Below are 111191 nucleotides of genomic sequence, written 5' to 3'. Positions count from 1 at the left end.
ACGGCAGGGCGGTCACTGCGGGGTGACCACCTTGTAGTTCTTGGGCACCTGCGCGTCGGGCCGGCGCAGGTAGAGCGGGCTCGGGGGGACGCCCGGGGCGTTCTCGAAGGCGGCCCCGGCCGCGAGCCGCTCCGCCGCGAGGGCGGCCAGCGCGCCGGCGCTCTGGTGCTCGGGGTCCCGCGCGTCGGTGAAGACCTCCGGGTAGAGCCGCGCGCCCTGGCCGACGGCCGGGAGGCCGGCGACGCGCTCGGCGATGTCGGCCGGCCGGTCCACCGCGGGCTCGCCGGCCCGGGTACGCGGGTCCTCGTACCGGGCCCAGTAGACCTCCTTGCGCCGCGCGTCGGTGGCGACGGTGAAGGGGCCCTCGATCCCGGCGGCTCCGGCCGCGTGGGCCAGCCCGTCGAGGGTGCACAGCCCGTACACGGGCACGCCGAGGACGGACGCGAAGGTGGAGGCGGTGACGAGACCGACCCGCAGCCCGGTGTAGGGGCCGGGGCCCACACCGACGACGATGCCGGTGACGGCTTCGAGCTTGACCCCCGCCTCGGCGAGGACCTTGTCCACGGAGGGCAGCAGGAGCTCCCCGTGGCGGCGGGCGTCGACCTGGTTCGACTCGGCGAGGACGGACTCGCCGTCGTGCAGGGCGACGGTGACGGCGGGCGTGGCGGTATCTACAGCGAGCAAGAGCACGCGAACAGCCTACGACTCCGGGGCCCCCGGCCCTTGCGGCCGGTCCGCGGGCACCCCGGCTGCTACCTTCGACCCAGGTGTCGTGATCACGGCACCCCTGCGCCGGCGACGCGGCGTCGAAACGGCGCCGCGACGGCGCCGGGGACCCCGAAGACCATGCGGAGAGGTGGAGCAAGGTGGCACGCAGCAGCTCGGGAATCGTGGCCGGGCTCACCGCCGCGGCCCTCGCGGTCATCGGCTTCCTCGGCTACCAGGCCTCCGCCAGCGCCCCCGCGCACCCGCCGAAGGCCGCCGCCCAGGTCCCGCCGGCGCCCGCCCCGATCGATCCCGGCACCGCCAAGGCCGACCCGGCCAAGCCGGTGGCCGTACCGGCCGGTTCCGGCACCGGGGTGCGCGTCGTGTACTCGGTCGGCGCGAAGCGCGTGTGGCTGGTGGGCGCGGCGGGCCAGGAGCCGAAGTCGTTCGTGGTGATGCCGAGCACGGTCCACCCGGCGCCCGGCAGCTACACGGTCGGCTCCCGTTCGGGAACGGTGACCGGCTCGGACGGGGTGCCGATCGAGCACGTGGTCCGGTTCGCCACCGCGGAGGGGATCGCGATCGGATTCAGCGCCCGCGTGGACAACACGGTGCCGGCGCCCGACGCGACCAAGAAGACCGGCGGCATCCGCATGACGCGCGCCGACGGCGACGCGATGTGGGCCTTCGCCACCATCAGCTCGAAGGTCGTCGTCGTTCCCTGACGCTCCGGGAGCGTTCGGGGCCCGGCCCGCGTCCGCTCCGGCCCGGGGTCCGCTCCGGCCCGCGTCCGCTCCGGCCCGGGGTCCCGTCCAGGATCCGACACGCGGAATTCACCCGTACGAGGGACCGGCCACGGCCGTCGTCCCGGCCTCCGCGCTCGGGGCGGCCTTCCTCAGGCCGCCGCGCACCGCGGAGCGGCCCCGTCGCCCTCATCGGGCGCTCCCCCGGCTGTCGCAGCCGCTTCCGGAGGCTGCGCCACGGCGTCCGTCACCGGGTCCGGTCCTTCCCCGCGTGCGCGCGAGGGCGGCGTGGACACCGCGCTGGCCGCCGCGCCCGCGGCGAGCAGCGCCCGCATGGACACGGCGGACGGGCCGGGCGCCCGCGCCCCCGGTGCCACTGCTCCTGCTGCCGACATGGCTGCCTCCTGGCCGGGGCCGGCCCGTACTTAGGTACGCCTAACCAGCCCTCGGTACCATGTGACCACGCGCCCTGCCGCTCGCGCAATATCTTGCCGACGAGTTGTCGGCACGTTCACTCCGCGAGGACTCCCGCGAGGGCCCGCAGGCCCGCCCCGCCGCCGGCCCCTTCGGACCAGCGCGCGCCGACCCCGCGGACCACGACCTCCCGCACGTCGTCCAGGACCTCCTCGTGCCCGACCGCCCGCCGGATCACCACGTGCAGCCGGTCTTCGGACAGTTCCTCGACCTTGCCGTCGCCCCACTCCACGACGACCACGGACTCGGGCAGCGAGACGTCGAGGTCCAGGTCCTCCATCTCGTCCAGCCCGCCTCCCAGGCGGTACGCGTCCACGTGCACCAGCGCCGGCCCGCCCGTCAGCGACGGGTGGACCCGGGCGATCACGAAGGTCGGCGAGGTCACGGCCCCGCGGACGCCGAGGCCCTCGCCGAGGCCGCGGGTCAGGGTGGTCTTGCCCGCGCCGAGCTCGCCCGTCAGCAGGACGAGGTCGCCGGGGCGCAGCAGTGCGGCGATGCTGCGGCCGAGGTCCTGCATGGCATCGGGCGAGCCGATGGTGACGTGTGCCTCGGTCCCCGCTTCAGGAGCCGGTGCCTGATCCTGTGCCTGGCTGCGCGATGCTTCCCGCGCTACTTCTTCCATGCTCGCCAACGTTAGCCGGTACGGACACCACGCCCGCGCGCGCCAGCAGTTCGGTGAGCAGCCGGGTCACGGTGTCCGGGTGCTCCAGCATCATCAGGTGCCCGGCGGACTCCAGGACGACCAGCTCGGCGGAGGGCAGCGCGTCCTTGATGGCCTGGCTGTGACCCGGCGGGGTGACCATGTCGCGGTCCCCGGCGACGACGGTGACGGGCAGGTCCGCGAACCGCTGGAGCGCGGCCGCCTTGTCGTGCGTCTGGAAGGCCGGGTAGAACTCGGCGACCACGTCGATGGGGGTGCCCTCGATGAGCCGCTCGGCGAAGCGGGCCACGCCGGGGTCCACGTCGGGCGAGGCGAAGGAGTACATCTTGACCATGCCCGCGAACAGGTCCGCGGTGGCCCGGCGGCCCTTCTCCACCAGCTCCACCTGGGAGCCGAGCGCCTTGAGCACACCGGGCAGCAGCCGGCGCACGGCCCCGAAGCCGACGGAGGGCAGCCCGTACGTCACCTCGCGCAGCCCGCCGCTGGAGGTGCCGACCAGGAACACCCCGGCCACGCGCTCCCGGACGAGCTCGGGGAACTGGTCCGCCAGTCCCATGACGGTCATGCCGCCCATCGAGTGACCGACCAGGATCAGCGGCCCCTCGGGGGCCGCCGCGTCGATGACGGCCCGCAGATCGCGGCCGAGCTGTTCGAAGGTCACCGGCTCGCCGTTGGCCTGGGCGAGGCCGCGCCCGCTGCGGCCGTGGCTGCGCTGGTCCCAGTACACGGCGCGGACCAGGCCCCGCAGGGCGGCGCGCTGGAAGTGCCAGGAGTCCTGCGCGAGGCAGTAGCCGTGGCAGAACACCACGGTCGCCGGTGCGGGCGCCTTGCGGCGCAGGCGGCGCCGCTTGCCCTCCTCGGGCAGCTCGTCGACCTCGTAGTAGAGCGAGGTGCCGTCCTCGGCCCGCGCGGTGCCGGACGTGCCGCGCAGCGAGCCGTAGTCCCCGGTCGCGTCGAGGGCGAGGCGCGCCCGCATGCGCATGCCGCGCCCGACGGTGATCCGTTCGACGGCGACACCGGCGGCGGCGCCCGCGGCTATCACGCCGATGGCCGCTCCGGCCCAGCCGGCCCTGCCGCGCCAGTTCTCGCTCACGCCGCCGTCCTCACTCAGCCGTTGCGCTGCGCGCGTTGCGGTACACCCGGGGGACCCGTGCCCCGATACGGGTGACGATCTCATACGCGATGGTCTGCGCCGCTCGAGCCCAGTCCTCGGCGGAGGGCTCGCCGCGTTCGGCGTCCCCGAAGAGGACGGCCTCGTCGCCGGGTCCGACCCCGTCCTCGGAGCCGATGTCCACGACGAACTGGTCCATGGCGACGCGCCCGGCGACGTACCGGGTCCGGCCGGCGAGGAGCACCGGGCCGCGGCCGGAGGCGTGCCGCGGGACGCCGTCGGCGTAGCCGGCGGGGATCAGTGCGAGACGGGTCTCCCGCTCGGTCACGTAGTGGTGCCCGTAACTGACGCCGTGCCCGGCGGGCACCTCCTTGACCAGGGCCACGGAGGCCTTCAGGGCCATGGCGGGGCGCAGTCCGAGCTGGGCGGGGGTGCCGAGTTCGGGGGCGGGTGACACGCCGTAGACCGCGATTCCGCAGCGGACGAGGTCGAAGTGGCTCTCCGGGAGGGTGAGGGTCGCGGGCGAGTTGGCGATGTGCCGTACCTCGGGCTCGAGGCCCTCCTTCTCGGCGTACGCGAGCATGTCGCGGAAGGAGGCCAGCTGCGGCTCGATCGAGGGGTGGCCCGGTTCGTCGGCGCAGGCGAAGTGGGACCACAGACCGGTGACGTGGACGGTCCCCTCGGCCTGGGCGGCGACGGCCGCGCCGACGAGCTCCGCCCAGTCGGCGGGCTGGCAGCCGCCCCGGCCCAGCCCGGTGTCGGCCTTGAGCTGGATGCGGGCGGTCCGCCCGGCGGCGCGCGCCGCCTCCCGTACCTCGTCCAGGGCCCACATCGCGCTGACGGACACGTCCACGTCGGCCTCGACGGCCTCCCGCCACGGCCCGCCGGGGGTCCACAGCCAGCACAGGATCCGGCCGCCGATCCCGGCGGCGCGCAGCGCGAGCGCCTCGTCGGGCGTGGCGGTCCCGAGCCAGGTGGCGCCGGCCTCCCGGGCGGCTTCGGCGCAGGCCACGGCTCCGTGCCCGTAGGCATCCGCCTTGACGACGGCCATCAGCTCCGACCGGGGCGCCCGCTCGCGCAGTGCGCGCACGTTCTCCCGTACGGCGTCAAGATCGATCTCGGCGTACACGCGCGTGGCTGTCTCGTTCATCCCCCCCAGTCTCGCAGAACCCCCACCCCCCGCTGGTGAGCCCACTCCCGGACCCGCGCCAGCGCTTCCGGGGCGCCGCCCGCCACCCGCGCCCACCGGACCGGGGAGCCGCCGGACCGCGGAACCGCCGGGTCACGAGCGCGCGGGGCGCAGCCGCGCGCCGGGGCCGCCCACCTCAGCCGCGCGGCGAGCCGCCGACGTCCCGCCAGACCGCGGGCAGCGCCTGTGCCACCCCGTGGGCCAGGGCCGGGGCCCCCGCGGAGGCCCGCCGCCCCGCCAGGCCGTGCAGGTACGCCGCCACCGCCGCCGCGTCCCCCGCGGACAGCCCCGACGCCAGCAGCGATCCGCCCAGCCCCGACAGCACGTCCCCGCTCCCGGCGGTCGCCAGCCAGGCCGTGCCCGTCGGGTTGACCCGTACCGTCCCGCCCGACGGGGAGGACACCACCGTCGTCGAACCCTTCAGCAGCACCGTCGCCCCGTACCGCGCCGCCAGCCGCCGGGCCGCCTGGAGCCGCCCCGCCTCCACGGCCTCGCGCGCGACCCCCAGCAGCGCCGCCGCCTCCCCCGCGTGCGGGGTCAGCAGGGTCTGCGCCGTCCGCGCCCGCAGCGCCCCGGGGTCCAGCCCGCGCAGCCCGTCCGCGTCCACCAGCACCGGCACCGGCTGGGAGAGCGGCTTCGCCAGGGCGTCCGGGCCGCCCTCGTCCCCCAGCCCCGGACCGAGCACCCACGCCTGGACCCTGCCGGGCCCGATCAGCGTCTCCGGGTAGCGGGCCAGCACCGCCTCCGCGACGGCCGCCGGCCCCACGTACCGCACCGCTCCCGCGCCGCCCCGCAGGGCGCCCGCCACGGCGAGCACGGCCGCGCCCGGGTAGCGCGCCGACCCGGCGACGATCCCCACCACGCCCCGCCGGTACTTGTCGCTGGACTCCGTCGGCTCCGGCAGCAGCCGCGCCACGTCCGCGTGCTGCAAGGCCTCCGCCTCCGGCGGCCCGGGGAACTCCAGCCCGATGTCCACCAGGTGCACCACGCCGGCCCGCGAGGCGCCCGGGGCGATGAGCAGTCCCGGCTTGTACGCCCCGAAGGTGACGGTGACGTCGGCCCGCACGGCGTCTCCCGCCACCTCCCCGGTGTCCGCGTCCACCCCGCTCGGCAGGTCCACCGCGACCACCGCCGCGCCCGCCGGGATCCCCCGCACGAGCGCCGCCGCGGCCGGCCTCAGCCCGCCCCGTCCGCCGATCCCGACGAGCCCGTCCACGACGAGGTCCGCCCGCGGTGGCACCTGCGGGTCGAGGCGTCCGCCGGCGGCCAGGAGCGCGGCCAGCCCGCCCGGGTGCACCCGGGCGGGGTCCGCCGCCACCGCCGTCACCCCGGCTCCGCGCCGGGCCAGGCGCGCGCCCGCGTACAGCGCGTCGCCGCCGTTGTCCCCGGAGCCGACCAGCAGCACGACCCGCGCCCCGTACACCCGGGGCAGCAACCGGGCGCAGACGGCGGCCAGGCCGGCCGCCGCCCGCTGCATCAGGGCGCCTTCGGGCAGCCTCGCCATCAGCTCCCGCTCGGCGGCCCGTACGGTCTCCACGCTGTAAGCAGTTCGCATGGAACCACCCTGCCCGCTATCCCTCGGCGATCACCACCGCGGAGGCGACGCCGGCGTCGTGGCTGAGCGAGAGGTGCCAGGAGCGGACGCCGAGCGCCGCCGCCCGCGCCTGGACCGTCCCGGACACCCGCAGCCGCGGCTGCCCGCTCTCCTCCACGTACACCTCGGCGTCGGTCCACAGCAGTCCGCCGGGCGCGCCGAGCGCCTTCGCGAGCGCCTCCTTGGCGGCGAAGCGGGCCGCGAGCGAGGCGGTACCGCGCCGCTCGCCGCTCGGCAGGGTCAGTTCGGCCTCGACGAAGAGCCGCTTCGCCAGTCCGGGCGTACGCTCCAGCGCGCCGCCGAACCGCTCGATCTCGGCGACGTCGATCCCCACACCAACAATCACAACGACCGGTCCTCTTCGCTCACTCCACGGTCACCGACTTGGCGAGGTTACGCGGCTGGTCCACCTCGTTGCCCCGGGCCGTCGCCAGCTCGCACGCGAAGACCTGCAACGGCACGGTCGCCACCAGCGGCTGGAGCAGCGTCGGGGTGGCCGGGATGCGGATCAGGTGGTCGGCGTAGGGGACCACGGCCTCGTCCCCCTCCTCGGCGATCACGATGGTCCGGGCCCCGCGCGCCCTGATCTCCTGGATGTTCGAAACGATCTTGTCGTGCAGCACCGAGCGCCCGCGCGGCGACGGGACGACGACGACCACCGGAAGGTCCTTCTCGATCAGCGCGATCGGCCCGTGCTTGAGCTCGCCCGCCGCGAAGCCCTCGGCGTGCATGTACGCCAGCTCCTTGAGCTTGAGCGCGCCCTCCAGCGCCACCGGGTAGCCGACGTGCCGCCCCAGGAACAGCACGGTGTCCTTGTCGGCCAGGGAACGCGCGAGCTCCCGTACCGGCTCCATCGTCTCCAGTACGGTCTCCACCGCCGCGGCGATGTCCGACAGCTCCCGGATGACCGCGCGGATCTCGTCGCCCCACTTCGTGCCCCGGACCTGGCCGAGGTACAGGGCCACCAGGTAGCAGGCCACCAGCTGCGTCAGGAACGCCTTGGTCGAGGCGACGGCCACTTCGGGGCCGGCGTGGGTGTAGAGCACGGCGTCCGACTCACGCGGGATCGTCGACCCGTTCGTGTTGCACACGGCCAGCACCTTGGCCCCCTGCTCGCGCGCGTGCCGCAGCGCCATGAGGGTGTCCATGGTCTCGCCGGACTGCGAGATCGCGATCACCAGCGTCCGCTGGTCCAGGATCGGGTCGCGGTAGCGGAACTCGCTGGCCAGCTCCGTCTCGCACGGGATGCGGGTCCAGTGCTCGATGGCCAGCTTCGCGATCATGCCCGCGTGGTAGGCCGTACCGCAGGCCACGATCACGACCTTGTCGACCTCGCGCAGCACCGGGTCGGGGATGCGCACCTCGTCCAGGGTCAGCAGGCCGCTCGCGTCGATCCGGCCCAGGAGGGTGTCGGCGACGGCCTTCGGCTGCTCGGCGATCTCCTTGAGCATGAAGTAGTCGTAGCCCCCCTTCTCGGCCGCCGAGGCGTCCCAGTCGACGTGGTACGCCCGCACGGTCGCGGCCGAACCGTCGAAGTTGGTCACCGAGACGCCGTCGCGCCGGAGCTCGACGACCTGGTCCTGCCCCAGCTCGATCGCGGCCCGGGTGTGGGCGATGAAGGCGGCCACGTCCGAGGCGAGGAAGTTCTCGTCCTCCCCGACGCCCACCACCAGCGGCGAGTTGCGGCGCGCACCGACCACCACGTCCGGGTCGTCGGCGTGGATCGCGACCAGCGTGAAGGCGCCCTCCAGCAGCCGGCACACCTGCCGCATCGCCTCCGCGAGGTCCCCGGTCGAGGAGAACCGCTCCGCCAGCAGGTGCGCCACGACCTCGGTGTCCGTCTCGGACTCCAGCCGGTGCCCGCGCTCGGTGAGCTCGGCGCGCAGCGCGGCGAAGTTCTCGATGATCCCGTTGTGGACGACGGCCACGCGCCCCGAATTGTCGAGGTGCGGATGGGCGTTGACGTCGGTGGGCCCGCCATGGGTGGCCCACCGGGTGTGTCCGAGCCCCGTGGACCCGGCCGGCATCGGGTGCCCGACCAGTTCCTTCTCCAGGTTGACCAGCTTGCCGGCCTTCTTGACGGCGGCGAGCTCTCCGTCGGCGAGCACGGCGACACCCGCCGAGTCGTAGCCGCGGTACTCCAGTCGCTTGAGTCCGGCAATGACCACATCGAGCGCCGACTGCGCTCCCACGTAACCCACGATTCCGCACATAAGCCGCAGGGTACGCCGTAGTTGGTTCCCCGCCCGGTACCTGAACAAGACGAAAACCCCGCCCCGGCGAAATCGCCGGAGCGGGGTCGACCTGCGAGCGAACGGCGTCAGGCAGCCGGTACCGCCGGTCAGCCGGTCAGCCGGTCAGCCGGTCAGCCGGTCAGCCGAGCTTCTTCAGCTGCGCCGTGACGACGGCCGTCGGCTGCTCGGCGGTACCGGTCAGGCTCAGGGCCGAGAAGGTGGCGAGGGTGTTGCCCTTGCGCACGACCACGAGCTGCGTCGTGAAGGACTCGCCGTCGGCGTCGCCCTCGACGGTGTAGGCGAGCGCCTCGTCACCGGCGGTGACGGCGGCGGCGGGACCGACCTTGGTGACCTTGCCGGCCTCGCCCGCCTGGGTGACCCCGTAGCCCGCGGCACACGCCGTACCGGCGGCCTTGAGCGAGGCGAAGGCGTCCTCCGCGCCCTTGGCCTCGTACGACTCCAGGGTGACGGTGGTGGCGGTCGCGCCGAGGGCGTCCAGACCGGCCTTCAGCTTCTCCTCCGGGCCGGCGTCCGCGGCCGGCTCCTTGCCCTTCGCGACGGCCTTGACGCGCGCGGTGCCGGTGGCGGTGCCCTGCGCCGTCGTGGACTGCGCCTTGACCAGCGGAAGGCACGCGGGCTTGTCGCTGGTGGCCCCGGCGGCGGCCTTCACCTCGTCCGCCGAGGGGGTCTTCAGGACGTGGTCGGGCAGGTCCGCCTGCACCAGGAGCAGGCCGCCGAGCTCGGCGTCCGTCCGGCCCTTCGCGGCGGCGGCCGGAGCCGAGGACGCGGTGTCCGGCTTCGTGTCGTCCTTCTTCGCGTCGGCCTTGTCCGAGCTGCCGCACGCGGTGGCGAGCAGAGCCAGGGACACGGCGGAAGCGGTCAGGACGGCACGACGGACGAGTGCGGTGCGCACGATGGTTTCCCCCCACGGGACAGGTCGGACAGCAGAAGAGGGCGGCACGCGGAGGCGCCCCGGACGCCCGTGAGCGCGCGGGAACCGCCTCGACGGCCGCGTGATCACCACCGTACGGGGTGGTACCGACACCCGCTGCGCATTGAATGCCGTCCGCACGCATCGTGACGGCGCCGAGACCGCAGGGCTCTCCGATCGAGACCGGCCCCGGTACAACCCGCCCTTCCGGGACCATAAGGTCCCGCCCCACGTGACCGACCCCACCACCCACAACGGGCCGCCAGCCCCGACAATGGCCCTGTGATCACTTCGCCGCCACGAAGGACGCCGCCGGACCGCGCGACGGAGCGCCCCGACGGACCGGAGCACCCCGCGCACCCCGGACAGGCCGCGCACCCCACGCGCCGCCGGGGCCACGAGGCCTCCCCCTACCTAGACCTCACCCGCGCCGAGTGGAGCGCCCTGCGCGAGCGGACCCCCCTGCCGCTCACGGCCGACGAGGTCGAGCGGCTGCGCGGGCTCGGCGACGTCATCGACCTCGACGAGGTCCGCGACGTCTACCTGCCGCTCTCCCGGCTGCTGAACCTGTACGTCGGGGCCACCAGCAACCTGCGCGGCACCCTGAACACCTTCCTCGGCGACGCCGGCAACGGCCACGGCGCCCAGCAGGGCACCCCCTTCGTCATAGGGGTCGCCGGCTCGGTGGCCGTCGGGAAGTCCACCGTGGCCCGCCTCCTCCAGGCCCTCCTCGCCCGCTGGCCCGAGCACCCGCGCGTGGAGCTGGTCACCACCGACGGCTTCCTGTACCCGATGAAGGAGCTCCAGCGGCGCGGGCTGACCGCCCGCAAGGGCTTCCCGGAGTCGTACGACCGCCGCGCCCTCACCCGCTTCGTCGCCGACATCAAGGCGGGCAAGGACGAGGTCACGGCCCCGGTCTACTCGCACCTGATCTACGACATCGTCCCCGGCGAGCAGCTCGTCGTGCGCCGCCCGGACATCCTGATCGTCGAGGGGCTCAACGTCCTCCAGCCGGCCATGCCCGGCAAGGACGGCCGCACCCGCGTGGGCCTCGCCGACTACTTCGACTTCAGCGTGTACGTGGACGCGCGCCCCGAGGACATCGAGCGCTGGTACCTCAACCGGTTCCGCAAGCTGCGCGAGACGGCGTTCCAGAACCCCTTCTCCTACTTCCGCAAGTACACCCAGGTCTCCGAGGAGGAGGCGCTGGAGTACGCGCAGACGATGTGGCGGACGATCAACAAGCCCAACCTCCTGGAGAACGTGGCCCCGACCCGCGGCCGCGCCACCCTGGTCGTCCGCAAGGGCCCCGACCACAAGGTGCAAAAGCTCAGCCTCCGCAAGCTCTAGGGGCGTCCCGGGGACCGGGCCGGGGCCGCCCCCCCGGTCCACCGGGACACGCCCCGGGGCTACTGTGCGGCCATGCTGCACCTACGGATGATCACCCCGCCCGACCGGACGGACGCCGTGGTCCGCGTCGTCGAGTCGACGGTCGGCACCACCCATGTGGCGGTACTGCCCGGCGCCGCCCGCGTCCCCCCGGGCGACATCGTCCTGTGCGACGTGGCGCGCGAGGCCGGCGACGAGCTCCTGTACGAGCTGCGCAAGCTCGGCATCGACCGGGACGGCTCGATCGCGGTCGAGAACATCGACCTCTCGCTGTCGGAGCGCGCCGGGCGGGCCGAGGAGGAGGCCCCGGGCGAGGGCGCCGACGCCGTCCTGTGGGAGCAGCTGAGCGAGGCCACCCACGAGGAGTCCACGCTCACCATCACCTACACCGCCTTCATGATCATCGCGACGATGATCGCGGCCTGCGGCGTGGTCCTCGACAACGCCGTCCTGATCGTGGGCGCCATGGCGGTCGGCCCGGAGTTCGGCCCGCTCGCGGGCGTGTGCACCGGCCTGGTGCAGCGGGCCCCCCGGCTGGCCGCGCGCTCGCTGATCGCCCTGGTGGCCGGCTTCGCCGCCGCCATGGCCGCCACCACCGTCTTCAGCCTGGCGATGGACGCGCTCGACCTGTTCGACCGGCACATGGTGGTCGCCCCGCGCCCCAACACCGGCTTCATCTGGCAGCCGGACCTGTTCTCCTTCGTCGTGGCGCTGCTCGCCGGCGCGGCCGGAGTGCTCTCCCTGACCTCCGCGAAATCCGGCGCGCTGGTCGGCGTCGCGATCTCGGTGACCACCGTCCCGGCCGCCGCCAACGCCGCCGTGGCCCTGAGCTACGGGGACCTCGCCCAGATGTGGGGGTCGGCGGAGCAACTGCTCCTGAACCTGTTCGGGATCGTGCTGGCCGGCGTACTGACCCTGCTCGGGCAGAAGCTGCTCTGGCGCACCCGCCGCGGCCGCCGGAGCCGCAGGACGGTGCCGCCCGGGACGGTGCCGCCCGGCGCGTGAGCCGGGGCGGGTCCGGCGTACGCGAACGGCCCCGCCGTACGAGGCTTCGTACGGCGGGGCCGGTTCGCTCCGGCCGCGGGCTCTAGCCGAGCGCGGCCTTCACCACGTCCGCCAGCCGCCCCGCGACCGCGCGGGCCTGCTCGATGTCGGCGGCCTCGACCATCACCCGGACGAGCGGCTCCGTGCCCGAGGAACGCAGCAGCACGCGCCCGGTCGTGCCCAGTTCCCGCTCCGCGTCCGCGACGGCGGCGGCCAGCTCGGCAGAGGTCGTGACCCGGGACTTGTCCACGTCGGGGACGTTGACCAGCACCTGCGGAAGCCGGTCCATGACGCCGGCCAGCTCCGCCAGCGACTTGCCGGTGGCAGCGAGGCGCGCGCCCAGCATCAGGCCGGTGAGCGTGCCGTCGCCGGTGGTGGCGTGGTCGAGGATGATCACGTGGCCGGACTGCTCGCCGCCCAGCGCGTACCCGTGCTCCTTCATCGACTCCAGGACGTACCGGTCGCCGACACCGGTCTGCACGACGTGGATGCCCTCGGACTCCATGGCCAGCTTGAAGCCCAGGTTGGACATCACGGTGGCGACCACGGTGTTCTCGCGCAGGTGCCCGGACTCGCGCATGGCCAGGGCCAGCACCGCGAGGATCTGGTCGCCGTCGATCTCCGCGCCGTTCGCGTCCACCGCGAGGCAGCGGTCGGCGTCCCCGTCGTGCGCGATGCCGAGGTCGGCGCCGTGCTCGACGACGGCCTGCTTCAGCAGGCCGAGGTGGGTGGAGCCGCAGCCGTCGTTGATGTTCAGGCCGTCTGGCTCGGCACCGATGGTGACGATCTCCGCGCCGGCCCGGGCGAAGGCCTCGGGCGAGACGAAGGCCGCCGCGCCGTGCGCCTCGTCCAGGACGACCTTCAGGCCGTCGAGGCGGTTGGGCAGGACGCCCATGAGGTGGGCGACGTACTTGTCGAAGCCCTGGTCGTAGTCGGAGACGCGGCCGACGCCGGAACCCGTCGGCCGCTCCCAGGGAGCGCCGGTGCGGTGGTCCTCGTAGACCGACTCGATCCGGTCCTCCAGCTCGTCGGCGAGCTTGTGGCCGCCGCGCGCGAAGAACTTGATCCCGTTGTCCGGCATGGCGTTGTGACTGGCCGAGAGCATGACGCCGAGGTCGGCGCCCAGCGCACCGGTGAGATACGCCACCGCCGGGGTGGGCAGCACACCGACGCGCAGGACGTCCACGCCCGCGCTCGCGAGTCCCGCGACGACCGCGGCTTCCAGGAACTCACCGGAGGCGCGGGGGTCCCGGCCGACGACGGCGGTGGCCCGGTGGCCTTCGAAGGTTCCGGCCTCGGCCAGTACGTGTGCCGCCGCCACGGAGAGGCCGAGCGCGAGCTCGGCCGTCAGATCCGCGTTGGCGACGCCCCGTACACCGTCCGTCCCGAAGAGTCGTCCCACTGTTGTCCTCCCGAGTTCGCACTTCGCTGTGAGCAGTTGTGCCAATTATTTGCCGCTTTTGGCGGTAAACGAACCGCCCCGGCAGCACACAGAGTGCTGCCGGGGCGGTTTCGGTGCAGAACAGCAGGCGCTGATTAACGCTTGCTGTACTGCGGAGCCTTACGGGCCTTCTTGAGACCGGCCTTCTTGCGCTCGACCGCACGGTCGTCGCGGGAGAGGAAGCCGGCCTTCTTGAGCGCGGCGCGGTTGTTGTCCACGTCCGCCTCGTTCAGCGCACGGGCCACGCCGAGGCGCAGGGCGCCGGCCTGACCGGACACGCCGCCACCCGAGATGCGGGCGATGACGTCGTAGCGGTTGTCCAGCTCGAGGAGCTTGAACGGCTCGTTGACTTCCTGCTGGTGCACCTTGTTGGGGAAGTAGTCCTCAAGGGTGCGACCGTTGATCTTCCACTTGCCGGTGCCCGGAACGATCCGGACGCGGGCGATGGCGTTCTTGCGACGGCCCAGGCCGGCGGCCGGCTGGGGGTCGCCGAAGCGGCCGGCAAGGGACTCCGAGGTGTAGTCGCCCTCGACTACGTCCGCGGACTCGGTGGTGTATTCCTCGACGTTGCCCTCGAACTCTTCTTCGACGACAGGGGTCTCGGCGGTGGTCTCGGCCACGATGCTCCTCAGAATTTTCTACGTCTTAGGGGGTGGCCGGAACTACTGCGCGACCTGGGTGATCTCGAACGGCACCGGCTGCTGGGCAGCGTGGGGGTGCACATCGCCCGAGTAGACCTTCAGCTTCGAGAGCATCTGACGGCCCAGGGTGTTCTTGGGGAGCATGCCCTTGATGGCCTTCTCGACGGCCTTCTCCGGGTTGTTCGCCAGGAGGTCGTCGTAGCGCACCGAGCGGAGACCACCCGGGTAGCCCGAGTGGCGGTACGCCATCTTCTGGGTCGCCTTGTTGCCGGACAGGTGAACCTTGTCGGCGTTGACGATGATGACGAAGTCGCCCATGTCCATGTGGGGGGCGTAAGTCGGCTTGTGCTTGCCCCGAAGGAGGGCAGCGGCCTGGGTCGCCAGACGGCCGAGGACAACGTCCTGGGCGTCGATGACGAGCCACTGGCGCGAGATGTCGCCGGGCTTGGGGCTGAACGTACGCACGCGTATGCCTTCGCTTCTTCAGTGGTGGGTCATCCCCGGGGGGTGAGCCCGAAGGGACGGGTCCTGACATGGGTCACCACGGACGATCACGACAGCCCTGGTACACATCGGGGACGCAACCCGTGGGTACCGCTGGTCATCGGCCCGGTGGACCGGCGTAAGGCCAATTCACGTGAGAATGAGCAAGCCAATACGCATAACGAACCAGCAGGATACCCGTGAAGACCTGGAAGGGTCAAAACGCGGTCCGCGACCCCGCATCTACGGGGGCCGCGGTGCACTCCGGATCGGTCCTGGGTGGGGACCCCGCAGTTCGTACGACTTCCAGGATAACCCGGCCCGGGCGCAGCGAACGCCACACGAGCAGTCCGGCGAGCGAGCACAGGGTCACCATGTCCCGGAACGCCCGCCTCTTGTGCTCGAACTCCGACGGCCACGGAATGCCCGCCGTCTGCGGGACGAGGGCCACCCAGAACCAGGGCGAGCGCGGCATCGAGCCCGCCCGCACCCCCGACGCCAGGAGCAGCGGGAGCACCACCAGCAGGTAGTGGTCGAAGGACGGCCGCGAGACCAGGAACGCGGAGAGCATCACCATGCAGGCCGTCTCGGCCAGCCGCAGCTCTCCCCCGTCGCCGTCCAGGACCACCGGACGGTTCCAGCGCCGCCAGACCGCCCAGAGTCCGCACGCGGCCGCCGCGAAGGAGAGCACCACCGCCAGCGGCTCCGGCACGCCCAGCCTCGGCAGCGCCGCGATCGGCGAGGCGTCCCACGGCAGCGCGTAGGAGTCCTGGCCCTGCAGCAGGAACGGCAGCGTCTTGGTGAAGAACAGCATCGGGTGGGGCATCAGCAGCGCCCCCGCCAGCGACAGCCCGACCGGCACTCCCACCGCCACGGCCAGGCCGCGCCACTGCCGCGCCAGGACGAAGAGCAGTGCCACCGGCACCAGCATCGGCTTGCACGCGATGGCCAGGCCCACCACCAGCCCGGCGGTCCCCCAGGACCGCCGGTGCGCCAGCAGCAGCGCCACCGGCAGGGCCGCGACCGAGATCGCCGTCCAGTTCCCGATCAGCACGAGGTTGGCGTACGGCTTGTAGGCCAGCGCGAACAGCGCGAGGCCGCCCACCGCCAGCCGCGAGCGCACCGGCACCGAGAACAGCCTCAGCGCCGCCCACCAGCCCGCGCCCACCAGCCCGGTCATCCCCAGCGGCAGCACGCAGCGCAGCAGGGGCGTCGGCAGCAGCGCCTCGGGGATCGCCATGATCACGGCGCTGGGCAGGTAGAGGAACCGCTTGTCCTCGTACGGGGACACCCCCGCGAGCAGGGCGTCCGCCGCCTTCACGACGAAGGCGTTGTCGGAGCCCCAGTTCGCCCGCAGGCTCGCCGAGACCGCCACCGACAGCAGGATCACCAGGCCCACGGCCCGCCAGGACCGGGGTGCAGGCCGGAGCAGCCACTCCACCCGCCGGTCCCAGGAGGACGGGCTGTCCCACTTCATGACCCAGACACTAGGCCGCAGCCCCACAACCAGTCCCCTCGACCAAGCCGGGGGAGGTCTCCCCTAGCGCTTCCGCTCGACCCTACGTTCGTCCCAGACAGGCTCCGTAGTCTCCCTCACCACACCGTCCGAACCGAAGACCAGATAACGGTCAAATGTGCGGGCGAACCACCGGTCGTGGGTGACACACAACACAGTGCCGTCGTACGCCTCCAGCCCGTCCTGCAGCGCTTCCGCCGACTCCAGGTCCAGGTTGTCCGTCGGCTCGTCGAGCAGCAGCGCCGTCGTTCCCGCCAGCTCGAGCAGCAGGATCTGGAAGCGCGCCTGCTGGCCGCCCGAGAGCTTCTCGAACGGCTGGTCGCCCTGCCGCTCCAGCTCGTAGCGGCGCAGGGCGCCCATCGCCCCGCCGAGCGGCAGCGCCGCCTCCGTCCACAGGATGTCGACGAGCGTGCGGCCGAACAGCTCCGGATGGGCATGGGTCTGCGCGAAGTGGCCGGGGACCACCCGGGCGCCGAGCTTCCAGGTACCCGTGTGCTTGACGTCCTCGCCCGCCATCAGGCGCAGGAAGTGCGACTTCCCGGAGCCGTTCGAGCCGAGGACCGCGACCCGCTCCCCGTAGAAGACCTCCAGGGAGAACGGCTTCATCAGCCCGGTCAGCTCGAGGTTCTCCACGGTGAGCGCGCGCACGCCCGTGCGCCCGCCCTTGAGCCGCATCCGGATGTCCTGCTCGCGCGGCGGCTCCGGCGGCGGGCCGGCCTCCTCGAACTTCTGGAAGCGGGTCTGCATCGCCCGGTAGCGGGAGGCCATGTCCGGGCTGCTCGCGGCCTGGTTGCGCAGTCGCAGCACCAGGGCCCTCAGCCGGGCGTGCTCCTCGTCCCAGCGCCGCTTGAGCTCCTCGAAGCGCGCGAAGCGCTCCTTGCGGGCGTCGTGGAACGTGGCGAAGCCGGAGCCGTGCACCCACACGTCCGAGCCGTTCGGGCTCGCCTCCAGGCTGATGATCTTCTCGGCGGCCTGGGTGAGCAGTTCGCGGTCGTGCGAGACGAAGAGCACCGTCTTGCGGGTGGCCTCGAGCTGCTCCTCCAGCCACCGCTTGCCGGGGACGTCGAGGTAGTTGTCCGGCTCGTCGAGCAGCAGCACCTCGTCCGGCCCGCGCAGCAGCGCCTCCAGGACGAGCCGCTTCTGCTCACCGCCCGACAGCGTGCGCACCTCGCGGAACTGCGCGGTGTCGTACGGGATCCCCAGCGCGGCCGTCGTGCAGACGTCCCAGAGCGTCTCCGCCTCGTACCCCTGCACGTCGGCCCAGTCGCTGAGCGCCTGCGCGTACGCCATCTGCGCGGCCTCGTCGTCCACCGTCAGGATCAGCTGCTCGGCGCGGTCCACGGCCTTCGCCGCCTCCCGGATCCGCGGCTGGGCCACGGACACCAGCAGGTCCCGGACGGTCGTCTCGTCGCGGACCGAGCCCACGAACTGCGACATCACGCCCAGCCCGCCGCTCACGGTGACCGCGCCGCCGTGCGGCTGGAGCTCGCCGGAGATCATCTTCAGCAGCGTGGTCTTGCCGGCCCCGTTCGCCCCCACCAGGGCGACGACCGAACCCTCCCCCACCCGGAAGGAGACGTCGGGGAGCAGGACCCGCCCGTCGGGAAGGTAGTACTCCAGGTGGCTGGCCTCAAGATGTCCCATGCCCGGCATTGTCCAGGTCCGGCGCCGATCCGCCCAAACGGATTAGCCGGAGCTCAGCAGCAGCCGGCCCCCGGCAGGGTGCGCAGGTTCCGCGCCTCCTTGCTGCGCGCGGCGAGCAGTTCGTCGGCCGGGTAGCCGACCTCCTCGAGCGTCAGCCCGTGCGGCTTGACCACGTGCACCGAGGAATCCCGCACGGCGGCCCCGAGCACCTTCCCCGGCCAGTCGGTCGGCCGGTGGCCGTCGCCGACGTGCAGCAGGGCGCCCACGAGCGAGCGGACCATGTTGTGGCAGAAGGCGTCGGCCCGGACGGTGGCGGTGACGATCCCGTCCTCGCCCCGCTCCCAGGAGAGCTGCTGGAGCGTACGGATCGTCGTGGCCCCCTCGCGCTTCTTGCAGTACGCGGCGAAGTCGTGCTCCCCGACCAACGCGGCACTGGCCTCGTTCATGGCGTCCACGTCCAGGGGCCACTGGTGCCACAGCACGTGGCCGCGGCGCAGCGGGTCCACCCCGGCCTGGTGGTCGCCGACGCGGTAGGCGTAGCGGCGCCAGATCGCGGAGAACCGCGCGTTGAAGCCGGCCGGCGCCTCCGCGGCCCTCCACACCCGTACGTCGTGCGGCAGCCGGCCCGCGAGGCGGCGCAGCAGCTTGTCCTGGTGCTCGGCCCACACCTCGTCGCGCACGTCGAACTGCGCGACCTGCCCCCGGGCGTGCACGCCCGCGTCGGTGCGCCCGGCCACGGTCAGCTCGACCGGGTCCGGCAGCCGCATCACGGTGCGCAGGGCCGACTCCAGCTCGCCCTGGACGGTCCGCAGCACCCGCTGCTTCGCCCAGCCGGAGAAGTCCTTGCCGTCATAACTCAGGTCCAGCCTGACCCGGACGTGTCCGGGCTCCACCTCGTCACTCACGTGACAGATCCTCTCAGAAGCTCAAAGAAGCGCCGGAGCGCCGGGAACGCCGGGAACGCCGGGAAAACGCAGAACGGGCCCGCCCCGGGAAGGGGGCGGGCCCGTTCAGAGCCGATCAAAAAAGCTCGATCCCGAGGGATCAGGCCTCCTTGGTCTCCTCGGCGGCGGGAGCCTCGGCCACGGCCTCGGCGTCCTTCGCGGCGCGCTTGGTGGCGGCCTCGGCCTCACCAGTGGCCTGCTGGGCGACCGTAAGGGCCTCGACCAGCTCGATCACGGCCATCGGGGCGTTGTCGCCACGACGGTTGCCGATCTTGGTGATGCGCGTGTAACCACCGGGGCGGTTCTCGTAGCGCGGGGCGATCTCGGTGAAGAGCGTGTGCACGATGCTCTTGTCCGTGATCGTCTGCAGCACCAGGCGACGGTTGTGGATGTCGCCCTTCTTGGCCTTGGTCACCAGACGCTCGGCGTAGGGACGCAGGCGACGGGCCTTGGCCTCGGTGGTGGTGATGCGGCCGTGCTCGAAGAGCGCCTTCGCGAGGTTCGCGAGGAGGTGCTTCTCGTGCGCGGCGCTGCCGCCCAGACGGGCACCCTTTGCGGGACGCGGCATGGTCATACTCCTTCATATCTGCACCGGCCGTGTCAGGTACCGGTGTCAGTTCCCCCGAGGCGGACGCCCCGGGAAAGTGTCGGTCGCGCCGGTGGCGCTTAGTACTGCTCGGTCTCGACGAAACCGGCGTCCGCGTCGTCGTCGGCGCCGAAGGCGTCGGCGGCGGCGGTCGGGTCGAATCCGGGCGGGCTGTCCTTGAGGGCCAGGCCCATGCCGGCCAGCTTCGCCTTGACCTCGTCGATCGACTTCGCACCGAAGTTGCGGATGTCGAGCAGGTCCGCCTCGGAGCGGGCGACGAGCTCACCCACGGAGTGGATGCCCTCGCGCTTGAGGCAGTTGTACGAGCGGACCGTGAGCTCGAGCTCCTCGATCGGCAGGGCCAGATCGGCGGCCAGGGCCGCGTCGGTCGGGGACGGGCCCATGTCGATGCCCTCGGCGTCGATGTTGAGCTCGCGCGCCAGGCCGAACAGCTCGACCAGGGTCTTGCCGGCGGACGCCATGGCGTCGCGCGGGCGCATGGCCTGCTTGGTCTCGACGTCGACGATCAGCTTGTCGAAGTCGGTGCGCTGCTCGACTCGGGTCGCCTCGACCTTGTAGGTGACCTTGAGGACGGGGCTGTAGATGGAGTCGATCGGAATGCGACCGATCTCCTGGCCGACCTGCTTGTTCTGGACGGCGGAGACGTAGCCGCGACCGCGCTCGACGGTCAGCTCCATCTCCAGCTTGCCCTTGCCGTTGAGCGTGGCGAGGACCAGGTCCGGGTTGTGCACCTCGACACCGGCCGGGGGCGCGATGTCGGCAGCGGTGACCAGGCCGGGACCCTGCTTGCGCAGGTACATCACGACCGGCTCGTCGTGCTCCGAGGAGACGACCAGCTGCTTGATGTTGAGGATGATGTCGGTGACGTCTTCCTTGACACCCGGCACGGTGGTGAACTCGTGCAGGACGCCGTCCACGCGGATGCTGGTGACGGCGGCACCCGGGATCGAGGACAGGAGCGTGCGGCGCAGCGAGTTGCCGAGCGTGTAGCCGAAGCCCGGCTCCAGCGGCTCGATCACGAAGCGCGAGCGGTATTCGTCGACGACCTCTTCGGTCAGCGACGGACGCTGAGCGATAAGCATGTGTGTTCCTTCATTCGTGGACGCCCACTATTTGACGCCCGACGGACACGGCACGGGGCCGCGGACTACAAGGGTACGGGCGGTACGTCCCCCGCGAGGGGTTCGTACCGCCCGGACACTCAAGGACGCACAGGTGCGGGACCTGAGCGCGCCGCGTCAGACGCGGCGGCGCTTCGGCGGACGGCAGCCGTTGTGCGGGGTGGGGGTGACGTCCTGGATCGAGCCGACCTCGAGGCCGGTGGCCTGGAGGGAGCGGATCGCGGTCTCACGGCCGGAGCCGGGACCCTTGACGAAGACGTCGACCTTGCGCATGCCGTGCTCCTGCGCGCGACGGGCGGCCGACTCGGCGGCCATCTGCGCGGCGAAGGGGGTGGACTTGCGCGAGCCCTTGAAGCCGACGTGGCCGGCGGAGGCCCAGGAGATCACGTTGCCCGAGGGGTCCGTGATCGAGACGATGGTGTTGTTGAACGTGCTCTTGATGTGGGCGTGCCCATGAGCGACGTTCTTCTTTTCCTTGCGGCGCACCTTCTTGGCAGCGCCCTGACGACCCTTGGGGGGCATCTAAATCTCCTACGGGAGGTGGTCGGTCCTACAGCGCAAGACCGCTGAACAGGACTACTTCTTGCCCGGCTTCTTCTTACCGGCGATCGCGCGACGCGGGCCCTTACGGGTACGTGCGTTCGTGCTGGTGCGCTGGCCGTGCACCGGGAGGCCGCGACGGTGGCGGATACCCTGGTAGCACTGGATCTCGACCTTGCGGCGGATGTCGGCCTGGATCTCGCGGCGGAGGTCACCCTCGGTGCGGAGGTTGGCGTCCACGTACTCGCGGATCTTGACCAGGTCCTCTTCGGCCAGGTCACGAACGCGGGTGTCGGGGTTCACACCGGTGGCCGCAAGGATTTCCTTGGACCGGGTGCGACCGACACCGAAGACGTAGGTAAGTGCGATCTCCACACGCTTTTCGCGCGGGATGTCAACACCGGAAACGCGTGCCATTCAATGGCTCCTGTGTGTTCGGGGGTCTTCCGCAGAACCGACCCCGACCGCCGACCACACCTGCTGGGTGGTGGTACGTCCGGGTCCCCGGCCCCCGCCGGAGGTGCCGCCGGTCCTGGTCAGGACTGGGCGGGTTCTGCGTATGTACGTTTTCTTACGTCGCGCGAAGAACTGCGTAGTGCAGGTCGGTCGGCGTGCGTCAGCCCTGGCGCTGCTTGTGGCGCAGGTTGTCGCAGATGACCATGACCCGACCGTGACGGCGGATCACCTTGCACTTGTCGCAGATCTTCTTGACGCTCGGCTTGACCTTCATGTGGGTGAGGTTCTCCGGGTCAGTGCCACCACCCGCGCCAGGACGAGCCGTCCGGACGGGAGTGAAGACAAGATCTACTTGTATCGGTAGACGATCCGGCCACGCGTCAGGTCGTACGGAGAGAGCTCCACGACGACCCGGTCATCAGGGAGGATGCGGATGTAGTGCATGCGCATCTTGCCGCTGATGTGCGCGAGGACTTTGTGACCGTTCTGGAGTTCCACCTTGAACATCGCGTTCGGGAGGGACTCGATCACGGTGCCCTCGATTTCGATGGCACCTTGCTTCTTGGCCACGCTTCGCCTTTCGAATCGGCTACCTTGATCAGCTCCCCCGCCTTCGCATGAGGACATGCGGGTGCAAAGGAGCCGACGAGTCAGTCTACGTCAGGGCCCTCCGGAAAACTAATCCGGAAAGTGTGCCCTACAGGGTAGATCACCAACCCTTGACCCGGGCGCCCCGCCACGGGGCCCCGGGCGGGGCGGACCGCACTCAGCCCAGCGGGTCCGGAGCGGTCGTGATCCCGTACTCCGCCAGCTTCGCCTTGCCGCAGTCCGGGGAGGTCAGCACGATCGGGCCCGCCTCGGTCAGGGCGATGGAGTGCTCCCAGTGCGAGGACCAGGTGCCGTCCGTGGTGATGACCGTCCAGTCGTCGGCCAGGACCTCCGTCTGGGCCGTGCCCAGGGAGACCATCGGCTCGATCGCCAGGCAGAGGCCCGGAACCAGCTTGATCCCCTTGCCCCGCTTGCGGGAGACGTAGTTCAGCAGGTGAGGGTCCATGTGCATCTCGGAGCCGATGCCGTGGCCGCCGTAGTCCTCGATGATCCCGAACTTGCCGAGGCTGTGCTCACCCGTGGTCGGACGCGGCTGGCGCTTGATGTACGTCTCGATCGCCTTGGAGATGTCCACGAGGCGGTTGCCGAGCTTCATGGCGGCGATGCCGGCCCACATGGACTCCTCGGTCACCCGGGAGAGCTCCAGGAGCTCAGGGGCGTGTCCGGTGCCCACGAAGGCGGTGTACGCGGCGTCGCCGTGCCAGCCGTCGATGATCGCGCCGGCGTCGATCGAGATGATGTCGCCGTCCTTGAGGACCGTCTTGTCGTCCGGGATGCCGTGGACGACGACCTCGTTGACCGAGGTGCAGATGGTCGCGGGGAAGCCCCCGTAACCGAGGAAGTTCGACGTGGCACCGGCGTCGGCGATGACCTTGCGGGCCACCATGTCCAGATCCCGCGTCGTGGCGCCGGGCACGGCCGCCTCACGGGTCGCCGCGTGGATCGCGGCGACGACCAGTCCCGCCTCGCGCATCTTCACGATCTGCTCGGGGGTCTTGATCTGGACCATGGGAATTGCCTTCCACCTTCGGTTCGGGGTCGCGTCAACAGTACGGCCGCGGCGTCCTGGGGACACCGCGGCCGTGGCTGCACTACGGGGAAACTACTTCTTGAGGGCGTCCATCGCGCGCTGCGTGACGTCCTTGACCTCACCCAGGGCCGGGATCGTCGACACGAGGCCCTGGGCCTTGTAGTAGTCGATGATCGGCTCGGTCTGGGTGTGGTAGACCTCCAGCCGGTTGCGGACCGCTTCCTCGGACTGGTCCTCGCGCACGTACAGCTCGCCGCCGCAGATGTCGCAGACACCCTCGGTCTTCGGCGGGGCGTACGCGACGTGGAAGACGTGCCCGCCGTCGTTGCGGCACGTACGGCGGCCGGCGAGCCGCTTCACGACCTCGTCCTCCTCGACCTCCAGGTCGAGGACGGCGTCGAGGTTCATGCCCTCGGCCTTCAGCATCACGTCGAGGGCCTCGGCCTGGGAGACGTTGCGCGGAAAGCCGTCCAGCAGGAAGCCGCCCGCGGCGTCCGCCTGCTCCATGCGGTCCTTGGCCATGCTGATGGTGACCTCGTCCGGGACGAGGTCACCGGCGTCCATGAACGCCTTCGCGCGACGGCCGAGCTCGGTGCCCTGGCTGATGTTGGCCCGGAACAGGTCGCCCGTGGAGATGTGCGGGATGGACAGGGTCTTGGCGAGCACTGCCGCCTGCGTTCCCTTGCCCGCACCGGGCGGTCCGACGAGGACGATTCGCATCAGCGGAGGAACCCTTCGTAATTACGCTGCTGGAGCTGGCTCTCGATCTGCTTCACGGTCTCCAGACCCACACCCACGATGATCAGGATGCTCGTCCCGCCGAACGGGAAGTTCTGGTTCGCGCCGAAGCCCGCCAACGCCATCGTCGGCACAAGAGCGATGAGACCCAGGTACAGCGACCCCGGCCAGGTGATCCGGTTGAGTACGTAGCTGAGGTACTCGGCGGTGGGCCGACCGGCGCGGATGCCCGGGATGAACCCACCATACTTCTTCATGTTGTCCGCGACTTCCTCGGGGTTGAACGAGATCGCCACGTAGAAGAACGCGAAGAAAACGATCAGGAGGAAGTAGGCGGCGATGTAGTACGGGTGGTCGCCCTTGACGAAGTGCTTCTGGATCCACGTCGCCCAGCCGGCGGTCGAACCGCTGAACTGGACGATCAGTGCCGGGATGTACAGCAGCGACGAGGCGAAGATGACCGGGATGACACCGGCCTGGTTCACCTTGAGCGGGATGTACGTCGAGGTGCCGCCGTAGGCACGACGGCCGATCATGCGCTTCGCGTACTGGACGGGGATCCGTCGCTGCGCCTGCTCGACGAAGACCACGAGGGCCACCATCGCGAGGCCGACCAGGATGACCACGCCGAACTCGACCCAGCCGTCCGCGATCTTGCCCTGAAGCTTGATCTGCCAGAGGGCGCCGACGAAGCCCGCGGCGATCGAGATGAACATCAGGATCGACATACCGTTGCCGATGCCGCGGTCGGTGATGAGCTCACCGAGCCACATGACCAGGCAGGTGCCCGCGGTCATGGTGAGCACCATGACGACGGTGGTGAAGATCGACCGGTCCGGAACGATCAGGTCTTTGACCGCGCAGCCCTGGAAGAGGGCGCCGCTGCGGGCGGTGGCGACGAGGCCGGTGCCCTGCAGGATCGCGAGCGCGACCGTCAGATAGCGCGTGTACTGAGTGATCTTCGAAGTACCGGACTGACCCTCTTTTTTGAGGTTCTCCAGCTTCGGGATGACCACGGTCAGCAGCTGCAGAATGATGCTCGCCGTGATGTAGGGCATGATGCCGAGCGCGAAGATCGTGATCTGCAGCAGCGCACCGCCGCTGAACATGTTGACGAGACCGAAGAGGCTGTTGCTGCTCCCGGCCGAGTCGACACAGATCTGAACGTTCTTGTAGCTCACGCCGGGTACCGGTACATGGGACCCGAGCCGATACAGCACGATGATGCCGAGCGTGAAGAGCAGCTTCTTGCGCAGGTCGGGCGTCTTGAACGCCCGGGCGAACGCGGTGAGCACGGTGCCTCCTGCGACCCCCGCGCTACTGCGTCAGAGGTGACGGTCTGAGGGATCGACGAATACGTACAAGCAAAGGTGCAGGCCACCATACCGGCGACTGAGCCCCCCGTGGAACGACCAACCGGGGATGCCCCATATGTGAGGCACCCCCGGTCGGGTTTCTAGCTATTTGTCACTGAGTTCGTCTTAGACGAGCTCGGTCACGGTGCCACCAGCGGCGGCGATCTTCTCCTTGGCGGAGCCGGAAACGGCGTCAACCGAAACCTGCAGCGCCACGGAGATCTCGCCCTGGCCCAGGACCTTGACGAGGCTGTTCTTGCGAACCGCGCCCTTGGCGACCAGGTCGGCCACCGTGACTTCTCCACCCTCGGGGTAGAGAGCGCCGAGCTTGTCCAGGTTCACGACCTGGAACTCGGTGCGGAACGGGTTCTTGAAGCCCTTGAGCTTCGGCAGGCGCATGTGGAGGGGCATCTGCCCACCCTCGAAGCGCACCGGGATCTGGTAACGGGCCTTCTGGCCCTTGGTACCACGACCTGCCGTCTTACCCTTCGACGCCTCACCACGACCGACACGGGTCTTCGCGGTCTTGGCGCCGGGGGCGGGACGGAGGTTGTGGGCCTTCAGCGGGCTGTTTTCAGCCATGTTAGTCAACCTCCTCAACCGTCACGAGGTGGCGGACGGTGTGAACCATTCCGCGGAACTCGGGGCGGTCCTCCTTGACGACGACGTCGTTCAGGCGCTTGAGCCCGAGCGAACGCAGCGTGTCACGGTGGTTCTGCTTGCTGCCGATGTACGACTTGATCTGCGTGACCTTGAGGCGAGCCATTACGCACCCGCCCCGGCACGTGCGCGCAGCAGAGCCGCGGGAGCGACGTCCTCGAGGGGCAGACCACGGCGAGCCGCGATCTCCTCGGGACGCTGCAGGCCCTTGAGGGCCGCCACGGTCGCGTGCACGATGTTGATCGCGTTCGAAGAGCCGAGCGACTTCGACAGGATGTCGTGAACGCCGGCGCACTCCAGAACGGCACGCACCGGGCCACCGGCGATGACGCCGGTACCGGGGGAAGCCGGCTTCAGGAGCACGACGCCGGCCGCACGCTCGCCCGTGATCGGGTGAGGGATCGTGCCCTGGATGCGCGGAACCTTGAAGAAGGACTTCTTGGCTTCCTCGACACCCTTGGCGATGGCCGCGGGAACTTCCTTGGCCTTGCCGTAACCGACACCTACGGTGCCGTCACCGTCGCCCACCACGACCAGCGCGGTGAAGCTGAAGCGGCGACCACCCTTGACAACCTTGGCGACGCGGTTGATCGCGACAACGCGCTCAACGTAAGCGGTCTTCTCGGCGGCAGGGCCACCGTCGCGACCCTTCCGGTCCCGCCGCTCGCCGCCACCGGCACCGCTTCCGCGGCGCTGGGGTCCAGCCATTGGATTACCTCTCTCTGTTACGTCCGTGAGTCCCGGAACCGGGGCTTAGAACTTCAGCCCGGCTTCGCGGGCGGCGTCAGCCAGAGCGGCAATGCGCCCGGCGTATCGGTTGCCACCGCGGTCGAACACGACGGTCTCGACACCCGCGGCCTTGGCACGCTCGGCGACGAGTGCGCCGACGGCCTGGGCCTGGGCGCTCTTGTCGCCTTCGCCACCGCGGATCGAGGTGTCCAGGGTCGACGCGGACGCCAGGGTGTGACCCTGGAGGTCGTCGATGACCTGAGCAACGATGTTGCGGTTGGAACGCGTCACGACGAGGCGCGGACGCTCCGCCGTACCCGACACGTTCTTGCGAATGCGGATGTGGCGGCGAGCCTTGGCGGCACGCTTGTACGCGTCGCCCTTGGCGATCTTCACACCGTATGCCATGGCTACTTACCAGCCTTTCCGACCTTGCGGCGGATGACTTCGCCGGCGTACTTGACACCCTTGGCCTTGTACGGGTCGGGCTTCCGCAGCTTGCGGATGTTGGCGGCGACCTCGCCGACCTTCTGCTTGTCGATGCCCTCGACCGAGAACTTGGTGGGCGACTCGACCTTGAAGGAGATGCCCTCGGGCGCCTCGATCAGGATCGGGTGGCTGTAACCAAGCTGGAACTCCAGGTTGGAGCCCTTCGCGGCGACGCGGTAACCGACACCGCTGATCTCGAGCGCCTTGACGTAACCCGCGGTCACGCCGGTGATCATGTTCGCCACCAGCGTGCGGGACAGGCCGTGCAGGGCCTTGTTCTGACGCTCGTCGTTCGGGCGGACGACGTTCAGAACGCCGTCCTCACCCTTGACGATCTCGATGGGCGCAGCGACGGTGTGCGAGAGGGAACCCTTGGGGCCCTTCACCGCGACCGTGCGGCCATCGATGGTGACGTCCACACCGGCGGGAACCTGGATGGGGAGCTTGCCGATTCGCGACATTGCTTTTCCTCCGTTCCCGACTACCAGACGTAGGCGAGGACTTCCCCACCTACGCCCTTCTTGCCTGCCTGCTGGCCGGTCAGGAGGCCGTGGGACGTGGAGATGATCGCCACGCCCAGGCCGCCGAGCACCTTCGGCAGGTTGGTGGACTTTGCGTACACGCGCAGACCGGGCTTCGAGATCCGCTTGATGCCCGCGATGGAGCGCTCACGGTTCGGCCCGAACTTCAGCTCGAGGACGAGGTTCTTGCCGACCTCGGCGTCCTCGACCTTCCAGCCGGTGATGAAACCCTCTTGCTTGAGGATCTCCGCGATGTGCGACTTGATCTTGCTGTGCGGCATCACCACGGTGTCGTGGTACGCCGAGTTAGCGTTACGCAGACGGGTCAGCATGTCTGCGATCGGGTCAGTCATGGTCATGAAGTGGCCTTCGGCCTCTCTCGCCGGGGTTTCCTGTATGCGCCATCCCTCTCCCCACTCAGTGGCGGGACGGGTGCGGTGCGGGGACCTACGGCGTAGTAAGTCGTTATGGGCGGCGGACGCCCAACCACACAAGCCTAAGGCATGCGCGGCTGGGCATCCGACGTCCAGATGCTTACCGAGAGTGCCTGGTACCGCTCAAGTCCTTGCGGACGAGAGGGATTACCAGGAGCTCTTGGTCACGCCCGGCAGCTCGCCACGGTGAGCCATCTCACGAAGGCAGACGCGGCACAGGCCGAACTTGCGGTACACGGAGTGGGGGCGACCGCAGCGCTGGCAGCGGGTGTACGCACGCACACCGAACTTGGGCTTGCGGGCAGCCTTCGCGATGAGAGCCTTCTTCGCCATCTCGCTTACGCCTCCTTGAAGGGGAAGCCGAGGTGACGAAGGAGGGCGCGGCCCTCATCGTCGTTGGTCGCCGTGGTGACCACGGTGATGTCCATACCCCGGGTACGGTCGATCTTGTCCTGGTCGATCTCGTGGAACATGACCTGCTCCGTGAGACCGAAGGTGTAGTTGCCACGGCCGTCGAACTGCTTCGGCGACAGACCACGGAAGTCACGGATACGCGGCAGCGCGAGCGACAGCGTACGGTCCAGGAACTCCCACATGCGGTCACCGCGGAGGGTGACGTGGCAGCCGATCGGCTGACCCTCACGCAGCTTGAACTGCGCGATGGACTTGCGGGCCTTCGTGACGGCCGGCTTCTGACCGGTGATCGTCGTCAGGTCCTTGATGGCGCCGTCGATCAGCTTGGAGTCGCGGGCGGCGTCGCCCACACCCATGTTGACCACGATCTTCACGAGGCCGGGGATCTGCATGACGTTCTCGTAGGAGAACTCCTCACGCAGCTTGCCCGCGATGTCCTCGCGGTACTTCGTCTTGAGTCGCGGAGTGGTAGCCATCAGATGTCCTCACCCGTCCGCTTGGCAACGCGGATCTTGTTGCCCTCGTCGTCGAAGCGGAAACCGACGCGGGTAACGACCTTCTGGCCGTCCTTCTCCACAACCAGCTGAACGTTGCTGACGTGGATCGGCGCCTCGGTGATCACGATGCCACCGGTCTGCGAACCACCAGCGGTCTGACCGGCCTTGGTGTGCTTCTTGACCCGGTTGACACCCTCGACGAGGACACGGTTCTCAGTAGGGATGGCCATGATGACCTTGCCCTGCTTGCCCTTGTCCTTACCGGTGATGACCTGAACCAGGTCGCCCTTCTTGATCTTCATGCTTACAGCACCTCCGGCGCGAGCGAGATGATCTTCATGAACTTCTTCTCGCGCAGCTCACGGCCCACCGGGCCGAAGATACGGGTGCCGCGAGGGTCGCCGTCGTTCTTCAGAATGACGGCGGCGTTCTCGTCGAAGCGGATGTACGAGCCGTCCTGGCGGCGGCGTTCCTTCACGGTGCGAACGATGACCGCCTTGACGACGTCACCCTTCTTCACGTTGCCACCGGGGATCGCGTCCTTGACGGTGGCAACGATGACGTCACCGATGCCCGCGTAGCGGCGACCGGAGCCACCGAGAACACGGATGCAAAGGATCTCCTTGGCACCAGTGTTGTCGGCGACACGCAGTCGCGACTCCTGCTGGATCACGTCTATCTCCTGTTTGTCTGCCGGTTCCCGGCGGGGGCATCACTCCGAAGAGCTACCGCCCCCACCGAGCCTGGCGGAACGAACCTGAGGGGCCCCTGGGCTTGTGCCCAGGGCCTCAGATGCTTACTTGGCCTTCTCGAGGATCTCGACGATGCGCCAGCGCTTGCTCGCCGACAGCGGACGCGTCTCCATGATGAGGACGCGGTCGCCGACGCCGGCAGCGTTCTGCTCGTCGTGAGCCTTGAGCTTGTTCGTACGGCGGATGACCTTGCCGTACAGCGCGTGCTTCACGCGGTCCTCGACAGCGACGACGACGGTCTTGTCCATCTTGTCGCTGACGACGAGACCCTCACGGGTCTTGCGGAAGCCGCGGTCAGTCGTCTCAGTCACGTTCTTCTCGCTCATCAGGCGCTCTCCACCGTCTCGATACCGAGCTCACGCTCGTGCATCAGCGTGTAGATGCGAGCGATGTCCTTACGGACGGACCTGAGCCGGCCGTTGTTCTCCAGCTGGCCCGTGGCCGCCTGGAAACGGAGCTTGAACAGCTCCTCCTTGGCCTCGCGCAGCTTGCCAACGAGCTCCTCGTTGCCGAGCTCGCGCAGCTCGGACGCCTTGGTTCCCGTCGCCATCACGACTCACCTGCCTCGCGCCGAACAATCCGGCACTTCATCGGAAGCTTGTGAGCAGCGCGGGTGAGCGCCTCACGAGCAATCTTCTCGTTCGGGTAGGACAGCTCGAACATGACCCGGCCCGGGTGCACGTTCGCGATCCACCACTCGGGAGAACCCTTACCGGAACCCATGCGGGTCTCGGCAGGCTTCTTCGTCAGGGGACGGTCCGGGTAGATGTTGATCCAGACCTTGCCGCCACGCTTGATGTGGCGGGTCATCGCGATACGAGCCGCCTCGATCTGGCGGTTCGTCACGTAGGCCGGGGTGAGCGCCTGGATGCCGTACTCGCCGAACGAGACCTCAGTACCGCCCTTGGCCATACCACGGCGCTTCGGGTGGTGCTGCTTGCGGTGCTTGACCCTACGAGGGATCAGCATGTCGGTCAGGCCTCCGTTCCGGTGCTCTCAGCCGGAGCGGCGGCGGGAGCGTCGGCCTTGGGGGCCTCGGCACCAGCAGCCTGCTGCGGCTTGCGGCCACCACGGCCGCCGCGCTCGCCACCACGGCCACCACGGCCGGCGGGACGGTCGCCAGCGCCTGCGGCACCACGGGCCGGGCGGTTACCCGCACGGGCCGCAGCGTTCTCGGCGCGAACCTCGGCGATGTTCTTGACGTCGCCCTTGTAGATCCAGACCTTCACACCGATACGGCCGAAGGTGGTCTTGGCCTCGAAGAAGCCGTAGTCCACGTTCGCGCGGAGGGTGTGCAGCGGCACACGGCCTTCGCGGTAGAACTCGGAGCGGGACATCTCGGCGCCGCCGAGGCGACCGCCGCACTGGATCTTGATGCCCTTTGCGCCAGCCTTCATCGTGCCCTGCATGCTCTTACGCATGGCGCGACGGAAGGAGACGCGGGAGGAGAGCTGCTCGGCAACGGCCTGGGCAACCAGCTGAGCGTCGAGCTCGGGGTTCTTGACCTCGAGGATGTTCAGCTGGACCTGCTTGCCCGTGAGCTTCTCGAGGTCACCGCGGATGCGGTCGGCCTCGGCGCCACGGCGACCGATGACGATGCCCGGACGAGCGGTGTGGATGTCCACACGCACGCGGTCACGGGTGCGCTCGATCTCAACCTTCGAGATGCCGGCGCGCTCCATGCCGGACGTCATCATCCTGCGGATGGCGACGTCTTCCTTGACGTAGTCCTTGTACAGCTTGTCGGCGTACCAACGCGACTTGAAGTCGGTGGTGATGCCGAGCCGGAACCCGTGCGGGTTTACCTTCTGGCCCATTACCGGGAACCTTCCTTGCTGCTGACGACCACGGTGATGTGGCTGGTCCGCTTGCGGATCCGGTAGGCACGGCCCTGGGCACGCGGACGGAACCGCTTCAGGGTCGGGCCCTCGTCCACGTACGCCTCGCTGATGACCAGCGTGGTGGCGTCCGGGTGGTTGTAGTTGTGTGCGGCATTGGCAATGGCGCTGTCGAGCACCTTGCCAACCGGCACGCTCGCGGCCTGCGGGGCGAAACGCAGGACCGCCTGAGCCTCCGTGGCATCCATGCCACGGATAAGGTCCACCACTCGGCGGGCCTTCATGGGCGTGACGCGGATGTACCGCGCCTGGGCCCTGGCTTCCATGGTTGTCCCTTCGGTGTAAGTCATAGTCGTAACCACCCCGCCTTTAGCGGCGCTTCGACTTCCGGTCGTCCTTGACGTGGCCGCGGAAGGTGCGAGTCGGCGAGAACTCGCCGAGCTTGTGGCCGACCATCGACTCGGTGACGAACACCGGGACGTGGATCTTGCCGTTGTGCACCGCGATGGTGTGACCCAGCATGGCCGGGATGATCATCGAGCGACGGGACCAGGTCTTAATGACGGTCTTGGTACCGGCTTCGTTCTGTACGTCCACCTTCTTGATGAGGTGTCCGTCGACGAAGGGTCCCTTCTTGAGACTGCGCGGCATCTAAACCCGCTCCTAGCGCTTCTTGTTCGTCTTGCGGCGGCGGACGATGTACTTGCTCGAAGCCTTCTTCGGCGAGCGAGTACGACCCTCCTTCTGACCCCACGGGGAGACCGGGTGGCGACCACCACTGGTCTTACCCTCACCACCACCGTGCGGGTGGTCGACCGGGTTCATCGCGACACCGCGGACGGAGGGGCGAACGCCCTTCCAGCGCATACGGCCGGCCTTGCCCCAGTTGATGTTCGACTGCTCGGCGTTGCCGACCTCACCGACGGTGGCGCGGCAGCGGGCGTCGACGAGACGGATCTCGCCGGACGGCATACGAAGGTGGGCCATCGTGCCCTCCTTCGCCAGCAGCTGCACGGAGGCACCAGCGGAGCGGGCGAACTTCGCGCCACCACCGGGACGGAGCTCGATCGCGTGGATCGTGGTACCGACCGGGATGTTGCGGAGCGCCAGGTTGTTACCGGGCTTGATGTCGGCCGTGGGGCCGTTCTCAATCCGGTCACCCTGCTTCAGGTTCTTCGGCGCGATGATGTAGCGCTTCTCACCGTCGGCGTAGTGCAGGAGCGCGATGCGCGCAGTGCGGTTCGGGTCGTACTCGATGTGCGCGACCTTGGCCGGCACGCCGTCCTTGTCGTGACGACGGAAGTCGATCACGCGGTAGGCGCGCTTGTGTCCACCACCCTGGTGGCGAACAGTGATCCGGCCGGTGTTGTTACGGCCACCCTTGCTGTGCAGAGGGCGAACCAGCGACTTCTCCGGCGTGGACCGCGTGATCTCGACAAAGTCGGCGACGCTGGAGCCACGACGGCCCGGGGTCGTCGGCTTGTACTTGCGGATACCCATTTCTCAGTCCTCGTCCGATTCCGGACGACTAGACCTCCGTTAGGAGGCCTGGCCGCCGAAGATGTCGATTCGGTCGCCTTCAGCGAGGGTCACGATGGCGCGCTTGGTGTCAGCGCGCTTGCCGAAACCGGTCTTGGTGCGCTTGCGCTTACCCTGACGGTTGATCGTGTTGACCCCGGTGACCTTGACCGAGAAGACCGCTTCCACGGCCTGCTTGATCTGGGTCTTGTTCGAGCCGGGCGCGACGATGAACGTGTACTTGTTCTCGTCGAGCAGCGCGTAGCTCTTCTCCGAGACAACCGGCTTGATCAGCAGGTCGCGCGGGTCGGTGAAGGTCTTGCTGGTAACGGTCGCCTCAGACATCAGGCGTCGCTCCCTTCGGTCTCATCGGCCTTGGGGCCAGACACGAAGGACTCGAAAGCGGCCTGAGTGAAGACCACGTCGTCAGAGACGATCACGTCGTACGTGTTCAGCTGGCCCGGCTCCAGGATGTGCACCTGGGGCAGGTTGCGGGCGGACAGCCACGCGGCCTCGTCGGCGCGGTCGACGACCAGGAGCAGGTTCTTGCGCTCCGAGATCTTGCCGAACAGCGTCTTGGCGGCCTTCGTGGAGGCGGCACCCTCGACCACACCGGTGACGATGTGGATGCGGGAGTGACGCGCGCGGTCCGACAGGGCACCGCGCAGAGCGGCGGCCTTCATCTTCTTCGGGGTCCGCTGCGAGTAGTCACGCGGCTGCGGGCCGTGGACGACGCCACCGCCGACGAACTGCGGAGCGCGGGTCGAACCCTGGCGCGCGCGGCCGGTGCCCTTCTGGCGGTACGGCTTGCGGCCACCACCACGGACTTCGCCGCGACGCTTGGTCTTGTGCGTGCCCTGACGGGCAGCAGCCAGCTGAGCGACAACGACCTGGTGGATCAGCGGAATGCTGGTCTTCGCGTCGAAGATCTCCGAGGGGAGCTCGACGGTACCGGCCTTGTCGCCTGCCGGCGAAAGGATGTCAATGGTGCTCATTACCTCAAGCCCCCTTGGCCGCGGTACGGACCAGGACGAGGCCGCCGTTCGGACCGGGGACCGCACCCTTGATGAGGAGCAGACCCTTCTCCGCGTCAACCGCGTGGATGGTCAGGTTCTGGGTGGTGACGCGCTCGTTACCCATACGACCGGCCATGCGCATGCCCTTGAAGACACGCCCAGGGGTGGCGCAGCCACCGATCGAACCGGGGGAGCGGTGCTTGCGCTGCACGCCGTGGCCGGCGCCGAGGCCCTTGAAGTTGTGACGCTTCATGACACCGGCGAAGCCCTTGCCCTTGCTGTTGCCCGTGACGTCGACCTTGACGCCGGACTCGAACACAGCGGCGGTGATCTCCTGGCCGAGCGTGTACTCGCTGGCGTCAGAGGTCCGGAGCTCCACCAGGTGGCGGCGCGGGGTTACATCGGCCTTGGCGAAGTGACCCTTGAGGGGCTTGTTCACCTTGCGCGGGTCAATCTCGCCGAAGGCGATCTGGACCGACTCGTAGCCATCGATATCGTTCTTGCGGACCTGGGTAACGACGCAGGGCCCGGCCTTGACGACGGTCACCGGGACGACACGGTTGTTCTCGTCCCAGACCTGGGTCATGCCGAGCTTCTCGCCCAGGACGCCCTTGATCTGCTTTGCCATCTTCTCCGTGCCTCTCAGAGCTTGATCTCGATGTCAACGCCGGCCGGAAGGTCCAGGCGCATCAGCGAGTCAACGGTCTTGGGCGTCGGGTCGAGGATGTCGATCAGGCGCTTGTGCGTGCGCATCTCGAAGTGCTCGCGCGAGTCCTTGTACTTGTGCGGCGACTTGATGACGCAGTACACGTTCTTCTCAGTGGGCAGCGGCACCGGGCCCGCGACCGACGCACCAGTGCGCGTCACCGTCTCGACGATCTTCTTCGCCGACGAATCGATGACCTCGTGGTCGTAGGCCTTGAGCCGGATGCGGATCTTCTGTCCCGCCATGGCTACTCCGTAGTCCTGTCTGTTGTGGAAACGCTCTGGCTCTCGGTCGGCTGCGGATCTCTCCACTGCTTTCCTCCGACCCACGCGGTCGGGCGTGTCGCACTCCCTCTACAGAAAATTCCCATACGGAAATTCCCTCGTCCAAGGGGGTACGGTCCCAAGACCGCAGATCGGGGGCAAACACCCACCGAGTGCCTGGAAGGCACCGTGCTGACACTTCCCAGAAGATTCCCGTACGTCCGCCCCATTGCTGCCCCTGGAGGCAGGTAAGGCGACGAGTACTGTGGGACTCGCTTCCGGTCCTCCCGGCGGGAGGCGCGCAGCATCGGCACTCAGCCGAGCAACTTGAGTAGTCTGCCATACGAGACACGTGCCTGGCCAATCGGGCGGAAGACAATACCCCGCCACGCTGAGTGGTCAAACCGCGCCATGCGCCGACGGGGGTCTCCAGGACGATCTCCCGGAAACCCCCGCCGTTCTCCCCGCGGCCGCGGGCCGGATCAGATGCCGGGTGGGGCCTTGCGGCCGCAGACCGCGGGCCACTTGTCGGGGTGGATGCCGCCGCACCAGATCTTGCCGTCGTCGCCGTTCTGCTTCCAGAACCTGATGTTGATGTCGGCGCAGTTCTTGACCGGCGCGTAGCGCGGGCAGGTGCCGTCGGCCTTCTTGACGCTGTGCGCCCGGTAGGCGTCGATGCCCATCTGGTCGCTCTCGGGCGAGGGCATGTACCGGTTGATGGACCAGGACGCGCCCATCGTGCCGAACAGCGCCAGTGCGCAGATCATGCCGGCCGAGACCTGCTGGACCACGCGGCGCGGCAGGACCCGGGCGGACGGGCCCTCGCCGCTCGGCCGCAGGGAGCGCTCGGCCCAGCGGGAGCCCCGCTGCACCGTCGCCATCAGACCGAGCACGGCCAGGATCATCAGGCAGTACATGATGATCCAGGTGGTGCGCGGGAAGAGCATCACCGCCTTGTCGTGCGCCATGTGCGAGGCGAACCACATGCGGGCGAGCCACGCTCCGGCCAGCGTGGCCGCAGCGGTCCGGACCATCATGCTGCGCAGGCCGAGGCCCATGGCGAGGGCCACACCGAACAGCAGCAGCAGGGAGACGCCGGTCTGCCCCGCCATCTCGCCCGCCACCGGCCAGTTCTGGTAGCTCAGCCCGCCGGAGCGGTCGGAGGACCAGCCCAGCACGTAGGCCGGGTCCACGTAGACGGAGAGGTAGGCGTAGCGGTCCGGGGACTGGGAACCGAGCCGGGCCATCTGGTAGAGCAGCGGAGCGCCGACCACACCGGCCGTCACCAGCAGGGATCCGATGTACAGCGCAGCCCGCTTGCGGGCCGCCGCGCCCTTGCGCCAGGGGAAGACGAACAGGGCGAGCAGGCCCGCGCCGGGCGCGGCCCACACGTACCAGCCGGAGTACCAGAGGAAGAGCAGGCCGAAGATCAGGCCGAAGCCCGCGCCGCGCAGCAGCAGCGACCGGACGGAGCGCTCGCCGGCCCGGCTCATCTCGCGCAGGCAGTAGCCGAGCAGCGGGAGCAGGACGAGCATGACGACGTGGCTGTAGGGGCGGATCGGGTCCACGAAGAGGACGGACGCGGGAACGGCGATCAGCAGCGCCCAGAAGGGGCGCAGCAGCAGCCTCCAGGACAGGTAGGCCATGGGGCCGACCAGGGCGGTGAAGAAGATCTGCATGTCGTGCAGGGCGAAGCCGGCTCCGCCGAGGCCGCCGTAGCGGACCTTCGCCCAGAGCGCCATCAGCGCCGGGAAGCCGGGCGGGTAGATGCCCGACATGCCCTCGCCGTGCAGGAAGGAGTTGGCCATCTCCACGAGGACGCTCGGGTCGCCCTCCTGGCCGCCGAGCGGCGAGGGGGTGCCGCGCAGGGCGACGACGATGCCGCCGGCCACGATGCCGGTGGCCAGGCCGGCCAGGGCGGCGCAGACCAGGCGCTTCACCTGCTGGTGATGGCGCAGCGTGCTGCGGTACGCGGTGTAGAGGAGCAGCGCGAGCACCGGCAGGCCGATGACGGCCGCGTACTGCTGCATCTTGGCGAGGCCGCTGACCTGGCCGATGCGGTGGAGGGGGTTCACGCTGATGTGCTTGCACAGCAGCGTGTAGCCGAGTGCCATCACCACGCTGACCACGACCTCGGCGACGGGGAGCACCCACCGCCTCGACGTCCACGGGCGCCGGCTCGGTGACGTGGACGAGACCAGCTCGCCGTCCGCGGTTCCGGTGCCGGTCCGGCTGGGCGCCGTGCCGGATGTCCCGGCCGCCCCGGGGGCCAGTTCTGTCATCTCAGTCCACTTTCCTCCGCGGGGTGCCACCGCGGGTACGGCCCGGCGCTGCGTCCGGCCATGGTTTCCGGGTCGGGAGGGCCGGGGCGCACAGGCCCGGAACAGCCAAGGCGCGTCTTCGCACGGCCTTCACATCCCCCACCGCGGTCCACCGTACAAGGGGCCGCGCCCTTACCGGTCCGGCGGTCCCGGCCCAGATCGCACCGTGGAGGTACGGGCCGGTAGGGTCCCGGACATGATAGACATCGCCGCTTCGCCCGCACCAGGCACCGATATCCGGGCCTCGCACCGCGCGGGCGCCGGGCCCGCGCGCAAGGCAGCCGTCACCGCGGCCGAGGCGGCCACGTCTGTCATCGCCGCACTGCTGCTCACCGCGCTGGCCTGGCGGCTGCGGGTGGATCCGGTGGAGCGCATCGGTCAGGTGAGCGGTCTGGCGGCGATCCAGCTGCGCCTGCTGTTCCTGCTGGCCGCGACCGTGCTGCTGTACGCCTTCTTCGCCCGGATGTGGCCGGGCGCCGCCGTCCGGCTGGCCTCGGCCGCCGTGGCGGGCCTCGCCACCGGTGTGATCGCGGCGGGCAACGTGGTGGCCCTGAGCGGCACCGACTGGCCGATGTACGCGAACTGGGCCGACGCCGGGAACCTCCAGCAGTGGGCCTTCAACATCATCGACGGGGTGGCGCTCCCCAAGGAGTACCCGCCGGGCTTCCCGCACCTGCTCGCGAGCACCGCGCAGCTCTTCTTCGACGGCGACGTGCCGAAGGCCATGAAGTGGCTGATGATCGGCTTCGCCGCGATCGCCGGGCCCGCCGCCTACCTGGCCTGGCGGCTGCTGCTGCCGCCGTTGTGGGCGCTGGGCGTCGGGGTTACCTCGACGCTGCCGCTGATGGACCTGTACAAGCCGTACTCGGCGCTCGTCCTGATCGTCGTGATCCCGGTCTTCGCCAAGCTGGTCGACGTGGTGCAGCGCTCGGCCGAGCTGGGACGCAAGCGCGCGACGGCGGCGGGCGCCGGGCTCGGGGTGCTGCTCGCCGCGATGTTCCTGCTGTACTCGGGCTGGTTCCTCTGGTCCGCGGTCGGCGTGGTCGTGCTGTTCGCCCTCGTGCTGGTGCGGCTCGCCCGCGCGGGCGGAAAGCGCGCCCTGGCGGACGGGCTGCTGGCGCTGGGCGCCTCCGCCGCCGCCTTCCTCCTCCTGGCCGGCAGCTACCTGGTGAACCTGCTCGCCACGGGCGGCTCCACCAAGGACGGGTACTTCTACTTCGACACCTTCAGCGACCCCGCCTACTTCGCGATGTGGGGCGGCGCCTTCCCGGGCCGTCAGCGCGTGGCGGGCTGGCCGCCGCTGGGTGAGCTCGGCGGCGTCCAGCTGTTCAGCGTCGTCCTGGTGATCGGGCTCGGTGTGGCCCTCACCCTCGGTCTGCGGCGCCCGGCCGTGCTGACCCTGGCCGCCTGCACGGGAAGCGCCTTCCTGCTGCGCTACTGGTACGCCTCGCACATGGAGCGGGACGGTGCCGTGCAGCTGTACCCGCGCACCAGCCTGCAGATCACCTACTGCCTGATCGCGCTCACGGGTCTGGCGGTGTACCTCACCGTGCAGCGGGTCAGGGCGTGGTCCCGTGCCCACGGGGGCGCCGCGACCGCCGGGGAGCCGCGCAGGACGGCGGGCGCCGCGGGCACGCCCCGGGCCATGGTCATCGGTGCGCTGTGCGCGTCGGGGCTGCTCTTCGGGATGGCCGGGTCCGCCACCGCCAACGCCTACATGCCGGCGAGCCCCGGTGAGAACTCCAACGGGCAGCTGACGTGGACCGCGCACAACGTGCGGCTGCCGAACGGGGAGTGCCCGAAGTTCGCCGAGCACGGCAAGTGCGCTCCGTACAACCCGCCGCAACGCGTCGGGAAGCACTGAGTCGGGGTGCCGGGCGGAGCGTCCGCGGGGGCGTTGGGGAACGGAAGGGAAACGTCCGCGGGCACCTGCCCGTGAATTCGTTCACAATCCCTGCGCCACTGCCGGACGGAGGCCGTAATTCCGCTGCTCCGGGGGCTCTGGCGGCCTGATCGCCGTCACACCAGCAGGGCGTGGGCCGGTAAGGTCACAGGCCATGATAGACATCGCCCTCAAACCAACACCGGGCGCGGAGCGCCGGGCTGATCGGCCGAAGCCGTACCGCCGGATTTCACGCTCTCTGGTACTCATCGGCGCCGAGGTGGGCACTTCCCTCTTCTTCGCAGGGCTGCTCACCTACCTGGGCAGGCGCCTGCGGGTCAACCCGATGGAACGGATCGGTCAGGTCAGCGGCCTGGCGGCGATCCAGCTCCGGCTGTTGGTGCTGCTGGGGGCGACCGTACTCCTCTATCTCTTCCTCGCCAGGATGGTGCCCGCCGTCGCCGTGCGGGTCGGCGCGGCCGCCGTGGCCGGTCTGGCCACCGGTGTGACGGCAGCCGGCCACGTGGTGGCGCTGCGCGGCGCCGACTGGCCGCTGAACGGCCTCGGCGGTGACATCGGCTACCTCCAGCAGTGGGGGCTCAACATCATCGACGGGGTGCCGCTGCCGTCGATGTACCCGCCCGGCTTCCCGTACCTGCTCGCCGGCGCCTTCGAGGTGTTCGGCGGTGACATGGGCAAGGCCACGAAGTGGATGATGATCGGCTTCGTCGCCGTCTCCGGGCCCGTCGCCTACCTGGTGTGGCGCATGCTGCTGCCCCCGCTGTGGGCGCTCGGCGTCGGGGTCACCGCCATGCTGCCGCTGGTGGACCTCTACAAGCCGTACTCGGCGCTCGTGCTCGTCGTCGTGATCCCGGTCCTCGCCAAGCTGCTCGACGTGGTGCAGCGCTCCAGTCTGCTGGGGCGCAAGCGGTCGATGCTGATGGGCGGCGGTCTCGGAGCCATCCTCGCCCTGATATTCCTGCTGTACTCGGGCTGGTTCGTCTGGTCCGCGGTCGGTGTGGCCGTGCTGTTCACGATCGTCCTGGCGCTGAAGTACCGCGAGGGCGGCAAGCGGACGCTGGTCGACGCCGTGCTCCCGCTGGGCGCGTCCCTGGTCGTGTTCCTCGCGCTGGCCGGCAAGTACATGGTGAGCCTGCTGCGTTCGCGGGGCACCAAGGACACGTTCTTCTACTTCGACACCTCCACCGACCCCGCGTACTTCGCGATGTGGGGCAACAACGCCCCCGGCGCGCAGCGCACGATCGGCCTGCCGCCGCTCGGCGAGCTCGGCGGTGTCCAGTTGTTCAGCGTCGTGCTGGTGATCGGCCTGGCCACGGCCCTCGGTCTGGCCCTGCGCAAGCCCGCGGTGATCACCCTCGCCGCGTGCGCGGCCAGCGCGTTCCTGCTGCGCTACTGGTACGCCTCGCACATGGAGCAGGACGGGGTGGTGCAGCTGTACCCGCGCACCAGCCACCAGATCACGTACTGCCTGATCGCCCTCACGGGTCTGGCCGCGTACTACGCCTCCCAGCGCGTCCGGGACTGGATGCGGGCGAACGAGACGCGGCTGCCGAACCGGCTCGCCAAGCGGTCCCCCGCGGGTGTCATCGGCGCGCTGTGCGCGATGACGCTGCTCTTCGGGATGGCGGGCTCCGCCACCGCGAACCAGTACATGCCCGGGTCCCCGGACGACAACGCCCTCTCCCAGCTCGCCTGGAACTCGCACAACCTGCGGCAGGGGAACGGCAAGTGCCCGATGTTCGCGATCGACCACGAGTGCGGAAGCTACTTCCTGGAGCGTGCCAAGAAGTAGTGCACGGGCGATGAGAAACGGCCTGCGGCCGGTCCTTGGACCGGCCGCAGGCCGTTTCTCATGGCGCGTCACGCAGCGCCGGTGCTAGCGGGGGACGCCCGGGGTGAAGGCGTGCCGGGCCAGGTTGCGCACGCCCTCGCGCCGGCCGTGGCGCAGGGCGCCCGGCAGCATCGAGAGCGCGTGGAAGCGGGAGCCGCTGTGGAAGCGGGCGGCGCGGGCGGCCCTGGACCAGCCGCGGGCGTCCATCCGGCCGGCGACCGCGTCGAAGTAGCGCGCGGCCTCGGTGAAGCGGGTGCCGGTGAAGGCCTGGACCGAGGACTCGCTGACGGCGTGGCGGCGGTACTGGAAGACGGTGGCCGAGTCGTCGATCACCATCCCCTCGCCGAGTTCGAGGAGGTCGACCACGAGCGCGAGGTCCTGGATCACCGAGTACTCGGCCTGGAAGCTCACCTGGCGCAGGGCCTCGCCCCGCCAGGCGATGGACGGGAAGTACAGCCAGTTCCCGCGCAGGACGCTGACGGCGAGTTCCTCCCCCGCCATCGTGCGCCGGCCCCGGACCCGAGGGGCGTAGACCATGCGCTTGACCTTGTCCACGAGTCCGGCGGTGACCCGGCCTTCGGAGTCGATGATCTCTACCCCGGGCTGGATCATGCCGATGCCCGGATGGGCCTGCGCGAGCTCCCGTACGGTCCTCACGTAGTGCCGGTGGAGCACGTCGTCGCAGCCCATGATGACGACGTAGTCGGCCCGCGAGAGGCGCACGCACTTCCTGAAGTTCTCGGTGATGCCGAGGTTCCGCTCGTTGCGGGCGTAGGTGACCCGCTCGTCGCCGAGCGCCGCGAACCAGCCGGGGACCTCCGGCTCCTGGCCGTCGTCGACGACGACGAGCCGGAAGTCCGGATCCGTCTGGGCCAGGACGCTGCGGACGGCGCCCTGCATCAACCGGACGTCCCCGTAGTAGGGGATCAGGAAGTCTAAGGTCACCATCGCGGTCCCCCGGTTCCTCAGGCCTTGACGGAGTCCGACGCGACCTCGGCCGTCACGGCCGCCTCGGGCTCCGCGGAGGGTGCGGACCCGGTCGGAACGATCGGGGAGACCGCGTCCTGGCCGAGGCGCTCCCCGTTGTGGCGCACGCCCTCGCTGAGGGCCACCGTCCGGGCCAGGTCGGTGATCTTCTTCTCCAGCGAGCGGAAGCGCAGGAAGGTGTTGAGGGTGAGGAAGCCCATGGCCAGGACCATCACGTACAGCACCAGGTCGGTGCCCCGGCCGACGCCGAGCGCGTGCGCCAGCCACGTGACGTCCGTCGGACGCAGCACGGCGTAGACGTTGACGACGACGAAGACGGAGAAGGCGATGCGCTTCCAGGCCCGGGTCTTCGCCTGGTCCCAGTTGCGTATGAACATCAGGGCCAACGAGACGGAGCCCAGGATGAGCACCAGCTGGATCCAGAAGTACTTCATCGGCGGCCACGCTCCCGCAGGGTGATGTCGAAGAGGATGTTGACGCCGTTGATCAGGGACTGACCCTTGGCGCGCGAGTAGTCGGTGTAGAGGATGTTCACGGGGACCTCGACGACGCGCAGTCCGGAGCCGGCCAGGTAGCCGACGATCTCGGAGGCGTGGGCCATGCCGTTGTGGGTTATCTGCACCTGCTCGGCCGCCTTGCGGCCCAGTACGCGCAGGCCGTTGTGCGAGTCGGTGAGGTTGAGCTTGCGGGCGGTCGGGCTGACGGCCGCGGCCGTGCGCAGCACGACCCGCTTGATCCACGGCACTTGGCCGTTCTGCTCGATGAAGCGCGAGCCGAGCACCACGTCGGCCTCGCCCCCGCGCAGTACCGCGACCATCTTCTCGACGTCGTCGGTCTGGTGCTGGCCGTCCGCGTCGAAGGTGGCGAAGTAGCGGGCGCCCGGCTGGGAGAGCGCGTACTTCAGACCGGTCTGGAGGGCGGCGCCCTGGCCGAGGTTGACCGGGTGCTGCACCAGGTGGGCCCCGGTGGTCGCGATGTGCCGGGCGGAGTCGTCCGAGCTGCCGTCGTCGACGACGACTATGTTCGGAAAGGTCTTGCGCGCTCCCTCGACGACGTCGGCGATCACCTGCCCCTCGTTATAGGCCGGGATGACCAGCCAGACATCGTCGTATTGGGACACGCTAACTCCAGCAGGATGTGGCACAGACAAGTGCGCGGGGATCGGTGGGACTTCGGGGGCGGACACGGTCATTTCCCGCCCGCGTCGGCGCCCGTCGGGCTCGCGACGCCTGTCTTTCCGGGGCCTTGGACGGCTTCCGGAGCCGTAGAGGAGAAACCGGGCCTCAGTGCGATCAGCATAGCGAGCACTGCGGCGGTGGAGCCGGGAGGATGGGCCGGGATCACAGGGTGAGCCGCCTCACCCGGGGCGAGGGCGACGATGGGCAGGGCGAGGGTTCCGACAGCTGAGACAGCTCCGAGGGTCCGGCGCGGCCGGCTCGGCGGGGAGCTCATCCGACGTCCCCTTCGCGGTCCGCGCCGTGGCGCACCGCGAAGGCCGGGAGGGCCAGGGCTTCGGCCAGCTGCTCGCGCCAGTCCGCGAGCGGGGCCAGGCCGACCTCGGTCCAGCGGCCGTGGGCGAGGACACTGAAGGCGGGACGGACGGCGGGGCGGACGAACGTGGCGGAGTCAGTCGGCCGGATCCGCTCGGGGTCCAGGCCGCTGAGCCGGTAGGTCTCGCGGGCGAGTCCGAACCAGGTGGTCCGGCCGCTCGCGGTGCCGTGGTAGACCCCGCCGGGTGCTCGGCCGTCGAGAGCCGCTCGGCCGAGCTCGGCTAATCGCCGGGCGAGCGCGTAGGACCAGGTGGGCTGGCCGTGCTGGTCGTCGACCACGTCGACGGTGTCCCGCTGGGTGGCCAGCTTGAGCATGGTGGAGACGAAGTTCGGGCCGTGCTCGCCGTACATCCAGGCGGTGCGGACGATGTAGCCGTCGCGCGGCAGCAGTTCGGCCACGGCCCGCTCGCCGACCAGCTTGGAGCGGCCGTAGGCGTTGACGGGGCCGGTCGGGGCGGACTCCGGGTACGGCTGCGAGGCGTCGCCCGGCAGCACGTAGTCGCTGGAGACGTGCAGCAGCCGGGCCCCGGCCCCGGCGCAGGCCGCGGCGAGGGTCCGTACACCGGTGCCGTTGACAGCGGTGGCGGCCTCCTCGGCCGTCTCCGCGCCGTCCACGTCGGTCCAGCCGGCGCAGTTCACGACCACGGCCGCACCGTCCACGGCCGCCTGGACGGCGGCCGGATCGGTGATGTCGAGGTCGCTGCGGCTCAGGCCCGCGGACTCGATCCCGGCGCCTTCGAGCACGGCCAGGACGTCCTGGCCGAGCATGCCGGCGGCGCCGGTGACGAGCCAGCGCGCGCCGGCTGGATTCGCGGTCACTTCTGCAGCGCTGCCTTGGCCTTCAGCGGCTCCCACCAGGCGCGGTTCGCGCGGTACCACTCGATGGTCGACGCGATGCCGTCCTCGAAGGTGACCTGCGGGGCGTAGCCCAGCTCGGAGCCGATCTTGCTGATGTCGATGGAGTAGCGCAGGTCGTGGCCCTTGCGGTCCTCGACGCGCTCGACCATGTCCCAGCCGAGGCCCGCGGCCTCGAGCAGGACGCCGGTGAGCTCCTTGTTGGTGAGCTCCACGCCGCCGCCGATGTTGTAGACCTCGCCGCCGCGGCCCTTGCGCATCGCCAGGTCGATGCCGCGGCAGTGGTCGGAGACGTGCAGCCAGTCGCGGACGTTGCCGCCGTGGCCGTACAGCGGGACCTTCTTGCCGTCCATCAGGTTCGAGACGAACAGCGGGATGACCTTCTCCGGGAACTGGTAGTGCCCGTAGTTGTTGGAGCAGCGCGTGACGACGACGTCCATGCCGTGCGTCCGGGCGTAGGCCAGCGCGAGCAGGTCGGAGGAGGCCTTCGAGGCGGAGTACGGGGAGTTGGGCACCAGCGGCCACTCCTCGGTCCAGGAACCCTCGGAGATCGAGCCGTACACCTCGTCGGTGGAGATGTGGACGAAGCGGCCGACGCCGTGCTTGCGGGCGGCGTCCAGGAGGACCTGGGTGCCCACGACGTTGGTCATCACGAAGGGGCCGGCGCCGGCGATCGAGCGGTCCACGTGGGACTCCGCGGCGAAGTGCACGACGACGTCGTGGCCGGGCATCACCTGGTCGACGGCCTCGGCGTCGCAGATGTCACCCTTGACGAAGGCGTAGCCGGGGTGGTCCGCGACGGGAGCGAGGTTGGCCTCGACACCTGAGTACGTCAGCTTGTCGAAGACGGTGATCTGGGCCGAGGGGTCCGAACCGAGCTGCTGGCGGACGAATTCTGAACCGATGAAGCCGGCGCCGCCGGTCACGAGGATGCGCATAATACAAACAGTCTAGCCGCTCGCCTACTCCGCCACGGGGCCCCGGCCATTCCGTTATGGGCCCAGACCTCGCGCCCCCGTTGCTCTCGCATAGGGTTGGGCCATGCGTGGAATTCTCTTGGCCGGCGGCACCGGATCCCGACTCTGGCCTCTGACGCGGGCAGTCTCGAAGCAGCTGCTGCCCGTCTTCGACAAGCCGATGATCTACTACCCGCTCTCGACGCTGGTGATGGCCGGGATCAGCGAGATCCTCGTCATCACCACTCCGGACGACCGCGACCAGTTCGAGCGACTGCTCGGCGACGGCTCGCAGTTCGGCATCCGTCTGGAGTACGCCGTCCAGGAACGCCCCGAGGGCATCGCCCAGGCCTTCGTGCTCGGCGCCGACTTCATCGGTGACGACTCGGTCGCCCTGATCCTCGGCGACAACATCTTCCACGGCAGTGGCCTCGGCACCCGGCTCGCCGAGCACACCGACTCCAAGGGCGGCCGGGTCTTCGCGTACCCGGTGGCGGACCCGACGGCGTACGGCGTGGTCGAGTTCGACGCCAACGGCCAGGCCATCTCCATCGAGGAGAAGCCGGTCAAGCCCAAGTCGCGCTACGCCGTGCCGGGCCTCTACTTCTACGACAACCGCGTCGTGGAGATAGCCCGCGGCCTGAAGCCGAGCGCCCGCGGCGAGCTGGAGATCACCGCCGTCAACGACGCCTACCTCCAGGCCGGTGAGCTGAATGTCACCATCCTCGACCGCGGTACCGCCTGGCTGGACACCGGCACCTTCGTCTCGATGGTGCAGGCCTCGGAGTTCGTGCGCGTGATCGAGGAGCGTCAGGGCTTCAAGATCGGCTGCATCGAGGAGGCCGCCTGGCGGGCCGGGCTCATCGACTCCGCGCAGCTGCGCGCACTGGCCGAGCCCCTCCTCAAGAGCGGCTACGGGGACTACCTGGTCGGTCTGCTCGAAGAGGAGGCCTCCCGGTGAAGTTCCGCGAACTCTCCCTCGGGGGCGTCTTCGAGATCACCCCTCAGCAGCACGGCGACCCGCGCGGCATGTTCATGGAGTGGTACCGCTTCGACCGCCTCGCCGAGGTCGTGGGTCACCCGCTGAACCTGGCGCAGGCGAACCTCTCCGTCTCCCAGCGCGGTGTGGTGCGCGGCATCCACTTCGCCGACGTCCCGCGCGGCCAGGCCAAGTACGTCACCTGCGTGCGCGGCGCCGTGCTCGACGTCATCGTGGACCTGCGGGTCGGCTCCCCGACCTTCGGCCGCTGGGAGGGCGTCCGGCTGGACGACGTGGACCGCCGTGCGGTCTACATCCCCGAGGGCATGGGCCACGGCTTCTGCGCGCTGACCGACGACGCCACGCTGTCCTACCTCTGCTCGGAGACGTACAACCCGACGGGCGAGCACTCGGTGCACCCGCTGGACCCGGACCTGGGCATCGACTGGCCGGCGGACGTCCCGCTGCTGTCCGCCCGCGACGAGGCCGCGCCGTCGCTGGCCGACGCCCTCGCGACGGGCCTGCTGCCCGACCACGCGGCCTGCGTCGAGTTCACCGAGTCCCTGCGCGCGAACTGACCGCCGCGCCGCGCACGGCACGGCGCGGTACGGAGCGCGAAGAGGGCCGCACCCACCTGGGTGCGGCCCTCTTCGCGTGCCCGCGGACGGAGCGGGTCGCGTACGGAACCGGTCGCATACGAGCCCGGTCGCGTACGGGCCGGTCGCCTGCGCACGACGAAGGGCCCCTCCCCCGTCGCGCGAACGACGGGGTCGGGGCCCTCCTGTCAAACGTGGTGCCCGCTCGCGCGAGCTACCAGGTCAGAACACGAATTACTTCGTGATCTTGGTGACCTGGCCGGCGCCCACGGTACGACCACCCTCACGGATGGCGAACTTGAGGCCTTCCTCCATGGCGACCGGCTGGATCAGCGCGACCGTCATCTCGGTGTTGTCGCCCGGCATGACCATCTCCGTGCCGGCCGGCAGGGTGACGACACCCGTGACGTCCGTGGTACGGAAGTAGAACTGCGGACGGTAGTTGTTGAAGAAGGGGGTGTGACGGCCACCCTCGTCCTTCGACAGGATGTAGGCCTGGGCCTCGAACTCGGTGTGCGGGGTGACCGAACCGGGCTTGATGATGACCTGGCCGCGCTCGACGTCCTCGCGCTTGATGCCACGGAGGAGCAGACCGACGTTCTCGCCCGCCTGGCCCTCGTCGAGGAGCTTGCGGAACATCTCGATACCGGTGACCGTGGTGGTGGTCTTGGTCTCCTTGATACCGATGATGTCGACGGTCTCGTTGACCTTCAGGACACCACGCTCGATACGGCCGGTGACGACGGTACCGCGACCGGTGATCGTGAAGACGTCCTCGACGGGCATGAGGAACGGCAGCTCGGTGTCACGCGGCGGGGTCGGGATGGCCTCGTCGACGGCGGACATGAGGCCGAGAAGCTTCTCGCCCCACTCCTTGTCGCCCTCGAGCGCCTTCAGCGCGGAGACGCGGACGACCGGAAGGTCGTCGCCCGGGAACTCGTAGTCGGAGAGGAGCTCGCGCACCTCGAGCTCGACGAGCTCCAGGATCTCCTCGTCGTCCACCATGTCGGCCTTGTTCAGGGCGACGACGATGTAGGGGACGCCGACCTGGCGGGCCAGGAGCACGTGCTCCTTGGTCTGCGGCATCGGGCCGTCGGTGGCGGCGACCACGAGGATCGCGCCGTCCATCTGCGCGGCACCGGTGATCATGTTCTTGATGTAGTCCGCGTGACCCGGGCAGTCGACGTGGGCGTAGTGACGCGCCTCGGTCTGGTACTCGACGTGCGCGATGGAGATGGTGATACCGCGCTGGCGCTCTTCGGGAGCCTTGTCGATCTGGTCGAAGGCCGAGGCCTCGTTCAGGTCCGGGTACGCGTCGTGCAGCACCTTGGTAATGGCGGCCGTGAGGGTCGTCTTACCGTGGTCAATGTGACCGATGGTGCCGATGTTGACGTGCGGCTTAGTCCGCTCGAACTTCGCCTTCGCCACGGGGTCCTCCTGGAGAGTGGTTCTGTACGCCTTGCTCATCGGCGCCAGGTGATCTTTGCTGGATAGCCGGTACCCCCGGGGCAACGGGAGGGTTGCTCCTGTTGCCCCTGAGGCTCCGGTGACAAGCCTAAAGCGTGTACTCGGAAGAGTTACTCGCCCTTGGCCTTCGCGATGATCTCCTCGGCGACGTTCCGGGGAACCTCGGCGTAGGAGTCGAACTGCATCGAGTAGCTGGCGCGACCCGAGGTCTTGCTGCGGAGGTCTCCGACGTAGCCGAACATCTCCGAGAGGGGCACGAGGCCCTTCACGAGGCGAGCGCCGTGACGCTCCTCCATGGCCTGGATCTGGCCACGGCGGGAGTTGATGTCACCGATGACGTCACCCATGGACTCCTCCGGCGTGGTGACCTCGACGGCCATCATCGGCTCGAGGAGCACGGGAGAAGCCTTGCGCGCGGCCTCCTTGAAAGCCTGCGAACCGGCGATCTTGAAGGCGAGCTCGGAGGAGTCGACCTCGTGGTAGCCACCGTCGAGAAGGATGACGCGAACGCCGGTCATCTCGTAGCCGGCGAGGATGCCGAACTTCATGGCTTCCTGCGCACCCGCGTCGACCGAGGGGATGTACTCCCTCGGGATGCGGCCACCGGTGACCTTGTTCACGAACTCGTACGCCGGACCGTCGGCCTCGAGGATCGGCTCGATCGCGATCTGCACCTTGGCGAACTGACCGGTACCACCGGTCTGCTTCTTGTGGGTGTAGTCGTGACGCTCCACCGTCTGGCGGATCGTCTCGCGGTAAGCGACCTGCGGCTTGCCGACGTTGGCCTCGACCTTGAACTCGCGCTTCATACGGTCGACCAGCACCTCGAGGTGCAGCTCGCCCATACCACCGAGGATGGTCTGGCCGGTCTCTTCGTCCGAGTGAACGTGGAAGGAGGGGTCCTCCTCCGCGAGAGACTGGATGGCGACACCCAGCTTCTCCTGGTCACCCTTGGACTTGGGCTCGATGGCGACCTGGATCACCGGAGCCGGGAAGTCCATGGACTCCAGGATCACGGGGTTCTTGTCGTCACACAGCGTCTCACCGGTGGTGGTCTGCTTCAGGCCCATGACGGCGACGATGTCGCCGGCGCCCACCGACTCGATCTCTTCACGCTTGTTGGCGTGCATGCGGTAGATCTTGCCGATGCGCTCCTTCTTGCCCTTGACGGAGTTCAGCACCGCGGTGCCGGCCTCCAGGCGGCCCGAGTAAACCCGGACGAAGGTGAGCTTGCCGAGGTGCGGGTCGCGCATGATCTTGAACGCGAGCGCCGCGAGGGGCTCGTCGTCAGACGGCTTGCGCTTCACGACGACCTCGGCGTCCCGGACGTCGTGGCCTTCGATGGCCTCGATGTCCAGGGGCGACGGGAGGTAGCGGACGACGGCGTCGAGCAGGGGCTGAACGCCCTTGTTCTTGAACGCCGTGCCACAGAACACGGCAGTGACCGTGGCGCCGTTGTCACCCTTGGAGCCGATGATGATGCGACGCACAGCGGCGTGCAGCTGCTCGACGGTGGGCTCGACGCCCTCCAGGAACAGCTCCATGATCTGGTCGTCGTTCTCGGCGACCGTCTCGACCAGCTTGGCGTGCCACTCTTCAGCGGCTTCCTTGTGGGTGTCCGGGATGTCGACGATGTCGTACATCTCGCCCTTGGTCGCCTCGGCGGACCAGACGAACGCCTTCATGGTGACCAGGTCGACAACGCCCTGGAAGTCCATCTCGGCGCCGATGGGGAGCTGCATGACGATCGGAACCGCACCGAGGCGGTCCTTGATCATGTCGACACAGCGGTGGAACTCAGCGCCGGTGCGGTCCAGCTTGTTGACGAAGCAGATGCGCGGCACGCCGTAGCGGTCGGCCTGACGCCAGACGGTCTCGGACTGCGGCTCCACACCGGCGACACCGTCGAACACGGTGACGGCGCCGTCGAGGACGCGGAGCGAACGCTCCACCTCGACGGTGAAGTCGACGTGACCCGGGGTGTCGATGATGTTGATGGTGTGGTCGACGTCTTCGAGCGGCCAGTGGCAGGTCGTCGCGGCAGACGTGATCGTGATGCCGCGCTCCTGCTCCTGCTCCATCCAGTCCATCGTGGCAGCGCCGTCGTGGACTTCACCGATCTTGTACGACACACCGGTGTAGAACAGGATGCGCTCGGTGGTGGTCGTCTTGCCCGCGTCGATGTGAGCCATGATGCCGATGTTGCGCACCTTGGCCAGGTCAAGCGAAGTGGTAGCCATATCGGCTCAGTCTTCTCTCGGTCTCGATGTGGGTTGGGACTACCAGCGGTAGTGCGCGAAGGCCTTGTTGGACTCGGCCATCTTGTGCGTGTCCTCACGCTTCTTGACGGCAGCGCCAAGACCGTTCGAGGCGTCGAGCAGCTCGTTCATGAGGCGCTCGGTCATCGTCTTCTCGCGGCGGGCGCGGGAGTAACCCACGAGCCAGCGCAGCGCGAGGGTCGACTGACGGCCCGGCTTGACCTCGATCGGCACCTGGTAGGTGGCGCCACCGACACGACGGGACTTGACCTCGAGGGACGGCTTGACGTTCTCGAGCGCGCGCTTCAGCGTGATGACCGGGTCGTTGCCGGTCTTCTCGCGGAGGCCTTCCATGGCGCCGTAAACGATGCGCTCGGCGGTGGAGCGCTTGCCGTTCAGGAGGATCTTGTTGATGAGCGACGTCACCAGAGGAGATGCATAGACCGGGTCGATGATGACCGGGCGCTTCGGGGCGGGGCCCTTACGAGGCATTTCTACTTCTCCTTCTTGGCGCCGTAGCGGCTGCGGGCCTGCTTGCGGTTCTTGACAGCCTGGGTGTCAAGCGCACCGCGGATGATCTTGTAACGAACACCCGGCAGGTCCTTCACACGGCCACCACGCACGAGCACGATCGAGTGCTCCTGCAGGTTGTGTCCCTCGCCCGGAATGTAGGCCGTGACCTCGATACCGGAGGTCAGACGCACACGCGCGACCTTACGGAGTGCCGAGTTCGGCTTCTTCGGGGTGGTCGTGAACACACGCGTGCAGACGCCGCGACGCTGGGGCGAAGCCTCAAGCGCGGGGGTCTTGGTCTTCTCGACCTTGTCCTGCCGGCCCTTCCGGACCAGCTGCTGGATCGTAGGCACTACTTCTCCGGTTTCTGTGTGCCGTGTAGTGAAACTAACCTGGAACATTCGCCGACCCACGCGGTCGGGTGTGTCGGATCCGGCGGACTCCCGCGCAAGCACGGAAACGCATGGATCGCAGTGGCCCGATACGGCTCGAGTGCGGTTGATGGACACGCACAGGAGCCCAGGCACACCCCAGGCACAAGGTCTGAGCGTACCTACCGCATCCACTCCGGTCAAAACAAAAGCCCCCGGCCCGGCTGCCCGGAGTACCCGCAGGCCAGTAGCCGCACGGCCGGGGCGGGGGTACGGCCCCTCCGATGTGCGGACGTGGTGCGCGTGTGCTAGAGCCCTTCGGCTCCGAGGGCCATTTCGAACATGCGGTCCACACCCCCCGTCCCTGCCGGGCGCGGACCCCCCGGCCACTAAACTGCCCAGCGATTCGGCGCAAACGGCACGACCGGGCACCATCACACCAGGGAGCGGGACATTGGGGACGGCCACGATCGAGCCGGCGACGACCGACGGCCCGCCCGACCCGCCCGCCCCGGACCGGGCTCCCGCCAGGCGAGCGGGCCGGCGCCTGCGGCGGCTCTCCGCCCCCCTGCTGGCCTTCCTCGTCACCGCGGGCGCCTTCTGCGCCTCCTGGGCGGCCCGCGGCACCTTCCCCTTCGGGGACACCGGCCGCGCCGTCAACGACCAGGCCAACCAGTACGTCCCCTTCCACCGGGCGCTGTGGGACCTGGTCCACGGGCAGGCCGCGGGCGACCTCCTGTTCACCTGGCGCGGCGGCTTCGGCCAGCAGTTCCTGTCCGACGCCTACACGTACCTCGGGAACCCCTTCTCCTGGCTGGTCGTCCTGGTCCCCCGCGCACACGTGGACCTCGCCGTCTTCGCGCTCACCCCCCTCACCATGGGCGCCGCCGCCGCCGTGATGGCCGTCTACCTCGGCAAGCTGCACCCCGGCCCCTGGTGGCAGCGGGGCGTGCTCGGAGCCGTGTACGGCCTGTGCGGCTGGGCGCTGAGCGACGCCTCGTACATCCCCATGTGGCTCTGGGGCCTGGTCGCCCTCCCGCTCCTCGGCATCGCCGTCGAATGGTGCCTGGAGGAGCGCCGCTGGCCCGGCGTGGCCCTGCTGGTCGCGCTCGCCTGGTTCGGGAACTTCTACACGGCGATGATGGCCACGATGGCCGCCTGCGTGCTGCTCGCCATCCGCCTCGTCGTGCTCGACCTGACCGGCGCGCAGCGGCTGCGCGCCCTGTGGCGGGCGGCGACCGCCACCGCGACGGGCGTCCTGCTCACGCTCCCCCTGCTCCTGCCGTCGTTCCTGTCCAGCGGGGCCGCGCAGCCGACGGGGGCCGCCGCGTTCGTTCCCGTACGGCTCGAGGTCTTCCTGACGGGCATGCTCCCCGGCACCTACCTGTGGGGCGGCCGTCCCCGGCTGTACGTGGCCTCGCTCGGCCTGATCCTGGCCGGGTCGTTCCTCCTGAACTCCTCCGTCGCGCGCAAGACCCGCCTGGTCTGGGCGTCGGCGACCCTGCTGGTCCTCCTCTCCTTCCAGTTCCCGCCCACCCAGTACGTGTGGCACGGGCTGGCGGTGCCGAACGGCAACCCCTACCGCGAGGCGTTCGTCTTCAGCGGGATGGTCGTGGTCGTCGCCTGGCTGTCGCTGGCCCACCGGCCGCGCCCGTCGCACCTGGCACTGACCGCCGCCCTGCTGGTCGCCGCCACCTTCGCGCTCCGCCACACCGACGACTTCGGCGGCACCACCTGGCTCGCCGTCCTCGGGGGCGGCGCGGTGTCGCTGCTGGCCCTGGTCCTGCTGGCGCTGGGCGACAGGCGCCGCTTCCTGATCCCCGTGGCCGCGGTGCTGATGATCGGCGTCGTCTTCGCCGAGTCCACGGCGGCCGCCCACAACGCGGACGCCCGCCGCTCGCGGGAGCGCTGGGCGAAGCCGGTCGCCACCTCCAACGAGTCGATCACCCGCCACTTCGAGGCCGTCCGGTCCGTGGCCGGCTGGCCCGCTTACCGCACCGACCCGGGTGCGCCGCAGACCTCGTACAACGACGCGCTCGCGCTCCGGGCGGAGGGCCCGCAGTACTACAGCAGCTACCTGCCCGAGGCCACCTACAAGGCCCTCGAACCCCTGGGCTACGGCTACAAGAACGACGGCCGGACCTTCTTCGGCGCCGACAACCCCGTCCTGGACGCGATCTTCTCGATCGGCGCCCGGGTCCGGCCCGGCGACGGCCCGGGCACCTGGACCGGCGCGAAGTTCCCCGCCCCGCCCCTGGTCACCGTGCGCAGCGCCCCGTACGCCTCCCCCAACCCGGCGGACAGCGTCTACGCCCGCCAGGAGAACGTGCTCGGCGCCACCGTCTACCGGGTCCCGGACGTCAGCGCCGGCGGCACCGCCACGGAGCAGACCTACGCCGCCCGGTGCACGCCCGGCTCCGAGGCCTTCTGGTACTCCCCCGAGCTCTACGGCACCCTCGCCTCGGGCGGCGCCGAGAGGCCCCTGGAAGACCGGATGGCGGGCGTCCTGCCGCTCGGCGAGGTCCCCGCGGACGGCACGGTCGCGGTCACGGTGAGGACGCGGACCCAGGGCGCCACCGCCGGGCAGCACCCCATCGGCTGCCTGGACCGCGGGGCACTCACCGAGGCCGTCGGCCGGCTGACGGCCACGGGCGCCACGCAGGTCACCGCGGGCGGCCACACCATCGAGGCCACCCTCCCGAAGGGCTCCACGGGCACCGCCGTCTTCGCGATGACGGACGTCCCCGGCTGGCAGTGCACGGCCCCCGTGAAGAGCTTCCACGGCCTGGTCTCCATGGACGTCCCCGCCGGCACCGGCAAGCTCTCCTGCACCTTCACCCCGAAGGGCCTCACCCCGGGCCTGGCAGGCGCCACCCTCGCCCTCCTGGCCCTGGCCTCGGTCACGGTCACGGGCCTGCGCCGGCGCGAGCGCTCCTGATGCGGGGACGCCCCCGGAGGCGTCCCCGCACACGAAGAAGCCCCCCGTAGCTCCTCTCGGAGCCGCGGGGGGCTTCTTCGTACTACCTACTGCTCAGACGACCTCAGCCGTTGTACGGGCCGTAGTCGTAGTCCTCCAGCGGGACCGCCTGGCCGGAGCCGGTGCCGAAGGGCGAGTAGTCGATGTCGTCGTAGCCGACGGCCGAGTACATCGCGGCCTTGGCTTCCTCGGTCGGCTCGACCCGGATGTTGCGGTAGCGGGCGAGGCCCGTACCGGCCGGGATGAGCTTACCGATGATGACGTTCTCCTTGAGGCCGATCAGGGAGTCGGACTTGGCGTTGATCGCCGCGTCCGTCAGAACCCTGGTCGTCTCCTGGAAGGACGCCGCCGACAGCCACGACTCGGTGGCGAGCGAGGCCTTGGTGATACCCATCAGCTGCGGACGGCCGGAGGCGGGGTGACCGCCCTCGGTGACCACGCGACGGTTCTCGGTCTCGAACTTCGACCGCTCGACGAGCTCGCCCGGCAGGAGCTCCGCGTCGCCGGACTCGATGATCGTCACGCGGCGGAGCATCTGCCGGATGATGATCTCGATGTGCTTGTCGTGGATCGACACGCCCTGCGAGTTGTAGACCTTCTGGACTTCGCCGACCAGGTGGACCTGGACCGCACGCTGGCCGAGGATGCGCAGCACGTCGTGCGGGTTGGTCGCACCCATGGTGAGCTTCTGGCCGACCTCGACGTGGTCGCCCTCGCCGACGATGACCTTGGCGCGCTTGGAGATCGGGAAGGCCGTCTCCTCGCTACCGTCGTCCGGCATGATGACGATCTTCTTGGTCTTCTCGGTCTCCTCGATCCGCACGCGGCCGGCGGCCTCGGAGATCGGGGCGACACCCTTCGGGGTACGGGCTTCGAAGAGCTCGACGACACGCGGCAGACCCTGCGTGATGTCGTCACCGGCCACACCACCGGTGTGGAAGGTACGCATCGTCAGCTGGGTACCGGGCTCACCGATGGACTGGGCGGCGATGATGCCGACCGCCTCACCGATGTCGACCAGCTTGCCGGTGGCGAGCGAGCGTCCGTAGCAGAAGGCACAGGTGCCGACCGCGGACTCACAGGTCAGGACCGAGCGGGTCTTGACCTCCTCGACGCCGTTCGCGATGAGGGCGTCGATGAGCACGTCACCGAGGTCCACGTTCGCCGGCGCGATGACCTTGCCGCCGATGACGACGTCCTCGGCCAGCATGCGGGCGTAGATGGAGGTCTCGACGTCGTCGGCCTTGCGCAGAACGCCGGCCTCGTCCTTGACACCGATCTTGAGCTTGAGGCCGCGCTCGGTGCCGCAGTCCTCCTCGCGGATGATGACGTCCTGCGAGACGTCCACCAGACGACGGGTGAGGTAACCCGAGTCGGCGGTACGCAGGGCGGTGTCCGCCAGACCCTTACGGGCACCGTGCGTGGAGATGAAGTACTCCAGAACGGTGAGGCCCTCACGGAAGGACGCCTTGATCGGACGCGGGATGGTCTCGTTCTTCGCGTTCGACACCAGACCACGCATACCGGCGATCTGTCGCATCTGCATCATGTTTCCTCGGGCACCCGAGTCAACCATCATGAAGATGGGGTTCGTCTTGGGGAAGTTCGCGTTCATCGCCTCGGCAACCTCGTTGGTCGCCTTGGTCCAGATCGCGATGAGCTCCTGCGTGCGCTCGTCCTTGGTGATCAGACCGCGCTCGTACTGCTTCTGGACCTTCTCGTCCAGGTCCTCGTAGCCCTTGACGATGGCCTTCTTGGCCTCGGGCACGACGACGTCGGAGATGGCCACGGTGACGCCCGAACGGGTCGCCCAGTGGAAGCCGGCCGCCTTCAGGTTGTCGAGCGTCGCCGCCACGATGACCTTGGGGTAGCGCTCCGCCAGGTCGTTGACGATCTCGGAGAGCTGCTTCTTGCCCACCGAGTAGTCGACGAACGGGTAGTCCTCGGGCAGCAGCTCGTTGAAGAGCGCGCGGCCCAGGGTGGTGCGCAGACGGAAGCTGTCGCCCGGCTGGAACTCCTGCTCGCCCTCTTCGCGGACCGGGGGCACCCAGCCGCGCGGCGGGATGGTGCCCACCGGGAAGCGGATGTCGACGGCCGACTGGAGCGCCAGCTCACCGTTGTCGAACGCCATGGTCGCCTCGGCCGTGGAGCCGAACGCGCGGCCCTCGCCCTTGACGTCACGGAGCTCGCCGTCGGTGGTGAGGAAGAACAGACCCAGCACCATGTCCTGGGTCGGCATGGTGACGGGACGGCCGTCCGCCGGCTTCAGGATGTTGTTCGAGGACAGCATCAGGATGCGGGCCTCGGCCTGCGCCTCTGCCGACAGCGGCAGGTGCACGGCCATCTGGTCACCGTCGAAGTCCGCGTTGAACGCGGTGCAGACGAGCGGGTGGATCTGGATGGCCTTGCCTTCGACCAGCTGGGGCTCGAAGGCCTGGATGCCGAGGCGGTGCAGCGTGGGCGCACGGTTCAGCAGGACCGGGTGCTCGGCGATGACCTCTTCGAGCACGTCGTAGACGACCGTGCGGCCGCGCTCGACCATGCGCTTCGCCGACTTGATGTTCTGCGCGTGGTTCAGGTCCACCAGGCGCTTCATCACGAACGGCTTGAAGAGCTCCAGCGCCATGGCCTTGGGCAGACCGCACTGGTGCAGCTTCAGCTGCGGGCCGACGACGATCACGGAACGCGCGGAGTAGTCCACGCGCTTGCCGAGGAGGTTCTGGCGGAATCGGCCCTGCTTGCCCTTCAGCATGTCGCTGAGGGACTTCAGGGGACGGTTGCCGGGACCGGTCACCGGACGACCACGACGACCGTTGTCGAAGAGGGCGTCGACGGCCTCCTGGAGCATGCGCTTCTCGTTGTTCACGATGATCTCGGGGGCACCGAGGTCGAGAAGGCGCTTCAGGCGGTTGTTGCGGTTGATCACGCGGCGGTACAGGTCGTTCAGGTCGGAGGTCGCGAAGCGGCCACCGTCCAGCTGCACCATCGGACGCAGGTCCGGCGGGATCACCGGGACGCAGTCCAGAACCATGCCCTTGGGCTTGTTGCTGGTCTGCAGGAACGCGGAGACGACCTTGAGGCGCTTGAGCGCACGGGTCTTCTTCTGGCCCTTGCCGGTACGGATGATCTCGCGGAGGCGCTCGGCCTCCTCGTCGAGGTCGAAGGACTCCAGGCGCTTCTGCAGCGCCGCGGCGCCCATGCAGCCGTCGAAGTACGTACCGAAACGGTCGCGCAGCTCGCGGTAGAGCAGCTCGTCGCCCTCGAGGTCCTGGACCTTGAGGTTCTTGAAGCGGGCCCACACCTCGTCGAGGCGGTCGATCTCGCGCTGGGCGCGGTCACGGAGCTGCTTCATCTCGCGCTCGGCACCTTCGCGCACCTTGCGGCGCACGTCGGCCTTCGCGCCCTCGGCCTCGAGCTCGGCCAGGTCGGTCTCGAGCTTCTTGGCACGGCCTTCGAGGTCCGAGTCGCGGCGGTTCTCGATCTGCTGGCGCTCGATGGAGACGTGCGCCTCCAGGGACGGGAGGTCGCGGGTGCGGCGCTCGTCGTCCACGAACGTGATCATGTACGCGGCGAAGTAGATGACCTTCTCGAGGTCCTTCGGCGCGAGGTCCAGCAGGTATCCGAGGCGCGACGGGACGCCCTTGAAGTACCAGATGTGGGTGACGGGAGCGGCAAGCTCGATGTGGCCCATCCGCTCGCGGCGCACCTTGGCGCGCGTGACTTCGACGCCACAACGCTCACAGATGATGCCCTTGAAGCGGACACGCTTGTACTTGCCGCAGTAGCACTCCCAGTCCCGGGTCGGACCGAAGATCTTCTCGCAGAAGAGTCCGTCCTTCTCGGGCTTGAGCGTGCGGTAGTTGATGGTCTCCGGCTTCTTGACCTCGCCGTGGGACCAGGTTCGGATGTCGTCCGCGGTGGCAAGGCCGATCCGCAGCTCGTCGAAGAAGTTGACGTCGAGCACTGTGCGTCAATCCCTCTTTCGGGGTCGAGTCTCAATCATGGTCTGAACGGTCCCGGGGATGACGGGGGGCTCTTGAGCGAGCCCCCCGTCAGGCCCGTCAGACCTCTTCGACGCTGCTCGGCTCACGCCGGGACAGGTCGATACCGAGCTCCTCCGCCGCGCGGAAGACGTCCTCGTCGGTGTCGCGCATCTCGATGGACATGCCGTCCGAGGACAGCACCTCCACGTTGAGGCAGAGCGACTGCATTTCCTTGATGAGCACCTTGAAGGACTCGGGAATGCCCGGCTCGGGGATGTTCTCGCCCTTGACGATGGCCTCGTAGACCTTCACGCGGCCGGTGACGTCGTCGGACTTGATGGTCAGCAGCTCCTGGAGGGCGTAAGCGGCGCCATAAGCCTCGAGCGCCCACACCTCCATCTCACCGAAGCGCTGGCCACCGAACTGCGCCTTACCACCCAGCGGCTGCTGCGTGATCATCGAGTACGGACCGGTCGACCGAGCGTGGAGCTTGTCGTCGACCAGGTGGTGGAGCTTGAGGATGTACATGTAGCCGATCGAGACCGGCTCCGGGAACGGCTCGCCGGAGCGGCCGTCGAACAGGTGCGCCTTGCCGGTCGGGAGGACCAGGCGGTCCCCGTCGCGGTTCGGGATCGTGTGCTCGAACAGGCCGGCGAGTTCGTCCTCGCGGGCGCCGTCGAACACGGGGGTGGCGACGTTGGTGCCGGGCTCGACGCGGTCGGCGCCGATGACCTTCAGCCGCTCGGCCCACTCCTCGGCCACACCGGAGACGTCCCAGCCGCGGCTGGCGAGCCAGCCGAGGTGGATCTCCAGGACCTGTCCCGGGTTCATTCGGGACGGGACACCCAGCGGGTTGAGGATGATGTCGACCGGCGTGCCGTCCTCGAGGAAGGGCATGTCCTCGATCGGAAGGATCTTGGAGATGACACCCTTGTTGCCGTGACGGCCGGCGAGCTTGTCACCGTCGGTGATCTTGCGCTTCTGGGCGACGTAGACGCGGACCAGCTGGTTCACGCCCGGGGGGAGCTCGTCGCCCTCTTCGCGGTCGAAGACGCGGACGCCGATGACCTTGCCGATCTCACCGTGAGGAACCTTGAGCGAGGTGTCACGCACCTCGCGGGCCTTCTCACCGAAGATCGCGCGGAGCAGGCGCTCTTCCGGGGTCAGCTCGGTCTCGCCCTTGGGCGTGACCTTTCCGACCAGGATGTCGCCGGCGACCACGTCGGCGCCGATGCGGATGATGCCGCGCTCGTCGAGGTCCGCGAGGACCTCTTCGGAGACGTTCGGGATGTCCCGGGTGATCTCCTCCGGGCCCAGCTTGGTGTCACGGGCGTCGACCTCGTGCTCCTCGATGTGGATCGAGGAGAGGACGTCGTCCTGTACGAGGCGCTGCGACAGGATGATCGCGTCCTCGTAGTTGTGACCTTCCCAGGGCATGAACGCGACGAGCAGGTTCTTGCCGAGGGCCATTTCGCCCTCTTCGGTCGCAGGACCGTCGGCGAGGACCTGGGCCTCGATGATGCGGTCACCCTCGTTGACGATGACCTTCTGGTTGACCGAGGTGCCCTGGTTCGAGCGGGAGAACTTCGCGACGCGGTACGTGGTGTACGTGCCGTCGTCGTTGGCGACGGTGATGTAGTCGGCCGAGACCTCCTGGACGACACCGTCCTTCTCCGCCTTGATCGAGTCACCGGCGTCGACCGCACAGCGGTACTCCATGCCGGTGCCGACGAGCGGCGCCTCCGCCTTGATCAGCGGAACGGCCTGGCGCATCATGTTCGCGCCCATGAGGGCGCGGTTGGCGTCGTCGTGCTCGAGGAAGGGGATCATCGCGGTCGCGACGGACACCATCTGGCGCGGGGAGACGTCCATGTAGTCGACGTCGTCGCCGGCGATGTAGTCGATCTCGCCACCACGACGGCGGACCAGCACGCGGTTCTCGGTGAAGCGCATCTCGTCGCTCAGGCCGGCGTTGGCCTGGGCGATGACGAAGCGGTCTTCCTCGTCGGCCGTCAGGTAGTCGACGTCGTCCGTGACGACACCGTCGATGACCTTGCGGTACGGGGTCTCGACGAAACCGAACGCGTTGACGCGGCCGTAGGACGCGAGCGAGCCGATCAGACCGATGTTCGGGCCTTCGGGGGTCTCGATCGGGCACATGCGGCCGTAGTGCGACGGGTGGACGTCTCGGACCTCGAAGCCGGCCCGCTCACGGGACAGACCACCGGGACCCAGAGCCGAGAGACGACGCTTGTGCGTCAGACCCGACAGCGGGTTGTTCTGGTCCATGAACTGCGACAGCTGGCTGGTGCCGAAGAACTCCTTGATGGAGGCGACGACCGGCCGGATGTTGATCAGGGTCTGCGGCGTGATCGCCTCGACGTCCTGGGTGGTCATCCGCTCGCGGACGACGCGCTCCATACGAGCCAGACCCGTGCGGACCTGGTTCTGGATGAGCTCGCCGACGTTGCGCAGACGACGGTTGCCGAAGTGGTCGATGTCGTCGGTCTCGACGACGATCGAACGGCCCGACTCACCGGTGGTCTCGGTCTCGCCCGCGTGGAGCTTGACGAGGTACTTGATGGTCGCGGTGATGTCGTCGGTGGTGAGCACACCGGCGTCCAGCGGCTCGTCCGCGCCGAGCTTCTTGTTCACCTTGTAGCGGCCGACCTTCGCGAGGTCGTAGCGCTTCGGGTTGAAGTAGAGGTTCTCGAGCAGCGTCTGAGCGGCCTCGCGGGTCGGCGGTTCGCCCGGACGCAGCTTGCGGTAGATGTCGAGCAGCGCGTCGTCCTGGCCCTGGGTGTGGTCCTTCTCCAGGGTGGCGCGCATGGACTCGTACTCGCCGAACTCCTCGAGGATCTGCTCGGTGGTCCAGCCGAGAGCCTTCAGGAGAACGGTGACGGACTGCTTGCGCTTGCGGTCGATGCGGACACCGACCATGTCGCGCTTGTCGATCTCCATCTCGAGCCAGGCACCCCGGGAAGGGATGATCTTGGCGGCGAAGATGTCCTTGTCGGACGTCTTGTCGATGGAGGAGTCGAAGTAGACACCGGGGGAACGGACGAGCTGCGACACGACGACACGCTCGGTGCCGTTGATGACGAAGGTGCCCTTGTTGGTCATGAGCGGGAAATCGCCCATGAAGACCGTCTGAGACTTGATCTCTCCGGTCTCGTTGTTCGTGAACTCGGCGGTGACGAAAAGCGGCGCCGCGAACGTGAAGTCGCGGTCCTTGCACTCGTCGACCGAGTTCTTCGCCGGCTCGAAACGGTGGTCGCGGAACGTCAGCGACATCGACCCGGAGAAGTCCTCGATCGGCGAGATCTCCTCGAAGATCTCTTCCAGACCGGACTTGGTGGGAACGTCCTGTCCGCTCTCAAGCGCCGACTCGACGCGAGACTTCCAGGCGGCGTTGCCGAGCAGCCAGTCAAAGCTCTCGGTCTGCAGCGCCAGGAGGTTCGGAACCTCGAGGGGCTCCTTGATCTTTGCAAAGGAGATGCGCAGCGGGGCGGTGCTGGCACCGTTGTTCGTATTGGTCGAGGCGTTGCGCGAGGCGGCCAAGAGGGGGTCCTTCCGAGGGCTCGGACTCACTACGCGCGTACCGGTCCCAGCTGACACAGAAGACAAGCGCCCCCCATCTGGTCGTAAGGACCAGCTCAGGGCCGTTCAATCAAGTGTGCTCATGCGTGGGCATGCCCCTGGCGACGGGCAGGGGGCAGCTAACAGGCAGCGCAAAGGGTCAGTGTAGCCACTCGGCTCACTGATGTCCAGACCAGGTTTCCGGAAACCGGCAACAGGCCTTCCCCATGTCGTTTCAACTGCGTCCAACGGTTCGGCTCTCGCACACAGAGCGCGTAACAGTACTGCCCTCTTCGTAGTCGATCCATGCCCGATGCGGGCCCGATCCATGCCTCGGATCTCGGATCGAACCGGCCCATCTCGCGACGGATCTGAGAATTGCGCGCCGCGTGCCGTTCGTCAAGGCCCCCTGCTCCGTGCGGATCATCCAAGGACCCTGCCGCGGAGCAACGAAGATCACCCTACTCCCCAACGAGACGGGGGCATATCAGGCACTCCGGGTACGCCGAAGGGCGACCACCCTTACGGGTGATCGCCCTTCGACTGGAGCCCTAGAGGGCCCCGGAGGTGTTACTTGACCTCGACGGCCGCACCGGCGCCCTTGAGGGACTCGGCAGCCTTCTCAGCGGCCTCCTTGGTGACCTTCTCGAGGACGGGCTTCGGGGCGCCGTCCACGAGGTCCTTGGCCTCCTTGAGGCCCAGGGAGGTGAGCTCGCGCACGACCTTGATGACCTGGATCTTCTTGTCGCCGGCACCGGTGAGGATGACGTCGAACTCGTCCTGCTCCTCGACGGCCTCAACGGCGGCGCCGCCACCGGCGGGGCCCGCAACGGCGACGGCCGCGGCGGCGGTGACGTCGAACTTGTCCTCGAACGCCTTCACGAACTCGGAGAGCTCGATGAGGGTCATCTCCTCGAACTGGGCGAGGAGGTCGTCCTGAGAGAGCTTCGCCATGATGGGCGATCCTTCCACTAAATCGGCAGGTGCCGGATGTATATAGAGGCGGGCGTAACGGCCCGCTTTGACCCGCGCACTAGGCGGCGCGGATCAGTGCGCGAGCCGAATTACTCGGCACCGCCCTGCTCGGCGAGCTTGACGCGAAGCGCTTCCGCAGTGCGGACGAACTTCGACGGCAGCGCCTGGAAGAGCGAGGCAGCCTGAGACTGCTTGCCCTTGAACGCGCCGGCCAGCTTGCTGAGCAGAACCTCGCGGGACTCGAGGTCCGCGAGCTTCTTGATCTCATCGGCGGTGAGCGCCTTACCGTCAAGGACACCCGCCTTGATGATGAGGTTCGGGTTTTCCTTGGCGAAGTCACGCAGGCTCTTCGCCGACTCCACCGGGTCACCGGTGATGAAGGCGACCGCGGTGGGACCAGCGAAGTGCTCGTCCAGCGCGGTGATCCCGGCCTGGTTGGCCGCAATCTTGGTCAGCGTGTTCTTCACCACGGCGTACTGGGCGTTCTCACCGAGAGAACGACGCAGCGTCTTGAGCTGCGCGACGGTGAGACCCCGGTACTCGGTCAGCACGGCGGCGTTCGAGTCGCGGAACTGGTCCGTGAGCTCGGCTACCGCGGCAGCCTTGTTGGGCGTCGGCATAGTGCGTCGGCCTCCTTCCGGGTGATGAGGACCGCTCAGAAGGGGCACACATACGAAACGCCCCGGCGCAGGCGCCAGGGCGTAGCTCAACCGGAACGAGTCCGGGAACTTTCCAAGGTCACCTGCGCAGGACGTCCGCGGTATACGGATCCTTCGGCCACCGCACCCTTGCGGGCACGGCAACGACCAGCGGTCTTTGGCTTCTCCCGAAGAGTACGCGAACGGTGCCGCGCAGAGCAAATCGGTCACCCGGTGGCCGCCGGGAGCCCCCGGCGGCGGCTCCCGGCGGCCGCTCCCGGTTTCAGTAACCCAGGTCCTTCAGCTTCTCGTTGGTGTCCTTCAGGCTCTTCTCGGTCTCCTTCAGGCTCTCGTCGACGCCCTTCATGACGTCCTCGAAGGCCACCGTGTCCTCGGCCGGCGGAGCCTGGATCGCGGGCGTCGTCGCGAAGCCGGAGAACTTCGCCGTGGTCCTGGCCGGTCCCTCGTTCCCGCTGACCGCGACGGTGTCGACCCGGAGCGGGTAGCCGTCCTTGCCGATCCACAGGTCGATCTCCAGCGACGTGACCTGCTGGACCGACGCGTGGAGGTACTGGCGGTCCTTCTCCTCCATGACCTTGGTGGACTCGTCCGCCGCGACCAGGTCCGCGTGGGCGAGGACGGCCTTGTAGTGCTCGGTGTCCACGCCGTCGGTCTTCTCCGCCGCGACGTGCTTGAGGCCCTCCTGGCCCAGCGTCATCGCGAGGTACTCGGCCGGGTCGTCGTTCAGCCGGACGCCGGGCTTCCCGTCCTTCGACAGGCTCATCTTCATCCAGGACTTGCCGTTCACGGGCTCGGCCGTCTGCGTGTAGATGAGGTCACCGATCATGATCGACCGGGCGGCCGGCTCCTCGGCCTTGATCATGACGTCGTGGCTGGACGGGTACCAGCCCTTGGAGCCGGACTGGGTCGAGGTCTTGCCGTCGGCCCCGACCGTCGACAGCTCCGCCTTGGCGAACTTGGCCGCCACCGTCTTGAGGTAGGCCGCCTTCACCGCCTCCCCGGGCGTCGGGGGCTTGGCCGCCTCCCCCTTCGATCCGGTGCTCCCGCCCTTGCCCGGGCCGGCCTCGTCGCCGCCGCAGGCGGCAAGGCCACCCACGAGGAGTGCCGCGCCCGCCAGGGCGGCACCGGTTCGCGTCCAGACAGCCTTCTTCATCTCGTACTCCCCCATGAAAGAAAAACGTGTTCGTCCCGCGTGCGGGCCCGCGGTCAGCTCCGGCCCTCGGCGGGGTGGGTCCCGGCCGTCTGGCCGCCCTCGTCCGGGGTGGTCGTCCCGCGGCCGCTCCGGCCCCGCTCCGGCCCTGCTCCGGCCCCGCTCCCGCACGTCCGCGGCCCCGCCCACCAGCAGGGCGGCGGCCGGCGCGGACGTGGCGGTCGTGTCGTGGTTGCCCGCGCGATCGCCGACGCCGTCGCGGTGCACGTCGCTTGATTGGATCTTTACCCTACGCGCCGGTCGGCCGGTCGCCCCGCGAATTTCCGGCCGGAACACGAGAACGGGCCCTTCGCCCCCCAGGGAGGGGCGAAGGGCCCGTTCGGGCAACTCAGCGAGCCGTCAGGCCCGGCTCAGTCAGACCGCGGCCGGGTCTTCCTCGACGAGGAGGTTCCGGGTGCGGTTCTGGTCCAGGATGATGCCGGGGCCCATCGTGGTGCTCAGGGCGGCCTTCTTGATGTACCGGCCCTTCGCGGCGGACGGCTTCAGACGAAGGATCTCGTCCAGGGCCGCGCCGTAGTTCTCGACCAGCTGCTCATCGGTGAAGGAGACCTTGCCGATGATGAAGTGCAGGTTCGAGTGCTTGTCGACGCGGAACTCGATCTTGCCACCCTTGATCTCGGTGACAGCCTTCGCGACGTCCATCGTGACGGTGCCGGTCTTCGGGTTCGGCATCAGGCCACGGGGACCGAGCACGCGGCCGAGGCGGCCGACCTTGCCCATGAGGTCCGGGGTGGCCACAACGGCGTCGAACTCGTTCAGGCGGTTGCCCTTGGCGATCTCGTTGATGAGCTCGTCGTCGCCGACGATGTCGGCGCCGGCGGCTTCCGCGGCCGCAGCACGGTCACCGGTCGCGAAGACCAGGACCCGGGCGGTCTTGCCGGTGCCGTGCGGGAGGTTCACGGTGCCGCGGACCATCTGGTCGGCCTTGCGCGGGTCTACACCCAGGCGGAAGGCGACCTCGACGGTGCTGTCGAACTTGGTGGCGGAGGTCTCCTTGGCGAGACGGACGGCCTCGAGCGGGGCGTAGAGCTTGTCCCGGTCGACCTTGGCGTCCGCAGCGCGGAGAGTCTTGCTGCGCTTCACTTCTGCTCCTGTGTAGTGACTTCAGGCGTGGAGTCGTGGTGCGGACCAGCGCTTGGTCCTACCACTGTGGTGCTGGGGGGTGGCTGAATCAGCCTTCGACCGTGATGCCCATCGAACGCGCGGTGCCGGCGATGATCTTCTCGGCCGCGTCGATGTCGTTGGCGTTCAGGTCAGGCATCTTGAGCGTGGCGATCTCGCGGACCTGGTCACGCGTGAGCTTCGCGACCTTGGTCTTGTGCGGCTCGCCGGAGCCCTTCTCCACACCCGCGCTCTTCAGGATGAGACGCGCGGCCGGCGGAGTCTTGGTGATGAAGGTGAAGGAGCGGTCGTCGTAGACCGTGATCTCCACCGGCACGACCATGCCACGCTGCGACTCGGTCGCGGCGTTGTAGGCCTTGCAGAACTCCATGATGTTGACGCCGTGCTGACCGAGCGCGGGGCCGACCGGCGGAGCCGGGTTGGCCGCACCGGCCTTGATCTGGAGCTTGATGAGCCCCGTGATCTTCTTCTTCTTGGGAGGCATTGCTCTCTCCGGGTCCTAGTGAGAGTTTTCGCCGCCAATCCGGTCATCCGGATGGAGGCATACCGCACCACGATAACGGGTATCGGTACGGGGCTAAAAACCGAGCAGGTCAGACCACCCGTAAGCGGGCGATCTGACCTGTCCGGAAGCGTGAGTCAGAAGACTGTGGATCAGTTCTTCTGGATCTGGTCGAAGCTCAGCTCGACCGGGGTCTCGCGGCCGAAGATCTCGACGAGGCCCTTGACCTTCTTCGAGTCCGGGTTGATCTCGTTGATGGTCGCCTGCAGCGTCGCGAACGGGCCGTCGGTGACGGTGACCGAGTCGCCGACCTCGAAGTCCAGGACCTCGATGGTGCGCCGGACGGAGGGCGCGGGCAGGCCGGCCTCTTCCGCCGCGAGCTTGGCGGCCTTCTCCTGGGCCTCGGGAGCGAGCATCTTGACGATCTCGTCCAGGGTCAGCGGGTACGGGTCGTACGCGTTGCCGACGAAGCCGGTGACGCCAGGCGTGTTGCGGACGACGCCCCAGGACTCGTTCGTCAGATCCATGCGGACGAGAACGTAGCCGGGCAGCTTGTTCTGCCGGACGTTCTTGCGCTCGCCGTTCTTGATCTGGACGATCTCTTCCTCGGGCACCTCGGCCTGGTAGATGAAGTCCTCGACGTTGAGCGAGACGGCGCGCTGCTCGAGGTTCGCCTTCACGCGCTTCTCGTAGCCGGCGTACGTGTGGATGACGTACCACTCGCCGGGCAGGAGGCGCAGTTCGTCGCGCAGGGCCTGGATGGGGTCGACGGGCTCGGCCGGCTCGGCGTCGGCCTCCTCGGCCTCCACGTCGGCCTCGGCCTGCGCGGCGTCGTCCTCGTCGGCGGCCTCTTCGGCGTCGTCCTCGTCGGAAGCCTCGTCGGCCTCGTCCTCGTCGGCGGCCTCTTCGACCTCGGCGTCGTCCTCAGCCGCGGCGTCCACCTCGTCCTCGACGTGCAGCGCGGCCTCCTCGGCGGCGACACCCGCCTCGGCGTCGGCGAGCTCGGCCTCGTCGGGGTCCACAGCGTCTGCAGCCTCGACGATGTCGAGCGCGTCCTCGACGGACTCGACGGAGTCGGGGCTCGCGTTCAGGTTCGGGTCAGACACGGTGGCTGCTTCTTCCTGGATACAAAAGGTGGTCGAACATGCGAAAACGGGCGGCACCCATCAAGGCGCCGCCCTCCGCGGGGATCAGCCGAAGACGAACTTGATGGCTTCCTGGAACCCATAGTCAATCACGGTCACCAGACCGATCATGATGACGACGAAGACGATCACCACGGAGGTGTACGTCGTCAGCTGGTTGCGAGTGGGCCAAACAACCTTGCGGAGTTCCGCGACGATCTGGCGGTAGAACAGCGCGAGCCGGCCCAGGGGGCCCTTCTTGCCGCGCTTGCCGCCCTTGCGGGCCTTCTTCTCGCGAGTGTCATCCTCGGCGTCAGGCATGTCGATGGAGCCCAGGGCGTCCGTCACGTCTCTCACCTGAATCCGGGTCGTGGCCGTTGCCGCGCCCGGTTGCGCCGCACGGCGTTGCATCGAAGTACGTACCTGCGCACACATCCGAGAGGAGTGTGGAGCAGGGCCGGAGGGACTCGAACCCCCAACCGCTGGTTTTGGAGACCAGTGCTCTACCAATTGAGCTACGACCCTTTGCGTTCCCCAACCTACCGCATCCAGACGAGTGCACGGAGTGCTCACGCTCTGCAGCGTTCGGCGAGGGCCAACGACGGTTGAGTGTACGTGGTCCGGGCCCTGACGTCGAACAGCACCGTCCCGAGCCGCTGCGTCCGGTAACTGAAACGGCGTGCGGCAGTTCTCGGCCGTCTGGGACGATTGGCCGCATGACCTCTGAAACGCCTTCCGCCGAACGCCGCGTGTCCGCACGTATCGGCGCCATCTCCGAGTCCGCCACCCTCGCCGTCGACGCCAAGGCCAAGGCCCTCAAGGCCGCCGGGCGCCCGGTGATCGGTTTCGGAGCGGGCGAGCCCGACTTCCCGACCCCGGATTACATCGTCGACGCCGCGGTCGAGGCCTGCCGCAACCCCAAGTACCACCGCTACACGCCGGCGGGCGGGCTGCCCGAGCTGAAGGCCGCCATCGCCGCGAAGACGCTGCGGGACTCCGGCTACGAGGTCGACGCGTCGCAGGTCCTGGTGACCAACGGCGGCAAGCAGGCGATCTACGAGGCGTTCGCGGCCATCCTGGACCCGGGTGACGAGGTCATCGTCCCGGCCCCCTACTGGACCACCTACCCCGAGTCGATCCGTCTCGCCGGCGGTGTCCCGGTCGAGGTCGTCGCCGACGAGACGACCGGTTACCGGGTCTCCGTGGAGCAGCTCGAGGCGGCCCGCACCGAGCGCACGAAGGTCGTCCTCTTCGTCTCCCCGTCCAACCCGACGGGCGCCGTCTACACCGAGGCCGATGCCGAGGCGATCGGCCGCTGGGCCGTCGAGCACGGCCTGTGGGTCCTGACCGACGAGATCTACGAACACCTCGTCTACGGCGACGCGAAGTTCGTCTCGCTCCCGGCGATCGTCCCCGAGCTGGCCGACAAGTGCATCATCGTCAACGGCGTCGCCAAGACGTACGCCATGACCGGCTGGCGCGTGGGCTGGATCGTCGGCCCGAAGGACGTGGTCAAGGCCGCGACCAACCTCCAGTCGCACGCCACGTCCAACGTCTCCAACGTGGCCCAGGTCGCGGCGCTGGCCGCCGTCTCCGGCAACCTGGAGGCCGTCCACGCGATGCGCACCGCCTTCGACCGCCGCCGCCAGACCATGGTGCGGATGCTGAACGAGATCGACGGCGTCTTCTGCCCGACCCCCGAGGGCGCGTTCTACGTCTACCCCGCGGTCAAGGACGTGCTCGGCAAGGAGATCCGCGGCAAGCGCCCGCAGACCTCCGTCGAGCTCGCGGCCCTGATCCTGGACGAGGCCGAGGTCGCGGTCGTCCCCGGCGAGGCCTTCGGCACCCCCGGCTACCTGCGCCTCTCCTACGCCCTGGGCGACGAGGACCTGGTCGAGGGCGTCTCCCGCATCCAGAAGCTCCTCGCGGAGGCCAAGGCCTAGAGCGGCCCGTGGTCCGGTCCGAGCGGCGGTTCCCCCTGCGGGAGCCGCCGCTCGGGCGTTCGCGGCCCGGCCGCTCCCAGAATTTCCGTTCGGGCAAGACCCCGTTCAGGGAATCGGGCTGCCGATGGGGGGCAAGTGGGGCAGGATCACCGGATGGAGCACGTACGCGATCTTTCGCTTCTGCCGAAAGCCCACCTCCACCTGCACTTCACCGGCTCGATGCGCCCATCGACCCTTCTGGAGCTGGCCGACAAGTACGGCGTCCGCCTCCCGGACGCCCTGACCGCCGACGAGCCCCCGAAGCTCCGCGCCACCGACGAGCGCGGCTGGTTCCGCTTCCAGCGGCTCTACGATGCCGCGCGCTCCTGCCTGCGCGAGCCCGACGACATCCGCCGGCTGGTCCGCGAGGCCGCCGAGGAGGACGTGCGGGACGGCAGCGGCTGGCTGGAGATCCAGGTGGATCCCACTTCCTACGCCCCCCTCCTCGGCGGGATGATCCCGGCCGTCGAGATCATCCTGGACGCCGTCGACGCCGCCTCCCGCGAGACGGGCCTCGGCATGCGCGTGCTGATCGCCGCCAACCGCATGAAGCATCCCCTCGACGCCCGTACGCTCGCCCGGCTCGCCGTCCGCTACGCCGACCGCGGCATCGTCGGCTTCGGGCTCTCCAACGACGAGCGCCGGGGCATGGCCCGCGACTTCGACCGGGCCTTCGCCATCGCCCGCGAGGGCGGCCTCCTCGCCGCCCCGCACGGCGGCGAGCTCACCGGCCCGTCCTCCGTCCGCGACTGCCTCGACGATCTGCACGCCTCCCGCATCGGGCACGGGGTCCGGGCAGCCGAGGATCCCCGGCTGCTCAAGCGGCTCGCCGACCGGCAGATCACCTGCGAGGTCTGCCCGGCGTCCAACGTGGCCCTCGGGGTCTACCAGCGCCCCGAGGACGTGCCGTTGCGCACCCTCTTCGAGGCCGGGGTCCCGATGGCCCTCGGCGCGGACGACCCGCTGCTGTTCGGCTCCCGGCTCGCGGCCCAGTACGAGATCGCCCGCGAGCACCACGCCTTCACGGACGAGGAGCTCGCCGAGCTGGCCCGCCAGTCGGTGCGCGGTTCCGCGGCGCCCGCCGACGTACAGGAGAAGCTGCTGGGCGGGATCGACCACTGGCTCACTTCGTGAGGCGCAGGTCGCCGTCGTAGCAGTCGGCCCGCACGCGCGCGCCGTCGGGGAAGCCGATCTCCAGGTGGGTGCGTCCCCGGGCGGGCAGCGCGTACTCGGCCACCGACTCGACGCTCTCGCCGAGGTGGCGCAGGAAGGGGTGGTCGCCGAGGTCCTCTCCCACCTCGACGCGGCCCCACTCCCCCATGTCGTACGGCGCGTGCGGCGCGGCGGATTCCACGATGAGGCAGGCGTCGGACCCGGTGGTGATCCGGGTGGATTCGCCGGCGCTGTCGAAGAGCCAGACGTCGAGGGGCGCCTCGGAGCGTTCGCCGTCGCTGATGTGCCAGGACGCGACGACTCTTCTGAGCGTGCGTCCCACCAGCCGGGTGGGGTCCGTACCGGCCCCGTGCAGGGGACAGAGCATGGGCGGGCCGGGACTCCTCAGATGCTGACGCCGACCGTCACCGGCTCGTTGACGAGGGTGACGCCGAAGGCCGCGTGGACGCCCGCGACGACCTCGCGGGCCAGGGCGAGGAGGTCCTCGGTGGTGGCCCCGCCGCGGTTGGTGAGGGCGAGGGTGTGCTTGGTGGAGATGCGGGCGGGGCCGTCGCCGTAACCCTTGGTGAAGCCGGCCTTGTCGATGAGCCAGGCCGCGCTGGTCTTCGTACGACCCTCGCCGGCCGGGTACGCGGGCGGGGCCGCGTCGGGGCCGAGGCGGTCCTGCGCGCGGGCCAGGAAGGCGGCGTACGCCTCGTCGCCGAGGATCGGGTTGTGGAAGAAGGAGCCGGCGGACCAGGTGTCGTGGTCGGCCGGGTCCAGGACCATGCCCTTGCCGGCGCGCAGCCGCAGGACGGTTTCGCGCACCTGCGCCGCCGGGACCCGGTCGCCGGCCTCGACGCCGAGGGCGCGGGCCGTCTCGGGGTATTTCACCGGCGCGGACAGGCCGCCCGCGTCCTCCAGCGCGAAGCGGACGCGCAGGACCACGTACCGCTCCGGCTCGTGCTTGAAGAGGCTGTCGCGGTAGGTGAACGCGCACTCTGCGGCCGACAGCGTGACCGTCTCGCCGCGCGCGCGGTCGTAGGCGACGACCTCGGTGATCGTGTCGCAGACCTCCTGGCCGTACGCGCCCACGTTCTGGATCGGGGTGGCGCCCGCGGACCCGGGGATCCCGGCCAGGCATTCGACGCCGGCCAGTCCCGCCTCGACGGTCCGGGCGACGGCGTCGCTCCAGTTCTCGCCGGCGGCCAGCTCCAGGCGCGTCCCGTCGAGCGTGAAGCCGGTGGTCGCGATGCGCAGGGCGGTGCCCGCGAAGCCGCGGTCGCCGATGACCAGGTTGCTGCCGCCGCCGATGACCAGGAGCGGGGTGCCGGACTCGTCGGCGGCGCGGACGGCGGCGACGACCTCGGCGTCGGTGGTCGCGGTGACCAGCCGGGCGGCGGGGCCGCCGAGCCGGAAGGTGGTCAGCGGGGCGAGGGGGGCGTCGTGGATTTCCTGCACGGGGACAAGAGTACGGTCCGTGTCCCCCCGACCCGGCGGGGCACGGACCGCGGTCTCACAGCAGTCGTTCCTTCTCGTGTGCGTCTCGGCGTTTGCGGTTCTCCCCGCTCAGCTCGCCGCGGGCACCTTCTCGACAGCGGGGGCGACGGCCGCGGCCACCGCCTGGCCCTGCTTCTCCCTCGCGCGGCCGGGCAGCAGCAGCGCCATGGCGGCCGCCACGGCGACGACCGCGGCTCCGATCCACAGGGCGGGGACGGTGCCGTCGGCGAAGGACTGGCCGCTCTCGTAGCCGCCCTGGGCGGAGAAGACGGAGGCCAGGGCGGCGACACCGAGGGCTCCGCCGACCTCGCGCAGCGCGCTGTTGGCTCCGGCGGCCTTGCCCTGGTCGGCGGGGGCGACGGTGGACATGAGGGCGTTGGAGGCCGGGGCGAAGAACAGTCCCATGCCGAGGCCGCTGATGATCAGCGGCGGGAGCTGGGCGGCGTAGGTGAGGTCGGTGCTCACGATCGCGGCGAACCAGCCGAGGCCGAGGGCCTGGAGCGCCAGCCCGGCGGCGACGACGGGGCGGCTGCCGATGCGGTCGGAGAGGATGCCGGAGATCGGCGCGGCGATCATGGGCATGCCGGTCCAGGGGAGCATGCGCAGCCCGGCCTCGGTGGGTGAGTAGCCGAGTACGCCCTGGAGGAACTGGCTCAGCAGGAAGATCGAGCCGAACATCCCGACGAACATCAGCAGGCTGGCCATGTTGATGCCGAAGAAGCCCCGGTCGCGGAAGAGCCGCATGGGCAGCACCGGGTTGGCGCTGCGGAACCCGTGGAAGATGAACGCACCGACCAGGAGGGCCCCGGCCACGAGGGAGGTCAGCACGGCAGCGCTGGTCCAGCCGTCCGCGTTGGCGTTGACCAGCCCGTAGACGATCCCGAAGAGGCCGAGGCTGATCAGCACCGTTCCCGGGACGTCCAGCTTGGCCTCGGGGGCGGTGGACTCGGCGAGCCGCAGCCGGGAGAGCGGGATGAGCGCGAGGCCGATCGGGACGTTCAGCCAGAAGATCCACTGCCAGGAGATGTGCTCGGTCAGGCTGCCGCCGATGAGCGGTCCGCTGGCGACGGCGAGGCCGCTGAGGGCTCCGTAGATGCCGAGGGCCATGCCGCGGCGGGCGGCCGGGACGGCGACGGTCAGCAGGGTGAGCGAGAGCGGCATCATGATCGCGGCGCCGACGCCCTGGACGGCGCGGGCGGCGATGAGCTCGTCGATGCCGGGCGAGAGGGCGGCCGCGGCGGACGCGCCGGTGAAGACGACCATGCCCGCGATGAACAGGCGCCGCCGCCCGAAACGGTCACCGAGGGCCGCGCCGAACATGAGCAGGACGGCGAAGGTGAGCGTGTACGCGTTCACCGTCCACTCCAGGTCCTCCAGCTTCCCGCCGAGGTCCTCGCGGATGGAGGGGAGCGCGGTGGTGACGACGAGGTTGTCGAGCGCGGCCATGAAGCCGGCGGCCCCGGTGATGACGAGCGCCCATATCGCGGGCGCCCGAAGCTTGGCGTCTTGCATGAATCCCCCAAAACTAGTTATTGCTCACTAACTTCACTGGGCAGAACTCCGCACCACCGGGTCGCACGCACGGGCGGGCGGCGGGCCGGGCCGGGGCAGGGCAGGGCAGGGCAGGGCAACAATGGAGCGGGTGGAGCTGGTGAACCGCTGGAGCCGTAGGGGCTGGCGGTCGGTGGGCAGGACCGCCGGCACCCCCGGACCTGGTGGACCGCCTGGTGGGCCGACCCCCCGGACGGGTGGGATCCACCCGGATCCCACCGGATGGGTCTACTGGGGCCGGATCCCGGGGTAGCAGCCGTCCCAGACGCGGTGTCCGGCCGGGAACCCCATGGCGGACAAGGTGTTGATCAGCATTCCGTAGGCGAGGAACGTGGTCGTCTCCTTCACGTCCGCCCCGAGCGGCACGTGGACGGTGTCCCACAGCTCCATCCAGGCGGCCCGCACCATTTCCCCGAACGCCGGCTCCCCGGCGGCTTCGGCGGCGGCGACCGTCACGTACGTCTGGAGCTGCATCTGCAGCTTGTCCGGCTGCTCGGCGATCAGCTGCATGTACGCCGCCCCCATGACCTCGACCGCCTCGACGCCCTCGTGGCCCTTGACGGCCTCCTCGAAGACGACGCGGATGTCCTCCATGCAGCGCGCCGCGGCGGCGAGGAAGATGGCCTGCTTGTTCGGGAAGAGCCGGAACAGGTAGGGCTGCGAGACCCCGACCCGCTTCGCGATCGCCTCGGTGGACGTCCCGTAGTACCCGCCCCGGGCGAACTCGCTCATCGCCGCCCGGATGACGCTCTCGCGCCGCTCGTCCGCACTCATCCTCGCCATGCCCCTAAGTTAGTGGTCAATCACTAACTACGCAACCACCGGGACGCGATCGGCGAGAACGACTGCCGGGGGGCGGGGCAGGGCCCGAAGGGGGAACGCCCTTGGCACCGGTCCGCCCCGGAAAGGGGTGGCGGCTGCGCGGACAGGCCGCCCCTCCCCCACCCCCCGCGGCGGAACTACGCGAGCGCGACCACCGCGCGCGACATCCCCAGCACCTTCTGCCCGGCGCTCTTCGCCGTCAGGTCGACCCGTACGCGGTTGTCGTCCAGCTTCGCCCCGACCTTCGCCGTGACCTCGATCAGCGCGCCCTGCCCGTCGTCCGGGACGACGACCGGCTTCGTGAACCGCACCCCGTACTCGACGACGGCGCCCGGGTCGCCCACCCAGTCCGTGACCACGCGGACCGCCTCGGCCATGGTGAACATGCCGTGCGCGATCACGTCCGGCAGCCCGACCTCGACGGCGAACTTCTCGTTCCAGTGGATCGGGTTGAAGTCACCCGACGCGCCCGCGTACCGGACGAGCGCCGCCCGGGTCACGGGGAAGGACGCCGCCGGCAGCTCGGTGCCGACCTCGACGTCGTCGTACTGGACCTTCGCGGCCATCTCAGACCTCCTCGGTGACGGGAGCGGGGGCGACATCGGGAGCGGCATCGGGAGCCTGCGCGGCGGCGGCCGGCGCGATCGGCCCGGCGGCCGGCTCGGGGGCCCGGGAGACGAGCTTCGTCCAGGCCGTCACCACGTGCTCGCCGCTCTCGGTGTGCACCTCGCCGCGGATGTCGATGACGTCGTTGCCGGCGAGGGACTTCACGGACTCGATGGTCGACGTCACCGTCAGCCGGTCACCGGCCCGCACGGGGCGGGTGTACGCGAACTTCTGGTCGCCGTGCACGACGCGGCTGTAGTCCAGACCCAGCGCGGGGTCCTCGACCACCAGGCCGGCCGCCGCGAAAGTGATGGCGAACACAAAGGTCGGCGGGGCGATCACGTCCAGGTGACCGAAGGCCTTGGCCGCGTCGGGGTCGGTGTAGACGGGATTCTCGTCCCCCACCGCCACCGCGAATTCGCGGATCTTCTCCCGCCCGACCTCATACGGATCGGTGGGCGGGTAGCTCCGCCCGACGAAGGACTGGTCGAGCGCCATGACCCACTACCTCCTAGTGAAACGACACGAGGCCGCCCCCCAAATGAAGGGGACGACCTCGTGACTGTGCCTGTTGTTCGAGACTTCGCTGGGATCAGCGGGTCTCGCGGTGCGCGGTGTGCGAGTTGCAGCGCGGGCAGTGCTTCTTCATCTCAAGACGGTCCGGGTTGTTACGCCGGTTCTTCTTGGTGATGTAGTTCCGCTCCTTGCACTCCACGCAGGCCAGCGTGATCTTCGGGCGGACGTCGGTGGCAGCCACGTGAGTGCTCCTTGACGGACAATAGGACGGATGAACGCATAAAAGAGTAGCCGATCGGGAGACCGACCCCGCAATCGGCTACTGTGTGTAGCGGCGACCGGACTTGAACCGGTGACACAGCGATTATGAGCCGCTTGCTCTACCGACTGAGCTACGCCGCTTTGATGAGATCCGCTCCCTGCCCGAGGACAGGGAACCTCTCTCACCAGAGCCCCAATGCGGAATCGAACCGCAGACCTTCTCCTTACCATGGAGACGCTCTACCGACTGAGCTATTGGGGCGAGCGAGGAAGACATTACACGGTGGTCAGCCGATCGCCCAAATCCTTTGCGGGGCCTGGCCTCGGAGCTCTGCGGCCGCGTTTCTCGATCTCCGCGAAATGAGCCTCCGGCGCCTCTCGGGGGGCTTTTGGCCCCGGAAAGTGTCCGAGGTCACAGCGCGGCCCACGGGCTGGAGCCATCGCTGTGGACCCGGCCGTGACGGACGCGCACGACGGTGCGCGCGGAAGGCCGTCACGGACGCGCACCGTGCGGTGCGCGCGGAAGGCCGGGCGATGGGCGCGGGCCGGGCGGCGGCCCGGGCAGGGGTCCGGACAGCGGCCCGGGCGGCGATCCAGGCAGCCGTGCGCCCGGACGGCGCCCGCGCCGGTACGACTATTTCTCTCTTCCTCGAAGCGGGGGCCCCCGCCCCCTAGGCTCTGAGCACGCTGCGTGATCTTGGGCCGCGGGCCGCGGTCACGGGTCCAGGAAACCGCCCGAGCCACCGCAGGAGTGCGATGTCCGACAGCCAGCCACAGCAGCCGTCCCACTCCCCGCGCAATCGCCCGGCCGACGACGGGGGCACCTTCGGCGGTCCCGCCGCCGACTCCACCACGCTGCTCCTCACCGGCGCCCGCCTCACCGACGGCCGCACCGTCGACCTCCGTCTCTGCGCCGGCCGGATCCAGGCCGTCGGCACGGCCGGCAGCCTCCCCGCCCCGGCGGTCTCCCGCGTCGACCTCACCGGCTATCTCCTGCTCCCCGCCCCAGCCGAGCCCCACGCCCACGGCGACACCGCTCTGACCGCCGACGGCGAAGGACCCGTCTCCTACGCGCCCGACGAGGTCCAGCGCCGCGCCACCGAGGCCGCCCTGCTCCAGCTGGGCCACGGCGCGACGGCCGTACGGTCCCACGTGCGCATCGGGGACGTGCACGGCCTCGGCCCCCTGGAGGCCGTCCTCCAGGCGCGCCGCTCCCTGCGCGGCCTCACCGACCTCACCGCCGTGGCCGTACCCCGGCTGCTGACCGGGGTGGCGGGCGCCGACGGGCTCGCCATGCTCCGGGACGCCGTGAAGATGGGCGCCTCCGTCATCGGCGGCTGCCCCGACCTCGACCCCGACCCGACGGGCTTCCTCGAAGCCGTGCTGGAGCTCGCCGCCGAGCACGGCTGCCCCGTGGACCTGCACACCGACGGGGACGACCCCGCCCGGCTGTCCCGGCTCGCGGCCATGGCCGGCGGGCTGCGGCCCGGCGTCTCCATCGGCCCCTGCGGCGGCCTGGCCCGGCTCCCGCTGGACGTGGCCGGCCGGGCCGCCGACCAACTGGCGGCCGCCGGCGTACGGGTCACCTGCCTCCCGCAGGGCGACTGCGCCGCCCTCGAACGGCGCGGCCTGCGCACCGCCCCCGTACGGCTGCTGCGCGCCGCCGGGGTCCGCGTCGCGGCCGGCAGCGGGGCCCTGCGGGACGCCGGCAACCCGGTCGGCCGCGGAGACCCGCTCGAAGCCGCGTACCTCCTGGCCTCCCAGGGCGGGCTGCGCGCCGCGGAGGCGTACCACGCGGTCAGCGCCGCCGCCCGCGAGGCGATGGCGCTGCCGGAGGTGCGGGTGGAGGCCGGTTTCCCGGCCGAACTGCTCGCCGTGCGCGGGGACCGGATCGCCGGCGTGCTGTCCCTGGCGTACAGCCGGATCGTGATCCACCGGGGGCGGGTGGTAGCCCGGACGAGTGCCGTGCGGGAGTACTGCGACTCCGCCGTCGCCGTGGCGCTGGACCTGCCCCGGCAGGGCCGTACGGAGCCCGGTCCCTGAACGTTCGCCGTGCGTTCGCGGGCGCGCGCGCCCGGCTCGTCGTACGGTCGGGACATGCGCATCGTCATCGCGGGTGGACACGGTCAGATCGCGCTGCGGCTGGAGCGCCTGCTCGCCGCGCGCGGGTACGAGGTCGCGGGGATCATCCGTGACCCGGAGCAGGGCGACGACCTCAGGGAGGCGGGCGCCGAACCGGTGCTGTGCGACCTGGAATCGGCCTCGGTCGAGCACGTGGCGGGCATCCTGCAGGGCGCGGACGCCGCGGTGTTCGCGGCCGGCGCGGGTCCCGGCAGCGGCGTCGGACGCAAGGACTCGGTGGACCGGGGCGCGGCGATGCTGTTCGCGGACGCCGCCGAACGGGCCGGCGTCCGCCGCTTCCTGATGGTCTCCTCGATGGGCGCGGACACCCGTCGCGAGGGCGACGAGGTCTTCGACGCCTACCTCCGCGCCAAGGGCGCGGCGGACGAGTACCTCCGTACCCGCCTGGGCCTGGAGTGGACGGTCCTGCGCCCCGGCGCGCTGCTCGACGACGCGGGCACGGGCCTGGTCCGGCTGGAGGCGCGGGCGGGACGCGGACCGGTCCCGCGCGACGACGTGGCGGCGGTGCTCGCCGAACTGCTCGAAACCCCCGCGACCGCGGGCCTCACCCTGGAGCTGATCTCCGGCTCGACCCCGGTCGCGGTGGCGGTCAAGGACGTCGCGGGCAACTGACCGGCGCCCCCACCCCGACCGGCGCCCGGCCGGTCAGAACTCGGCGGTCAGCTGGTCGTCGGACCGCCCGACCGAGTCCTGCTGGAACTGCTCCTCGTACGCCCGCCGGATCCGCTCGACGCGCACGCCGCGCTCGCCGGCCTCCTTCTCGGGTAGAGCAGGATCACCTCGTACGAGACCTCGTGGACGACGGCCCCGTTGCTCCCCCGCCACTGGCCGTGCCCGTCCTGGACGGTGAGTCCCTCGGGGAAGGCCGGGGTGATCTCCTGGTCGAGGAAGTGCATGAACTCCCGCGGCGCCCCCCACATCGGCACGCCCCGCCCGCCCGACAGGGTCCCGCCGCCGCCGGACGGCCCCGGGCCGGTGCCCCACTCCGCACCCTTCCGCGCGGGCCTCACGCACCGACGCCTTCCGGTTCCCGGGCGTACGAGAAAACCCCCGTTCATCGCGTTTCCGCAATGAACGGGGGTCTCACTCGCGTGGCGGCGCCAGGGTTCGAACCTGGGTAGGCTGAGCCGGCAGATTTACAGTCTGCTCCCTTTGGCCACTCGGGCACACCGCCATGATCGCTGCCGTCTTTCCGCCTTTCGGCGGCGCTCCGTGGCAACGACGTAAACAATACCCGATGGCCGGGGGTGCTTCGCCACGGGATTGATCAGCGCCGCACGTGGGCGTGGTGGCTAGGCTTTACGGCGCGGGCCGGGGATGTCCGGCCGCGCCCCCAGGGGCCGTCACAGCCGACTTCAAGGAGCCACAGCACATGGCCGACTCCAGTTTCGACATCGTCTCGAAGGTCGAGCGGCAGGAGGTCGACAACGCCCTCAACCAGGCCGCCAAGGAGCTTTCGCAGCGTTACGACTTCAAGGGCACCGGCGCCACCATCGCCTGGTCCGGCGAGAAGATCCTCATGGAGGCGAACTCCGAGGAGCGCGTCAAGGCCGTCCTCGACGTCTTCGAGACCAAGCTGGTCAAGCGCGGGATCTCTCTCAAGGCGCTCGACGCCGGGGAGCCGCAACTGTCCGGCAAGGAGTACAAGATCTTCGCCACGATCGAGGAAGGCATCTCCCAGGAGAACGCCAAGAAGGTCGCGAAGATCATCCGGGACGAGGGCCCCAAGGCCGTCAAGGCCCAGGTCCAGGGCGAAGAGCTGCGCGTCAGCTCCAAGAGCCGCGACGACCTCCAGGCCATCCAGGCCCTCCTCAAGGGCAAAGACCTGGACTTCGCGATCCAGTTCGTCAACTACCGCTGATCAGCGCCTCCGGCCCCCGCGCACGCGGGGGACGACGGGGGCCGACGGGGGCGCGTCGCCGGGACACCTCGGCGGCGTGCCCCCGTCGCTTTCCGGGACCCCGGTCCGTCCGTCAGCGGCCCGCGGGCCGGTGGCCGTCGCGGAGCCGGTCGACGACGCTGAGGAACAGGAAGAAGTTGGGGATCTTCGCGACCGGGGTGTTCGACCACGCCAGCAGCTTGCCCGCCTTCGCCACGAAGACGGTCCCGTTCTTGACCTCGACCTTCTGGATCTCGCCCCAGTGCGCCCCGCCTCGCTTGGGGGTGGCGATGCCTCCGAGGGTCATCGAGATGTCCCCGAAGCCGAGGGTGGCCCCGTTCTCCAGCGCGGTGATCACGCCCGGCAGCTGGGCCCGGGTGATCTCGTGCTGGATGGCCGCGCCCCAGCGTTCCGGGTCGGCGTAGAAGTTGGTCAGCTTGACGGTGGAACCGTCCTGCCTGAACAGCGTGTAGAGGTAGCTGGTCCCGACGTAGACGCCGTTGGCGTACCGCTCGGTGATCTGCTGGAGCACCGTCATGGAGTCCCAGCGGAACGCGCTGACCGGACCGCTGCCGTCGGCGACGACCAGCCCTTCCTCGAACAGGTGGATGCGCTTCGCCGCCTGCTTGCGGGAGAGGTTGGGGCTCTGCGCGAGCAGCCAGACGAACATCAGGCCGGGCAGGACGAAGCACGCGAGGCCCAGGACCGCGAACAGGAACAGTCCGGCCATCCGCCAGGCGCCCAGGCGCTGGGGCAGGAAGGATTCGCGGTGGAGTCCCAGTCCCTGGGCGGTGGCGAGCGCGGCGACCTCGTCCGGTATCCGCTCATGGACCGAGGGGGCGGCGGCGGCTGACGCCATGGTGCCTCTTTCATAGCGCCCGCGGTGTCCTCCGCGAGCGGGTGCGATGGGAGCAGGCGGAGCCTAACCGGCCAATCAAAACCAGCCACTGCCGGGCTGTCCGCCACGTCCCCGGCCGCGATCGCGCGAGGCGGGCGCGGGTGGCACGTACCCGGCGTGAACGGCGTAGGCGCCTGCGGCGCTCCCGATGCGGACTGGGGTGACCGGGAGTGCGCCCGCCACGCCGAGGCCTGTTCACCGGCGCCGCGACAGAGGGGTTTCCGCATGCCTGGGACCGGCCGGCGGGCGGGCCGACTGGTCCGCCGTGGCCCTCGGGGCGGGGACCGTCGCGGTGCTGGTGGCCTGGCGCCGGATGCCGGACCGGCTGCGGCTGGTGCCGGGGGCGCTCGTCGGGGTGGCGGCCGCGACCGCCGCGGCCGTGCTGCTGCGGTTGCCGGTGGAGCGGGTCCGGGTGACCGGGGTCCTCCAGGCCGTGGCCCCGCCCGGCTGGGAGGACTTCGGGGTGCCGGCGTCCGTGGGGGCCGTCGGGACCGTGATCGCGCTCGCGCTGATCGCCTCCGCCGAGACCCTGTTCAGCGCGGCCGCCGTGGACCGGATGCACGACGGGGAGACCTCCCACGTCCATCTCGAGCAGGTGTGGGCGGGCCAGGAGCTGCACGTGCGGATCGTGGGCAACGCCAGCTTCCTGCGCCTGCCCGAACTCCTCGACGAGCTGGACGCGTTGCCGCGCGGCGGCCCCGTGCGCCTCGACCTGAGCGGGCTGCGCCACCTCGGCCACGCCTGTCTGACCGCGCTCGACGGCCGGGAACGCTCCCGCACGCCACTCCCCGGCCGGGAGGGCGTCATCTGTCGCGGTTACGCTCCAGCGGTGAACGAGGAGTTGAAGCGCACCCTGGGCGTCGGCGACGCGGTCGTCGTCGGGCTCGGCGCGATGGTCGGGGCCGGGATCTTCGCCGCGCTCGCCCCGGCGGCGCGCGCGGCCGGCGGGGCGCTCCTCGCGGCGCTCGCGCTCGCCGCCGTGGTGGCCTGCTGCAACGCGCACTCCTCGGCGCGGCTGGCCGCCCGGTACCCGTCCTCGGGCGGCACCTACGTGTACGGGCGCGAGCGGCTCGGGCCCTTCTGGGGGCATCTGGCCGGCTGGGGCTTCGTCGTCGGCAAGACCGCCTCCTGCGCGGCGATGGCCCTCACGGTCGGGGCCTACGTGTGGCCCGGCCACCAGCGCGCGGTGGCCGTGGCAGCGGTGGTGGCGCTGACCGCCGCGAGCTACGGCGGGGTGCGCAAGTCCGCCCGGATCTCCCGGGTGATCGTGGCGGCCGTGCTGGCCGTGCTGGCCGCGGTCGTCGTGGCGTGCCTGGCCGGCGGTGCGGCCGACGCCGGCCGGCTCGGCGGCGGGGACTGGGGCGCCCCGGGCCTGGTGCGGGGTGCCGGGCTGCTGTTCTTCGCCTTCGCGGGCTACGCCCGGATCACCACACTGGGCGAGGAGGTGCGTGATCCGGAGCGCACGATCCCGCGGGCGGTGCCCCTGGCCCTGGGGATCGCCCTGCTCGTGTACGCCGCGGTGGCGGTGGCGGCGCTGTCGGTGCTCGGCTCCGACGGGCTGGCCCGGTCGGCGGCTCCGCTGGCCGACGCCGTGCGGGCCGCGGGGTGGCCCGGGCTGACTCCCGTCGTCCGGGCGGGTGCGGCCGTGGCCGCGCTGGGCTCGCTGCTGGCCCTCGCGCTCGGGGTGTCGCGGACCACCCTGGCGATGGCGCGGGACGGGCATCTCCCGCGCGCGCTGGCCGCCGTACACCCCCGGCACCAGGCACCGCACCATGCCGAGCTGGCGGTGGGGACGGTCGTGGCGGTGCTCGCCGCCACCACCGATCTGCGGGGTGCGATCGGTTTCTCCTCCTTCGGCGTCCTCGTGTACTACGCGATCGCGAACGCCTCCGCGTGGACACTCGATTCAGGTGTCAAGGACCGGGCCGTGGCAGTGGCGGGACTGTCCGGCTGTGTGGTGCTGGCCTGTGCGCTGCCCCCCGCTTCGGCGCTCACCGGAGCGGCCGTCCTGGCACTGGGCGCGGCGGCCTACGGCGTGCGCCGAAGGCTCACGCCCCGGGCACCCGGGCCGCCCGGGGTATGACTCCGCACCGGCGGCCCGGCCGCGGGGGCCGTTCGGTGGTCTCGCTTGCGGCGACAGCTCTCGAACACTCCATGAATCCACTCATGCACAAACAGTGACACCCCCCACTGACAATCGCCCTGACCTGGGCCTTCAGTCGCCTGTCCGTCCCGGACCCCGGCCCCCACCGGCCTCCGGCCGCGCGTCCGGCTCCGCCCCCCGCTCCGCCCGGTGCGCCGGGTCGTGCCCCGTCCCGCGCGCCGAGTCGTAGCCGACGAAGAAGGTGGGCCGGCGCTGCACCGCCGTGTAGATGCGGCCGATGTACTCGCCGAGCAGGCCGACGCAGATCAGCTGCACGCCGCCGAGGAACAGCATCATGATGAACAGCGAGGTCCAGCCGGGCACGGTCTTGCCGCGCAGGTAGATCGCCAGGGTGGCGGCCACCATCAGCAGGCAGCCGAAGAAGCTGGCCACGCCCAGCCAGGTCGCCAGGCGCAGGGGCGCGGCGGAGAAGTTGATGACGCTGTCGATGCCGAGGCGGATCATCTTGCTCAGCGGGTACTTGGTCTCCCCCGCCACCCGCTCCTCGCGGTGGTAGGTCACCTGCCCGCTCGGGAAGCCGAGCCACGGCACCAGCAGCCGGTACACCTGGTGCTGGTCGGGCATGGCCTTGACCGCCTCGACGGCCGCCCGGCTCAGCAGCCGGAAGTCGCCCGCCTGCGCGGGTACCTGCTTGCCGACCAGGCGGCGCACGAGCCAGTAGTACGCGCCGGCCGAGCGCCGCTTGAACCCGGTGTCGGTGCTCCGGTCGCCGCGGACCCCGTAGACGATGTCCAGGTGGTCCCGGCGGGCCAGGTCGAGCATCTCCGGGATCTTCTCCGGGGGGTCCTGGAGGTCGGCGTCGATGCTGGCGACGTACGCGCCGAGGGCGCTGTGCAGTCCGGCGGTGAGGGCGGCCTGGTGGCCCGAGTTCCCGCGCAGCCGCACGACGCGCAGCTCGGGCCACTCGACCTGGAACTCGGTGAGGAGCGCCGCGGTGCGGTCCTCACTGCCGTCGTCGACGGCGACGACCTCGTAGGCGACGGCCATGGCGTCGAGCGCGGGGCGCAGTCTGGCCACGAGGGCCGGGAGCGCGTCCTCCTCGTTGTACATCGGCACGACGACCGAGAGGGTCGTGGAGGGCTCAGTCGACATCGGTTCTTCCTTGCCCGTTGTGCGTGCCGCTCGTTCGCGTCATCGTCCGCAAGCCGGAACTTTAATACGAGTGGACGAACCGGTTTCGGGCTCAGCGCGAGGCGAACGGCGCGTCCGTGGGAACGATTTCACGGCCCAGCGGGAGCAGCGAGAGCGGGACCATCTTGAAGTTCGCGATGCCGAACGGGATGCCGATGATCGTGACGCACAGCGCGATGCCGGTGACGATGTGGCCGAGGGCCAGCCACCAGCCCGCCAGGACCAGCCACAGCACGTTGCCGACGCAGGAGGCGGCGCCCGCGTCGTGGCGCTCCACGGTGGTGTAGCCGAACGGCCACAGGGCGTACACCGCGATCCGGAAGGCGGCCACGCCGAAGGGGATCCCGATGACGGTGATGCAGAGGAGCACGCCGGCCAGGCAGTAGCCCAGGAACAGCCAGATTCCGCTGAGCACGAGCCAAATGACGTTCAGGATGGTCTTCACCGGCTGTGACCTGCCATCTGTTCGAGCCGGGCGATGCGCTCGGCCATCGGAGGGTGCGTGGCAAACATTTTGGACAATCCCTCGCCGGGGCGGAAGGGATTGGCGATCATCATGTGGCTCGCCGCCTCCAGCCTGGGCTCGGCCGGCAGGGGCAGCTGCTTGGTTCCGGCGTCCAGCTTGCGCAGAGCGCTCGCGAGGGCGAGCGGGTCGCCGGTGAGCTGGGCGCCCGAGGCGTCCGCCTCGTACTCGCGCGAGCGGCTGATGGCCAGCTGGATCACGGACGCGGCCAGCGGGCCCAGGATCATGATCAGCAGCGTGCCGAAGAGCCCGGGGCCCTCGTCGTCGTTGGAGCGGCCGACCGGGATCAGCCAGGCGAAGTTGACCAGGAACATGATCACCGAGGCGAGGGCTCCGGCCACCGACGAGATGAGGATGTCGCGGTTGTAGACGTGGCTCAGCTCGTGGCCGATGACCCCGCGCAGTTCCCGCTCGTCGAGGATGCGCAGGATGCCTTCGGTGCAGCAGACGGCGGCGTTGCGCGGGTTGCGTCCGGTGGCGAAGGCGTTGGGGGCCTCGGTGGGCGAGATGTAGAGCCGGGGCATGGGCTGGCGCGCGGACGTCGAGAGCTCGCGCACCATGCGGTAGAGCTCGGGGGCCTCGAACTCGCTGACGGGGCGGGCGCGCATCGCGCGGAGAGCCAGCTTGTCGCTGTTCCAGTACGCGTAGGCGTTCGTCCCCAGGGCGATGAGGACGGCGACGATCAGGCCGCCCCGGCCGAAGAAGCTTCCGATGACGATGATGAGGGCCGAGAGGCCGCCGAGGAGTACGGCGGTCTTCAGCCCGTTGTGCCGGCGGTGCACGGTACGCCCTCCAAATGGTGCGGCAGGGGGACCCGTCCAGGATCTGTGGATCTCAGGGCCTACGGTCCAGTGGACCCTTCCTTCCTGGTCAACGCGAGGTGAGCGCCACGGGTTCCCGCGCCGCCCCCGCCCGGCGCCCCGGCGGAGCGGGCCGCGGGTCCGCTCCGGGCGCTGGGCCGTGCGGGGTACGAGCGCAGACGGCGGGCCCGGCCGGGGACCCGGCCGGGGACCCGGCCGGCCCGAGCCGGGCGTAAGCCGGACGTGCGCCGGGCGCACGCCGGGCGGGTCCGCTCAGAGGGCGAAGAGGCTGCCCGTCGCGAAGCGCAGGACCAGCTGCGGGGCGCAGGAGAGCACCAGCGCGGTGGCGGCGGTGAGCGCGATGGCCGCGGTGATGGGCCACGGGGTCCCCGTACGGGGCCTGGCGCCCTCCTGGGCCGCCTCGCCCGCGCCCTGCCCCTTCGGGGTGCGGAAGAGCAGGGCCGTCCAGCGCAGGTAGTAGTACAGCGCGACGACGACGTTGACGGCCATGACCACGGCGAGCCAGCCGAGCCCCGCGTCGATCGCCGAGCGGAAGACGGTGACCTTCGCGAAGAGCCCGATGATGCCCGGCGGCAGGCCGGCCAGGCAGAGCAGGAAGAACGCCAGCGCGAGGGCCGCGAGCGGGCGCTCGGCGTACAGGCCGCGGTAGTCGGCGAGCCGGTGCAGGGGCTTCGTACGGGCCACCAGGGCGGCCACGGAGAAGGCGCCGAGGTTCACGGCCGCGTACATGAGGGCGTAGGCGACGGTGGCGCCGATCTGGTCGCGGCCGGCGTACGCGGCGGCGGCGATCGGGACCAGCAGGTAGCCGGCCTGGCCGACCGAGGACCAGGCGAGCAGCCGTACGGCGCCGTTCGGGCGGTCGGCGGACTGGCGCAGCGCGGCGGCGTTGCCGAGCGTCATGGTGAGCGCGGCGAGGACGGCGAGGGCCGGGCCCCAGACCTCCCGGTACGCGGGGAAGGCGATCACGGTGACGAGGATGAGGCCGGTGAAGCCGACGGCCTTGCCGATGACCGAGAGGTACGCGGCGACGGGCAGGGGCGCGCCGACGTAGGTGTCGGGGACCCAGAAGTGGAAGGGGACGGCGGCCGTCTTGAAGGCGAAGCCGACGAGGGTGAGCGCGACGCCGGCCATGGCGAGGGTGTCGAGCTGCCCGGGGACGTGTTCGAGCCCCTGGGCCACCTGGACGAGGTACAGGGAGCCGGTGGTGGCGTAGACGAAGCTGACGCCCATCAGCGACACGGCGGTGGCGGTGACGGAGGAGAGGAAGAACTTGAGGGCGGCCTCGGAGGAGAGCCGGTCGCCGCGGCGCATGCCGACGAGGGCGAAGGCGGGCAGCGAGGCGACCTCGAGGGCGACGATCAGGGTGGCGAGGTCGCGGGAGGCGGGCAGCAGGGCGGCGCCGGCGGCGGAGGAGAGCAGCAGGAACCAGTACTCGCCGGCCGGGATGCGCGTCTCGCGGACGGTGGTGACCGACAGCAGGGCGGTGACCAGGGCGCCGGCCAGGACGAGGAACTGGACCACCAGGGCGAAGTGGTCGGCGGTGTAGCTGCACGCGCCGGACCCGGCCGCGGCCGGCCCGGTGAGGCAGAAGGTGCTGCGGTCGCCGGCGCGCAGGGGAAACAACAGTGCGGTCGCGGCGGCCAGTCCGGCCACGGAGACCCAGCCGAGCAGCTGCTTGCGGTGTTCGGGTACGAAGAGGTCGGCGACGAGCACGATCAGGCCGACGGCGGCGGCGGTGACCACGGGTGCGACGGCGAGCCAGTCGACCGACTGGACCAGGGTGGGGGCGTCGGCGGCCGTGATGACGAGGGGCTGAAGGGCCGTCATGAGTTGCCTCCCGCGAGGAGCTTCTGGACGGCCGGGTCGGTGAGGCCGAGGAGGACCGCGGGCCACAGGCCCGCGAGGACGGTGAGGGCGACGAGCGGGGTCCAGGCGGCGAACTCGTAGTGCTGGATGTCCGCGAGGGCCGCCGGGGCGGCGCCTTCGGAGCGCACGGCCTTCGGGTCGCCCATGCACACGCGCCGTACGACGATCAGAAGATAGGCGGCGGTGAGCAGGGTGCCGAGCGCGCCGACGGCCATGTAGGTGAGGAACGCGGGCCGGGACAGGCCTTCGGCGGGGGCGAACGCGCCGAACAGGGCCAGCATCTCGCCCCAGAATCCGGCCAGGCCGGGCAGGCCGAGGGAGGCGACGGCGGCGAAGGCGAGGAACGCGCCGAAGCGGGGGGCGCGGCCGTAGAGGGCGGCGCCGGTGGCTCCGGCGAGGGTGTCGAGGTCGGCGGTGTCGTAGCGGTCCTTCAGCGCGCCGACCAGGAAGAAGAGGAGGCCGGTGATCAGGCCGTGGGCGATGTTGGCGAAGAGCGCGCCGTTGACTCCGGTCGGGGTCATGGACGCGATGCCGAGCAGGACGAAGCCCATGTGGCCGACGGAGGAGTAGGCGATGAGGCGCTTGAGGTCGCCCTTGCTGCCCTTGCGGGCGAGCGCCAGGCAGGCCAGGGACCCGTAGACGATGCCGATGGCGGCGAAGGCGCCCAGGTACGGGGCGAAGGTGGCCATGCCCTCGGGGGTGGCGGGCAGCAGGATGCGGACGAACCCGTAGGTGCCCATCTTCAGCAGGACGCCCGCGAGGAGGACGGATCCGACGGTGGGGGCGGCCGTGTGGGCGTCCGGCAGCCAGCTGTGCAGCGGCCACATCGGGGTCTTCACGGCGAGGCCGGTGCCGATGGCGAGGACGGCCAGGACCTGGGTGGTGCGGGACAGTCCGCGGCCGTTGTCAGAGGCGAGTGCCACCATGTCGAAAGTGCCGCTCTTCAGTCCGATCAGCAGCAGACCGAGCAGCATGACGACGGATCCGAGGAGCGTGTAGAGGATGAACTTCCAGGCGGCGGCCTGCCGCTGAGCACCGCCCCATCGGGCGATGAGGAAGTACATCGGGATGAGGACCATCTCGAAGGCGAGGAAGAAGAGCAGCAGGTCGAGGACGGCGAAGGTGGCGAGGGTGCCGGACTCCAGGACCAGCAGCAGGGCGACGAAGCCCTTCGCGGAGGGGCCCGCGGGGAACTTGAAGTAGCTGTAGAGCGCGCAGAGGAAGAACAGCAGCGCGGTCATCAGGAGGAGGGGGAGCGAGATGCCGTCGATGCCGAGGTGGATGCGGACGTTCAGCGCCTGGATCCAGCTGATGTCCGTCGTCGCCTGGAAGCGGGACGGGGCGTCGTGGTCGAAGCCCGTGGCGAGGGCGATCGCCGCGGCGAGGATGACGCCGGTCACGGTCACGCCGTGGCGCAGCACGGCCTGTTCGGGGCTCTTGCCCTTCAGTCCGGGCGGGGCCGGCAGGAGGGACGCGACGGCGCCGACGAGCGGTCCGGCCACGACGAACGCCAGGAGGAACTGCATCACGGACGGGCTGATATCAATCACGGCTGACTCACGGCTCACGATCCGGCGTTGACGTTGGCGAGGACGGCGGTGGCGATCGCCAGGACCACGGCACCGGCGAGCAGGGCGCTCAGGTAGCTCTGCACGTTGCCGGTCTGGGACCGGCGGACGAGGCCGCCGAGCAGCCGGGGGCCGAGGCCCGCGCCACGGACGTAGGTGTCCACCACCTCGCGGTCGAGGAAGCGTACGAGGGCCGCGGCGGCCCGCACGGGGCGTACGAAGGCCCGGTCGTAGACGGCGTCGAGGTGGAAGCCGACGGCGGCGTGGCGGTGCAGCGGGCCGAGCAGGGCGCGGCCGGGGTCGGCGGCGGGGCGGGCCGGGACGACGGGGTGGTCGTGGGTGACCTCGTCGACCTCGGGGCTCTCGGCGGCGGATGCGGCGGCGACGACGGACGCGGGCACCGCGTGCGGGGCGCCGGCGGCTCCGGCCGGGGCCAGGGCGGCCTTGGCCTCGGCGCGCTGCCACAGGGCGTAGGTGAGGACCGCGCCGACGACGGCCGCGCCGGTGCCGAGGACCGAGGTCGTCAGCGACGGGGTGAGCTCGCGGCCGTCGAAGAAGTCGGCGAGCGGGCCGACCAGCAGGCCGAAGCCGATGGTCGGGATCGCCAGCAGCCACAGCACGCCGGTCATGGCGAGGGGCTCCTTGCCGTGGTCGGGGGCGGCCGCGCCCCGGCCGCGGAAGGCCATCAGCCACAGCCGGGTGGCGTAGGCGGCGGTCAGCAGGGCGGTCAGCACGCCGGCGACGAGGACCACCCAGCCTGCCGCGCCCGGCGCGGCCTCGGAGTGGCCGGTCGCGGTGTGCTCGGCGGCGACGAGGACGGCTTCCTTGGAGAAGAAGCCGGCGAAGGGCGGGATCGCGGCGAGTGCGAGCAGCGCGATCGTCATCGTCCAGAAGGCGTCGGGGATGCGCTGGGTCAGGCCGTCCATACGGGACATGGCGGCCAGGGAGTTCGTACCGGCGGCGTGGATGATCACGCCGGCTCCGAGGAACAGGAGGGCCTTGAAGGCGCCGTGGGACAGGAGGTGGAAGACGGCGGCCTCGCGGTCGCCGACGGCCAGGGCCCCGATCATGTAGCCGAGCTGGCCGATCGTGGAGTAGGCCAGCACCCGCTTGATGTCGTCCTGGGCCAGGGCGGCCAGGGCCGAGCCGATCATCGTGACGGCCGCCATGACGGCCATGACCACCAGCGCGGCCCGGGAGGCCGCGAAGACGGGCAGGAGGCGGGCCACGAAGTAGACGCCGGCGGCGACCATCGTCGCGGCGTGGATCAGAGCGGAGACCGGGGTGGGGCCGGCCATGGCGTCCGGAAGCCAGGTGTGGAGCGGGAACTGCGCGGACTTGCCCGCGACTCCGGCCAGCAGGAGCAGCGCGATGAGCGTCGGGTGGTCGAGTCCGCCGGCGGCGACGGTCCCGAGGATCTTCGTGATCTGGAAGGAATCGGCGTCGGTCGCGAGGGCGAACAGGCCGATGAGGAAGGGGACGTCGCCGAGCTTGGTGACGAGGAAGGCCTTGAGGGACGCGGAGCGGGCCGCCTCGGTCTCCCAGTAGTGGCCGACCAGGAAGTACGAGCAGATGCCCATGATCTCCCAGCCGACCAGCAGCACCATCAGGTCGCCGGAGTAGACGACGAGCAGCATGGCGGAGGTGAACAGGGAGACCAGGGCGGCGTAGGACGGATAGCGCGGGTCCTCGCGCAGGTACGCCGTCGAGTAGATCTGTACGCAGGTGGCGACGACGCCGACCAGGACGGCCACCAGCACGGCGAAGCCGTCCAGGTAGAGCGAGAGGTCGATGGGCACCGAGCCGGTCGGGGTCAGCTCGGTCGCCGTCTCGATCGCCGGGCCGCCGCCCTGGCGGACGGCGACGAGCACGGCCAGTACGGCGGATCCGACGGTCGGCAGGATCGCGAGGGGCCTGACGAAGCCGGGGGCGGTGCGGCCGAGCAGCAGTCCCGCGAGCGCGCCGAGGAACGGCAGGAGGGGGACGAGTACGGCGAGGGTCGGGGTGCTCACGCGGCGGCTCCAGTCGCGCTGTTCACGCTGTCCGGCTCGTGACCCTCGGCGGTGTCGCGCAGTCGGTCGACGTCCGCGGTGCCCCGGTTGCGGTACACCACGAGCACGATCGCGAGGCCGATGCCGATCTCCGCCGCGGCGATGGCGATGGTGAAGAGGGTGAGGGCCTGGCCTGCGTGCAGGGTGTCGCGCAACCAGACGTCGAAGGCCACCAGGTTGAGGTTGACGGCGTTGAGCATCAGCTCGACGGACATCAGGACCAGGATGGCGTTGCGGCGGGCGAGTACTCCGTACAGGCCCGTGCAGAAGAGGAGGGCCGCGAGCACGGCCGGGTAGGCGAGGTGCATCAGCGCTGCCCCTTCTTGTCCGCGGTGGTCGTGGCCGGAGCGGCCGGCGTGGCCGGCGTGGCCGGCGTGGCCGGCGTGGCCGGCGTGGCCGGCGTGGCCGGCGTGGCCGGCGTGGCCGGCGTGGCCGGCGTGGCCGTCTTCCCGCCGGTCCCGGCGTCGCCGTCGCCGTCGGCGGTCTTGCGGGAGAGCACGACGGCGCCGATCAGGGCCGCGAGGAGGAGGACGGAGAGCGCCTCGAACGGCAGGACCCAGTGCCGGAAGAGGATCTCTCCGGTGACCTGGGTGGAGCCCTGGACGGGGCCGTCGAGGTCGATCCAGGTGGCGCGGAAGGCGTCGACGACCACCCAGACGAGCGCGACGGCCGCGACCGCGGCGACGCCGAGGGCGACCGGGCGGTTGCCGGAGTCGGCGTCCGGCGAGCGGCCGATGGGCGCCTTGGTGAGCATCAGTCCGAAGAGGAGGAGGACGACCACGGAGCCGAGGTAGATCAGCACCTGGACCCAGGCGATGAACTCGGCGGTCAGCAGCAGGTACTCGACGGCGACCCCGCCGAGCGCGACGACCAGCCACAGGGCGGCGTGCACGAGCTGCTTGGTGGTGACGGTGACGGCCGCCGCGCCGAGCGTGGCGAGGCCGACGAGGACGAAGGTGATCTCGACGCCGGTCGGGGAGAGGAAGCCGTTGCCTTGGGCGGCTGCGGTGATCACGCGTCTCCTTCCGGGGTGTCGGGGGTCGCGGAGGCCGCGGAGGCGGCGGCCTCGGCAGCGGCGGCGGCCGCCTCGGCCTTCTCCACGGCCTTGCGGGCGGAGGCGAGTTCCTTGGGTTCCTCGGCCGCCGGGTCCAGGGCGGGCGGGGCCGGGACGGTCCACATCCACTCGCGCAGCTTGTCGCGCTCGTGGGTGAGCTCGTGGATGTCCGTCTCCGCGTACTCGAACTCCGGCGACCAGAAGAGCGCGTCGAAGGGACACACCTCGATGCAGATGCCGCAGTACATGCAGAGGGAGAAGTCGATGGCGAAGCGGTCGAGGACGTTGCGGCTGCGCTCGCGCCCACCGGGGGCGCTGGCTGGAATCGTCTCCTTGTGGGAGTCGATGTAGATGCACCAGTCGGGGCACTCGCGCGCGCACAGCATGCAGACCGTGCAGTTCTCCTCGAACAGGCCGATGACTCCGCGCGAGCGCGGCGGGAGTTCGGGCTGCACGTCGGGGTACTGGGCGGTGTGCGAGCGCTTCGTCATCGTGCGCAGCGTGACGGCCAGGCCCTTGGCGAGGCCCGAGCCGGGGATGGGAGGCATTTACTGGATCGCCACCTTCACGATGCCGGTGAGCGCGATCTGGGCGAGCGCGAGCGGGATGAGTACGGTCCAGGCGAGCTTCTGCAACTGGTCCTCGCGGAGCCGGGGGTAGCTCACGCGGAGCCAGATCACCACGAAGGACAGCGCGGCGATCTTGATGAGGGTCCACACCCACCCGGCGCCGTCGGCGCCGAAGGGGCCGTGCCAGCCGCCGAGGAACAGGACGGTGGTGAGGGCGGAGAGGACGACGATGCCGGCGTACTCGGCGAGCAGGAACAGCGCGAAGCGCAGGCCGGTGTACTCGGTGTACGCGCCGAAGATGATCTCGGAGTCGGCGACGGGCATGTCGAAGGGGGGCCGCTGGAGTTCTGCGAGGCCGGCGGTGAAGAAGACCAGCCCGCCGACGATCTGCCAGGGCAGCCACCACCACTCGAAGGCGTCGACGATGCCGGGGAGCGAGACCGTACCGGCGGCCATGGCGACCGAGGCCGCGGCGAGCAGCATGGGCAGCTCGTAGGCGAGCAGCTGCGCGGCGGTACGGAGGCCTCCGAGGAGGGAGAACTTGTTCGCGGAGGCCCAGCCGGCCATGAGCGAGCCGAGCACTCCGATGCCCATCACGGCGAGCGCGAAAAAGAGCCCCGCGTCGATGACCTGGCCGACGGCGCCCTCGCCGGGGCCGATCGGGATGGCGAGGAGGACGAGGAGGTACGGGAGGAGGGCGACGGCCGGGGCCAGCTGGAAGACGCGTCGGTCGGCGTCGGCCGGGACGATGTCCTCCTTCTGCGCGAACTTCACTCCGTCGGCGACGAGCTGCGCCCAGCCGTGGAAGCCACCGGCGTACATGGGGCCGAGCCGGCCCTGCATGTGGGCCATCACCTTGTGCTCGGTCTGCCCGATGACGAGCGGGAGCACGAGGAAGACGGCGAAGACGACGATCAGCCGCAGGGCGACGTCGAGGACGTCGTTCACGCGGTGCCTCCGTTGTCGGTGGTGGGGTCGGTGGTCTGGGCAGGCTCTGCCGGTGCCGCCGGCGCGGCCGGATCCGCCGACGTGCCGGGCTTCGCCAGTGCGGCGGGCTTCGCCGGTGCGGCGGGCTTCGCCGGTGCGGCGGGCTTCGCAGACTCGCCCGACTCGCCCGACTCGCCCGACTCGCCCGTCTCGGCCGGCTCGCCCGACTCGGCCGGCTTCGCCGGTTCCGGCGGGGGCTCGGCGAAGGCGGGCCTCGGGTCGTGCCACGGGGCGTCCGTGCTCCGGGGGCCCGGTCGCTCGGGGGCGTCCGGGGCGGGCTCGGTGGCCTGGCTCGCTGAGCCGTCCGACGCCGAGCGCGTACGGCGCGGCGGTCGCGCCGCGGCTTCGCCGTCCGCCGGAGCGGAAGCCGGAGCAGGAGCAGGGGAAGCTGCCGGAGCCGGAGAAGCTGCCGGAGCGGCGGCCGGAGCCGGAGCGGGGGAGGTTGCAGGGGCCGGCGCAGCGGCGGCCTGGCTGGCCGAGCCCTCGGACACCGAGCGGCTGCGGCGCGGCGGCCGCGCCGGGGTGTCCGGGGTGTCCGGGGTGTCCGGGGTGTCTGCGGCGCCCGTCGGCTCCGCCGCCGGGCCCGCGCCGGCCGGACGCGTGCGCCGGACCGGGCGCTCCCCGGCCGCGGCGCCCGCGGCGCCGGCACCCGCGCGCGGGGTGCGGGCGGGACGGGCGGGGGCCGGCGGGAGCTGGCCCTTCATCGGGCCCCAGTCGTTGGGGTCGGGGACGCCCGGCGGGAGCATCTGGCGGCGCTTGGGCGCGTCCGGGTCATGGGCCTCGCCCGGTTCCTTCGCGCCCGGCCAGGCCTTGGCCACGCGCGCCGCGAGGACGAAGTCCTTGCGCAGCGGGTGGCCCTCGAAGTTCTCCGGGAGGAGCAGCGGGACCAGGTTCGGGTGGTCCGTGAAGACGATGCCGAACATCTCGAAGGTCTCGCGCTCGTGCCATTGCGTCCCGGCGTAGACCGAGACCGCCGAGGGCAGGGAGGGAGCCGTGTGCGGGACGGTGGTCCGCAGCAGGAGGCGGCGTACGCGGTGGTTCTCCAGGGACACCACGTGGGCGCAGACCCGGAAGCCGGTGCCCGGCTCGTCCACCGCGCTCAGCCAGTCGAAGTAGGTGCAGCCCAGCTTGTCCCGGGCGATCTCGAGCGCGGGGATCCAGCTGGCCGTGGGCACGTCGACGGTGAGCAGCGAGTAGGCGAAGGAGGCCACGGCCTCCTCGCCGAAGATCGTGCCCGCCGCGTCCGGGAGGGAGTCGTAGAGGTTCACGCGTCCGTCCCGGGGGCCGGCGGGGCGGCGACCAGGCCGCTGGTGAGCTGGGAGACCGACGGGGTCGCGTACCGCTCGGCCAGCGACTCGCGGGCGATCTTCTCCTGGAGCTTGAGGATGCCCTGCAGGAGCGCCTCGGGTCGGGGCGGGCAGCCGGGGACGTAGACGTCGACGGGGATGATCTGGTCGACGCCCTTGGTCACCGCGTACGAGTCCCAGTACGGGCCGCCGCAGTTGGAGCAGGCGCCGAAGGAGATGACGTACTTCGGCTCGGGCATCTGCTCGTACAGCCGCTTGACGGCCGGGGCCATCTTGTCCGTCACGGTGCCCGAGACGATCATGAGGTCCGCCTGGCGCGGGCCGGGCGCGAAGGGGATGACGCCGAGCCGGATGAAGTCGTGCCGGGCCATCGAGGCGGCGATGAACTCGATCGCGCAGCAGGCGAGACCGAAGTTGAAGACCCACAGGCTGTAGCGGCGGCCCCAGTTGAGGACCACCTTCATGGGCTCGGGCGCGAGGCGGGAGAGGACTCCCAGCTTCTTCGGTTCCGGAAGGAGCTGCGGCTCCGGTGTCACGTCCATTCGAGGACGCCCTTCTTGTACGCGTAGAGCAGCCCGACGGCCAGGAAGCCGAGGAAGATGAACATCTCCACCAGCGTCGTGGCGCCGTAACCGGCGGCGGCGAAGACCGTCGCCCACGGGAAGAGGAAGATCGAGTCGACGGCGAAGATGACGTAGAGGAAGGCGTAGACGTAGTAGCGGACCTGGGTGTGCGCCCAGCCCTCGCCGACCGGGTCCACACCGCACTCGTACGTCAGCAGCTTCTCGCGGGTGGGGACGACGGGGCGCAGCAGGCGGCCGGCGCCGAACGCCACCGCCACGAACAGCACACCGAGCACGGCCAGGAGGCCGACGACCGAATACGTCCGGAAGTAGTCCGCGGCGAGCACGGACACGGTCGATACCGTTGGTTCGGGCACGTCCGTTCCTCGTTCCTCGGCCAATGTCGATGATCAGGGTGATCTGGTACGGACGGGAGTCTAGGGCCTGGTCCCGGCGGGGTGGGGTTATCCCCCGTTTACCTCGGCCTGACCGCACCATGGCACCGGTCGCCCGCGCTTGACAGGGTGGGGCGCATGACCGCGAGCGATCACCTCCCCGACGACGGCACTCCCCCTCCCGTACGCGCTGCATTCGATACCGTGACGTGGAAGGAAATCGCCTATTTGCTCTCTAATCTCCCCCTTTCCCTCATCGGATTCGTTTATACGGCCGCCATGGTGTCGATGGCGGGCGGCCTGTCGGTGACCGCGATCGGGCTCCCGCTGTTCGCGGGCGGCCTGTTCCTGTCCCGCCAGCTGGGACGGCTGGAACGGGCGCGGGCGCGCCTGCTGCTGGGCGTACGGGTCGACGAGCCGACCCCGATGCCGGGGCCGCGACGGGCCGGCGGGTTCTTCCCCTGGCTGTGGGCGAGCCTCAAGGACCCGGTGGCGTGGCGGGCCGTGCTGTTCGAGCTGGTGCGGCTCCCGTGGGCGGTGCTCACCTTCGGAGTGGCACTGACCGGTCTGTTCGTGCTGTGGCCGGTGCTGCCGTGGGTGGCGCGCGGCCTCGCGAACGTGGACCGGGCGATGGCACGGGGCCTGCTGTCCCCGTCCGACGAGCTGGAGCGGCGGATCGCGGAGCTGGAGTCCGACCGGGGGGTGGTAGTCGACACCGCGGCGGCGGACCTGCGGCGGATCGAGCGGGACCTGCACGACGGGGCGCAGGCGCGGCTGGTGGCGCTGGCCATGGGGCTGGGCCTGGCGAAGGAGAAGCTGCTGGAGGACCCCGAGGGGGCGGCGTCGATGGTCGACGAGGCGCACGGCGAGGTGAAGCTGGCGCTCCAGGAACTGCGGGACCTGGCGCGGGGCATCCACCCGGCGGTGCTCACCGACCGGGGGCTGGACGCCGCGCTGTCGTCGGTGGCCTCGCGGTGCCTGGTTCCCGTGAAGGTGTCGGTGGACCTGCCGGCGCGGCCGGCGGAGGCGATCGAGGGCATCGCGTACTTCGTGGTGTCGGAGCTCCTGCAGAACGTGAGCAAGCACGCGGGCGCGCAGGCACGGGGGGCGTCGGTCGAGGTGTGGCGGTCGGACAGGCGGCTGCTGATACGGGTGTCGGACGACGGGCGCGGCGGAGCGGACGCCCGGGCCGGGTCGGGGCTGGCGGGACTCGGGGAGCGGCTCGGAGCGGTGGACGGCGTGCTGGTGGTGGACTCCCCCGCCGGGGCCGGGACCACGGTGACGGCCGAGCTGCCGTGGCGGGGACGCGGGGCTTCGTAGCCCCGGCCGGCCTCGTACGGGGGATAACCCCCCGCGGCAGAGGCCGACGCGCCGGATGGTTCCGCAGGGGGGCGCGGCGGGAGGGTGGGGGGACAACGTGGACGAAGGGCGGGTCGGGATGATGGAGAGCAGCATGCGGAGCGGCAGCGGGATCGGCAGGGCGCTGCGTGCGCCCGTCGAGGGGCGCACGTGGCGGGAATTCGGGTTCCTGCTGCTCGGCCTCCCGCTCAGCACCCTCTACTTCTCGCTCGCCGTCACCGGCGTCAGCCTGGGCGCCGGACTGCTCATCACCTTCCTCGGCGTCCCGGTCCTCGCCGGAGTGCTCGCGATGTGCCGGGGCTTCGGGCGCCTGGAGCGCGCCCGGGTCCGCGGGATGCTGCGCCACGACATCGCCGAGCCCGGTCCGATCGGGGCGAAGAAGCCCGGGATCCTTCCCGCCATGGGGGCGGTGCTGAAGAGCGGCAGCGCCTGGCGCCACGCGCTCTACTCGGTGGTGCACTTCCCGTGGGCGGTGTTCAGCGCCTGCGTCGCCCTCGTCTTCTGGTCCTGCGGCTGGTCGATGCTGCTGTACCCGCTGTGGTTCTGGGTGTTCCCGGCCTACACGGACCAGCCCGGCCTCCAGCTCTTCCAGAACGGGGAGAACTACACGTTCTACCTGGACTCGCCCCTGGCGATCGCGACGACGTCCGTCGTGGGGCTCGCCCTCACCCTCACCACTCCGTGGCTCTTCCGCGCCCTGACCACCGTCGACCGCGTGCTGATCTCCGGGCTGCTCGGACCCTCCCGGCTCGCGCACCGGGTCAGCGAGCTGGAGTCGGACCGGGGGGTCGTGGTCGACACGGCCGCCGCCGACCTGCGGCGCATCGAGCGGGACCTGCACGACGGGGCCCAGGCCCGGCTGGTGGCCCTGGCCATGGACCTGGGGCTCGCGAAGGAGAAGCTGACCGAGGACCCGCGGGCGGCGGCCCGGATGGTGGACGAGGCGCACGGCGAGGTGAAGATCGCCCTGCAGGAGCTGCGCGACCTGGCCCGCGGGATCCACCCGGCGGTACTGACCGACCGGGGGCTGGACGCCGCCCTGTCCTCGGTGGCCTCGCGGTGCGCCGTGCCGGTGCGGGTGGCGGTGGATCTGCCCGCGCGGCCCGCGGCGGCGATCGAGGGGATCGCGTACTTCACGGTCTCGGAGCTGCTGCAGAACATCAGCAAGCACGCGCGGGCCCGTACGGCCGCCGTGGACGTGTGGAAGTCCGGCGACCGGCTGCTGATCCAGGTCTCGGACGACGGCCGGGGCGGGGCCTCCACCGGGGCGGCGGCCGGGTCGGGGCTGGCCGGGCTGGCCGAGCGGCTCGACGCCGTGGACGGGGTGCTGGTCGTGGACTCCGCCGTCGGGGAGGGGACCACCGTGACCGCCGAGCTGCCGTGGCGGACGGCCTGAGGCCTCCGGTTGCCGGCGCCCGCCTCCGCGCCTCCCCGGGCGGCGCCCGCGCCTTTTCGTCCGGCGCCCGCGCCTTTTCGTCCGGCGCCCGCGCCTTTTCGTCCGGCGCCCGCGCCTCTTCGTCCGGCGTCCGCGCCCGCCTCCGCGCCTCCCGGGGCCGCGCCCGCACGTCCCCGCACCGCGCCGTTCACTCCTCCGGGGCCGGGCCGAAAGTCCTGACTTTTGGCCCCGCCCACCAGAGGGCTCCCTTCCACCCCCGAAAACACCGCTTCCGCGGCCGGCCGGTGATCCCACTCCGCCTTGATCCCGGCTGAAGGCTGGGATGCTTGGCTGTGTCAGGGGTACGGACACCAGTGGACGTGGGAGCAACGAAGTCGTGGAAAACAGGGTGCGGGTCGTCATCGCCGAGGATTCAGTGCTGCTACGCGAGGGTCTGACCCGGTTGCTGACCGACCGGGGGCATGACGTCGTCGCGGGCGTCGGGGACGCGGAAGCCCTGATCAAGACCGTGGCGGACCTGGCAGCGGAGGGCGCGCTGCCGGACGTGGTGGTGGCGGACGTGCGGATGCCGCCGACGCACACCGACGAGGGCGTGCGGGCCGCGGTGCAGCTGCGGCGCGACCACCCCGGCATAGGCGTGCTCGTACTGTCCCAGTACGTGGAGGAGCAGTACGCCACCGAACTCCTGGCCGGTTCCAGCACCGGCGTGGGGTACCTCCTCAAGGACCGGGTGGCGGACGTCCGCGAGTTCCTGGACGCCGTCGTGCGCGTGGCCAAGGGCGGTACCGCCCTGGACCCGGAGGTCGTGGCGCAGCTGCTCGGGCGCAGCCGCAAGCAGGACGTGCTGGCGGGGCTGACCCCGCGCGAGCGCGAGGTGCTCGGGCTGATGGCCGAGGGCCGGACCAATTCCGCCGTGGCCAAGCAGCTGGTGGTGAGCGACGGCGCGGTGGAGAAGCACGTCAGCAACATCTTCATGAAGCTCGGCCTGTCGCCGAGTGACGGGGATCACCGGCGTGTGCTGGCCGTCCTCACCTACCTAAGGTCTTGATCAACTGACACCCTGTCAGGTAAGGCCGGATTCGGACAGACCGCCGAGAGGGCGGTCCAGAAACTGAGTACCCCGGGGAAGCGGTCCCTACGGTCGTAGGGTTGGCCTTGGGCAGTGCTCACGCCTCGAAGGAGGTCCAGTTCAGTGACCAGCCAGGTCAGTAGCCCAGCCGAGCATTCCGACGGGACCGAGGGCGCGGTCGTCGGCGAGCAGCGGACACCCCCGGGCCCGAACAGCGACGATCCGAACAGCGAAGGTCCGAGCAGCGAAGGTCCCGGCGGCGGCGGCAAGGAAGTGCGCCGTCTCGATCGGGTGATCATCCGCTTCGCGGGTGACTCGGGCGACGGCATGCAGCTCACGGGCGACCGTTTCACCTCCGAGACGGCGTCCTTCGGGAACGACCTCTCCACGCTGCCGAACTTCCCCGCCGAGATCCGGGCGCCCGCCGGCACCCTGCCCGGGGTGTCCAGCTTCCAGCTGCACTTCGCCGATCACGACATCCTGACGCCGGGCGACGCCCCGAACGTGCTGGTGGCGATGAATCCGGCGGCACTGAAGGCGAACATCGCGGACGTGCCGCGCGGCGCGGAGATCATCGTCAACACCGACGAGTTCACCAAGCGCCCGATGGCGAAGGTCGGCTACGCGACCTCCCCGCTGGAAGACGGCTCGCTGGACGCCTACAACATCCACCGGGTGCCGCTGACCACCCTCACCGTCGAGGCGCTGAAGGACTTCGGGCTCCCCCGCAAGGAGGCGGAGCGCAGCAAGAACATGTTCGCGCTGGGCCTGCTGTCCTGGATGTACCACCGGCCGACCGAGGGCACCGAGACCTTCCTGCGGCAGAAGTTCGCGAAGAAGCCGCAGATCGCGGAGGCGAACGTGGCCGCCTTCCGGGCCGGCTGGAACTTCGGCGAGACGACCGAGGACTTCGCCGTGTCCTACGAGGTGGCCCCGGCCACCCGCGCCTTCCCGGCGGGCACCTACCGCAACATCTCCGGGAACCTCGCCCTGTCCTACGGGCTGATCGCGGCGGGGCAGCAGGCCGGTCTGCCCCTCTATCTGGGCTCGTACCCGATCACGCCGGCCTCCGACATCCTGCACGAGCTGAGCCGGCACAAGAACTTCGGCGTGCGCACGTTCCAGGCCGAGGACGAGATCGCCGGCATCGGCGCGGCCCTGGGCGCGGCCTTCGGCGGCGCGCTCGCCGTGACCACCACCTCCGGGCCGGGCGTCGCGCTCAAGTCCGAGACGATCGGGCTCGCGGTCTCCCTGGAACTCCCGCTGCTGATCGTGGACATCCAGCGCGGCGGCCCCTCCACGGGCCTGCCGACCAAGACGGAGCAGGCCGACCTGCTCCAGGCCATGTACGGGCGCAACGGCGAGGCCCCGGTCCCGATCGTGGCCCCGCGCACCCCGGCGGACTGCTTCGACGCGGCGCTCGACGCGGCCCGGATCGCGCTGACCTACCGGACTCCGGTGTTCCTGCTCTCCGACGGGTACCTCGCCAACGGCTCCGAGCCGTGGCGGATCCCGGACGTCGCGGACCTCCCGGACCTGACGGTCCAGTTCGCCTCCGGCCCCAACCACGTGCTCGCGGACGGCACCGAGGTCTTCTGGCCGTACAAACGCGACGCGCGGACCCTGGCCCGCCCCTGGGCGGTGCCGGGCACCCCGGGGCTGGAGCACCGCATCGGCGGCATCGAGAAGCAGGACGGCACGGGCAACATCTCCTACGACCCGGCCAACCACGAGTTCATGGTGCGCACCCGCCAGGCCAAGATCGACGGCATCGAGGTCCCCGACCTGGAGGTCGACGACCCGGACGGCGCGCACACCCTGGTCATCGGCTGGGGCTCGACGTACGGGCCGATCACGGCCGCGGTACGCAGGCTGCGGCTCGCCGGGGTCCCCGTGGCACAGGCCCATCTGCGCCACCTCAACCCCTTCCCCGGGAATCTGGGCGAGGTCCTGAAGCGTTACGACAAGGTAGTGGTGCCGGAGATGAACCTCGGGCAGCTCGCGACCCTCCTGAGGGCGAAGTACCTGGTCGACGCACGGTCGTACAACCAGGTCAACGGCATGCCGTTCAAGGCCGAGCAGCTCGCCACGCATCTCGAGGAGGCCGTCAATGACTGAGCTGACCGACGCCCGGACCCTGCTCTCGCTGGTGCCCAAGGCCGCCGCCAGGCAGTCGATGAAGGACTTCAAGTCGGACCAGGAGGTCCGCTGGTGCCCCGGCTGCGGCGACTACGCGGTGCTCGCGGCCGTACAGGGCTTCATGCCCGAGCTGGGGCTGGCGAAGGAGAACATCGTCTTCGTCTCGGGCATCGGCTGTTCCTCGCGCTTCCCGTACTACATGAACACCTACGGGATGCACTCGATCCACGGCCGCGCCCCGGCCATCGCCACCGGCCTGGCCACCTCGCGGCGCGACCTGTCGGTGTGGGTGGTCACGGGTGACGGCGACGCGCTGTCGATCGGCGGGAACCACCTGATCCACGCCCTGCGGCGCAACGTCAACCTCAAGATCCTGCTGTTCAACAACCGGATCTACGGGCTGACCAAGGGGCAGTACTCCCCCACCTCCGAGGTCGGCAAGATCACCAAGTCGACGCCGATGGGATCGCTGGACGCGCCCTTCAACCCGGTCTCGCTGGCGATCGGCGCGGAAGCCAGCTTCGTGGCCCGCACGGTGGACTCCGACCGCAAGCACCTCACGGAGGTGCTGCGCGCGGCCGCCGACCACCAGGGCACGGCGCTGGTGGAGATCTACCAGAACTGCAACATCTTCAACGACGGGGCCTTCGAGGTCCTCAAGGACCACGAGCGGGCGCAGGAGGCCGTGATCCGGCTGGAGCAGGGGCAGCCGGTCCGCTTCGGCGTGGACAACGCCAAGGGCGTCGTGCGCAACGCGGCCACCGGGGACCTGGAGGTGGTGACCGTGACCGCGGAGAACGAGTCGCGGATCCTGGTCCACGACGCCTCCTCGGCGTCCCCGACCAACGCGTTCGCGCTGTCCCGGCTGGCCGACGCCGACACCCTGGACCGGACGCCCATCGGGGTGTTCCGCGACGTGGCGCGGCCGGTCTACGACACGCTCATGGCCGAGCAGCTGGAGACGGCCGTGGACCGCAGCGGCAAGGGCGACCTGGGCGCACTGCTGAGCGGGAACGACACCTGGACCGTCGTCGGCTGAGCCGTCGCCGAGGTGTGCACGGAGCCCGGACCTTCTTCGGAGGCCCGGGCTTCCGCATGTCCGGGCACGCCCCGGCTGCCCGTGCACCTCGATCACACACGGCCCGACCTGATTACTTTCCAAAAGTTAGCGCTTACCGTAGGGTGGCACTTAGGAAGGGCCCGCCCCTGGGGCCCCTACGGAGGAGATCCCCATGAGCATCGTCGTCACCGGAGCCACCGGAGCCCTCGGCCGCCTCGTCGTCGCCGACCTGCTGACCCGCGTCCCCGCCGACCGGATCGCCGCGGTCGTCCGCGACGCCGACAAGGCCGCCGACCTCGCCGGGCAGGGCGTCGAACTGCGCGTCGCGGACTACGACGACCCCGCGAGCCTGGCCCGCGCCTTCCGGGAGGGCGACCGGGTGCTGCTGATCTCCGGGAACGAGATCGGACGCCGGGTCGGTCAGCACACCGCCGTGATCAAGGCCGCGGTCGGGGCCGGGGTGGCCCAGCTCGCCTACACCGGGATCCTCGGCGGCCCCGAGGCGGACTTCGAGCTGGCCGCGGAGCACCGGGCCACGGAGCGGGCGATCCTCGACTCCGGGCTCCCGTACACCTTCCTGCGCAACGGCTGGTACCACGAGAACTACACCCGTGACCTGGCCTCCCACCTGGAGCACGGCGCCCTCGTGGGGAGCGCCGGCGAGGGCCGCGTCGCCTCCGCCGCCCGCGCCGACTACGCCGCCGCCGCGGCCGTGGTGCTGACCGGCGAAGGACACCTGAACCGGGCCTACGAGCTCTCCGGGGACTCGGCGTGGACCCTGGCCGAGTACGCGGCCGAGCTGTCGGCCCAGGCGGGGCGCGAGGTCGCGTACACCGAGCTGCCGGCCGAGGCGCACCAGGCGGTCCTGGTCGACGCCGGACTCCCCGAGGGCTTCGCCGCGGTGTTCGTCGACGTGGACGCGGCGATCCGGCGCGGCCGCCTGGGGTCCACCAGCGGCGACCTCGCCCGGCTCATCGGCCGGCCGACCACCCCGGTGTCCGAGGCGATCGCGGGCGCGCTGGCCACCGCGTGACGGACGCGGCCGCCGCGCGAACGCGCCGGACACCGCCACGGGGGCGTGAGGTGTCATGAGCATCTCGTTGTGACGGTGATGACTTCTCGCTCGCGCGGCGCTAACGTCTTGACGTTGGCTTGAAGAGCACTGGAGGTCCCGTGAAGGCAGAGAACGACCAGCGCGCGGGTTTGCTCTACGGATTCGGCGCGTACGGGATGTGGGGCCTGGTGCCCCTGTTCTGGCCGCTCCTCCAGCCGTCCGGTGCCATCGAGATCCTCGCCCACCGCATGGTGTGGTCCCTGGCCGTGGTCGGCGCCGCGCTGCTCGCCCTGCGCCGCTGGGCCTGGATGGGCGAGCTGCTGCGGCGGCCCCGCAAGCTCGCGCTCCTCGTGGCCGCCGCCGCCCTGATCACCGTGAACTGGGGCGTGTACATCTGGTCCGTCAACAACGGCGCGGTCGTCGAGGCGAGCCTCGGCTACTTCATCAATCCCCTCGTCACCATCGCGTTGGGCGTGCTGGTCCTCGGCGAGCGGCTGCGCCGCTCGCAGTGGGCGGCGGTCGGCATCGGCCTCTCCGCCGTGCTGGTGCTCGCCGTCGGCTACGGGCGGCCGCCGTGGATCTCGCTCGTGCTGGCCTCCTCCTTCGCCACGTACGGCCTGATCAAGAAGAAGCTCGGCATGGGCGGCCTGGAGTCGCTGACCGCCGAGACCGTGGTGCTGTTCCTGCCCGCCCTCGGCTACCTGCTGTGGCTCGGTGCCCGGGGACAGTCCACCTTCACCGCCCAGGGACCCGGGCACACCGCGCTGCTCGCCTCGACCGGGCTGGTCACCGCGATCCCGCTGGTCTGCTTCGGCGCGGCCGCGATCCGGGTGCCGCTGTCCACGCTCGGGCTGCTCCAGTACACCGCCCCGGTGTTCCAGTTCTCGCTCGGCGTCCTGTACTTCCACGAGGCCATGCCGCCCGTGCGCTGGGCAGGCTTCTCCCTGGTCTGGGCCGCCCTCTCGGTCCTCACCTGGGACGCCCTGCGCAGCGCGCACCGGGCCCGCGCCGGACGTCTCGAAGGCGCCCTGGACCCGCTGCCGGCGCCCCTCGCGGCGTCGGCCCAGGCCCCGGCGCGCGAGCCGGCGTAACGGCGCCCGGCCGTCGGCGGCCCGACCACCCGCGGCCCGGCCCTCCTTCGGCTCAGCCCTCCTGAGGCTCGGCCCTCCTGCGGCCCAGCCCCTTCGGCGGTCCGCCCGTCCGCCACACGTCCACGGGCGACGCGTCCACCGGCGGCTCTTCCCTCGGCAGGCCCGTCGTGGCGAGCCGCAGGCCGCGCGGTACGTGCGCGACCACCAGGGCCACGGCCTCCCCGGCCGTGGCGACCTCCCCGATCTCCCGGAAGGGATCGCGCGCCACGACGCGGAACCGGCCGTCGGCCAGCGGCATGACGAAGGGGACCGCCACCTCGTAGGGGAAGCGGGTGGTGCTGCTGAAGTGCACGTGGCAATGGCTCGTGTACGGGTACAGCTGCCGCAGGAGCGGGTCCTCGTAGGCCGCCTCCAGCACCGCGACGGTGCCCAGACGCCAGGCCACGGGACCGAGCCGCTCCAGTGTGCGCGCCCACGCCTGCCGTGCGCCCAGCCACTGGGCCTCCACGGCGGCGGCCGCAGGGGTCACTTCGTTCACGTTCATCCCCCCAGTGTGCCCGTGACCCGGCCCTGCGCCGGGTCCCGCGCCCGGCTCCGTCCGTTTTCCGAACGCGCCTGACCGAATTGTGGTCTTGACGGACTGTCATGCTCTCGCTCAACATCAGGCTCGCACTGACGCACGACGCTCACCTGTACTTCACCGCACGTTCCGCACACATCCCCAGTACGGAATCCCGGAGCCCCCACATGAGCCTGTCCGTCTCCCGGCGCCTCGCCGCCGTGACCGCCGTCGCGGTCGCCGGCCTGTTCGCCGCCACCTCCCCCTCCGCGCTCGCCGCGCCCACCGCGGTCGCCGCGGCGCCGACGCCGCCGGACATACCGGTCGCCAACGTCAAGGCGCACCTGACGCAGCTGCAGTCCATAGCCACCGCCAACGGCGGCAACCGCGCCCACGGCAAGGCCGGCTACAAGGCCTCGATCGACTACGTGAAGGCCAAGCTCGACGCGGCCGGCTTCACGACCACCCTCCAGACCTTCACCTCCAGCGGTGCGACGGGCTACAACCTGATCGCCGACTGGCCCGGCGGGGACCCGAACTCGGTCCTGATGTCGGGCTCGCACCTGGACTCGGTGAACGCCGGCCCCGGCATCAACGACAACGGGTCCGGTTCGGCCGCCATCCTGGAGACCGCCCTGGCCGTCTCCCGCGCGCAGCTCCAGCCCACGAAACACCTGCGGTTCGGCTGGTGGGGCGCGGAGGAGCTGGGCATGATCGGCTCGAAGTACTACGTGAACAACCTGCCGGCCGCGGAGAAGTCGAAGATCTCCGGCTACCTGAACTTCGACATGATCGGCTCGCCGAACCCGGGCTACTTCGTCTACGACGACGACCCGACCATCGAGCAGACCTTCAAGAACTACTACGCGGGCATCGGCGTCGCCACCGAGATCGAGACGGAGGGCGACGGCCGCTCCGACCACGCGCCGTTCAAGAGCGCGGGCATCCCGGTCGGCGGCCTGTTCTCGGGCGCCGACTACACCAAGACGGCGGCCCAGGCCCAGAAGTGGGGCGGCACCTCCGGTCAGGCCTTCGACCGCTGCTACCACGCCTCGTGCGACACCTCGGCGAACATCAACGACACCGCCCTGGACCGCAACTCCGACGCCATCGCCTACGCGATCTGGAACCTCGGGGCCGCCACCCCGGTCCCCCCGGGCAAGTCCTTCGAGAACACGGCGGACGTCTCCGTCCCGGACTCCCCCGCCGCCGCGGTGACCTCGCCGATCACGGTCTCGGGCGTCACGGGCAACGCGCCGGCCACCACCAAGGTCGACGTGGACATCGTCCACACCTACCGCGGTGACCTGGTCGTCGACCTGATCGCCCCGGACGGGACGGCGTACCGGCTGAAGAACTCCAGCTCGGACTCCGGCGACAACCTCGTCACCTCGTACACGGTCAACGCGTCGAGCGAGGTGGCCAACGGGGTGTGGAAGCTCCAGGTCAAGGACGTGGCGGCGCAGGACGTCGGCTACATCAACAGCTGGAAGATCACCTTCTGACTCAGGTGATCCCGGCATAGGAGGACGATCACCGCAGCACGGGCGCGGCCTCCGTCGCGACCGCCGCCGTACCGCACCCGCGGCTACGGCGGCGGCCGCCGACGTGTCGCGGTCCGGCTACGGCTAGGGCTACGGCCGCCGACGTGTCGCGGTCCGGCTACGGCTACGGCCGCGGCCCTCGCGCCGCTACGTCTCCTGCGTGCCGCCGCGCAGCGAGGCGGGCAGCGGGTCCTGCATCCGGGCGCGCAGCTCCTGCGCGACGGCCGCGACGTCCGCGCGCCCCAGCTTCGCGGCCTCCACGAGATCGCCGAGCTCCTCCGGCGTCGGCAGCGGCTTCGCCCCGGCGACGCGCAGGTACGAGCGGGTCGCGGCGGCGGCGTAGAACTCGTTCATCGGCGATTCCAGCGCCGGGCACACCGCCAGGGTGTGCAGGAACGCGGCGGCCCGCCACGCGGTGTCCGGGGCGGGCTGCTCGGGGACCAGGACGAGGTCGTTCTGGTGGCGGGCCACCGCGGCGGCCACTCCGGAGGGGTCCCACACGGCGGGATCGGAGGGGAGATGGTGGGCCAGAGCGGTCCAGGCCCACTCCATGGTGATCTTCAATGGCCGAACCGCTCCTGGAAGTAGGCCCAGTGGTCGGCGAACTCGTCGATGCCGGAGAGGAAGTTCTTCCGGTCCTCGTCGAGCTCGCGTTCGGTGACTTCGGTGATCAGCGCGGTGACCGTCGTCCCCAGCGCCGCCGCGCGCGCCTTGAGGCGCTCGTGGAACTCTTCGTCCAGGCGGATGGTGACGTGTCTCGACATGCTTTTCACGGTACAGCGGCCTTGCTGTACCCAGGGCGGGAACGGCGCAAGGGTGGGCGGGGACACAGTCCCCGCCCACCCTTCACCCGCCGCCGCTGCGCGGCGGCGCCTACTTGTTCGCGTCGGCCGCCTTCACGAGCGCGTCCTTGGTGACCGCGCCGACGTAGATCTTGCCGTCGTCCGTGATCAGCGCGTTGACCACGCGGGTCTTCATGACGCGGCCCTCGCCGAACGTGCCGGAGACCTTCTCCCCGATCGAGTCGAGGAACTGCTGCGCCTGCGCGGGCGCGTTCTTGTCCTTTGCCGCGCCCTCGAGGCCCTTGAGGCCGTTGGCCGAGCCCGTCTCGATCCGGGCGATCGAGGTCCAGCCCTCGCCGAGGACCTTCGTGTCGCCCTTGCCGGCACCGGCGCCGCCGACCAGTCCGTCCAGGCCGGGGACGGAGCCCAGGGCGCCCAGGCCCTTGTCCTTGCCCTCGGCGCCGCGGTCGCCCTTGCCCTTGTCCGCGCCCGGGCCGTGCCCGCCGGCCGCTCCCTCGGTCACCTTGGCGTCCTTGGGCGGGGTGAAGGCGAAGGTGTCGGCGGCGGGCTTGGCGAAGTCCACCTTGGTGAATCCGGCGTCCACGATCGGCTTGCCGCCGTCCGTGGAGAGCACCTGCACGCGCAGCGGCACGCCGTTCCCGGCGTCCACCGCGATCTTCACCGAGGCGACCGTGGAACCGGCACCCTTCGGCTTGAGGACCAGCTGGTAGGCGTTGCGGCCGGCCACCTGGGCCGTCTCGCCGACGCTGACGTCCGTGGTCGTGCCGGCGGCCTCGAGGACCTCCCGGGCGATCTCCTGCGGGGCGGCGCCGAACCGCTCGCCGGCCTTGTGCTCGGAGTTCTTGCCCGCGTCGGCCGGGGCCTTCTCGTGGAAGGCCTCCTTCGACTTGGAGTCGTATCCCCAGACCTCGGCGCCGTTGTGGACGAGCGTGTACTCGTCCTTGCCGTCGACGAAGGTCAGCTTCTGGCGGTCCGGTCCGTCGGCGGCCACCCGGAAGGTGTGCGTGCCGGCGGCCAGCTGCGTGAGCTTGTCCTGCGGGTCGGCGGAGCCGCCCGTGACGCCCGAGCCGCCGAGCAGGCCGGCCGGCAGGGACGGCAGCCCCAGGTCCGTGCTGATCTTGGCGCTGCCGGACAGCTGCTCGACGTCCGAGGCCGCGATCTTCTCGATGAGCTGCTGGGCCGTGACCTGCGGCAGGTCGGGGCCACCGGCGTTCGCGAAGGCCGGAACCATCGCGATCGTGCCGGCCACCACTCCGAACACCGCGACCGGTACGGCGTACCGAGCGGCCTTGCGGGTCCTTGCGTTCGTTGCCATGTCTGTCTGCCCTACCTCTGTGTGTACGGCGGCGACCTACCCGTCTTGCGTGTACACGTCCACCCCGCGCCGCCACTCTCACCCGATCTGGTGGGGATGTGCCTCTATCTGACCAAAGAACAGGGCCTGCGGGCGTCAGCCCCGGGAGCCAACTCCGCGTACGCCCCAGGGATGACACGACGCGGGCCGGACGTCCCCCACCCGTAGGGGATGCCCGGCCCGCGCCTCTGCCTTCGGTAAGACCCGTGCCGGTCAGCCCGCGCGGTGGACCACCGCGTCGCACAGCTCCACCAGGGCCGCCTTCGCGAAGCACTCGGGCAGCGGGGCCAGCGTGGCCCGGGCGTCCTGGGCGTAGCGGATGGTGTCCTTGCGGGCCTGCTCCAGGGCGGGGTGGACCCGCAGCCGCGACAGCGCCTCGGCGTGCAGGGCGTCGTCCGTCAGATCGCCGTCCAGGAGCCGTACGAGGTCCAGGTCGTCCGGGTTGCCGTCGCGGGCGGCCATCTCGCGCAGCCGCAGGACGGGCAGCGTGGGGATGCCCTCGCGCAGGTCGGTGCCCGGGGTCTTGCCGGACTCGTGCGAGTCCGAGGCGATGTCGAGGACGTCGTCGGCCAGCTGGAAGGCGAGGCCGAGCCGCTCCCCGTACTGGGTGAGGATGTCGACGACCATGTCGTCGGCGCCGGACATGAGCGCGCCGAAGCGGCAGGAGACGGCGACCAGCGAGCTGGTCTTGCCGGCCATGACGTCCAGGTAGTGCTCGACGGGGTCGCGGCCGCCGCGCGGACCGGCCGTCTCCAGGATCTGGCCCGTCACCAGGCGCTCGAAGGCCTCGGCCTGGATCCGCACGGCCTCGGGCCCGAGGTCCGCCAGGATGTGCGAGGCCCGGGCGAAGAGGAAATCACCCGTCAGGACGGCCACGGAGTTGCCCCAGCGGGCGTTGGCGCTCTCGACGCCGCGGCGGACGTCCGCCTCGTCCATGACGTCGTCGTGGTAGAGCGTCGCGAGGTGCGTGAGCTCCACGACGACGGCGGAGGGCACGATCCCGGGCGCGTAGGGATCGCCGAATCGGGAGGCGAGCATCACCAGGAGCGGCCGGAACCGCTTGCCCCCGGCCCGCACCAGGTGCTGTGCGGCCTCGGTGATGAAGGGGACTTCGCTCTTGGTGGCTTCCAGCAGACCCGCCTCGACGGCGGCCAGTCCGGCCTGGACATCGGTCTCAAGAGCCTGGTCCCGCACGCTCAGTCCGAACGGCCCGACGACGGTCACGAGGGGTACTCCTGTCTGCTGACGATCACGTTGACGATCACATGGATTGTCGATGTGTCGCTGCCATCACTCAAGCCAGCGTATCCGGTCTGTTTTCGATCACCCAGGGCGCCTGTCCGGCCACCGCGCGCCCACCACGCGCGCACCGCCCGATGTGCACCGGTATGTTCTGTGGAAGCCGAAACAATCGGAGAATACGTTTTGTCCAGAATTTCGACCGGTATCGACGAGCCCTCGGATCCGGAGGCAGACCAGCCGCCGCCCGGCGACGACCACGCCTTCCTCGGACACCCCCGCGGGCTCGCCACGCTCTCCGGGCTGGAGGTCTGGGAGCGCTTCTCGTTCCTGGGCATGCAGGCCATCCTCGTCCTCTATTTCGCGGACTCGGTGGCCAACGGCGGACTGGGGATGGACCCGGGCACCGCGGCCTCGGTCTCGGCGGCCTACGGAACCATGGTCTACCTCGTCTCCGTCGC

At 70.2% G+C, this 111191-nt stretch carries 113 protein-coding genes and 4 tRNA genes (1 of these 117 only partly in view); 23 read left to right on the top strand and 94 right to left on the bottom strand.

Annotated elements, in window-relative coordinates; genetic code table 11:
• Positions 1-12: 12 nt before the first annotated feature.
• Positions 13-690 carry a tRNA (adenosine(37)-N6)-threonylcarbamoyltransferase complex dimerization subunit type 1 TsaB gene (tsaB, locus tag ABZY44_RS01845; protein WP_356649561.1) on the bottom strand — a complete coding sequence of 226 codons (678 nt, stop codon included), beginning with the start codon at positions 688-690 and terminating at the stop codon, positions 13-15.
• A 176-nt stretch (positions 691-866) separates the two neighbouring features.
• Between tsaB and ABZY44_RS01840 the strand changes: the two genes are divergently transcribed.
• On the top strand, positions 867-1430 hold the full coding sequence (locus tag ABZY44_RS01840; RefSeq protein ID WP_356649560.1) for a hypothetical protein: 564 nt from the start codon (positions 867-869) through the stop codon (positions 1428-1430).
• A gap of 529 nt (positions 1431-1959) precedes the next feature.
• Here the strand turns inward: ABZY44_RS01840 and tsaE are convergent.
• The 7 genes from tsaE to ABZY44_RS01805 all read right to left on the bottom strand — a co-directional run bounded on the left by tsaE (position 1960) and on the right by ABZY44_RS01805 (position 9624).
• A complete protein-coding gene (gene tsaE, locus ABZY44_RS01835) occupies positions 1960-2439 on the bottom strand; it encodes a tRNA (adenosine(37)-N6)-threonylcarbamoyltransferase complex ATPase subunit type 1 TsaE (RefSeq protein ID WP_356649592.1) in 480 nt (159 codons plus the stop codon).
• Positions 2440-2482: 43 nt separating this feature from the next.
• A complete protein-coding gene (locus ABZY44_RS01830; RefSeq protein ID WP_356649559.1) occupies positions 2483-3676 on the bottom strand; it encodes an alpha/beta hydrolase in 1194 nt (397 codons plus the stop codon).
• 10 nt (positions 3677-3686) lie between these two features.
• Entirely contained in the window at positions 3687-4844 is a 1158-nt protein-coding gene (gene alr / locus ABZY44_RS01825; protein WP_356649558.1) for an alanine racemase, read from the bottom strand.
• 175 nt (positions 4845-5019) lie between these two features.
• Entirely contained in the window at positions 5020-6438 is a 1419-nt protein-coding gene (locus ABZY44_RS01820) for an NAD(P)H-hydrate dehydratase (protein ID WP_356649557.1), read from the bottom strand.
• Between the two features lie 16 nt (positions 6439-6454).
• On the bottom strand, positions 6455-6823 hold the full coding sequence (locus ABZY44_RS01815) for a holo-ACP synthase (protein WP_356649556.1): 369 nt from the start codon (positions 6821-6823) through the stop codon (positions 6455-6457).
• 19 nt (positions 6824-6842) lie between these two features.
• A complete protein-coding gene (glmS, locus tag ABZY44_RS01810; protein WP_356649555.1) occupies positions 6843-8690 on the bottom strand; it encodes a glutamine--fructose-6-phosphate transaminase (isomerizing) in 1848 nt (615 codons plus the stop codon).
• Positions 8691-8850: 160 nt separating this feature from the next.
• Complete coding sequence (locus ABZY44_RS01805) at positions 8851-9624, bottom strand: hypothetical protein (protein ID WP_356649554.1); 774 nt, start codon at positions 9622-9624, stop codon at positions 8851-8853.
• A gap of 300 nt (positions 9625-9924) precedes the next feature.
• On the opposite strand from ABZY44_RS01805, the gene coaA reads away from it, so the two are divergent.
• Both coaA and ABZY44_RS01795 read left to right on the top strand, forming a co-directional pair.
• Complete coding sequence (coaA, locus tag ABZY44_RS01800; RefSeq protein ID WP_356649553.1) at positions 9925-10992, top strand: type I pantothenate kinase; 1068 nt, start codon at positions 9925-9927, stop codon at positions 10990-10992.
• A gap of 72 nt (positions 10993-11064) precedes the next feature.
• Positions 11065-12036, top strand: a complete 972-nt coding sequence (locus ABZY44_RS01795) for a DUF389 domain-containing protein (RefSeq protein ID WP_356649552.1) — start codon at positions 11065-11067, stop codon at positions 12034-12036.
• Between the two features lie 82 nt (positions 12037-12118).
• Here ABZY44_RS01795 and glmM read toward each other — a convergent pair whose 3' ends face one another.
• The 37 genes from glmM to ABZY44_RS01610 all read right to left on the bottom strand — a co-directional run bounded on the left by glmM (position 12119) and on the right by ABZY44_RS01610 (position 37319).
• Positions 12119-13477, bottom strand: coding sequence for a phosphoglucosamine mutase (gene glmM, locus ABZY44_RS01790; RefSeq protein ID WP_356649551.1), 1359 nt, complete (start codon positions 13475-13477; stop codon positions 12119-12121).
• Positions 13478-13611: 134 nt separating this feature from the next.
• Complete coding sequence (gene rpsI, locus ABZY44_RS01785) at positions 13612-14136, bottom strand: 30S ribosomal protein S9 (RefSeq protein WP_356649550.1); 525 nt, start codon at positions 14134-14136, stop codon at positions 13612-13614.
• A 42-nt stretch (positions 14137-14178) separates the two neighbouring features.
• Positions 14179-14622 carry a 50S ribosomal protein L13 gene (gene rplM, locus ABZY44_RS01780; RefSeq protein ID WP_214946835.1) on the bottom strand — a complete coding sequence of 148 codons (444 nt, stop codon included), beginning with the start codon at positions 14620-14622 and terminating at the stop codon, positions 14179-14181.
• Positions 14623-14857: 235 nt separating this feature from the next.
• Complete coding sequence (locus ABZY44_RS01775; protein WP_356649549.1) at positions 14858-16117, bottom strand: glycosyltransferase family 87 protein; 1260 nt, start codon at positions 16115-16117, stop codon at positions 14858-14860.
• A gap of 63 nt (positions 16118-16180) precedes the next feature.
• Positions 16181-17800, bottom strand: coding sequence for an ATP-binding cassette domain-containing protein (locus tag ABZY44_RS01770; protein WP_356649548.1), 1620 nt, complete (start codon positions 17798-17800; stop codon positions 16181-16183).
• Between the two features lie 53 nt (positions 17801-17853).
• Positions 17854-18705 (bottom strand): tRNA pseudouridine(38-40) synthase TruA, encoded by an 852-nt coding sequence (gene truA / locus ABZY44_RS01765; protein ID WP_356649547.1) that lies wholly within the window; start codon positions 18703-18705, stop codon positions 17854-17856.
• A 139-nt stretch (positions 18706-18844) separates the two neighbouring features.
• The gene (rplQ, locus tag ABZY44_RS01760) at positions 18845-19312 is read right to left on the bottom strand and encodes a 50S ribosomal protein L17 (protein ID WP_030298228.1); all 468 of its coding nucleotides are present in this window, start codon (positions 19310-19312) and stop codon (positions 18845-18847) included.
• Positions 19313-19410: 98 nt separating this feature from the next.
• On the bottom strand, positions 19411-20433 hold the full coding sequence (locus tag ABZY44_RS01755) for a DNA-directed RNA polymerase subunit alpha (protein ID WP_215023456.1): 1023 nt from the start codon (positions 20431-20433) through the stop codon (positions 19411-19413).
• Between the two features lie 156 nt (positions 20434-20589).
• On the bottom strand, positions 20590-20994 hold the full coding sequence (rpsK, locus tag ABZY44_RS01750) for a 30S ribosomal protein S11 (RefSeq protein WP_003956432.1): 405 nt from the start codon (positions 20992-20994) through the stop codon (positions 20590-20592).
• A gap of 54 nt (positions 20995-21048) precedes the next feature.
• The gene (rpsM, locus tag ABZY44_RS01745) at positions 21049-21429 is read right to left on the bottom strand and encodes a 30S ribosomal protein S13 (protein ID WP_008739674.1); all 381 of its coding nucleotides are present in this window, start codon (positions 21427-21429) and stop codon (positions 21049-21051) included.
• A gap of 199 nt (positions 21430-21628) precedes the next feature.
• On the bottom strand, positions 21629-21742 hold the full coding sequence (gene rpmJ / locus ABZY44_RS01740; protein ID WP_003956441.1) for a 50S ribosomal protein L36: 114 nt from the start codon (positions 21740-21742) through the stop codon (positions 21629-21631).
• A 74-nt stretch (positions 21743-21816) separates the two neighbouring features.
• Positions 21817-22038: a translation initiation factor IF-1 gene (gene infA, locus ABZY44_RS01735; protein ID WP_003956442.1), complete on the bottom strand. Its 222-nt coding sequence runs from the start codon at positions 22036-22038 to the stop codon at positions 21817-21819.
• A 196-nt stretch (positions 22039-22234) separates the two neighbouring features.
• A complete protein-coding gene (gene map / locus ABZY44_RS01730; protein ID WP_356649546.1) occupies positions 22235-23086 on the bottom strand; it encodes a type I methionyl aminopeptidase in 852 nt (283 codons plus the stop codon).
• A gap of 93 nt (positions 23087-23179) precedes the next feature.
• The gene (locus tag ABZY44_RS01725; protein WP_356649545.1) at positions 23180-23827 is read right to left on the bottom strand and encodes an adenylate kinase; all 648 of its coding nucleotides are present in this window, start codon (positions 23825-23827) and stop codon (positions 23180-23182) included.
• Positions 23827-25140: a preprotein translocase subunit SecY gene (gene secY / locus ABZY44_RS01720; protein ID WP_356649544.1), complete on the bottom strand. Its 1314-nt coding sequence runs from the start codon at positions 25138-25140 to the stop codon at positions 23827-23829. Before secY ends, ABZY44_RS01725 begins: the two co-directional genes overlap by 1 nt.
• A gap of 186 nt (positions 25141-25326) precedes the next feature.
• Positions 25327-25782: a 50S ribosomal protein L15 gene (rplO, locus tag ABZY44_RS01715; protein ID WP_214946842.1), complete on the bottom strand. Its 456-nt coding sequence runs from the start codon at positions 25780-25782 to the stop codon at positions 25327-25329.
• Between the two features lies 1 nt (position 25783).
• Entirely contained in the window at positions 25784-25966 is a 183-nt protein-coding gene (rpmD, locus tag ABZY44_RS01710; protein WP_112447741.1) for a 50S ribosomal protein L30, read from the bottom strand.
• Entirely contained in the window at positions 25966-26568 is a 603-nt protein-coding gene (gene rpsE / locus ABZY44_RS01705; RefSeq protein ID WP_073912880.1) for a 30S ribosomal protein S5, read from the bottom strand. The genes rpmD and rpsE overlap by 1 nt, the downstream gene beginning before the upstream one ends.
• Positions 26569-26613: 45 nt before the next feature.
• Positions 26614-26997, bottom strand: a complete 384-nt coding sequence (gene rplR / locus ABZY44_RS01700; RefSeq protein WP_008739696.1) for a 50S ribosomal protein L18 — start codon at positions 26995-26997, stop codon at positions 26614-26616.
• Between the two features lie 2 nt (positions 26998-26999).
• The gene (gene rplF, locus ABZY44_RS01695; RefSeq protein WP_356649543.1) at positions 27000-27539 is read right to left on the bottom strand and encodes a 50S ribosomal protein L6; all 540 of its coding nucleotides are present in this window, start codon (positions 27537-27539) and stop codon (positions 27000-27002) included.
• 20 nt (positions 27540-27559) lie between these two features.
• Positions 27560-27958, bottom strand: coding sequence for a 30S ribosomal protein S8 (gene rpsH / locus ABZY44_RS01690; RefSeq protein ID WP_007265911.1), 399 nt, complete (start codon positions 27956-27958; stop codon positions 27560-27562).
• 222 nt (positions 27959-28180) lie between these two features.
• On the bottom strand, positions 28181-28366 hold the full coding sequence (locus ABZY44_RS01685; RefSeq protein ID WP_003956452.1) for a type Z 30S ribosomal protein S14: 186 nt from the start codon (positions 28364-28366) through the stop codon (positions 28181-28183).
• Between the two features lie 5 nt (positions 28367-28371).
• Positions 28372-28923 carry a 50S ribosomal protein L5 gene (rplE, locus tag ABZY44_RS01680; protein ID WP_030388859.1) on the bottom strand — a complete coding sequence of 184 codons (552 nt, stop codon included), beginning with the start codon at positions 28921-28923 and terminating at the stop codon, positions 28372-28374.
• Positions 28923-29246: a 50S ribosomal protein L24 gene (gene rplX / locus ABZY44_RS01675; RefSeq protein ID WP_356649542.1), complete on the bottom strand. Its 324-nt coding sequence runs from the start codon at positions 29244-29246 to the stop codon at positions 28923-28925. The genes rplE and rplX overlap by 1 nt, the downstream gene beginning before the upstream one ends.
• A 2-nt stretch (positions 29247-29248) precedes the next feature.
• Complete coding sequence (gene rplN, locus ABZY44_RS01670; protein ID WP_003956455.1) at positions 29249-29617, bottom strand: 50S ribosomal protein L14; 369 nt, start codon at positions 29615-29617, stop codon at positions 29249-29251.
• Between the two features lie 123 nt (positions 29618-29740).
• Complete coding sequence (gene rpsQ, locus ABZY44_RS01665) at positions 29741-30022, bottom strand: 30S ribosomal protein S17 (protein WP_243333368.1); 282 nt, start codon at positions 30020-30022, stop codon at positions 29741-29743.
• Positions 30022-30246: a 50S ribosomal protein L29 gene (rpmC, locus tag ABZY44_RS01660; protein ID WP_073912892.1), complete on the bottom strand. Its 225-nt coding sequence runs from the start codon at positions 30244-30246 to the stop codon at positions 30022-30024. Before rpmC ends, rpsQ begins: the two co-directional genes overlap by 1 nt.
• Positions 30246-30665: a 50S ribosomal protein L16 gene (rplP, locus tag ABZY44_RS01655; protein WP_030026326.1), complete on the bottom strand. Its 420-nt coding sequence runs from the start codon at positions 30663-30665 to the stop codon at positions 30246-30248. Before rplP ends, rpmC begins: the two co-directional genes overlap by 1 nt.
• 5 nt (positions 30666-30670) lie before the next feature.
• On the bottom strand, positions 30671-31513 hold the full coding sequence (rpsC, locus tag ABZY44_RS01650) for a 30S ribosomal protein S3 (protein WP_266626437.1): 843 nt from the start codon (positions 31511-31513) through the stop codon (positions 30671-30673).
• Positions 31513-31860, bottom strand: coding sequence for a 50S ribosomal protein L22 (gene rplV, locus ABZY44_RS01645; RefSeq protein WP_214946990.1), 348 nt, complete (start codon positions 31858-31860; stop codon positions 31513-31515). The genes rpsC and rplV overlap by 1 nt, the downstream gene beginning before the upstream one ends.
• Positions 31861-31903: 43 nt before the next feature.
• Positions 31904-32185: a 30S ribosomal protein S19 gene (gene rpsS / locus ABZY44_RS01640; protein WP_112447747.1), complete on the bottom strand. Its 282-nt coding sequence runs from the start codon at positions 32183-32185 to the stop codon at positions 31904-31906.
• Between the two features lie 12 nt (positions 32186-32197).
• Complete coding sequence (gene rplB / locus ABZY44_RS01635; RefSeq protein WP_112447748.1) at positions 32198-33034, bottom strand: 50S ribosomal protein L2; 837 nt, start codon at positions 33032-33034, stop codon at positions 32198-32200.
• A 39-nt stretch (positions 33035-33073) separates the two neighbouring features.
• The gene (gene rplW / locus ABZY44_RS01630; protein WP_356649541.1) at positions 33074-33397 is read right to left on the bottom strand and encodes a 50S ribosomal protein L23; all 324 of its coding nucleotides are present in this window, start codon (positions 33395-33397) and stop codon (positions 33074-33076) included.
• Positions 33397-34047, bottom strand: a complete 651-nt coding sequence (gene rplD, locus ABZY44_RS01625) for a 50S ribosomal protein L4 (RefSeq protein WP_356649540.1) — start codon at positions 34045-34047, stop codon at positions 33397-33399. The genes rplW and rplD overlap by 1 nt, the downstream gene beginning before the upstream one ends.
• Before the next feature lie 4 nt (positions 34048-34051).
• Entirely contained in the window at positions 34052-34696 is a 645-nt protein-coding gene (gene rplC, locus ABZY44_RS01620; RefSeq protein ID WP_215015311.1) for a 50S ribosomal protein L3, read from the bottom strand.
• A gap of 14 nt (positions 34697-34710) precedes the next feature.
• On the bottom strand, positions 34711-35019 hold the full coding sequence (rpsJ, locus tag ABZY44_RS01615) for a 30S ribosomal protein S10 (RefSeq protein WP_003948644.1): 309 nt from the start codon (positions 35017-35019) through the stop codon (positions 34711-34713).
• A 500-nt stretch (positions 35020-35519) separates the two neighbouring features.
• A complete protein-coding gene (locus tag ABZY44_RS01610) occupies positions 35520-37319 on the bottom strand; it encodes a hypothetical protein (RefSeq protein WP_356649539.1) in 1800 nt (599 codons plus the stop codon).
• Positions 37320-37554: 235 nt separating this feature from the next.
• Here ABZY44_RS01610 and ABZY44_RS01605 point away from each other — a divergent pair, with 235 nt between their 5' ends.
• Positions 37555-39222, top strand: a complete 1668-nt coding sequence (locus ABZY44_RS01605; protein ID WP_356649538.1) for a hypothetical protein — start codon at positions 37555-37557, stop codon at positions 39220-39222.
• Positions 39223-39415: 193 nt separating this feature from the next.
• A complete protein-coding gene (locus tag ABZY44_RS01600) occupies positions 39416-41053 on the top strand; it encodes a hypothetical protein (RefSeq protein WP_356649537.1) in 1638 nt (545 codons plus the stop codon).
• Positions 41054-41137: 84 nt separating this feature from the next.
• On the opposite strand, the gene ABZY44_RS01595 is transcribed toward ABZY44_RS01600, so the two are convergent.
• The 5 genes from ABZY44_RS01595 to rfbB all read right to left on the bottom strand — a co-directional run bounded on the left by ABZY44_RS01595 (position 41138) and on the right by rfbB (position 45422).
• Positions 41138-42040 (bottom strand): glycosyltransferase family A protein, encoded by a 903-nt coding sequence (locus ABZY44_RS01595; protein WP_356649536.1) that lies wholly within the window; start codon positions 42038-42040, stop codon positions 41138-41140.
• Positions 42041-42057: 17 nt separating this feature from the next.
• Positions 42058-42513, bottom strand: coding sequence for a DUF2304 domain-containing protein (locus ABZY44_RS01590; protein WP_356649535.1), 456 nt, complete (start codon positions 42511-42513; stop codon positions 42058-42060).
• Positions 42510-43199 (bottom strand): glycosyltransferase family 2 protein, encoded by a 690-nt coding sequence (locus ABZY44_RS01585; protein ID WP_356649534.1) that lies wholly within the window; start codon positions 43197-43199, stop codon positions 42510-42512. Before ABZY44_RS01585 ends, ABZY44_RS01590 begins: the two co-directional genes overlap by 4 nt.
• Before the next feature lie 328 nt (positions 43200-43527).
• Positions 43528-44448: a dTDP-4-dehydrorhamnose reductase gene (rfbD, locus tag ABZY44_RS01580; RefSeq protein ID WP_356649533.1), complete on the bottom strand. Its 921-nt coding sequence runs from the start codon at positions 44446-44448 to the stop codon at positions 43528-43530.
• Positions 44445-45422, bottom strand: coding sequence for a dTDP-glucose 4,6-dehydratase (gene rfbB, locus ABZY44_RS01575; protein ID WP_356649532.1), 978 nt, complete (start codon positions 45420-45422; stop codon positions 44445-44447). The genes rfbD and rfbB overlap by 4 nt, the downstream gene beginning before the upstream one ends.
• Positions 45423-45525: 103 nt before the next feature.
• On the opposite strand from rfbB, the gene rfbA reads away from it, so the two are divergent.
• On the top strand, positions 45526-46401 hold the full coding sequence (rfbA, locus tag ABZY44_RS01570) for a glucose-1-phosphate thymidylyltransferase RfbA (protein ID WP_356649531.1): 876 nt from the start codon (positions 45526-45528) through the stop codon (positions 46399-46401).
• Positions 46398-46997 (top strand): dTDP-4-dehydrorhamnose 3,5-epimerase, encoded by a 600-nt coding sequence (gene rfbC, locus ABZY44_RS01565; protein WP_356649530.1) that lies wholly within the window; start codon positions 46398-46400, stop codon positions 46995-46997. Before rfbA ends, rfbC begins: the two co-directional genes overlap by 4 nt.
• A gap of 252 nt (positions 46998-47249) precedes the next feature.
• Here rfbC and tuf read toward each other — a convergent pair whose 3' ends face one another.
• The 4 genes from tuf to rpsL all read right to left on the bottom strand — a co-directional run bounded on the left by tuf (position 47250) and on the right by rpsL (position 51606).
• A complete protein-coding gene (gene tuf / locus ABZY44_RS01560) occupies positions 47250-48443 on the bottom strand; it encodes an elongation factor Tu (protein ID WP_356649529.1) in 1194 nt (397 codons plus the stop codon).
• A gap of 149 nt (positions 48444-48592) precedes the next feature.
• Positions 48593-50722: an elongation factor G gene (gene fusA, locus ABZY44_RS01555; protein WP_356649528.1), complete on the bottom strand. Its 2130-nt coding sequence runs from the start codon at positions 50720-50722 to the stop codon at positions 48593-48595.
• A gap of 39 nt (positions 50723-50761) precedes the next feature.
• Positions 50762-51232 carry a 30S ribosomal protein S7 gene (gene rpsG, locus ABZY44_RS01550; RefSeq protein ID WP_215023410.1) on the bottom strand — a complete coding sequence of 157 codons (471 nt, stop codon included), beginning with the start codon at positions 51230-51232 and terminating at the stop codon, positions 50762-50764.
• A gap of 2 nt (positions 51233-51234) precedes the next feature.
• The gene (gene rpsL / locus ABZY44_RS01545; RefSeq protein WP_007265893.1) at positions 51235-51606 is read right to left on the bottom strand and encodes a 30S ribosomal protein S12; all 372 of its coding nucleotides are present in this window, start codon (positions 51604-51606) and stop codon (positions 51235-51237) included.
• Positions 51607-52078: 472 nt separating this feature from the next.
• Between rpsL and ABZY44_RS01540 the strand changes: the two genes are divergently transcribed.
• A complete protein-coding gene (locus ABZY44_RS01540; protein WP_356649527.1) occupies positions 52079-54562 on the top strand; it encodes a YfhO family protein in 2484 nt (827 codons plus the stop codon).
• Between the two features lie 103 nt (positions 54563-54665).
• On the opposite strand, the gene ABZY44_RS01535 is transcribed toward ABZY44_RS01540, so the two are convergent.
• The 10 genes from ABZY44_RS01535 to ABZY44_RS01490 all read right to left on the bottom strand — a co-directional run bounded on the left by ABZY44_RS01535 (position 54666) and on the right by ABZY44_RS01490 (position 68280).
• Complete coding sequence (locus ABZY44_RS01535; protein ID WP_356649526.1) at positions 54666-58565, bottom strand: DNA-directed RNA polymerase subunit beta'; 3900 nt, start codon at positions 58563-58565, stop codon at positions 54666-54668.
• A gap of 97 nt (positions 58566-58662) precedes the next feature.
• The gene (rpoB, locus tag ABZY44_RS01530) at positions 58663-62145 is read right to left on the bottom strand and encodes a DNA-directed RNA polymerase subunit beta (RefSeq protein ID WP_356649525.1); all 3483 of its coding nucleotides are present in this window, start codon (positions 62143-62145) and stop codon (positions 58663-58665) included.
• Between the two features lie 588 nt (positions 62146-62733).
• Positions 62734-63117 (bottom strand): 50S ribosomal protein L7/L12, encoded by a 384-nt coding sequence (gene rplL / locus ABZY44_RS01525; protein ID WP_356649524.1) that lies wholly within the window; start codon positions 63115-63117, stop codon positions 62734-62736.
• A gap of 110 nt (positions 63118-63227) precedes the next feature.
• The gene (rplJ, locus tag ABZY44_RS01520) at positions 63228-63758 is read right to left on the bottom strand and encodes a 50S ribosomal protein L10 (protein WP_215023401.1); all 531 of its coding nucleotides are present in this window, start codon (positions 63756-63758) and stop codon (positions 63228-63230) included.
• Positions 63759-64059: 301 nt separating this feature from the next.
• Positions 64060-64950 (bottom strand): hypothetical protein, encoded by an 891-nt coding sequence (locus ABZY44_RS01515; RefSeq protein WP_356649523.1) that lies wholly within the window; start codon positions 64948-64950, stop codon positions 64060-64062.
• A 411-nt stretch (positions 64951-65361) separates the two neighbouring features.
• Positions 65362-66090 (bottom strand): 50S ribosomal protein L1, encoded by a 729-nt coding sequence (rplA, locus tag ABZY44_RS01510; protein WP_356649522.1) that lies wholly within the window; start codon positions 66088-66090, stop codon positions 65362-65364.
• Positions 66091-66178: 88 nt separating this feature from the next.
• Positions 66179-66613: a 50S ribosomal protein L11 gene (gene rplK, locus ABZY44_RS01505; RefSeq protein WP_053682632.1), complete on the bottom strand. Its 435-nt coding sequence runs from the start codon at positions 66611-66613 to the stop codon at positions 66179-66181.
• A gap of 170 nt (positions 66614-66783) precedes the next feature.
• Positions 66784-67737 carry a transcription termination/antitermination protein NusG gene (nusG, locus tag ABZY44_RS01500; protein WP_356649521.1) on the bottom strand — a complete coding sequence of 318 codons (954 nt, stop codon included), beginning with the start codon at positions 67735-67737 and terminating at the stop codon, positions 66784-66786.
• Positions 67738-67821: 84 nt separating this feature from the next.
• Positions 67822-68103, bottom strand: a complete 282-nt coding sequence (secE, locus tag ABZY44_RS01495; protein WP_243333337.1) for a preprotein translocase subunit SecE — start codon at positions 68101-68103, stop codon at positions 67822-67824.
• A gap of 104 nt (positions 68104-68207) precedes the next feature.
• A tRNA-Trp gene (locus tag ABZY44_RS01490) sits at positions 68208-68280 on the bottom strand.
• Between the two features lie 191 nt (positions 68281-68471).
• Between ABZY44_RS01490 and ABZY44_RS01485 the strand changes: the two genes are divergently transcribed.
• Positions 68472-69698: a pyridoxal phosphate-dependent aminotransferase gene (locus tag ABZY44_RS01485; protein ID WP_356649520.1), complete on the top strand. Its 1227-nt coding sequence runs from the start codon at positions 68472-68474 to the stop codon at positions 69696-69698.
• A 153-nt stretch (positions 69699-69851) separates the two neighbouring features.
• On the top strand, positions 69852-70871 hold the full coding sequence (locus tag ABZY44_RS01480; RefSeq protein ID WP_356649519.1) for an adenosine deaminase: 1020 nt from the start codon (positions 69852-69854) through the stop codon (positions 70869-70871).
• Here ABZY44_RS01480 and ABZY44_RS01475 read toward each other — a convergent pair.
• The 9 genes from ABZY44_RS01475 to ABZY44_RS01435 all read right to left on the bottom strand — a co-directional run bounded on the left by ABZY44_RS01475 (position 70861) and on the right by ABZY44_RS01435 (position 76407).
• Positions 70861-71277, bottom strand: coding sequence for a hypothetical protein (locus tag ABZY44_RS01475; RefSeq protein WP_356649518.1), 417 nt, complete (start codon positions 71275-71277; stop codon positions 70861-70863). The two genes, ABZY44_RS01480 and ABZY44_RS01475, sit on opposite strands and share 11 nt — an antisense overlap.
• Before the next feature lie 17 nt (positions 71278-71294).
• Positions 71295-72350, bottom strand: a complete 1056-nt coding sequence (locus tag ABZY44_RS01470; protein WP_356649517.1) for a UDP-N-acetylmuramate dehydrogenase — start codon at positions 72348-72350, stop codon at positions 71295-71297.
• A 108-nt stretch (positions 72351-72458) separates the two neighbouring features.
• The gene (locus ABZY44_RS01465; protein ID WP_356649516.1) at positions 72459-73901 is read right to left on the bottom strand and encodes a DHA2 family efflux MFS transporter permease subunit; all 1443 of its coding nucleotides are present in this window, start codon (positions 73899-73901) and stop codon (positions 72459-72461) included.
• Positions 73902-74168: 267 nt separating this feature from the next.
• A complete protein-coding gene (locus ABZY44_RS01460; RefSeq protein WP_356649515.1) occupies positions 74169-74723 on the bottom strand; it encodes a TetR/AcrR family transcriptional regulator in 555 nt (184 codons plus the stop codon).
• A 176-nt stretch (positions 74724-74899) separates the two neighbouring features.
• The gene (locus ABZY44_RS01455) at positions 74900-75328 is read right to left on the bottom strand and encodes a MaoC family dehydratase (protein WP_356649514.1); all 429 of its coding nucleotides are present in this window, start codon (positions 75326-75328) and stop codon (positions 74900-74902) included.
• A 1-nt stretch (position 75329) separates the two neighbouring features.
• Positions 75330-75866 carry a MaoC family dehydratase N-terminal domain-containing protein gene (locus ABZY44_RS01450; RefSeq protein ID WP_356649513.1) on the bottom strand — a complete coding sequence of 179 codons (537 nt, stop codon included), beginning with the start codon at positions 75864-75866 and terminating at the stop codon, positions 75330-75332.
• 94 nt (positions 75867-75960) lie between these two features.
• Positions 75961-76125, bottom strand: coding sequence for a 50S ribosomal protein L33 (gene rpmG, locus ABZY44_RS01445; protein WP_003956487.1), 165 nt, complete (start codon positions 76123-76125; stop codon positions 75961-75963).
• A gap of 88 nt (positions 76126-76213) precedes the next feature.
• Positions 76214-76286, bottom strand: a tRNA-Met gene (locus ABZY44_RS01440).
• Between the two features lie 48 nt (positions 76287-76334).
• Positions 76335-76407, bottom strand: a tRNA-Thr gene (locus ABZY44_RS01435).
• A 494-nt stretch (positions 76408-76901) separates the two neighbouring features.
• Between ABZY44_RS01435 and ABZY44_RS01430 the strand changes: the two genes are divergently transcribed.
• Positions 76902-78188 carry an amidohydrolase family protein gene (locus ABZY44_RS01430; protein ID WP_356649512.1) on the top strand — a complete coding sequence of 429 codons (1287 nt, stop codon included), beginning with the start codon at positions 76902-76904 and terminating at the stop codon, positions 78186-78188.
• Positions 78189-78242: 54 nt separating this feature from the next.
• The gene (locus tag ABZY44_RS01425; protein WP_356649511.1) at positions 78243-78899 is read left to right on the top strand and encodes an SDR family oxidoreductase; all 657 of its coding nucleotides are present in this window, start codon (positions 78243-78245) and stop codon (positions 78897-78899) included.
• Between the two features lie 47 nt (positions 78900-78946).
• Here ABZY44_RS01425 and ABZY44_RS01420 read toward each other — a convergent pair whose 3' ends face one another.
• Positions 78947-79297 (bottom strand): DUF3574 domain-containing protein, encoded by a 351-nt coding sequence (locus ABZY44_RS01420; protein ID WP_356649510.1) that lies wholly within the window; start codon positions 79295-79297, stop codon positions 78947-78949.
• Positions 79298-79379: 82 nt separating this feature from the next.
• Positions 79380-79461 (bottom strand) — tRNA-Tyr (locus tag ABZY44_RS01415).
• A gap of 198 nt (positions 79462-79659) precedes the next feature.
• On the opposite strand from ABZY44_RS01415, the gene ABZY44_RS01410 reads away from it, so the two are divergent.
• A complete protein-coding gene (locus ABZY44_RS01410) occupies positions 79660-80148 on the top strand; it encodes a YajQ family cyclic di-GMP-binding protein (protein WP_356649509.1) in 489 nt (162 codons plus the stop codon).
• Positions 80149-80260: 112 nt separating this feature from the next.
• On the opposite strand, the gene ABZY44_RS01405 is transcribed toward ABZY44_RS01410, so the two are convergent.
• Positions 80261-81025: a DUF6585 family protein gene (locus tag ABZY44_RS01405; protein WP_356649508.1), complete on the bottom strand. Its 765-nt coding sequence runs from the start codon at positions 81023-81025 to the stop codon at positions 80261-80263.
• Between the two features lie 868 nt (positions 81026-81893).
• On the opposite strand from ABZY44_RS01405, the gene ABZY44_RS01400 reads away from it, so the two are divergent.
• Positions 81894-83147, top strand: coding sequence for an APC family permease (locus ABZY44_RS01400; RefSeq protein ID WP_356649591.1), 1254 nt, complete (start codon positions 81894-81896; stop codon positions 83145-83147).
• Between the two features lie 132 nt (positions 83148-83279).
• Here ABZY44_RS01400 and ABZY44_RS01395 read toward each other — a convergent pair whose 3' ends face one another.
• The 13 genes from ABZY44_RS01395 to ABZY44_RS01335 all read right to left on the bottom strand — a co-directional run bounded on the left by ABZY44_RS01395 (position 83280) and on the right by ABZY44_RS01335 (position 96045).
• On the bottom strand, positions 83280-84320 hold the full coding sequence (locus ABZY44_RS01395) for a glycosyltransferase family 2 protein (protein WP_356649507.1): 1041 nt from the start codon (positions 84318-84320) through the stop codon (positions 83280-83282).
• A gap of 91 nt (positions 84321-84411) precedes the next feature.
• Complete coding sequence (locus ABZY44_RS01390; RefSeq protein ID WP_356649506.1) at positions 84412-84804, bottom strand: YccF domain-containing protein; 393 nt, start codon at positions 84802-84804, stop codon at positions 84412-84414.
• The gene (gene htpX / locus ABZY44_RS01385) at positions 84801-85664 is read right to left on the bottom strand and encodes a zinc metalloprotease HtpX (protein ID WP_356649505.1); all 864 of its coding nucleotides are present in this window, start codon (positions 85662-85664) and stop codon (positions 84801-84803) included. The genes ABZY44_RS01390 and htpX overlap by 4 nt, the downstream gene beginning before the upstream one ends.
• A 291-nt stretch (positions 85665-85955) precedes the next feature.
• Positions 85956-87530: an NADH-quinone oxidoreductase subunit N gene (locus tag ABZY44_RS01380; RefSeq protein WP_356649504.1), complete on the bottom strand. Its 1575-nt coding sequence runs from the start codon at positions 87528-87530 to the stop codon at positions 85956-85958.
• On the bottom strand, positions 87527-89095 hold the full coding sequence (locus ABZY44_RS01375; protein ID WP_356649590.1) for an NADH-quinone oxidoreductase subunit M: 1569 nt from the start codon (positions 89093-89095) through the stop codon (positions 87527-87529). The genes ABZY44_RS01380 and ABZY44_RS01375 overlap by 4 nt, the downstream gene beginning before the upstream one ends.
• A 38-nt stretch (positions 89096-89133) precedes the next feature.
• The gene (locus ABZY44_RS01370; RefSeq protein WP_356649503.1) at positions 89134-91149 is read right to left on the bottom strand and encodes an NADH-quinone oxidoreductase subunit L; all 2016 of its coding nucleotides are present in this window, start codon (positions 91147-91149) and stop codon (positions 89134-89136) included.
• On the bottom strand, positions 91146-91496 hold the full coding sequence (gene nuoK / locus ABZY44_RS01365; RefSeq protein ID WP_356649502.1) for an NADH-quinone oxidoreductase subunit NuoK: 351 nt from the start codon (positions 91494-91496) through the stop codon (positions 91146-91148). Before nuoK ends, ABZY44_RS01370 begins: the two co-directional genes overlap by 4 nt.
• The gene (locus ABZY44_RS01360; RefSeq protein ID WP_356649589.1) at positions 91496-92200 is read right to left on the bottom strand and encodes an NADH-quinone oxidoreductase subunit J; all 705 of its coding nucleotides are present in this window, start codon (positions 92198-92200) and stop codon (positions 91496-91498) included. The genes nuoK and ABZY44_RS01360 overlap by 1 nt, the downstream gene beginning before the upstream one ends.
• The gene (locus tag ABZY44_RS01355) at positions 92200-92790 is read right to left on the bottom strand and encodes an NADH-quinone oxidoreductase subunit I (protein WP_356649501.1); all 591 of its coding nucleotides are present in this window, start codon (positions 92788-92790) and stop codon (positions 92200-92202) included. Before ABZY44_RS01355 ends, ABZY44_RS01360 begins: the two co-directional genes overlap by 1 nt.
• On the bottom strand, positions 92791-93759 hold the full coding sequence (locus tag ABZY44_RS01350) for a complex I subunit 1 family protein (RefSeq protein ID WP_356649500.1): 969 nt from the start codon (positions 93757-93759) through the stop codon (positions 92791-92793).
• Positions 93756-95066 carry an NADH-quinone oxidoreductase subunit C gene (locus tag ABZY44_RS01345; RefSeq protein WP_356649499.1) on the bottom strand — a complete coding sequence of 437 codons (1311 nt, stop codon included), beginning with the start codon at positions 95064-95066 and terminating at the stop codon, positions 93756-93758. Before ABZY44_RS01345 ends, ABZY44_RS01350 begins: the two co-directional genes overlap by 4 nt.
• Positions 95063-95647, bottom strand: coding sequence for an NADH-quinone oxidoreductase subunit B family protein (locus ABZY44_RS01340; RefSeq protein ID WP_356649498.1), 585 nt, complete (start codon positions 95645-95647; stop codon positions 95063-95065). The genes ABZY44_RS01345 and ABZY44_RS01340 overlap by 4 nt, the downstream gene beginning before the upstream one ends.
• Complete coding sequence (locus ABZY44_RS01335; protein WP_356649497.1) at positions 95638-96045, bottom strand: NADH-quinone oxidoreductase subunit A; 408 nt, start codon at positions 96043-96045, stop codon at positions 95638-95640. The genes ABZY44_RS01340 and ABZY44_RS01335 overlap by 10 nt, the downstream gene beginning before the upstream one ends.
• Before the next feature lie 156 nt (positions 96046-96201).
• On the opposite strand from ABZY44_RS01335, the gene ABZY44_RS01330 reads away from it, so the two are divergent.
• The 7 genes from ABZY44_RS01330 (at position 96202) to rarD (ending at position 105231) form a co-directional block, all read left to right on the top strand.
• Entirely contained in the window at positions 96202-97383 is a 1182-nt protein-coding gene (locus ABZY44_RS01330) for a sensor domain-containing protein (protein ID WP_356649496.1), read from the top strand.
• A gap of 133 nt (positions 97384-97516) precedes the next feature.
• On the top strand, positions 97517-98818 hold the full coding sequence (locus tag ABZY44_RS01325) for a sensor domain-containing protein (protein ID WP_356649495.1): 1302 nt from the start codon (positions 97517-97519) through the stop codon (positions 98816-98818).
• A 388-nt stretch (positions 98819-99206) separates the two neighbouring features.
• Positions 99207-99866, top strand: a complete 660-nt coding sequence (locus ABZY44_RS01320) for a response regulator transcription factor (RefSeq protein ID WP_356649588.1) — start codon at positions 99207-99209, stop codon at positions 99864-99866.
• Between the two features lie 144 nt (positions 99867-100010).
• Positions 100011-102005 carry a 2-oxoacid:acceptor oxidoreductase subunit alpha gene (locus ABZY44_RS01315; protein WP_356649494.1) on the top strand — a complete coding sequence of 665 codons (1995 nt, stop codon included), beginning with the start codon at positions 100011-100013 and terminating at the stop codon, positions 102003-102005.
• Complete coding sequence (locus tag ABZY44_RS01310; protein WP_356649493.1) at positions 101998-103065, top strand: 2-oxoacid:ferredoxin oxidoreductase subunit beta; 1068 nt, start codon at positions 101998-102000, stop codon at positions 103063-103065. The genes ABZY44_RS01315 and ABZY44_RS01310 overlap by 8 nt, the downstream gene beginning before the upstream one ends.
• A gap of 193 nt (positions 103066-103258) precedes the next feature.
• Positions 103259-104119, top strand: a complete 861-nt coding sequence (locus tag ABZY44_RS01305; RefSeq protein ID WP_356649492.1) for an SDR family oxidoreductase — start codon at positions 103259-103261, stop codon at positions 104117-104119.
• 140 nt (positions 104120-104259) lie between these two features.
• Complete coding sequence (gene rarD, locus ABZY44_RS01300) at positions 104260-105231, top strand: EamA family transporter RarD (RefSeq protein ID WP_356649491.1); 972 nt, start codon at positions 104260-104262, stop codon at positions 105229-105231.
• A gap of 52 nt (positions 105232-105283) precedes the next feature.
• On the opposite strand, the gene ABZY44_RS01295 is transcribed toward rarD, so the two are convergent.
• Complete coding sequence (locus tag ABZY44_RS01295) at positions 105284-105775, bottom strand: DUF6193 family natural product biosynthesis protein (protein WP_356649490.1); 492 nt, start codon at positions 105773-105775, stop codon at positions 105284-105286.
• Positions 105776-105978: 203 nt separating this feature from the next.
• Here ABZY44_RS01295 and ABZY44_RS01290 point away from each other — a divergent pair, with 203 nt between their 5' ends.
• A complete protein-coding gene (locus tag ABZY44_RS01290) occupies positions 105979-107295 on the top strand; it encodes a M28 family metallopeptidase (RefSeq protein WP_356649489.1) in 1317 nt (438 codons plus the stop codon).
• Between the two features lie 186 nt (positions 107296-107481).
• On the opposite strand, the gene ABZY44_RS01285 is transcribed toward ABZY44_RS01290, so the two are convergent.
• From ABZY44_RS01285 to ABZY44_RS01270, 4 genes are all read right to left on the bottom strand, one after another.
• On the bottom strand, positions 107482-107898 hold the full coding sequence (locus ABZY44_RS01285; RefSeq protein ID WP_356649488.1) for a hypothetical protein: 417 nt from the start codon (positions 107896-107898) through the stop codon (positions 107482-107484).
• Positions 107895-108098 (bottom strand): ribbon-helix-helix domain-containing protein, encoded by a 204-nt coding sequence (locus ABZY44_RS01280; RefSeq protein ID WP_356649487.1) that lies wholly within the window; start codon positions 108096-108098, stop codon positions 107895-107897. The genes ABZY44_RS01285 and ABZY44_RS01280 overlap by 4 nt, the downstream gene beginning before the upstream one ends.
• Before the next feature lie 109 nt (positions 108099-108207).
• Positions 108208-109452, bottom strand: coding sequence for a DUF2092 domain-containing protein (locus tag ABZY44_RS01275; protein ID WP_356649486.1), 1245 nt, complete (start codon positions 109450-109452; stop codon positions 108208-108210).
• A 252-nt stretch (positions 109453-109704) separates the two neighbouring features.
• A complete protein-coding gene (locus ABZY44_RS01270; RefSeq protein WP_356649485.1) occupies positions 109705-110715 on the bottom strand; it encodes a polyprenyl synthetase family protein in 1011 nt (336 codons plus the stop codon).
• Between the two features lie 201 nt (positions 110716-110916).
• Here ABZY44_RS01270 and ABZY44_RS01265 point away from each other — a divergent pair, with 201 nt between their 5' ends.
• A protein-coding gene (locus ABZY44_RS01265; RefSeq protein WP_356649484.1) for a peptide MFS transporter crosses the window boundary here: on the top strand, positions 110917-111191 show its beginning. Its footprint extends 1243 nt past the window's final position; 275 of the gene's 1518 nt are visible here — the first part of the coding sequence; its start codon is at positions 110917-110919; its stop codon lies off the right edge, out of view.

This window comes from Streptomyces sp. NPDC006544 (assembly GCF_040611715.1).
GTDB lineage: Bacteria > Actinomycetota > Actinomycetes > Streptomycetales > Streptomycetaceae > Streptomyces.
This window is presented reverse-complemented; position numbering and strand designations above follow the sequence as displayed.

What these genes read in the sequence shown, in the direction of transcription:
- tsaE (WP_356649592.1), bottom strand. Translation starts at nt 2,439, where the DNA reads ATGCAGGACCTCGGCCGCAGCATCGCCGCACTGCTGCGCCCCGGCGAC.
- alr (WP_356649558.1), bottom strand. Translation starts at nt 4,844, where the DNA reads ATGAACGAGACAGCCACGCGCGTGTACGCCGAGATCGATCTTGACGCC.
- ABZY44_RS01820 (WP_356649557.1), bottom strand. Translation starts at nt 6,438, where the DNA reads ATGCGAACTGCTTACAGCGTGGAGACCGTACGGGCCGCCGAGCGGGAG.
- glmS (WP_356649555.1), bottom strand. Translation starts at nt 8,690, where the DNA reads ATGTGCGGAATCGTGGGTTACGTGGGAGCGCAGTCGGCGCTCGATGTG.
- ABZY44_RS01795 (WP_356649552.1), top strand. Translation starts at nt 11,065, where the DNA reads ATGCTGCACCTACGGATGATCACCCCGCCCGACCGGACGGACGCCGTG.
- ABZY44_RS01775 (WP_356649549.1), bottom strand. Translation starts at nt 16,117, where the DNA reads ATGAAGTGGGACAGCCCGTCCTCCTGGGACCGGCGGGTGGAGTGGCTG.
- ABZY44_RS01770 (WP_356649548.1), bottom strand. Translation starts at nt 17,800, where the DNA reads ATGGGACATCTTGAGGCCAGCCACCTGGAGTACTACCTTCCCGACGGG.
- rplQ (WP_030298228.1), bottom strand. Translation starts at nt 19,312, where the DNA reads ATGCCGCGTCCCGCAAAGGGTGCCCGTCTGGGCGGCAGCGCCGCGCAC.
- ABZY44_RS01755 (WP_215023456.1), bottom strand. Translation starts at nt 20,433, where the DNA reads ATGCTTATCGCTCAGCGTCCGTCGCTGACCGAAGAGGTCGTCGACGAA.
- rpsK (WP_003956432.1), bottom strand. Translation starts at nt 20,994, where the DNA reads ATGCCCCCCAAGGGTCGTCAGGGCGCTGCCAAGAAGGTGCGCCGCAAG.
- rpsM (WP_008739674.1), bottom strand. Translation starts at nt 21,429, where the DNA reads ATGGCACGCGTTTCCGGTGTTGACATCCCGCGCGAAAAGCGTGTGGAG.
- rpmJ (WP_003956441.1), bottom strand. Translation starts at nt 21,742, where the DNA reads ATGAAGGTCAAGCCGAGCGTCAAGAAGATCTGCGACAAGTGCAAGGTG.
- map (WP_356649546.1), bottom strand. Translation starts at nt 23,086, where the DNA reads ATGGTCCAGATCAAGACCCCCGAGCAGATCGTGAAGATGCGCGAGGCG.
- ABZY44_RS01725 (WP_356649545.1), bottom strand. Translation starts at nt 23,827, where the DNA reads ATGCGAATCGTCCTCGTCGGACCGCCCGGTGCGGGCAAGGGAACGCAG.
- rplO (WP_214946842.1), bottom strand. Translation starts at nt 25,782, where the DNA reads ATGGCTGAAAACAGCCCGCTGAAGGCCCACAACCTCCGTCCCGCCCCC.
- rpmD (WP_112447741.1), bottom strand. Translation starts at nt 25,966, where the DNA reads ATGGCTCGCCTCAAGGTCACGCAGATCAAGTCGTACATCGGCAGCAAG.
- rpsE (WP_073912880.1), bottom strand. Translation starts at nt 26,568, where the DNA reads ATGGCTGGACCCCAGCGCCGCGGAAGCGGTGCCGGTGGCGGCGAGCGG.
- rplR (WP_008739696.1), bottom strand. Translation starts at nt 26,997, where the DNA reads ATGGCATACGGTGTGAAGATCGCCAAGGGCGACGCGTACAAGCGTGCC.
- rplF (WP_356649543.1), bottom strand. Translation starts at nt 27,539, where the DNA reads ATGTCGCGAATCGGCAAGCTCCCCATCCAGGTTCCCGCCGGTGTGGAC.
- rpsH (WP_007265911.1), bottom strand. Translation starts at nt 27,958, where the DNA reads ATGACCATGACTGACCCGATCGCAGACATGCTGACCCGTCTGCGTAAC.
- ABZY44_RS01685 (WP_003956452.1), bottom strand. Translation starts at nt 28,366, where the DNA reads ATGGCGAAGAAGGCTCTCATCGCGAAGGCTGCCCGCAAGCCCAAGTTC.
- rplE (WP_030388859.1), bottom strand. Translation starts at nt 28,923, where the DNA reads ATGGCTACCACTCCGCGACTCAAGACGAAGTACCGCGAGGACATCGCG.
- rplX (WP_356649542.1), bottom strand. Translation starts at nt 29,246, where the DNA reads ATGAAGATCAAGAAGGGCGACCTGGTTCAGGTCATCACCGGTAAGGAC.
- rpsQ (WP_243333368.1), bottom strand. Translation starts at nt 30,022, where the DNA reads ATGAGCGAGAAGAACGTGACTGAGACGACTGACCGCGGCTTCCGCAAG.
- rpmC (WP_073912892.1), bottom strand. Translation starts at nt 30,246, where the DNA reads ATGGCGACGGGAACCAAGGCGTCCGAGCTGCGCGAGCTCGGCAACGAG.
- rplP (WP_030026326.1), bottom strand. Translation starts at nt 30,665, where the DNA reads ATGCTGATCCCTCGTAGGGTCAAGCACCGCAAGCAGCACCACCCGAAG.
- rpsC (WP_266626437.1), bottom strand. Translation starts at nt 31,513, where the DNA reads ATGGGCCAGAAGGTAAACCCGCACGGGTTCCGGCTCGGCATCACCACC.
- rplV (WP_214946990.1), bottom strand. Translation starts at nt 31,860, where the DNA reads ATGGAAGCCAGGGCCCAGGCGCGGTACATCCGCGTCACGCCCATGAAG.
- rpsS (WP_112447747.1), bottom strand. Translation starts at nt 32,185, where the DNA reads ATGCCGCGCAGTCTCAAGAAGGGACCCTTCGTCGACGGACACCTCATC.
- rplB (WP_112447748.1), bottom strand. Translation starts at nt 33,034, where the DNA reads ATGGGTATCCGCAAGTACAAGCCGACGACCCCGGGCCGTCGTGGCTCC.
- rplW (WP_356649541.1), bottom strand. Translation starts at nt 33,397, where the DNA reads ATGTCTGAGGCGACCGTTACCAGCAAGACCTTCACCGACCCGCGCGAC.
- rplD (WP_356649540.1), bottom strand. Translation starts at nt 34,047, where the DNA reads ATGAGCACCATTGACATCCTTTCGCCGGCAGGCGACAAGGCCGGTACC.
- rplC (WP_215015311.1), bottom strand. Translation starts at nt 34,696, where the DNA reads ATGGCAAAGCAGATCAAGGGCGTCCTGGGCGAGAAGCTCGGCATGACC.
- rpsJ (WP_003948644.1), bottom strand. Translation starts at nt 35,019, where the DNA reads ATGGCGGGACAGAAGATCCGCATCCGGCTCAAGGCCTACGACCACGAG.
- ABZY44_RS01610 (WP_356649539.1), bottom strand. Translation starts at nt 37,319, where the DNA reads ATGACAGAACTGGCCCCCGGGGCGGCCGGGACATCCGGCACGGCGCCC.
- ABZY44_RS01605 (WP_356649538.1), top strand. Translation starts at nt 37,555, where the DNA reads ATGATAGACATCGCCGCTTCGCCCGCACCAGGCACCGATATCCGGGCC.
- ABZY44_RS01600 (WP_356649537.1), top strand. Translation starts at nt 39,416, where the DNA reads ATGATAGACATCGCCCTCAAACCAACACCGGGCGCGGAGCGCCGGGCT.
- ABZY44_RS01595 (WP_356649536.1), bottom strand. Translation starts at nt 42,040, where the DNA reads ATGGTGACCTTAGACTTCCTGATCCCCTACTACGGGGACGTCCGGTTG.
- ABZY44_RS01590 (WP_356649535.1), bottom strand. Translation starts at nt 42,513, where the DNA reads ATGAAGTACTTCTGGATCCAGCTGGTGCTCATCCTGGGCTCCGTCTCG.
- rfbB (WP_356649532.1), bottom strand. Translation starts at nt 45,422, where the DNA reads ATGCGCATCCTCGTGACCGGCGGCGCCGGCTTCATCGGTTCAGAATTC.
- rfbA (WP_356649531.1), top strand. Translation starts at nt 45,526, where the DNA reads ATGCGTGGAATTCTCTTGGCCGGCGGCACCGGATCCCGACTCTGGCCT.
- fusA (WP_356649528.1), bottom strand. Translation starts at nt 50,722, where the DNA reads ATGGCTACCACTTCGCTTGACCTGGCCAAGGTGCGCAACATCGGCATC.
- rpsG (WP_215023410.1), bottom strand. Translation starts at nt 51,232, where the DNA reads ATGCCTCGTAAGGGCCCCGCCCCGAAGCGCCCGGTCATCATCGACCCG.
- rplL (WP_356649524.1), bottom strand. Translation starts at nt 63,117, where the DNA reads ATGGCGAAGCTCTCTCAGGACGACCTCCTCGCCCAGTTCGAGGAGATG.
- rplJ (WP_215023401.1), bottom strand. Translation starts at nt 63,758, where the DNA reads ATGCCGACGCCCAACAAGGCTGCCGCGGTAGCCGAGCTCACGGACCAG.
- ABZY44_RS01515 (WP_356649523.1), bottom strand. Translation starts at nt 64,950, where the DNA reads ATGAAGAAGGCTGTCTGGACGCGAACCGGTGCCGCCCTGGCGGGCGCG.
- rplK (WP_053682632.1), bottom strand. Translation starts at nt 66,613, where the DNA reads ATGCCTCCCAAGAAGAAGAAGATCACGGGGCTCATCAAGCTCCAGATC.
- ABZY44_RS01485 (WP_356649520.1), top strand. Translation starts at nt 68,472, where the DNA reads ATGACCTCTGAAACGCCTTCCGCCGAACGCCGCGTGTCCGCACGTATC.
- ABZY44_RS01480 (WP_356649519.1), top strand. Translation starts at nt 69,852, where the DNA reads ATGGAGCACGTACGCGATCTTTCGCTTCTGCCGAAAGCCCACCTCCAC.
- ABZY44_RS01475 (WP_356649518.1), bottom strand. Translation starts at nt 71,277, where the DNA reads ATGCTCTGTCCCCTGCACGGGGCCGGTACGGACCCCACCCGGCTGGTG.
- ABZY44_RS01465 (WP_356649516.1), bottom strand. Translation starts at nt 73,901, where the DNA reads ATGCAAGACGCCAAGCTTCGGGCGCCCGCGATATGGGCGCTCGTCATC.
- ABZY44_RS01460 (WP_356649515.1), bottom strand. Translation starts at nt 74,723, where the DNA reads ATGGCGAGGATGAGTGCGGACGAGCGGCGCGAGAGCGTCATCCGGGCG.
- ABZY44_RS01455 (WP_356649514.1), bottom strand. Translation starts at nt 75,328, where the DNA reads ATGGCCGCGAAGGTCCAGTACGACGACGTCGAGGTCGGCACCGAGCTG.
- ABZY44_RS01450 (WP_356649513.1), bottom strand. Translation starts at nt 75,866, where the DNA reads ATGGCGCTCGACCAGTCCTTCGTCGGGCGGAGCTACCCGCCCACCGAT.
- ABZY44_RS01430 (WP_356649512.1), top strand. Translation starts at nt 76,902, where the DNA reads ATGTCCGACAGCCAGCCACAGCAGCCGTCCCACTCCCCGCGCAATCGC.
- ABZY44_RS01425 (WP_356649511.1), top strand. Translation starts at nt 78,243, where the DNA reads ATGCGCATCGTCATCGCGGGTGGACACGGTCAGATCGCGCTGCGGCTG.
- ABZY44_RS01410 (WP_356649509.1), top strand. Translation starts at nt 79,660, where the DNA reads ATGGCCGACTCCAGTTTCGACATCGTCTCGAAGGTCGAGCGGCAGGAG.
- ABZY44_RS01405 (WP_356649508.1), bottom strand. Translation starts at nt 81,025, where the DNA reads ATGGCGTCAGCCGCCGCCGCCCCCTCGGTCCATGAGCGGATACCGGAC.
- ABZY44_RS01395 (WP_356649507.1), bottom strand. Translation starts at nt 84,320, where the DNA reads ATGTCGACTGAGCCCTCCACGACCCTCTCGGTCGTCGTGCCGATGTAC.
- ABZY44_RS01380 (WP_356649504.1), bottom strand. Translation starts at nt 87,530, where the DNA reads ATGACGGCCCTTCAGCCCCTCGTCATCACGGCCGCCGACGCCCCCACC.
- ABZY44_RS01375 (WP_356649590.1), bottom strand. Translation starts at nt 89,095, where the DNA reads ATGCAGTTCCTCCTGGCGTTCGTCGTGGCCGGACCGCTCGTCGGCGCC.
- nuoK (WP_356649502.1), bottom strand. Translation starts at nt 91,496, where the DNA reads ATGCACCTCGCCTACCCGGCCGTGCTCGCGGCCCTCCTCTTCTGCACG.
- ABZY44_RS01355 (WP_356649501.1), bottom strand. Translation starts at nt 92,790, where the DNA reads ATGCCTCCCATCCCCGGCTCGGGCCTCGCCAAGGGCCTGGCCGTCACG.
- ABZY44_RS01340 (WP_356649498.1), bottom strand. Translation starts at nt 95,647, where the DNA reads ATGGACGTGACACCGGAGCCGCAGCTCCTTCCGGAACCGAAGAAGCTG.
- ABZY44_RS01330 (WP_356649496.1), top strand. Translation starts at nt 96,202, where the DNA reads ATGACCGCGAGCGATCACCTCCCCGACGACGGCACTCCCCCTCCCGTA.
- ABZY44_RS01325 (WP_356649495.1), top strand. Translation starts at nt 97,517, where the DNA reads ATGCGGAGCGGCAGCGGGATCGGCAGGGCGCTGCGTGCGCCCGTCGAG.
- ABZY44_RS01310 (WP_356649493.1), top strand. Translation starts at nt 101,998, where the DNA reads ATGACTGAGCTGACCGACGCCCGGACCCTGCTCTCGCTGGTGCCCAAG.
- ABZY44_RS01305 (WP_356649492.1), top strand. Translation starts at nt 103,259, where the DNA reads ATGAGCATCGTCGTCACCGGAGCCACCGGAGCCCTCGGCCGCCTCGTC.
- ABZY44_RS01295 (WP_356649490.1), bottom strand. Translation starts at nt 105,775, where the DNA reads ATGAACGTGAACGAAGTGACCCCTGCGGCCGCCGCCGTGGAGGCCCAG.
- ABZY44_RS01290 (WP_356649489.1), top strand. Translation starts at nt 105,979, where the DNA reads ATGAGCCTGTCCGTCTCCCGGCGCCTCGCCGCCGTGACCGCCGTCGCG.
- ABZY44_RS01280 (WP_356649487.1), bottom strand. Translation starts at nt 108,098, where the DNA reads ATGTCGAGACACGTCACCATCCGCCTGGACGAAGAGTTCCACGAGCGC.
- ABZY44_RS01275 (WP_356649486.1), bottom strand. Translation starts at nt 109,452, where the DNA reads ATGGCAACGAACGCAAGGACCCGCAAGGCCGCTCGGTACGCCGTACCG.